Consider the following 115,343-nt stretch of genomic DNA (forward strand, 5'->3'; position numbering starts at 1 on the left):
CTGGCCATGTCGGTCCAGCAATTCGTCGCGGCGCGCGTCGTGCTGGCGATCGGGGAATCGGTCAGCACGCCTGCCGGAATCAAGACCGCCGCCACGTACCTGCCGCTGAAGCAACGCAATATGGCGATCGGGTTGATCAATACCGCGCCCAACATCGGTGCGATCATAACGCCGCTTCTCATCCCCCCCCTCGCGATCGCGTTCGGCTGGAAGGCCGCGTTCCTTCTCACCGGCGCGCTCGGCTTCATATGGCTGGCCTTCTGGCTCCCGGCGACGCGCAACCTCAAGCCGCTCGGCGATACGCCCGAACGCGCGCCGGTCAATTGGGGACCGCTGCTGCGCGATCGGCGGACCTGGGCAGTCGTCGGCGCGAAGGCTTTCACCGATTGCGTCTGGTGGTTCGTCCTGTTTTGGATGCCCGATTTCTTCAGCCGTTCCTTCAACATGGGACAGGGTGAATTGGGATGGCCGATCGCGATCATCTTCACGCTGGCCGCACTCGGCGCGATCACGTCGGGCGCGCTATATCCCATCATGCTCAGCCGCGGCTATTCGGTCAACAAGGCACGAAAATCGTCGATGCTGCTATTCGCGCTGGCCGTGCTCGCGATGCCCTTGGCCCTTACGACCGCCAATCCCTGGCTGGCCGCGATGTTTATCGGGGTCGGTCTCTTCGCCCACCAGGGATTTTCCACGAATATTTTTGGCATGACTGCGGATATCATTCCGCCGTTGCGCGTCGCGACGGTCATCGCGTTCGGCGCCGTCGCCGGCAACCTCTCGGGGACCGCGATCATCGAGTTCGCCGGCTGGTCGCTCGGTAACGGCCTCGGTTATGGCCCGCTCTTCGCAATCTGCAGCGTTGCCTATCTTTGCGCGCTGGGCCTCGTTCACGTCATACTACCGCGGCTTCAGCTTTCCCACACCGATCAGTAACTGCCGGGCGATTGCAGCGACGGACGATGCGTCCGTCACCGGTGCGTCCTGGTTCGTCAAACGAGTCCCACGGGCGGGAGCGTCTGGCTGAACTGAGAAGAGCTCGGGTGGCGCATTCATGCCGCCGTTACGACCAACTGACATCTAGGGTCGTTCCGGATTTGAATGAATCGTCATTGCGAGGGAGCGTACCGACGAAGCAATCCAGTGGGAGCCCGGCCTGTCGCCTCTTCGCTTTGCTGGCAATGACGGGCCGCTTCAATGTAAATCGGAACGGCTCTACGCGTATTCGCCCGCTGCCAGATCCAAGCGCGACGACCTTGCGCTCGAAAGCAGAGGCATCGCCCGCTGGGCGCTGAGCCCGTCGCATTCCCTATTGTCCGGAGTGTGATCGTCATGGTTGTCGTGGGGGCATCAAATCAGAAAAAAAGCCCTCCTGCCATAGGCAGGAGGGCCGAATTGCAAATGCCAGCGCCGGGGCGCCGGCGGAATATTGATCACATCTTGGCGCGCAAGCTGACCCCGAAATAACGGTCCGCATCGCGCGGGATCTGCAGGCGCTGAGCGTTCGACACGTTCAGCAGAATATAGCTTTCGTCGCTGATGTTGCGGACGTGGAAAGTCAGCCGGTACTGGTCTTCGGGGTCGGAAAAACCAAGCGACGCGTTCCATTGTCCATAGGCATCGATCGGGCCCGACTCTCCCAGATCCGAAAATTGCTTCGAGACATGGCGATAGTCGGTGCCGAGATAGAGCATGACGCCGCCCAAGGACCGCTCATAATCGGCGCCAAGCGTGTAAGTGAACTTGGGCGCGAGCGGCAGGCGGGTGCCGTCGCGGGCGTCGGGTGCGTTGGTCAGCGGGTTGGGATTGAAACGCTTGACCTTGGCATCGGCATAGGCGGCGCTCGCACGCAATGTCAGCCCTTCGACCGGCACGGCGGTGAGGTCGACCTCGAACCCCTGGCTCTTGACCGTTCCTGCATTCGTCAGGTTAGTGACGACCGCGCCGTTAAGCAGCACGAAGTTGTTCGCCTGAAATCCGTCATACTCGACGCTGAAACCAGCGAGATTGAGCTGGACCTTGTTGTCGAGGAAGCGCGACTTGAGACCGATTTCAAACGCGTCGGAAGTTTCCTCATCGATCGGCACCGAATTGATCGGCGCGGTATGATTGAAGAAGACGTTAAACGCGGGGCCTTTGTAACCGCGGGTATAGCTGCCGTAGAGCATGAGATCTTCGGCCGGCGTGAACTGGAGGACCGCCTTGCCCGACAGATTGCCGTTGCTGCTCGACCCGCTCGAGATGTTGCGTCCCGTGCCCCCCGAAGCGATCGTTCCGCCCGCCGGGCTGCCCGAAATGCCGGGGCCGGTTGCGGGCAGGCCGGTGGCGGCATTGACGCCAGGCGCGCGGATATGGGTGTAGCTGAGTTCGTCCCATGTGTAGCGCAGGCCGCCGGTCACCGCGAACATGTCGTTGAGGCGGTAGGTGGCCTGACCGAATAGCGCATAGTTGGTCGAGTTGACGTCGCTATTCGAAGTCGCGGTCGGGAAGATGGTGTTTACCGTGTCATTGACATTGCAGGGCGTGCCGCCGGTCCGCGGATCGACGGGCAACGTCGACCGGGCGCATGTGATGTCGCGGCGCGTGAAGTCCTGCTTGTTGTCCGAATGCCAGACGAAGCCGCCGAACTGGTAGAAGAAGGGCAGGGCCTGGTCAGAGGCGATGCGGGCCTCGACCGAGAATTGCTGCGTCTTGACCACCCCATTGTCGTGGAGTTCCGGGGTGCCGACAATGGCGCGCGGTAGGAAGTCGCCTTCCCGAATTTCCTCGTTCTGCCAGTTGCGGTAACCCGCGACGACGCTCAGCGTATGGCTGTCCGAGAGCTCGAAATCGCCGCTGGCGGTGAGGCTCCATTGCTTGTCGCGCGTGCGGGTGACGAGGTTGTGATTTACGAAGCGCTGGTCTTCTCCCAGCGCGACCCCGCTCGGAAGGCCGAGTTCGGCGTCGAGGACCGCGCCACGGCTCGCGCCGGTGACGTCGGCGCAGCAGTCGTCATCAGCCCTGAAATAATCGGCGATGAAGCGGAGCTGGGCGACCTCGCCGCGATAGTCGACAATGCCGCGCGTGCCCCAATGCTCATAGCCGTTGACCTTGCGATTGCGACCGCCGTTGATGTTGGTGATGTTGCCGTCATAGCTGCCGTAGAAGCCAGTCAGGCGGCCGCTCCAGTCCGTGCCCAACGGGCCCGCGACCGAAGCGCGCAGGCGATATTCGTCGCCCTCATACCACTCGGCCTTGCCCTCGGCCTCTAGTGTGTCTGAGCCACCCTTGGATACGATATTCACCAGGCCGGCAGATGCGTTTTTGCCGAAGAGCGTTCCCTGCGGTCCGCGGAGCACTTCGAGGCGTTCGGCGTCGACCAGATCCATGAACGCCTGGCCCGAACGGCTGAGGACGATGCCGTCGACCACGGTCGATACGCTCGGCTCGGCGGCCACCGAGAAGGTGATGGTGCCGACGCCGCGCATCACGATCGCGCTGTTGGCGCTCGTAGTGCCCTTGCGGAAAGTCACCGAGGGAACGATGCGGGTGATGCCTTCCAGGCTGGTCGTTCCCGTCGTTTCGAGCCGGTCTGCCGATACCGCCGTAATTGCGATCGGCACCGACTGGACATTTTCCTCGACCTTCTGCGCGGTGACGGTGATCTCCTCGACCTCCTGCGCATAAGCGGAATTGGAAGCAATCATCGCGATCGCGCTCGCCGTCATGGCCGCTGTGCGTGCGAAAGAATATCTGGAAGCATTCATGGCTATTTCCTCCCCGTCCTGATCTTGGCCGTTTCCCGATGCTTGTGAGCACATCGGCGTAAGATGGCTCCTCGTTTCGCGCTTGCATTGCCGAGGAGGGGCCGATATGTCAAGCGGTGTCACATTTACCCGGTGGCGGAGCCAACATGCGGGTGATCAAGCATAAGGGCGAGAGGATTTTTTAGCGGTGGAACTGCGCATTTTCGACGCAGAGGACGGATTTGACCTCCTGCTTCAAGGCCGCGTCGTCCTGCGTCATCGCGCGGATTGTCCTGCGGTGGTCATTGCGCGTGGTCAGCCCACCATCATCATGTATCGGGGCAATTTCAGCATCGATGATCAGCCGTCGGACGCGATCTCGCCGACCGAGTGGCGCCTCGTCGATTCGCGGATCGAGCTCTGCGATGCCGGACAGGTCGCGGCGATTGTGCGGTTCGAAGGTTCCGCGCTCGAGATCAAGGCCGTCTGCGAGGGATATGATCGCATCATCACCTCTTTTCATGCAGAGCCGGGTGAGGCGATCTGGGGTGGCGGCGAGCAGATGAGCTACCTGATGCTGACGGGCCGCCGCTTTCCGATCTGGACGAGCGAGCCGGGCGTCGGCCGCGACAAGACAACCGAGCTGACGCGCATCATGGACGCCGAGGGCATGGCCGGCGGCGACTATTGGAACAGCAATTATCCGCAGCCGACTTTCCTGACGTCGCGCTGGCTCGCGGTTCATCTCGACAGCGCAAGCTATAGCGTGCTCGATTTCACCGATCCGGCGGCGCACCGTGTCGAAGCCTGGGCTCGCGTTGCGCGTTTCGAAATTTTTGCCGCTGACGCTCCCGCCGGACTGGTCTGCGACCTGTCGCGACGCTTCGGGCGCCAGCCGGCGCTGCCCGATTGGGCGATTGGCGGTGCGATCGTCGGCCTCAAGGCGGGCGCGACGAGCTTCGATCGGCTTGAGCGTTTTCTGTCGGCTGGCGCCGCCGTTTCGGCGATCTGGTGCGAGGACTGGGCCGGGGTGCGCGAGACGAGCTTCGGACGCCGCCTATTCTGGGATTGGGCGTGTGGAGCGCGTAGTGACGAGCGCTATCCCGGCCTTCGCGACCGCATTGCGGAATTGGCGGCGCGCGACATTCGCTTTCTTGGCTATGCCAATCCCTATCTTGCGGTAGATGGCGCGCTCTTCGCCGAGGCGCGCGAAGGCGGGCATTTCTGTCTGCGGCAGGACAATGACGACGTCTATCTCGTCGACTTCGGCGAGTTCGATTGCGGGGTTGTCGATTTTACGCGGCCTGAGACGCGAAACTGGTTTGCCGAGCGCATTCTGGGGCGCGAGATGCTCGATATCGGCATTGCCGGCTGGATGGCCGACTTCGGGGAATATCTGCCCACCGACGTGCGACTTTCGGATGGTTCGGACCCGATGGAAGCCCATAACCGCTGGCCCGTGCTATGGGCCGAAGTCAACGCGCAGGCCGTGGCGTCGCGCGGCAAGACGGGCGATGCGCTGTTTTTCATGCGCGCGGGGTTTTCGGGCGTTCAGGCGCATTGCCCGCTGCTCTGGGCCGGCGATCAATGCGTGGATTTTACCCGGCACGACGGAATCGGCACGGTGATCACCGCCGCGCTGTCGGCCGGACTAGTCGGCAACGCCTATAGTCACTCCGATTGCGGCGGCTATACATCGCTGCACGGTCATGTCCGCAGCGAGGAACTGCTTCAGCGCTGGTGCGAGCTTGCTGCCTTCGCGCCGGTGATGCGCAGCCATGAGGGCAATCGGCCCGATGATAATCTGCAATATGATTCGACGACCGATCTGCTTTCCTGCTTCGCGCGCTGGTCACGCGTCCACGCGCATCTCGCTCCTTATGCGCGCCATCTTTGCGACGAGGCGCGGGCCAGCGGGCTTCCCGCACAGCGTCCGCTGTTTCTCCATTATCCCGGCGAAGCAGACCTCTTTACGGTGCAGGACCAGTTTCTCTACGGTGCCGATCTCTTGGTGGCGCCGGTCATCGAGCAGGGGGCAAGTGCACGCACGGTAATCCTTCCCGGAGAAGAGGCGTGGCGAAACTGCTGGACAGGCGAAGATTATGAGCCTGGCGTCCATCTCGTTCCCGCACCGATCGGCGCGCCACCAGTCTTCTACCGGCCATGCAGCGTCTTTGCGTCGCTCTTCGCCGGCATGGCGGAGGTGTTGGGGCAATGAGCGAGCGGGCCAGTATCCGGGATGTCGCATCGAAAGCGGGGGTCGCCGTGAAGACGGTCAGCCGCGTTCTCAATGGTCATCCTTATGTCAGCGCCGAAACGCGTTCGCGCATCGAGGCGGCGATGGCGGAACTGGAATTTCGGCCAAGTATAGCGGCGCGCATCCTCTCGGGCGCAAAGTCGAACCAGATCGCGCTCATCTACGACAATCACAGTCCCTATTACATGTTCCAGATCCAGAGCGGATGCTGGCAATTGTGCAAGGAACGTGGGATCCGCCTTCTCTCCCAACCGGTCGACGTCGCCGATCCGCGCGTTGGCGACCAGGTCCGCGAACTCGTTACCGAGACGCATGTGGACGGGATCATCCTCTCCTCGCCGGTCACCGATTGCGCGTCGGTGCTGGACGCGCTGGAACATCTCGACGTGCCGTTTGTGCGCATCTCGCCCGGCACCAATCATTCGCTCGCCAGCTCGGTCTTCATGGACGATGCGCAGGCGGCCGACGACATGACGTCCTATCTCATCAATGTCGGGCATCGCCGGATCGGCTTCATCAAGGGACATCCGAGCCACATGGCGTCGGACGATCGCCTGTTCGGCTATCGCCGCGCGCTCGATCGCGCCGGAATCCCATTCGAACCGAAGATGGTGTGCGACGGCGAGTTTGATTTCGACAGCGGGGTGCGCGCGGGCCGCTGCCTGCTCGACCTCGATCAACCGCCGACTGCCATTTTTGCCGCGAATGACGACATGGCGGCGGGCGTGCTCGCCGTCGCCCATGACCGCGGAATCGATATTCCGGGCGAATTGTCGGTCGCGGGTTTCGACGACACGACCTTGTCGCGCACCGTCTGGCCGCCGCTGACCACGATCCATCAGCCCATGCTGGAACTCGCGCGGACGGCGACCGAAATCCTGATCGACGGCGGCGACATCACACACCTTCGCTTGCCCCATTCCCTCGCCGAGCGCGCATCGGTCGCGCCGCCAACCAGGAAAAATCAATGAGCCTGTTGCCTGCACCACCCCAATCGCGTTCTCTTAAAGACAGCGGAATTTCCGTCTCACCCATAGCCTGGGGGATGTGGCGCTTTGCCGAAGGTGGCCGGACGACTGCCGAAGCAGCGACGCTCGTCCATGCCGCGCTCGATGCGGGCATAACGCTCCTTGATACCGCCGACATCTACGGTTTCGACGGAACGGGCGGTTTCGGGGATGCTGAATCGTTGCTCGGCGACGTGCTGACCTCGGAACCGTCGCTGCGCGATCGGATGGTCCTTGCGACCAAGGGCGGGATTCGTCCGCCGCTTCCCTACGACCAGAGCGCCGCCTATCTCGCCGAAGCGATCGACGCGTCACTGCGGCGCCTCAAGGTCGACCATGTTGACCTTTGGCAGGTGCATCGGCCCGATATTCTCGCGCATCCGCAGGAAGTGGCGCGCGCGCTCGACGATGCCGTTTCGGCGGGCAAGATCCGTGCCCTTGGAGTATCCAATTTCACGGTCGCCCAGACCGAGGCGTTGGACGGGTTTCTCGACAACAAGCTTGTCGCCACCCAGCCGGAAATCAGCCCTTTGCGGATCGACTGCTTCGAGAATGGCGAGCTCGATAGCGCCATGGCGCTCGGCCTGGCTCCGCTCGCCTGGTCGCCGCTCGGCGGCGGGCGCCTTGCTGTCCCTGGAAACGCGCGCGAGAAGGCTGTCGCGGCGGCGCTCGACACGGTGGCGGAGGCGCAAGGCGTCTCGCGCCAAGTCGCGGCCTATAGCTGGCTGATGGCGCATCCGGCGGGGATCATCCCGATTGTCGGTTCGCAACGCGCTGAGCGTATTGTCGAGGCGGCGTCGGCGACCGGCATCCGATGGACGCGATCCGACTGGTACGCGGTGTTGGTCGCGGCCCGAGGGGAGGCCCTGCCATAGCCGGCCGATCATGGACCGCCCGCCGCGCGGGCTGATTTGCCGTGTCGAGCGCGGCCCGCCTCCCGCAAGGAGCGGGAAGGAGCCAATGGAGAGGAAATTCATGACCGGACAACAATGCGAAATCGCCTGGTTCTCGGCGCTGTGCGACGATGACTATGAGTTTCTCGGGGTTTCGGATCCCTATCTGCGATCGAGCTGGGACCATTGCCGGAATATCGTGATGCGCGCCGAAGAGGGCGGCTTCGATAATATCCTGCTTCCCTCGGGCTATCAGCTCGGCCTCGATACGACCGCCTTCGCGGCGGCCGTCGCGACGCAGGTTCGACGGATCAAGCTGCTCTGGGCCACGCGGATCGGCGAAGACTGGCCTCCGCAGCTCGCGCGCCGCATTGCGACGCTCGACCGGATCCTTGGGCCGAATACGGCCGGCACGGGAGGGCGGCTCAACGTGAACATCATCTCGTCCGACATGCCGGGCGAACAACTCGCGGGCGGGCCGCGCTACGCCCGCGCCACCGAGGTGATGAAGATATTGCGCACGCTGCTCAACGGCGAGCATCTCGACCATGATGGCGAATTCTACAAGCTCAAGCTCGACCCGCCGCGCATCACGACGCTGTCGGGCAAATGCCCGCCCTTCTATTTTGGCGGTCTGAGCCATGAGGCGCGCGAATGCGCGGCCGAAGGCTGCGATGTCTATCTGATGTGGCCCGACACGATGGACAAGGTGCGCGAGACGATCGCCGACATGAAGCAACGCGCCGCGCGTTTCGGCCGCACGCTCAAATTCGGCTATCGCGTCCATGTCATAGTTCGCGAAACGGAAGAGGAAGCGAGGCTTTATGCCGACCGCTTGCTGTCCAAGCTCGATGAAGCGACCGGCGCCGCGATCCGCGAAAAATCGCTCGATGCCAAGAATTACGGGGTCCAGCGCCAAGCCGAACTGCGCGGAGCCGCCGACGGCGACGGTTTCGTGGAGGACAATCTGTGGACGGGCATCGGGCGCGCGCGGTCGGGCTGCGGCGCAGCGATCGTTGGAACGCCGGACCAGGTTCTCGCCAAGCTGCGCGCCTATCAGGACGAGGGCATCGAGGCCTTCATCCTCTCGGGCTATCCGCATGCGCAGGAAGCCGATCTCTTCGCCCGGCACGTTCTGCCGCACATCGCGCATGGTCCGCTTGAAGGCTGAGGGCGGAGCTAGCGCGTGACGGCTGACCTGTTCGACATCGCCATCGTTGGAGGGGGGGTGAATGGCTGCGGCATCGCGCGCGATGCCGCGGGCCGCGGCGCGCGCGTGCTTCTCCTGGAAGCGGATGACCTGGCCAGCGGCACCTCGTCGGCATCGACCAAGCTGATCCATGGCGGACTGCGCTACCTCGAACATTATGAATTTGCGCTCGTCCGTGAATCGCTGTCGGAACGCGAGCGCCTTTGGGCGATCGCGCCGCACATCGTGCGGCCGATGCGCTTCGTTCTTCCTCATGTCGCGGGCTTGCGGCCGCGTTGGCTCCTGCGGCTCGGCCTGTTTCTCTACGACCATATTGGCGGCCGCAAGCGCCTGCCGCCCGCGGAGTCGCTCGCTCTCGCGCACCATCCGGCGGGCGCCCCGCTCAAGCCGGAATTCGGCCACGGCTTTGCCTATTCCGACTGTTGGGTCGACGATGCCCGCTTGGTGATCCTCAATGCGCGCGACGCGGCCGACCGGGGTGCATTGGTCCTCACGCGCTGCCGGGTCGAGAGTTTCGTGCGCGCGCAGGACCATTGGGACATCGGGACGACGCGCGGCCGGTTCCGCGCGCGCGCCATCGTCAATGCCGCCGGACCCGCGGTGCTCGACGTCGCCGGGCTTGCCGGCCAAACCGCGACGCGGCGCGTGCGTCTCGTGCGTGGTTCGCACATCATCGTGCCGCGCCTTTTCGATCATGATTTCTCCTATTTTTTCCAACTGCCCGACGGACGCATCTTCTTCGCGATCCCCTATGAGGGCGAATTTACGCTGATCGGGACGACCGACCGCGATCATGCAGCTAGCCTCGCTGACGTCCGGGCGAGTGAAGAGGAAATCGCGTATCTGTGCGAAGGCGCGAACCGCTTTTTCCGGAAATCGGTGACGCCGGCCGATGTCGTTTGGACATATTCGGGGGTGCGACCGCTCATCGACGATGGCTCCGGCCGCCCCGAAGCCGCGACGCGAGGTTACCATCTGAGCCTGTCTGAGCGATCGGCCGGAGCGCCGCTGCTTTCGATTTTTGGCGGGAAGATCACGACCTATCGCCGTCTCGCCGAGGAAGTGATCGATCTTCTCGCGCCGCGCGTGCCGGCGCTGGGGAAGCGGCGCTGGACCGGCGATGCGCCCTTGCCGGGTGGCAACTTTCCTCTTGGCGGTTTCTACGATCAGGTAGCGCGGCTTGTTCAGCGCTATCCGTTCCTTGAGCCGGGGTGGGCGACCCGCCTCGTTCGCAGCTACGGGACCTTGGCCGACACCATCCTCGACGGAGCGCGGAGCCTCGAAGATTGCGGTCGTCATTTCGGACAAGGGCTGACCGAACGCGAAGTGCGCTATCTCGTTGAGCGCGAGTGGTGTCGAAGTGCCGACGACTTGCTCTGGCGGCGCAGCAAGCTCGGACTGCACATTGCGGCAGCCGAAGCGCAGGCCCTGTCCGAATATCTCGATGAAAAGGAACATGCGTGACCATCAATATCGTCGCCATTGGCGGAACAGTGTCACCGGCAAGCACGACCGAACAGGCGCTCCGACTCGCAGCGGCGCGCGCCGAAGCGCAGGGCGCGCAGGTTGTTGTTTTCGGCGGCACTTATCTCGGCGCCTTGCCGCATTATCGCGGCGACCTGCACGGTCCCGATAACGGTGCCGATCTGGTCGAGGCGGTGCGGGCAGCCGACGGCGTGCTGATTGCAGCGCCGGGCTATCACGGTTCGATCTCCGGGCTGGTCAAGAATGCGCTCGATTATCTCGAGGATCTTGCCGATGACGGTCGCCCCTATCTGGATGGACGCGCCGTCGGGTTGATCGCAACCGCTTATGGCGATCAGGCGACGATGAGCACCATGCAGACGCTTCGCAGCATTGTCCACGCGCTACGCGGCTGGCCGACCCCGATGGGAGCGACGATCCGGACCTATCGCGGGCTCTTCTCGTCTGACGGCGAGTGCCTCGAAGACAGGGCGCGCCTGCAGCTCGAGATCGTCGCCGACCAGTTGGTCAGGGGAGCTCGAAGCTTCGCAGGGCTGAGGACGGTCGCTTGATGTCGGGCCTCGACGATGCCATCGCCGCGCTTGCCGCAGGCAAAGTGATCATCATTACCGGCGATCGGCTGCGCGGCGGCGATATCGATTTCGCGATCGCGGCGCGACACGTCACGATGGAGGCGATCAACTTCATGGCCAGCCATGGCCGCGGTCTCATCTGTCTTGCGATGGGGCCCGATCGGGCGGTTCGGCTTGGGATCGGGTTATTGAACCCGGGGGCGGAGCGCCAGTCGGGGCGTCCTTTCGGCCGTTCGATCGAAGCGCGGCGCGGCGTTACAACCGGAATTTCCGCTGCCGATCGGGCAGAGACGGTGCGCGTCGCGGCCTCACCCCAGGCAGCCGGTGACGACCTGGTGTCGCCCGGACATGTCTTTCCCCTGATTGCCGCTCGGGGAGGCATAGTCGATCGTCCCGCGGCGGCGGAAGCGGCGATCGAATTGTGCCGTCTCGCCGATGCGGGCGACATGGCGGTGATCTGCTCGATCATGCGCGATGACGGGGAAATGGCTCGTATCGATGATCTCGACGCACTGATCCGGCGGGAGAATATGGCGGTCGCCGACATTGGCGACATGCTTGAACGCGCGCGTTGAACGACGGGCAGCGGCGTCCGCGGGAAATATGGAATTGGCTGGGAAGGAAACGGGCATGCGCGAGCAGTTCATCCTCGTGCTCGACGAAGGCACGACCTCGACGCGGGCCATGATCTTTGCGCCCGACGGCGCGATCGTTGGCAAATGTCAGGCCGAGCTCACCCAATATTACCCCGCGCCGGGTTGGGTAGAGCATGACGCAATCGAAATCCGCGACCGGACCATCGCATGCGCACGGCAAATGATCGAGCGGGCAGGCGGCGCTGACCGGATCGCGGCGATCGGGATCGCCAACCAGCGTGAAACCATCGTCGCGTGGGATCGAAGCACCGGCCAGCCGGTCAGCCGCGCGATCGTCTGGCAGGACCGCCGCACGGCCGCGCGCTGCGACGCCTTGCGCGACGCCGGTCACGAGCCGCTTGTGTCGCGGCGAAGCGGACTCGTTCTCGACCCCTATTTCTCGGCCACGAAGATCTCCTGGATCCTCGACAATGTTCCTGAAGCGCGCGCTCTCGGCGATCGTCTTGCGGTCGGCACTGTCGAAAGCTGGCTCCTATGGAGCCTCACGGGCGGGCTTCACGCCAGCGATGCCAGCAATGCCAGCCGGACGATGCTTATGGACATTGCGAAGGGGCAATGGGACGATGAATTGCTGGCGCTCCACGATGTGCCGCGTTTGGCGCTTCCCGAAATTGTCGATTGTGCTGGGAATTTCGGCGTTACGTCGCCCGAACTGTTCGGGTCGCCGATCCGGATTTGCGGACTTGTTGGCGATCAGCAGGCGGCGGCGATCGGACAGTCATGTCTTGCGCCAGGACAAGTGAAAGCGACGCTGGGGACGGGCGCCTTCATATTGTGCAACACCGGCGCGCAGCCTGTAGCAAGTGGTCATCGCCTGCTCGGTACGGTGCTCTTTCAGCTCGATGGCGAGCGGAGCTATGCTCTCGAGGGATCGATCTTCGTGGCCGGCAGCGTGGTTCAGTGGCTGCGCGACAGGCTGGGGATCATCGCGAGCGCCGCCGAAACCGAGACCCTCGCGCGATCGGTTCGCGATAGCGGTGGGGTGATGATAATTCCCGCCTTGTCGGGTCTTGGCGCGCCCCACTGGCGACCCGACGCCCGCGCGATCGTTGCTGGGTTGAGCCATGGATCGGGCCGCGCCGAAATCGTGCGCGCTGCGCTTGAGTCGATCGCGCACCAGTTGAGCGACCTGCAGCGGGCTTATGCGGGTGACGGATGTGTGTGGCAATCGTTGCGGATCGACGGCGGGATGAGCGCCAATAACTGGATCGCGCAGGATATTGCCGACATGCTCGATGTGACGGTACAGCGACCCGATAATGTCGAGACGACCGCGCTCGGAGCTGCAATGCTGGCCGCAATGGGCTGCGGCCTTATGAGTTCGCTTGACGAGGCGGCTTCGATGCAGCGCAGCGCCGCGTCCTTCACTCCCGGTATGGAGAATAATGTCCGAAAGGCGCGGATGGATGGTTGGCGAAGTTTAATGGCAGTCCATGCGGCATCGTCGTCATGAATAAATGCCTCGATCACGTTGAGGCCAATGCCGCCGAGGCCGAAGACGACGATTTATTGTCGCGATCGGCGGTCAGCGCATCGAACACATGCTCCCACACGCCCGCATGGCACCAGCGGCTGAAACGGCGGTGCACCGTCCGCCACTTACCATAGCGCTCCGGAAAGTGGCGCCAGTGCGCGCCCGATCGCAAAACCTACAAACATCCATTCACAAACAAACGGTTATCTGAGCCGTTACGACCCGGATGACTCGTCTTTCCCGGCAGCAACATTGCAATCTTCGCCCATTGCGCCTCATTTAACTCATACCGCTTCACGCCCATCCATCGCCTCCGCTCAATCGCGGAAACCCATGAAGCAGCTCTTATCCCGCTTGGGAATCCTGAATGTCGATCCGTCCTAGGCCGCTGAACTCTATGGGGCGCATCGCAAGGGCAAAGTCGGGACGCATTGCTAGCGGCCGTCGGATCGCCGCATATCGAACCACATTGCCCGGAGCGTATCGTCCTTTTTGCGGTCGTGATGCCAGAAAGCTGCGATCACGTGGAAAGAGACGGCGGCAAGCAATAGCCAGGAAAGTCCGAAATGCGTCCAATATGCGGGCCCGACCAATGCTTTGGTCTTGGGGATGATCCCCGGTATCTCGAACAGCCCGAAGAATTTCGTCGGGCTACCGAACGCCGAGGAGGAAATCCAGCCGGTGAGCGGCACGACGACCATTAGGATATAGAGCGAACGGTGCGCCAGCTTCGCCGCGCGCTCCTCGATAGGGGAGAGCTCGACGATCTTTGGCGGAGGGTTGCTCCATCTCCACGCCAGCCGCGCGAAGATCAGGGCGAACGCGATCAGGCCCAGCGCTTTGTGCCAATGGACATAGGTGATGAATATCAGCGGACCTGACTTGAACCATGGCATGCTGTCATTGACGTGAAGAACCAGAAGCGACGTGCCGATGATGAGCAGCGCCATTACCCAATGCAGAAGTTTCGCCGCCGTTCCCCACGAACTCACGGTGTTACGAATTGCCATCGCGCACCTCAGAATCGATATTGGAGATTGATGCCGAACTGCTGCTTGCGCGGCGCGGACACCGCAAAATCTCTGAAGAAAGTGGTCTGATTGCGTCCGGTCAGCGGATTGACGCGCGTCAGCAGCCGATTGAAGTCGAGCAGGCGGGTCACGACCAGCGGCGTCTGATCGTTGAGCAGATTGCGCGCGAACAGGCTCACGCTCCATTCCGGGCGCTCGATCCCGATGCTCAAATTGACGTTGTAGCTGTCGCCGGTGTGGTTGAGGTTGTCGACCTGCGCATAGCGCTTCGATTCATAGGCGAAATCGCCACGGCCGAAGAATTCGAGCGCGCCCGAGAGCGGCGCCGTCACCTGTGCAGTCGCGATGATTTGATGTTCGGGCGTCTGGGGCAGCTTGTTGCCGCTGACGTCACCCCCGGCAAGCCCATCGACATCCGCGGGATTGCGCTGCCCGTTCGGAAGGCGTGCGGGCCTGCCATCGGTGTCGAATATCTCTTCGGTCGTGTCGTCGTAGAAATCCGTGAACTCGGCGTTCACATAGGTATAGCCAAGGCGCAGATAGAGCCAGTCTGCGGGCTTTCCGGAAAGCTCGACCTCGAAACCCTTGATCTCGGACGCTCCGGCATTCTGGATGAAGGCGACGCTGTTGGGCGTGCCGTTCAGCCGGGTATAGGCCTCGCCGCGGCTCAACTGCTGCTTGGTCCAGTCGATATAGAACGCCGCGACCGCAGCATCCACGACGCCGCCGATCCGCCCCTTGCTGCCGATTTCATAGCTCCATGCGGTTTCCTCGTCGAAAACGTCGAAGCCTGCAGCCGTGAAGGCAGCGATATCGGCGGGGATGGCGTCCGTCGGAAAGTTGTTGAAGCCTCCAGGCTTGTTGCCCTTGGCGGCGCTCACGTAAAAGCTCACGTCGCTCGAAGGCTCGTAGCGGGCGGTGAAGCGCGGGAGAAAGGCGTCGAACTTGGCCCGGCGTATTCCGGTCGTGGCGGGAGGCGGGTTGCCTGCCGTGCCCAGAACTTCGGTAGAACCCTTGATCGTTTCGGACTGGTAGCGCGCTTCGGCGCTCAGAGTGACCTGGTCGGTGACCGCGCCCTCGATCATGCCGAAGACCGACTTGCTGCGCACGCCGTCTTCGCTGTCAAAAGGACGCCGCGTCGGACTCGTGTTGGTGTAAGTGAAACCGGGCTCGACGTCTTCGCGGTAGTAATAGGCGCCGATAAGACCGCGCAGGGGCTTGTCTTGCGGCGTCATCAGCCGGATTTCCTGGCTGAAGTCCTCGCTCTTGGAACGGTCAACGGTGAAGGCCGGATTTGCGCTGGGCAGCAGCGTGTTGTCCTGGCCGGTGATGCTGTCATTCGTGTTGTACGCCGAAATCGACGTCAGGCTAAAACCCGAATCGGTGGTGTAGGTCATGGCGAGGCTGGTGCGAAGAAACTCGCGGTTCAACCCATCAAAGCCGGCCGCCTCGATCGCGTCGTTGTTATAGGCGTAGCTCGGCAGGATCTCGACTTCGCCGCAATAAAAGCCGCGCCGGCTTGTATTGGTGCGAGGGAAAGGCATGGTCCCGACGATCGGCGGGGCGAAGCAATTGTTCTTGGCCGAGCCCTGAAAGCCGTAAACATAGCCTTTGTCCCGGTCCTGGCTAAAGCCGATCGATGCGATCGCTTCGAAATTTGTGGACGGGGTGAAGAGCAGCCGCCCGCCGACATTGGTGCTCTTCTGAGCGCCGAGATCGCGCTTTCCGGTGTCCCCGTTCACATAGTCGCCGCCGAAAGTTGAATAGCGGGCATTCATTTCGAACAGCAGGACGTCGGTGACGATCGGCCCGGACAGATAGCCCGACGCTTCGAGATTGTCGTATTCGGCAAGCGTCAGCTTGGCCTTGCCGCTGAAATCGTTGGTTGGACGGCGCGTGACATAGTTGATCGCGCCGGAGAATGTCTGGCGGCCGAACAGCGCGGATTGGGGCCCTTTGATCACCTCGACGCGCTCCAGATTGTCGAGGTGATAACTGCTGATATTGTCCGAGACGAAAACCCCGTCGACGAAAAACGCGGCGTTGGGCGCGCCGACCACGGAGGACATCCCGCGAATCGAAGGACGGACACCGGCCCCGCCCCCGCCGCCGATCCGTCCGAAACCTTGCTTGAAGGAAAAACCGGGGGTCTGCATAGCCAGATCGGAAATGTTTTCGAGATTGGCTCGGTCTATCGTGTCCGACCCGACTACCGAAATAGACAGCGGAACGTCCTGGAGGCGCTCCTCGCGCTTACGCGCCGTCACAATGATCTCGCCCGTATCAACAGGGCTCGCCTCATTGGCGCCGGCGGTTCGGATAGCTGAATCAGCTTGCGCCAAAGCTGGCGCCGCGCAGCCCGCGAAAAGCATCGCGGCAAACCGCAGCGAACGATATTTCATTGATATTCCTCCCCCAAGGAATGCGTGCCTGTTTTCCCCGCATCCCCACGCAGAGTTGCAAAGCTGTCCGGACAAATCAAGCAATTTGTCCGGACATTTCGACATTTGGCGAGGTGTGCTTGTTTCGATGATCGCGCCTCAAGACGCACCGTGATTGACCACCGAACGTTCCCGGTGCTCCTCCGGATGCTCTCGAACGAGATCGATCCAGACTATCAGGGTGCATCGCGCGTCGGCAGGCGACTATCGAGCCAAGCGAAGGCATTTACGCCTTGCGACGTTGTTGGGCGTGATCGGCGACGGCGCCGCATGTCGTTGAGACATTGAAGGCAGGCTCGGCCAGGTGCGCGGCAAAAAAAGAGCCCGCCGGGGTGATCCTGGCGGGCGCAGTGTTTCTGTTGAAGGCGATTATCAGAAAGTGAACGTGCCCTCGATGCCGAAGGTGCGGCCTCTGCGCAGCGTGGAGAAGAACGCGCGCGGCGCACCGGTTTCCACCGAGAATGTCTGCCCCTGGAAAGTGCCTGTCGTCCCGACGTCCCGACGTGCATTGCCATAGCGATAATCGAACCAGCGGGTAGCGAGCGGGATCGACTCCTCATTGGTGAGATTGCGGCCGAACAGCGTCAGGCCCCAATTCTCGTTGCGGATGCCGAGGCGCGCGTTGAGCAGGAAGGCATCACCGGTCTTTGCCAGATTGTCGACCTGGATGTACTTCGCGTCCTCATAGCTGAAGCTCGTGTTCGCGATCAGGCTGAGACCAGTTGCGCCGATCTCGTGCTCGTAGCTCATCGAGCCGTTGACGATCCACGGCGATCCCAAAGGCATGCGCTTGCCGGTGATGTCGCAGAGCGGCAAAAGTGCGGCCGGGGGGGCGTCGGTGTCGAAATTGGGCCTGAACCCGCCCGAGTTGAGCGTGAAGAGATCGGCATCGCAGCCCTTTGTGAACTTCGCATCAACATACGCTACGCCAAGCGAGACATTGAAGCCGTCCACAGGAGCTGCCTGCATCTCGAGCTCGAAGCCCTTTGTTTCGGCATCGCCCTGATTGGTCACGATCGAGGTGGCTGTCTGGCCGGCGACGGTGGGTGGTATGGCGCGCGTGAGTTGAACATCGGCGAGCTTGTTGTAGAAGATCGAGCCAGCAAAGCGCGCCTTACGATCGGCGGTGTCGAATTTCACGCCCAGTTCGCCGCCGCGGACGGTCTCAGGTAGATACACGGTCTGGTCGGTGCCGGTCAGCGCGGTGGCCGCAAGCCCGCCGGTGCCGTTGAAACCGCCCGGCTTGTTGCCCTCGGCATAGACGGCATAGACCAGCACATCGTCACTTGGCTTCCAGTCGAGGGTTATGCGCGGCGTCCAGTCCTTGAACTTGCCCACAGGGAGGCAGGTGCCGGTGAAGCCGAACTGGCCAGCACGACCCGGCTCGCCCGCGCAAAAGATCGTCGTTGCCGACGCGCGCTCCATGATCGTCTTGCGCTCTTCGGCGTAGCGCAACTCGCCCGTAATCGTGATGGCGTCCGTGATTTCTGCGCTGACCAGGCCGAACACCGCTATGTCCTCGATCGACCCATAGGCAGAACTGTTTGCGCCGAGCGCTTCGCCTTCGGTCGGGTTGGCAAAGGTCAAATCGCGGTTGCGGTTCGTCTGCTTGAAATAATATCCGCCGATAAGCCCCCGGATCGGCTTGTCGGCGGGGCTCGCCAACCGAATTTCCTGGCTGAAGTCCTGCGTATCGTCGCGGTTGGTGTTCGCAAATGCCGGTTCGGTCGACGCCGGGGGGACCGGCGGGAAGAGGAAGAAGAAACCCTCCGAATGATCGCCATCGCTTCCGAACAAATTGGTGTTGTCGCGAAAGCCGGTCAAGCTCGAGAGAACCCAGCCCGAACCTGCAATGTCCCAGTCCATGATGCCCGACGCCAGATACTGGTCGTTGCGGTTGCCATCGAACGCCGTACCGTCGCGCGTGCCGAAAAAGGTGGCAACCGGGTCCGTATTGACGCGGACGTTGTTCGGCTGCGGCTGGATGGTTCCGCAGAAATACTGGTTCGCGTTATTCGAAATGCCGATGGCAGGCTGGAAAGTGGTCGTCGGCGAAACCGGTACCGGGGGAGGGAGGTTGCGCTGGCGATAGCGCAGGCTGCGGAATCCCGGCATGCAGTTGTTCGCATCGGCGCCCTGCAGGAAGATGGCAAGCGGCCCGTCGCGGTCGTGCTGATATTGCCCCCGCAGGCGGATCTTGATGTCGTCATTGGGCTTGGCAACGAGCGTTACGTAACCCGAATAGCTCTTTTCCGAGCCCACCTTGTTGCCGGTGAGCTGATTGCGGTACTCGCCGCCATAGCTGTAATAACGGCCGCCCGCCGAAACGCCCAAAGCGTCGCCGAGGATGGGCGTTGAGACCGACGCGCTCAGATCATAGGTGTCATGCTCGGCCAGGCTCGCCTTGCCCGCCACGGTGAGCTTGTCCGCGGGGTCCTTGGTGACGTAGTTGATCGCGCCCGAATAGGTATTGCGGCCGTACAGCGCAGACTGGGGCCCCTTGATGATCTCTACGCGCTGGATCGAATTGGGATCGAAGCCCTGTATGTCGCCTTGATAATAAATTCCGTCGACGAAATAGGCGGCGCCAGTCTCGACGCCGAACTGGACGTTCGCCAGCACGTTCGACTGGCCGCGTATGACGGGCCGATCCGACGAACGACCAAAGGCCTGGCTGAAGCTGATACCGGTTGCCTGTTTGGCAAAGTCGTCAATGGAATTGAGGCCGAGTTGCTGGATCATCTTGTCGGATACCGCCGACACCGCAACGGGTGCATCGGACAGCGACTCCTCGGTTTTTCGCGCCGTCACGATAATGTCTTCGATCCCGCCTTGCTCCTGGGTGGCGCCTTGCTGCGCAAGCCCCGGCGCCGACGCCAAAATGGTCGCGGCCAGCAAGGCGCTTCGAAACATGAATCGCATAAATATCCTCCCCAATCCTGAACGCGGTGAAGCTCTCATTGACAACGAAAGTTGTCCAGACAAATATGAAGGAGACGCAAGGCAGGGAGCGGCTGTTTCATAATTGCAACAGGGGATCGCTGTTTTTTTGAAGCGGATCCGGTCGAAGCGTAGCAAGCTTCGGGCGCCAGTTTTGATACTATGCTAAACTTGTCCATACAACTAAGGGCGCGGCCTCATGAAAGCCTATCTCATTATTACGGCCAGGATTTTGGACCGTTCGGCCTTCCTTGAAGGCTATGCACCAAGCGCGGCTCGCCTCGTCGAAAACTTTGGGGGCAAATATTTGCTGCGCGCTCCGGGGGCTGAACGGCTCGAGGGCAGTGGTAGCGACGGGATATCGGTGGTCATATCCGAGTGGCCCAGCAAGGCGGCGGCGCTCGCCTTTTGGAACTCGCCCGAATATCACGAAGCGAAAAGGCTTCGGGAGGGCATTGCCGAATGCGAGGTTCTTCTGATCGAGGCGCCGTCGCTTGCCGACTGATCCCGTTGCGACGTCCGGTTACTCAAGATCAAGGAAGCGAACCACATGAGCCCGACCCTTCTGGCGTTGCTGATGGCCAGTCCCGCGCCCGCCGCTCCACCACGATCCGCGCTTGGAATTGAGGCCCATGAGCAGCAGGCGCCTACCGATGTCCGCCGCGTGACCCTGATCGTTCGCGACATGGAAAATTCATTGCAGCTCTACCGCGATGTGGTCGGGCTGAAGGTGAATTACGATGCCGTCGTCGAAACATCGGGTGTTGCGCTTCCTGCCGGCGAGCCCGGCGCCAAGGCCCGTCTCGTCCTGCTCAACGGAAATGATCCCTGGATTGGCTGGATCGGGCTGATGCAGTGGATTGACCCGCCGCTTGCTGATCCGGGCCCCTATCCGCGGCGCATGGGTCCGGGCGGTCATGTCATCGTCATGAACACCGACGACGTCGAAGGACGATGCGCTGCCGCTGCCAAAGTGCGGGGTGTGACGACGACCTCTGCGCCCAGGAACCAAATCTATCCAGGCCGAAATGGGGGACCGCCCATCCATGTTTTAGGCTGCAATTTCTTCGATCCCGACGGGACGTTGATTGAGATGAACCAAATCCAGCCGTCCCCGGCGCGCTGATGAAATGAAGGTTGCTTGTGTGACCTGACCACGCTCGCGAATGACCTGGGTCGATCTCTCGTGTGAATGCATCTCGAGGAGCACGGATGCGTTCTGCGGTCGGTCACCGTTCGAAGCATGGGCCGATGCGCGCATATTGAAACAATACCACTGACGTCGAAATGATGTCACCGATTGGTAGAGTCGCGAGCTGGTCCAAATTTAGATTGGCACTTTCAAGTCCGAACTCGGCCGACCGGGCATGCGTGCCAAGGGCCAGGAAATCGGCCGCCGACAGATAGGCCTTTGGGCATATGGACGCAGTAATCCCGGGTGCCTAGGCTTTGCAACGGATGTGCGATCGGGACGGCGGTGATGTCAAATGCACGCATTGTGGCGAGCCTGTTGTCCGCGCGCCTCGCGAGTACCGCAACTATGTCGCCCGCAAAACTCTTGCTACTCATGGCATCCCCGCGCGGCTTTTGCGCTGGTGTCACGCGCGCTATCCAGGGCGTCGTCGATGCTCTGCGCCACTATGGCCCTCCCGTCTATGTCAGGCGCCCGATAGTTCACAACCGCTCGGTGGTTCGCATGCTCGAGCAGCAGGGCGCCATATTTGTCGAGGAGCTCGACCAGGTGCCGGAAGGAGCGGTCGTCATCCTGTCTGCACATGGAGTCCCACAGGACGTCACAGCGGAAATGAAGCGCCGTGATCTGCGCGGCTTCGATGCGATCTGCCCGCTCGTTCAAAAGGTTCATTCGGGTGTGGCACGACATCATCGCGCAGGCCGGCACATCGTCCTGATAGGCCACGGGGATCACCCCGAAATCGTGGGCACGCTCGGCCAGCTTCCCCACGGGGCCATGTCGCTCGTCCAGTCGGTCGATGACGTGCTTGCATTGGCTCTCCACCAACGCACGCCAATCGCATACGCCATCCAGACAACCTTTTCGCTCGATGAGGCGCGCGCGATAGTAGATGTTATCAAGGCGTGCTTTTCCGATGTCATTGGGCCCAACAGCAGCGACATCTGCTATGCGACAAGCAATCGCCAGGCCGCGGTCAAGGCCATTGCGTTGCGGTCAGATTCGGTCATTGTCGCTGGAGAGCGTTTTTCGTCAAACGCCCTGCGGCTTGCCGAGGTGGCGCGCGCGGCGGGATGTCTGCGGGTGCAGCTCATTCCCGATGCCTCGCATATTGACTGGTCGCTCATTATGGGCGCGCGCACCGTTGGCCTTTCGGCCGCCGCTTCCACGCCGGAGTGGTCGGTCACGACGATTGTCGATGCTATGCGCGCGCGTTTCGAGGTCTCGATCGAGGAGTTTTTCGACGCGGATGAAACCGCCGTTTTCAGACCGTTGTCGATTAACTGATGATCTGCTCCAGCAGCACGACGCTTGATCTCACGGTTGCATTTGGACGCGTGCGTCTTGAGGTGGACGATCTGCTCGACCGGTTGATCGTCGTTCCCGACGATGACCGGGCAGTCCTTTTCCACGCCATGCGATATGCTGTAATGGGTGGAGGCAAGCGCCTGCGCCCGCTGCTTGTCACTGCCACTTGCGAACTCTTTGGTGGATCACGCAGTCAGGCGCTGCTGGTTGGTGCCGCGGCCGAGTGCGTACATGCGCAGTCGCTTGCCCATGATGATCTGCCGTGCATGGATGATGATGATCTGAGACGCGGAAAACCGTCGGTTCATAACGCATTTGGTGAAGCGGTAGCAGTGTTGGCGGGCGATGCGCTACTGGCGTTTGCTTTCGAGCTTCTGGGACGCCGCGACGTTCACGATGACGGCAGTGTCCGTGCAGAACTTGTACGCTCTCTTGCCGAAGCCGTCGGCGCCGCGGGCATGGCCGGAGGGCAGGTTATGGATCTGGTGGCGACCCAAGGGGTGGATGCGGCCGAAATTGCGAAAATGCAGGAACTCAAGACTGCAGCCCTCATCGGCTGGTGTGCGGAAGCCGGAGCGTCGCTTGCCGGCATACCTGCCGAAGCGCGGGCAAGCCTCACGCGCTACGCAACATCGCTGGGGCTGGCCTTCCAGATCGTCGACGACCTGCTCGATATCGAGGGAATCCCGCTTCGCACCGGCAAGCGATTAGGACGCGACAAGGCGGCAGGGCGCCATAATCTGGTGACGATCTTGGGTAGGGACGAAGCGCGCGCATTGGCATCGTCGACCGCGAACCAAGCGATTGATTGCCTTGGCCAATTTGGTGAGAGAGCGAACCTTCTGCGCGATCTTGCCCGCTTTTCGGTGTTGCGCGATCACTAGCGCAAGGAAAGTTCGGCCTCAACGGCGATACGGATAGCGTCGGCGCTCGTCTGCACGCTCAGCCGCGAGAGGAGGCTTGATCGATGAAGTTTAACGGTTTTTTCCGCAATATTGAGCCGGCTAGCGATTTGCTTGCTGCGCAGCCCCATAGCGATCAACTCTAGGATCTGCGTCTGGCGTGGCGTAAGCGCCTTCAGCCGTTCCTGCGCGCATTTTCGGCGTGCAATCCGGGCATGTGCATCGCCTGCAGTCACGTCCATCTGCGATCCGATAAAGTAGCGAACTGCGCCGTTGGTATCCATGTGCGGCGCGATCATGACGGCGTTGAGAAATGGCTCCCCGTCGGCACGGTAGTTGATCAGTTCGGTCACAATGGGAAACCCGCCATGTATGGCTTCACGCAGTCGCGCCAACGCGCCACTCTCCGTTTCCGGGCCGGACAGGAAACGGCAATTGCGACCAATCACTTCCTCGCTCGTATAACCAGTCAATTGGCAGAAGGCTTGGTTGACTGCCACAATGGGATTGTCCCGCTGGCGCGGGTCGGTGATGATTGTCGGGATAGGCGTTTCGTGAATCGATCTGAAAAGAGCCTGATCTTTGTCGACGCTCAATGCGACATCCTGATTGGCAGCCATGCTTTGAACCTAACATCCCCAACGGTAGTTTCAAGAATCCGGTGTCGATAGCACCAATGACGACGTGTCCGGCAACCGACCTCAGGGTCAAAACTGCCGCCGCACGACGCAAACTATTGGGACGGACCAGCGCGTAGTGCTCCCGCATTGTGATAGCGGCCGGAAAAACACGGGCTCGCCGCCCGCTGGATGTGAGGATCGATCCTGTCGGGTGACCAAGAATTTCAGGCGGTCACGAGCCGCGATAAGCCGGTTTACTGAAAATCCCGGGAGTCTGGGTCTGGGTCTGGGTGCGGGTGCGGGTGCGGGGATTGCTCCCAGCTTATGGGCGCGGGTCACGCGGCCCATCCTTCCGTTCGATACGGGCGTTTACCGCCGAGCCGCGCATTGGTGAGGCGCGGAAAGTCTGGATTTCGAGGGACTGGAACCGCGTTTTTGTCCGTACAATATTTTCCAGCGCGCGTTGCGGGTGCTGTGCAAGCCGTTCGGTTGGACTATGGTTGATTGCGCTGGTCGGAAGAATTCCGACGTGTAACGACTTGGCGGGGGGGCGCAGTTTTGTCAGTTGCAGTGCAGAAGACGACCGGAAATGGCGGCAGAAGGCCGCGCTACCAGGAACTGGCCGAAGATTTGCGCGCGGGAATAATGCGCGGCGACTATCCGGATCCAGCCCATTTCCCCACCGAAAACGTGTTGTGTGCGCGCTATGGCGTCAGCCGCTTCACCGTCCGTGAAGCATTGCGCTCGCTGCAGACCGATGGCCTGATCCAGCGCAAGCGCGGCTCGGGCACCGTCATCCAGCCCGCTGCGGCGCGTGGCGGTGCGCTGCACCAGCCACTGTCCAACGTCGGCGAGATCCTTCAATATGCGCGCGACACCAAATATCTGTTCACCACCCAAGGCACGACGCTGCTGCCCAAGAAGCTCGCGGGCCATATTGGTGCGAACGCGTGCGGCCGATGGTTCCATTTCCGTGGGCTGCGAATGCGAGAGAGCCCGTCCGAGCCGATCGCGCTGACTGACGCTTACATCCACCCCGATTTCGCGGCCGCCGCGCGCGAGATCAGGCCTAACGAGGACACGATCTTCCGTCAGCTCGAGCGCCTCGCCGCCGTCAAGATCGCAACTGTGACGCAGGACATCCAGGCCGTGCCCGCCAGCGGACTGGTTGCCGCCGAACTCGGCATCCCACGTCGTAGCCCATGCCTCAGGATTCTGCGCTGCTACCTCGACGCGAATGGTAACATCCTCGAGATTTCCGCGAGCTATCATCCCGGCAGCCGCTTCGCCTACACGATGCACATTGAGGTCGAGAAGTAACGATCCAACGACCGGCGCGAAGTCCTGGCGACGGCTTCTTAGCCGTGCGCGCGGCAATCAAACCTCCCAGCCATTGTCCCAGCAACTCACCGCCAATGATCAGCGGTGCCTAGGACAGGATATCCATATTCCGAGGCGCAAGGGCCATATATCTTCAAGGGACGGCTCGTCGAAATCTGCACCGCGAATTTGACCCGCGCGAAAGGGATACCGGTCCGGTAAAAGTTGAATCGCATAGATAGTGCATGCTATCTATAGTTGATATGGCGTCGTCGCAGCGCACGGCCAATCAACACGGGAGGACGCATGACGCAGACCAATCATCAGATTGTCCGAGACTTTTTTTCCGCGATATCGCGCGGCGAAACACCGGACGACCTGTTCACGCCGGACATGACCGGTTGGACCGCATCTTCGGGCACTTCGGAAAAGGCGCGCTTTCTGGGCGGCATCCGGTTGCTGGCTTCGATATTTTCCGAGCCTTTCCAATACAGCGTCAAGTCGCTCACCGCCGAAGAGGATCGCGTCGTGGCCGAAGTCCATGGTGCGGGCACGCTGGTCAGTGGAGAGGCGTATGAAAACGACTATGCGTTCGTTTTCCGAATCCGTGACGGACAGATCGCCTCGATTGCGGAACATACGAACGTGGCGCTGGTCCGCGAAAAACTCTACCCGCTGCTGGCCGCGGCCATGGCGAAGGCGGAGGGCTAGCATGGCGATTGCAGGTCCAGGCGAAGCACCGAGAGTCGTCGTTGCGGGCACGGGACATGGCTTGCGCGTCCATGTACCCGCACTGCGACGCGCGGGTTTCGACGTTGTTGCGCTTGTGGGCAGCGATCCCGAACGGACAGCGCGCCGGGCGGAGAAGGCCGGAATACCGAACGCATTTACCGACCTTGCCGAAGCCATAACGCAAACACGGGCAGACTGTGTCGTGGTCGCCACCACTCCGCCCTCGCACGGGCCGCTGGTCCGCGTCGCCCTGGCGCATAACTGCCATGTGCTATGCGAGAAGCCGTTCGCCCGGAACGCCGAGGAAGCGCGCGAACTGTTCGCGGCAGCCGAAGAGGCGGGCGTCGTGCACTTGCTGGGCAACCAGTTTCGCATGTTGCCCGAACGCGCTGCGATCACGCGCGCAATTGCCGATGGCGCGATCGGTGCGCCACGGCTGGTGACGATCACGCAATATGCCGGCCTGCTCGCGGATACGACGCGCAAATGGCCGGACTGGTGGTTCGATCGCGAAGCCGGCGGCGGCTGGCTTGGCTCCTCGGGCTCGCACATGATCGACATGATCCGCAACTGGCTCGGCGAGTTCGAGTCCCTGAGCGCCTCGACGCTCGTGGTCGCGGATCGCACCGGAGTCAGCGAGGACAGCTATACTGTGCGCTTCGAGATGACAAACGGCGCACAAGGTCTGTTGGCCCAGACTGGTGGCGCGTGGGGCCCCTTTGCATCGATGACTCGCGTTGCCGGTTCGCAGGGGACGGTCTGGCTGGACGACGGTGCGGCCTGGCTCGCCGACAAGGACTCTACGTGCAAACTCCCCATCCCTGACGCGCTTGTGCTGCCGCCGGAAAGCCCGAGCGACGATCCGCGCCAACAGTTCCTCCACGTCGAGCTGCCGCCGGCTCGTCGCCTGTGCCAAGCTTGGCTTGCCCTGATCGAAGGCAGGCCATTCGACGGACCGTCCCCAGCCACCTTTGCCGATGGCCTTGCCTGCATGAAGGTGATCGACGCCATCCACGCCTCCGCCGCGCACGGCGGCGCGCGGGTCGCGATAGCGCCCGAGTGAACGGACGGTCCGACGCGCTACCGGGATTTGATTAGGACGCGCCCGCCCGGCCGGACTTTTCCGCCGAAGCGGAATTTGCATTGATACCGTCCAGGACGAAGTCGATGATGGCGGAGCTGATCTCTTCGTCTCGCGCCAGCCCTTCCGGAAACAGCCAGTCCTTGAACATCATGTTCGCGAGCACGGCGGCAAAGGAGACGCGCACCATCAGCCTTGGATCGACTTTCGCATCGTCGCCGACCCGGTTGCTCTGGATCGCTGCGCCGCGATCGAAATAGGTAGCGAGGCTGTCGATCGCGCCGACGCCATGGGTGTCGTCCGCGCCATAGGTCTGGGTCAGGATCAAGGCGCGGAACAGTTGCGCATGCTCCTCGATGAAGCGCTGCAGCTCGGTGATGTAGAGCCTGGCATTATCCCTGCTCGCTCCGCCGTCGGGTGCGTCCGCGACATGCTCGGCATTGAACCGCTCGAAATGCGCGTTGAGCGGCCGAAACACCGCCTCTCGAAACAGGTCCGCCTTGGAGGCGAAGGTGCGGAATAGCTGCGCCTCGGTGACGTCCGCACGCCTTGCAATCGCTGCGGTCGTCGCACCGGCATAGCCGCAGCGCTTGAACTCCTCTTCGGCCGCGCGGATCAGCCGATCGGTGATCTCCTCGGATGAGCGTCGTTTTCTTCGAACAGCTTGCGGGGTGGGATTCACGATCGCTCCATCCTTCATTTGAACGCTGTCTATCACGCACACGATCCATCGCCATCCATCGCTTGCCAATCTTATTGATAGTACATACTATCTAAATTGTCGAAACCGAATCCGGTGGAATTCGTAAAAAGGGCGAGAGGAAGACAGGCGTGAGCGGTTTGTTGACACGTCCAGGTTCGGGCTTTTCACCTTCGCAAGGACTGCTCCGCGCGGAACAGTTCCAGATCGCCTATGCGACCAACGACATCGAAGCCGCGTGCGCCGTCTTCCGCGATCGCTTTGGCATCACCGAGTTTCAGCGCCTCGAAGGGCCGTTGCCGGATGGCGGTCACATCCGGGTGGAACTCGCCTGGGTCGGCACGGTGATGTACGAGCTTTTGACGGCGAGCGGCCCGGGTTCTGCGCTTTACATGGATCGGGTACCCGACGACGGATTTGTCATCCGGCACCACCATCTGGGCTTTCTCATCCATGACGCCGCGCAATGGGCGGCGCTCGCGCGCGAGGCCGAACGCGTCGGCGCGGCGCTGCTCAATCAGCGTCAGAATGAAGGGTTCATGCGGACATGCTTCGTCGCTGCTCCGGAGCTCGGTCATTATCTCGAATATATCTTTCCCGAACCCGCCGGCCTCGAATTCCTCAACGCGGTGCCGGGCAATTGAGGATAGTCAATGACTGAAATCCGCCCCCATATCCTCGATTATCTCGGCGATCTCGAAGGCGCGGTCGCCGAACTGGCCAATACCTGGCGCCCCGACGATCCGGCCTATCGGGCGGACGTCTATCGCCAGACAATGGCGAGTTTTTCTTACAGCTATTTCGCCTTCTTCCACGCCGATGCCGAGCATCCCGACTGGGCGCCGCTGTGGAATCCCGTCTTCACGCTTCAGCCCAACCCGGACGACATCTACACCTACAGTCCGATCCGGGGCGACCTCCGCTACCGCGTGTCGGGCAATCGCGGGACCGTGAAGATCCTCAGCTTCACCAGCCAGCGCCACATGTCGGGGATGATCGACGATATCTCGATGATCGGCGCACACAACGAGATCGACGACAGTGACTTCGAGGTCGAGGCCAGTGGCGAGTTCGAGATCCTGTTCAGCGCAGAGCGGCCCCACGGGCACACGGGCAACTGGGCGAAGATCGATCCCGAAGCCACGGCAATCTTCACGCGCTTCCGCAGCTATGACTGGGAGAATGAAATCGATCCGGTGTTGTCGATCGAATGTCTCGATCCGGTGCCGCCCAAGGCGCGGCTGACCCCGGACCAGATCCTCGCGCGCATCCAGGAAATGGCCAGGTTCCCGGCGCGCAAGACGCGCAGCTACTATCGGCTGCAGAACGGCGTGAAGGAGCGCGTCGGCTTCAACGTCTTCGAGCCCGTTCAGATGAAGGGTGCGCTGGCGAAGCAGGTCTATTGGCCGGCATGCTTCCGGTTCGAGCCTGGTGAGGCGCTGATCATCGAGACCGAGCTGCCCGAACGCTGCCCCTATTGGAACATTCAGCTCAACGACCCCTATTTCAACGCGCTCGAATATGTCTACCGCCTCTCCAGCCTCAACGGTCATAGCGCGAAGCTGAGTTCGGACGGCAGGTTTCGCGCGGTGATCGCGCTCGAGGATCCCGGCGTACCCAACTGGCTCGATCCTGCCGGCTATACCGAAGGCGGGATCTATGGCCGTTGGTTCGACTGCAGTTCTGCGCCGCTGCCCGTGCTCAAACGTGTAAAGCTCGCCGAACTGCGCGATCACCTTCCGCCCGACACGCCCGTGGTCACGCCTGAGGAGCGCGCCGAGGAGCTGCGCCGCCGCGTGCGCGCCGGCCAGCGCCGGCGTCGCTGGTAAGAGGAGAGTTTCATGGCAGGCTTCGAGGAACGTTTCCCGGCCCCCGACCAGTTCCGCGATGCGTCCGACGAGTTGCATGCATTGGTCGGCTTGCAGCTCGGCACCGATGATTTCGGACCGGGCGATTATCTGCCGGGGCTGGAGATGCTGCTGCAATCGATGGATGTCGATCCGCATTTCACCGAGCGCGGGCGTCGCATTGCCTGGGGCGATCTGGTCAACGTGCTGGGCGCGCGGGCGCACGCCTGGCGCGCGATGAAGATCAATCCCGGTTTCGACAGGCATCCCGTCTCGCGGCCCATCGTCATCACCGGCGTCCCGCGCACGGGCACTACCGCGCTGCACAAGCTGATGGCGGTCGATCCGCAGTTCCAGGGGCTGCAGACCTGGCTCACCGGCGCACCGATGCCGCGGCCGCCGCGCGATCAATGGAGCCAGCACCCGCAATTCCTCAAGGTCGCGGAGCAGTTACGCGCGCGCTACGACGCGGCGCCGGACTCGCGCGCGGCGCACCTTATGGTCGCCGAGGAAGTCGACGAATGCTGCCTCGTCCTGCGGCAGAGCTTCGTCTCCAATCTGTGGACCTGCGGCTGGTCGGCGCACAGCTATGACGCATGGTGGCAGCAGCAGAGCGAACGACCCGCCTATCGCCATCTTGCCCGCGTCCTGCAGCTCATCGGCAGCGCTGAACCCGACAAGCGCTGGCTGCTCAAGAACCCGGGGCATATCGCCAATCTCGACCTGGTCTTCGAAACATTCCCCGACGCGCTCGTCATCCAGACGCACCGCGACAGCGCCAAGGCGCTTCCTTCGCTGTGCGCGCTGCTGATGCAGCGCTTCCCGCTCATGGAAGAAGGTTCGCGGCCCAAGCGCGCACGGGCGATGCTGACGCGCGAGACCGAAAAATGGGCCGACGCCGTGCATAAAGCTGAGGCGGTCCGGCATCAACATCCCGGCCGGATATTCGACGTGGTGCATGCCGATTTCCACCGCGATCCGATGGGCATCATCCGCCGCATCTATAGTTTTGCGGGCCTGGAACTGACGCCCGAGGTGGACGCCGACATGGTACGGCGCGCCGAAGAGCGGCCCGAGCTCGCGCACGGCGTCCATCGCTACGACCTGGCGGATTTCGGCATGGGCGAGGAAGCGATACGCGCGCCCTTCGGCGACTATATCGATCGCTTCGGTCTCGCGCCCGGCAAGAGCGCCGCTGCATGAGGGCGATCGTCTATCCGGGCGCGGGTGCGCCACTGGTGCTCGAGCGCATCCCCGACCCGGTGCCGGGCCCGGGAGAGCTGGTCATCAAGGTGCACCGCTGCGGCATTTGCGGGACCGATCTGCACATGACCGAAGGATCAGGGTTCGAGTTTCCCGCGGGCACCGTGCCCGGCCATGAATATGCCGGTGAAGTGGTGGCGGTCGGCAAGGAGGTGACGGGCTGGGCTGAGGGCGATCGGCTGACCGCGCTTCCGTCGACCGGTTGCGGCAAATGCGCCGCATGCGCCCAGGGCAATCTCGTGCTCTGCCGCGATGCGCCCGGCGTGATGGGCGGTTTCGCGGAATATCTGAAGGTGCCGGCCAGTGTTGCGGTCAAGCTGCCGTCGGTCTTGTCGCTCGCCGACGGAGCACTGATCGAGCCCATGGCGGTGGGCTTGTACGGCATGCGCCAGGTGCCGATGGACGCGTGCAGCCGCGTGCTCGTGCTCGGCGGCGGGTCGGTCGCGCTGGCGGCGATCTGGTGGGCGCGCAGACTTGGCGCCGGACGGATCGTCGCGGCGTCGCGCTCGCCGCGCCGTGCCGAGATGGCACTCGCAATGGGAGCAGACGCCTTCGTGGCCTTTGGCGAGAATGAGGCTGCGGAGATCCGCGAGGCGCTGGGCGGCCCGCCCGACACCGTCGTCGAATGCGTCGGCACAAGCGGGTTTCTCGGCAAGGCGGTGCAGCATGTCGCTTCGCTCGGTCAGGTGCTGTCGATGGGCTTCTGCACCGTGCCTGACACGCTTATCCCCGCTATTGCCGCCACCAAGGGTGTCACGATGCGCTTCCCGGTCGGCTACGCGCTGTCGGACTTCGAACGCGTCGCGCGCGACATCGATAGCTGCCATGCCGACCCCAAGATGATGATCAGTTCGGTGGTCTCGCTCGACGAGGTCCCGGCGACTTTCGATCGGCTGCGCGCGCCGAACGCGGAGACGAAAGTGCACATCACCTTCGATAGCTAAGCGCATTTCAGCGCCGAGGCCGCGTGCGCCAATGCTCCATTTCGTCGCAAGAGTCGCTTCCATCCTATGATTGAGCGACCCGGGCGATGCAAAAGAGCCCCATGTTTTGAGCGAGTCTCATAACCCACGCGCCGCAACGACCATCCGATCTCATTCGATCCGGCGAACCCGGTGGCGAGGGCCTGACGACTTTATTTCGTGGAGCGAGCGAAATGAGTAAATTGTCGAGAGTGACCCAATCAATGATTGGCCGTGCGGCAATCGGCTTCGTGGGCACGGCAATTGTGCTGCTGGGCACACCGCTGCTGACGCCCGACGCATCCGCCGGCACACCAGTCGCGGTACATCTATCTAACGAAGTGATCATTGAGGGCAATGTCATGCAACCCTCATGAACTACCCGCATCGTGAGACTGCTGTGTCGGAGCGGGCGGAACACATATTCATCATCCAATCTATTGTATTCTGTCGTTTATTTTTAGCTCGATAAGTTGAGTGCTCTTGGTCTGAGACTGAAGGGTGCCCCGACTCCGACGGCTTGCTGGTGTGGTGGAAGTGCAAGTCGCAGAGCCGGGGCTATCGGTCACCAGCGGAACGCGATGCCGCCGGAGACCGAATGAGCAGTGAGGTTCTCGCGAGCCTCAAGACCGTAGCGGATCTTGAACTCCGCGCCTGCGATCTTGCCGATCACCCCGAGGTCGACCAGTCCGGCGGTGCGACCGGGTTCGGCGCCATCGATCCGAAACGCGCTGACGCCGCCGATCATCCGTGACGAAACCGACCAGCCATGCTGAACAATGTCATGCCCGAGTGCGAGGTTGGCAAAGGGCTTCACGCTGCCATTGCCGACAGCGATCTCGCCGGTCAGGTTGATGCCAACCGCCCCCGTCAGCGCCTCATATTCCGCGCTGCCCACGATTAATGCCGCATCGCCGGCGTCTGCTTCGGTGAAACCATTCTGGTTCACCTTCGCATAGCCCAGGCTGACGCCTGGCCGGACAGCGATGTTGCCGGACGTCAGCGTGATGCCGGTTTTCACCGAGGCGCGGAACTCGTCCGCGTCGGTTTCGCCGCTGGCCTGGCGCGACGAGCTGTTGCCGGTGACTATCCGACGCGTGGTGCCAATCTCGTGACGGGTATAGCCGATCTGCGCATCGACGAAGAGGCGGTCGGCGTCGACCATCGCATAGGCGCCGACATGATAGCTGTCGACGTCGCCATTCGAGCCGGTACCGGACTGGTTGAGATCGGTGCTCGAATAGCCGCCGGCGATGCCGAGGCGGGCGGTTTCGCCGATCGCACGATCGACGCCGATGGCCACGCCCTTGACGTCGTAGTCATAGCCCGATGCGCCACCGCCGCCGTCAACATCGCCGAAGGTGCCGATCCCCTGCATCCAGAAGGCGGTGCCATGTTCGGCGCCTTCGGACCGCACTTCCGCGTCGGACACGGCATAGCCTGAACGCTCGGCGGCCATGCGACCATCCAGCAGGCCGGCGAACTGACGGCCGGCCTGCGCCGCGATCGCCGGCGTGACGCCGTGCACCTCGCCCGAGAAGGAGTCGAGCGCAGCGGCGGCCTTTGACGGATCAATGACGTTCAACGAGGCACGCACCGCAGCCAGATCCGAGGTGAACGCGCCGTCGGCAAGGAAGGCGTTGCGCACGGCGATCTGGTTCGGTGTCAGCCCTTGGATCACCGGAAAGATCGGTGGATTGGGGTTCGGGTTCGGGTTCGGGTTCGGGTTCGGATTCGGATTGGGGTTCGGGTTTGGATTGGGGTTCGGATTCGGATTCGGATTGGGATTAGGGTTAGGGTTAGGGTTGGGGTTGGGGTTGGGGTTAGGATTGCCCCCCGTCTTGCCTACATTCACCGACACCGCGTTCGGATCACTATAGTCCACTGCATAGGTGAACAGCAGTCCCTGCGCGATCGTCTGGTCGGGGTTGATCGTGCCGAACGTCCCGGTCACGCCCTGCGCCGCGCGCAGGAAGGTGTATTTGCCGAACATTGCCGCATCGAGTGGGATGAACTGCACAGCACCATCGAGGCGCGCGGTGCCCTGGATGTCGAGGAGATCCGAAACGCCAGGCGCGCCGAGTTCGATATCGAGCCTGCCACCCGCATTCTGGATGAAATCGCCGAACACCGTCAGCGTCCCGATCGAGTTGCCCGGGGCAACAATGCCAGAATTGGTCAGGTTATGGCGCGTACCCGCGGCGAAGAGGGCATTGCTGCCGACGGCGCCGGTACCCATCAATGTGCCCGTGGTCTCCACCGCAACATTGCCGATATTCGCGCCATTGAGCCTGTAGGTGCCCTGGGTGCGGACCGTCGTGCCGCCGTGAAGCGCGCCGCCCGCGGCCAGCTCCAACAGGCCGGACCGGACGAGGGCGGGGTTTGCCAAATTGCCAAGCTGCCAATTGCCGGTAATTGTCGTCGTTCCACCGGCGTCCTTCACCAGTCCTTCGATATTGACGAAGCGCGCCGCATCCCAGCTTCCGGTATTGCCATAGAAGGTCACGACGTCGGCGCCTCCGGCACCGCCATCGATGTTGCTGCCTGCCGCAATCGTCGCAGCGCCGACAATCCCGAACTGGTCGTTGCCGTCACCAAGCATGACATTTCCGTTCACCGAACCCACAACGTCCACCCGGTCGTCGCCGGTGCCCGTGTCGACGGCGCCGGTCAGTACGCCGTCCAGCGTGATGAGGTCGTCGCCCGCGCCCGATTTCACATCACCGCTGATCGTCGCGCCTTCGCGGTTTTCGATGATGTCATAGCCCTCGGCGGTCTCGATATTGCCGGCGATCGTGCCCCAGTTGATGACGACGTCGTCGCCGCGACCTGCGAGGATCGAACCATCGATCCGCATCGGACCCGTCAACCTGCCGTCATTCCCACGCAGACCGTTTGTGACGTGAGCGCGTTCGGCGCCCGACAGGTCGAGCGCGCCATGGATGCGTCCGGCATTCTCGATCTCGATGATGCCTGCGTTGGCGGCGCTGACCGCGCGGACATTGGTGGTGCCCTGCTGGCCGATGGTGCCGCTGGCCTCGTTTCGGAGCGTGCCGATTTTGCCGGGGGCGCTGGAGAAGCGAATGACCGTCGCATTCTGGCCGCCCGATGCATTGGGGGCGTTGATCAGCCCGGCATTGGTCAGCCGGTTGGTTTCGCCCTCCATCGCAAGCGCCGCGCCCGTTTGAGCTTGATTCACGATACCCGCGCCGGCCGCCACGGTGAGGACCGCGTTGCTGCCGGTCGTCCGGATGACCGGATCGGGCGAGAGGAAATCCAGCACGCCTTCGACGCTGATGGTCAGGTCCTGCGCCGCGAACAGATAGGTCTGGTCGACGGGCGGCTTGCAGATCACGGTCTGGCCCGATGTGGGGTTGGCAGGGGTGCAGGCGGTCGGTGTGGGTGTCGGCGTCGGCGTGGAGCCTGTCTTCACCACGTTCACGACGGCCTTGTCGGCTTGGTAGTCGACGGCATAGGTGAAGAAGAGACCCGGCGCCGCCGCGCCGCTGGTAACCTGATCGAACGTTCCGGAGCGCGCGCCGTAGGTCATGAAGGTATAGGCGCCGGTCCCCGCCAGATCGAGCGGGATGAAATTGACCGTGCCGGCAAGCGTCGCGGTGCCGCCGACGGCAAGCAGGTCAGAGGTGCCCGGAGCGCCAAGCTCGATATCGAGGCGGCCCGTGGCGGTCTGAATATAGTCGCGCAACAGGGTCAGCGTGCCGATGCTCTGGCCGGGCGAGACGATGCCCGCATTGGTCACCACCGCATTGTCGAGCGTGATGTCGCTAACCCGGCCGATGCCGCCCAGCGTGCCGCCTTGGGCGATGTTTATATTGCCTTTATGCGTGCCGTTCAGGATATACGTCCCGAGGCCATCGACCTCCATATCGCCGAACAGCTCATTGTCCGCGCCTTCGGCGAGGACGAGCGTACCGCGCTCCACCTCCATTCCGGCCGAAAACGCACCCCAGCCGCCCGTCAGTGTGGTGGCGCCGTCCTGAGTCCTGATGAGCCGCTCGAATCCCTCAAACTGCGATGCGTCCCAGGTTCCGCTGTCGCCGGAGAATATCAGCTCGTCGGCGTCGCCGCCCTCGGCCTGGATGCGCACGCTCCCAGCGAGGACCGGGCGATTGTGGATGTAGAACCTATCATCTCCTGCCCCCAACAGGACGTCACCATTGATCGCGCCTCCGTTGAAAAAGAAGAGATCATTGTTGTCGCCCAGGTTGGTCGTGCCATTGATCGTGCCAAAATTGTAGACCTTGTCGACGCCCGCTCCGAAGCTGAGGTTGCCGTTGATCGTCGCACCGCTTTCGTTGTGGAGCCTGTTGCCGGGGCTTGCCAGCGATCCCGGTCCACCCGCTCCGAAAGTCAGGTTTCCGTTAATCGTTCCCCCGGCAAGATTGTCCACCCGGTTGTCGCCGTCGCCAAGATTCACATTGCCCGAAATCGTGCCCGCATTGCGAACGACATCGTCCTCGGCGGTCAGCCAGATGTCGCCGTCGATGAGGCTGGTGCCCGCGATGGCGGCGCCTTCGCCCTCGACGCCGTTGTAGATCGCCTTGCCGTCGCCGTCCTCCATGCGGATGTCGCCATAGATACGGCCGCTGTTCTGCACGACAACCTTGCCCGAATTGCCCGAGGAGATGGCGCGGGCTCCGTCTGGCATCCCTGTGTGGCCGATCACGCCGGTTGCATCGTTCCTGATCGTGCCGGTCGTTCCCACGCCGGTGTTGAACTGGACGACAGAGCCATTCGCGTCGATGTTCGGCGTGTCGATCACGCCGCTGTTGGAAAGCTGGTTCTGGCCAAAGACCATCTGGACCGTCGAGCCGGTGCCGGAATTGGTCAGCGAACCGCCCGCGCGGTTGGTCAGCGTGCCGCCTCCGGTGAAGACCACCGCGTTGCGCGAGCCGAAAATCTCCGCTGCGTTGTCGAGCGTCGAACCCGCGCCAAGCTGAACGCCGATACCATCGGACTCGGCGCGGATGGAGGCCGTGGAGGTCACGGTGCTGTTCGAGCCGACGACCACGCCGTAGCCCTGCGCGCCGGTGTTGCGGATGGAGGCGCTGGAGCCTCCGTGCGTGATGGTGCTGCCGTTACCAACCGAGACGGTGTGCGAATGCTGGCCGGTGGTGGAGATTGCCCCGCTATTCTCGATGGCTGCCGAACCGGCAACGACGATGCCATGCGCCCCGACACTATCCACGGCCGAGATCGTGCCGGTATTGACGATCTTGCTGCCCGCTCGCATCCCCCCGACGCTGATCGCGTGAAGACCTGGGGTGTTGTTGGCGCGCGCGGCAATCGTACCGTTGTTCGTGATGTTGCCGGTGTCGGTGCCCGCCACGAGAGCCACGCCCGCGGCCGCATCGATCGTGCCGTCATTGACGAAAACATCATTGCCCGAACCGATATTGGTTGCCGGGCTAATATCCGTGCAGGTCACGGTCTTCTTGCCGTCGGCGTCGGTGGTCGTCGTACAGGCGGCGTAGGCCGGCTGGCTGTTGATAAGAACAAGGCTTCCGCACAAGGCAGAGGCACAAAAAAGCATACGCTTCGCGATCATATGTTCATGCCGGCAAATGCCGGCCCCCTGTGATTGAGTTGTCATGAGAATGGCGACCGAAGGGCATTCGACTGCTTCGGGAAGGATCGGATCAACCGACCCCGATCAGGCTGTTTTCTGCGAATTATGAACCAGTGCAGATTGCCGTGTTCGTTCCTCCGACTATGCGCGCGGCGCCCTTTTCTGGGCGTGCCATAGTCGGGGTGATGAAGATTGCGCCCCATACGAACGTAGGGGAGTAGAAATTTTTTATGCACCCTGTTCGGATTGGAAAAATATTTGAATTATGTGATGAAGATGGCGCTTGGCCGAGACGTTCGCGGGAACGCGCCAAGTAACAAGCCACGAGACATTATTGATTTTATTCGTAAATCAGGTGATTCTTGGCATCTTGGTAAGCTTTGATCGGTTGGCAATGCGTTCTATTTCAGGTTCAGACGACGGTGTTCCCGCCATGATCGACGCAATCTATGAGGCGTCGCTTCATCCGGAAGGATGGGCCGGCGTCGTCCTTGCGCTGGAGGAGGTGCTCAAGGGGCCCACGGCACTCGTTGTTCAACGAGAAAGGCCCGTAGGAGCGATTGCCGCGGCCTCGGCGGCCGAAGAGCGGCACATCAGCAGCTATCTGGATCATTACTGGTCGGGCGATCGCGCGATGATGCGCATGAGGGTTGCGCCCGTGGGAGAGATTCTGCGCGACAGCGAGCTTGTGACGGACTCCGAACGCGGACGTCTCGAATTCTACAGCGATTATCTCGGCGAGATAGACGCGCATCGCGGAATCTATGCGTCGCTGCTGAAGTGCGGAGAGGAAACCATCACGCTGGGCGCGCATCGCCGTCGTTGCCAGGACGATTTCGATCAGGAGGACAAGCGCCTGCTCGGTCGATTGCTGCCGCATCTGAGCCGGAGCCTGCAAATCCACCGCCGGATGGAAGCCGCCGCTCTCCAGCGACATTCTTCAGTTCAGGCGCTCGATCATGCCGCGATCGGGCTTATCATCGTCAGCCGCGACGCGAATGTTCGATATGCAAACCGCATCGCCGAGGACCACCTGCGCGGTGGGGGCCTCGGCGTGAGCCGAAATCGCCTTCACGCATCGACGCCTTCGGCGACGCGCGACCTGCATGCGGCCATTGCAGGCGCGGCGATCCGGCCGGGCGGAGTCGCGGCATCGGTCACTATCCCGGTTCTCGACCCATCGGAGACGATCCACATCATCGCCGCACCGGTGCAGGCGGAGAGCGAGATCGGCTCCTTTACCGAGCCTATGGCCATGCTCATTCTCGGCAAGCCGACCGGGGCGACGATTCCCGACGATCGGCTGAGGAAAGCCTATGGCTTGACGGCGGCGGAGGCGCGGCTGCTGAGCGCGCTCGTGGCCGGCGAACGGCTCTCAGCCTATGCCGAGCGAACGCGGATCAGCATCACGACCGCAAAGTTTCACCTCTCCGCCTTGTTTGCGAAGACCGGAGTCCGCCGCCAGACCGATCTCATCCGGCTGGCGCTGGCCGACCCCGTTCTGCGGCTGCACATCGATCCCGCAACGATGTGAGGAGCCGGCCCAGGTCGCGCGTCAAAAACGGTACGCGACTGTGCCCATAACATTGCGCGGCGCCCCCATGAAGCAATCGCCGCGCGCGAGGCAGGAGGCGTAGAACTTGTCGTTGAACAGGTTGGTCGCGTTGATGGAGAAGCGCCAATCGCGCCAAAGGACCTCCGCCAGCGCATCGACCAGCGTGTTGTCCCCGGTCACGTTGGTCCAGGCCGGCCCGATCGACGTGCGCTTGCCGGTGTAGTGCACGCCGGCGCCAAGCCGCAGCGACGCCTCATCGCCCATCTCGAAGGTCTTGGTCGACCAGATCGATGCGGTGTGGCGCGGCAGATAATCGAAATAGTCCGCGTCCTTCGCGACGAGCTTGTTGTAGCCATAGCTCACCGACACGTCGAAATTGTCGGGCAGGGTGCGTGTGGCTTCGAACTCGACGCCCTTGGTGGTGAGTTCGCCCGACTGGATCTGGCCCAGCGGATTGGCGGGGTCGGCGACCGGGCGGTTGCTTTCCTTGATATGGAAGCCCGTCACCGTCACCAGCGTGTTGAGATCAGGCTGCCATTTGACGCCCGCTTCATATTGAACGCCGCGCTGTGGCTTGAAGGGCGAACCGTCGCTGGTGGCCCCCGCGATCGGCTGGAAGGATTCAGTGTAGCTGAAGAAGGGCGAGACGCCGGCGCCGATCTCGCCGATGATACCCGCGCGGAAGGTGGTCGCCTTGTCGACTTCGCCGCCGGCCGTGTCCACCCGGTCGCGCCGGACGCCCAGCACCACCGAGACGCGATCCCAGAGGCGGATCTGATCCTGCAGATAGAAGCCGAGCTGCTTCTGCGACTCTCGTGTCGAATATTGGTCGAGCGTGGGGATGGTCAGCGCATCGCGGTCGATATCGTATAGGTCGACGACCTCGTAATCGAACCCGCCGCGTTTCCTCACTTCATTCCAGCTATAGTCGACGCCGGCGAGCAGCAGGTGTTCGATCTGATCGCCGGTGTTGAACTTGAGCTGCAGATTGTTGTCGGTGGTGAAGACGTTGAGGTTGGCGTAGCTGCCGTCGCTGTAGAGGCCGATCAACCGCCCTGTGGGGTCGAGATAAGGGTTAGTTGGACTGGTATAGCTGTCTGTATAATGCGTGAAATAGGTGACATCGCTGTCGATGTAGCGCGCCTTGAGGTTGAGCTGCACGGCGTCGCTGAACCGGTGGCTGATCGAACCGCCGCCCTGGAGCAGGCGCCCGTCATAGCGGTCCCAGCCGGGCTTGCCGACGAAGAGGAAACGGTCGAGCTGCTCGGGATTATCGGGATTGTCCCTGAGTGTGCCGATGATCGGCAGGAATTGCGAGGTCGAGCCGCCGTCGTCCTCCTGATAGACCCCGAGCAACGTGATGTCGGTGTCCTCGGTCGGCTGCCAGCGGACCGATGGTGCGAAGAAGACGCGATCATCGGGCACATGATCGACATAGGTGTCGGCATTGCGCACGCGGCCGACCATCCGCACCGCGAACTTGTCGGAGAGGGCGGCGTTGACATCGGCGAAGGCTTCGATGCGATCGTAGCTGCCATAGGTGATGCCGGCTTCGCCGCCGGTCTCGAAGACGGGTGTCTTGGACACGAGGTTGACGAGGCCGCCGATCGATCCCTGGCCGAACAGGACTGAAGCCGGGCCGCGCACGACCTCCACGCGCGAAAAATTATACGGGTCCGCGGTGATGCTGGCATAATAGCTGAAGATGTCGCGCATGCCGTCACGGAACTGCAGCGCGTTGATTCCGCGAATGACGAAACCGTCGACGCGCGTGTCGCGGCCATAGGGATTGGCGGTGATGCCCGCGGCATAGCGGACGGTGTCACTGATGTTGATGGCCCCCTGCGCCCGGAACACGTCTTCGGTGATGATCGTGATCGGTTGCGGTGTTTCGATGAGCGGGGTTTCCGTCTTCGTTCCGGCAAATTCTTCAGTCCGGCTGGCCGTCACCAGAATGGTATCCGAACTATCTGCCTCCACAGGCGCATCGACGGGGGCTTCGCTTGCAGCCGCAACTTGCGGCCACAGCACCAGCATGGTTCCGGTCAATACGATTGCTTTTTTCATAACTAGCCCCGCGCAACGTTCCAAAAAGGGTCCCATTAACGCTAATGCTACCCATTCGCAATAGCGTTAATGGCTTGCGCATTAGTCGCGTTAATAATAACGACTTGCAAGAGCGCTGGAATTGGCTGGCCCATCAGGGAGGATTGATGTCGCCCACGTCACGAAAATGGTGTCGGATCCTTTTCGCGGGCCCCGGCGCCGTGATCATCGCGATCGTGATCATGGCGGGCATGACGCTGTGGTTGCCGCGCGGCGTGGCAGGGATCGACAATCTGGTCCTGCCGCTCGTGCTGGTCCCGCTGATCTGGGCGGGTCTCTTCTTTCACGCGTGCCTGGACCCAAGGCTTGGACGTGTCGCGATCGTGGCGCTCGGCTTGTTTGCGATCCACGGCGGGCTGGTCGCCCACAAATTCCTCGATCGTCCCGTCCCTAGCGGAGAGGTGCCGAAATGATCCATCTGCCCAGGGAAGAGACCAAGCTCATGGTCGCCGTCCACGGCTGGTCGGGCATCCTGCTCGGCCTGCTGCTCTACGCGGTTGTCATTACAGGCACGGTCGCTGTATTCGCCGAAGAGATCGGCATCTGGTCGGCAGGTCATGTCGAGACGCGATCGGCATTTGAGCGGCCGATCGACGGCGCCGTACGAGAACTCGGCGCGCGCACGCCAGCCAAATACCATGAGGGCGTCGACCTGTTCGAGATCGGCGACCATAATCTCGGCGCCTTTTTTCACCGGCATGAGACCGATCCCGATGGCACCCTCGTCAGCCGCGGCATCTATTATCAGCTCGACAGCGATGGCCGCGTGGCCAGGGAACTGCACGGCACCGGCGAGGAAGTATTCGGTCCGCGCAACGACGATGCGCTGAGCAGTTTTCTCGTCGACACCCATGTCCGGCTGCACGTTCCCGATCCATGGGGGCTGCTGCTGACGGGCATACTCGGGCTGGCAATGCTCGTTGCTGCCATATCGGGCCTGTTGATCCACCGCCATCTGTTCAAGGACATCTTTACACTGCGGCGGAAGGCCAGTCCCGTGCTCGCCAATCGAGACCGTCATAGCGTCGCCGGCACCTGGAGCCTGCCCTTTGCCTTCATGCTCGCCTTTACAGGCAGTTTCTTTTCCTTTTTCGGGACGATCGGCGTGCCCGTCGTGGCGATGGCCGCCTTCGGGGGCGATGTGCAGGCACTGAACGATGCGGTGTTCGGCAATCCGGGAAAGCCCGACCCGCGGGCCGTCGCGATCGGCAATCTCGACCGGATCGCCGCCGATTCCATTCGCCGCACCGGCGCCGCTCCCACTTTCGTCGCGATCGAGAATTTTGGTCGCGCCGACGCCAAGGTCAGCAGCTTCCACGATCCCAAGGCTGGCGACATTGAACCTGTTACGCTGCTTTACAACGGGGCAACCGCCGAGTTTGCGCACACCAAGCCATCGATCGGGGCCCGGCCGTCGACGGGTGGCACTCTGGCGGCGATCATGGCGCCGCTCCATTTCGGCAATTTCGCGGGAATTTTGTCGAAGGCGGCCTGGTTCGGGCTCGGGTTCGCGATGTGCTACGTGACGCTCACCGGCCTTCGTCTGTGGCTCGCGCGCCGGCGTGAGCGTACGCGATCGCTTGACTGGCTGGAGCGCGCGGTGGCGGTTGTTGGCTTCGGCCTGCCCTTTGCGCTCGTCGTCACAGCAGCCGCATTCCTGGTCGCCATGCCACTTGGAGTCGCCGTCTTCTGGACTCCCACCGCCTTCCTCATCGCCGCTGTGGCTGCGATCCTCGGCGGGATCTTCCTGCGCTCCGGCGCGGTTGTCGATCGCTGGCTGCAGGTCGGCACCGGGGTGGTCCTGCTGGTGCTTCCGCTGCTTCGGCTCCTCACCGGCGGGCCGGGCTGGGCGGATGCGATTTCGGTCGGTCAGCCGATCATCGCCGCGCTTGATCTTGCTTTCCCGCTGGCTGGCCTCTGGATGATCTGGAGCGTTTTCGGCGCGCGGCGCGGGCGCGGCGGCGTCGGCCTTTCCGCTTTGCAGGCGGCTGAATGATGATGTTGGTTTTCGCAGCGATCGTTTTCTCGACGATCCTCATCGTCATGCTCTGCTACGGCGATCCAAAGCGCCGCCGCGCTGCCAGCCTACCGGGCGAAGGGCATGGCGCCGGGTCTCGTCGGTTGCTCGCCGCCGCCGCCTGCTTGCCCGGTCTCTTGTGGGCGCTGTGGGGCGATTCCGCGGCTTTCCTTGTCTGGCTCGGGGGCTGCGCCGCTGCCGGCTGGATCGTCGCGCTGTGGTTCAGCCGGGCGCGTGAAGACGCGGGCTGACGCATCGCAAGCGGGACAGTTGCTGATACCACCGGGAATGCGCTGGCCTGACCGAAGCAGCTATGCAGCCCTTCGACCAGGCCTGCCCTCACAGGATATAGTCTAACTGGACCCACAACTTGCGCGTGTCGGTCGCGAAGCCGTCGGCGTCATAGTCAGCATATTTGAGCGTCAGCCCGAGCGTCTTCATCGGCTTCAACGTGATCTGCGCGTTCCATTCGGTGCCATAATTCATCGAGAGGCGGTCGCTGTCATACTGGTGCCAGGCGACAAGCATGGAGACGGGGCCGAGCGGACCGGCCTTTTTGATCGTGTAACCGCCGCTGGCATAGAAATCGCGGATGCCATTGGGCGGGGTCACGAGGAACTTGTCGGCCCAACCCTGGAATTTGTGGAGCGTCGCGAGCGGCGTCTGGAAACTTGTGAAGGCGGCGCCGTCATCCGCGCCCAACACCTCATAGCCGCCGGTGAGCGAGAAGCCCGCGACTTCCAATCCTGCCTCACCAAGCCAATAGTCGGCAGAATAGTCGTTGGGATTGTTGTGCCAGTCAGACTGGCGCGCATAGCTGGCGGTGAGGTTGAGCTTTGCCTTTGCGCCGAGCTTGAAGCCGCCTGTCGCGCGGACGCCATAGGTCTGGCTCGAGAACTGACGGCGGCCGGCTTCGTCCTGATCGATCAGAAAGGCCAGACTCTTGACCGTCACAGGGCCGAGCTTGACGCCCGCGGTTCCGAAGACATTGTCGCCCGAGATCGACTGGATCGGGCTGTCGATGCCGAAAATGGTACGATCCGACCAGCTATAGGTGAGATCGACTGTCACTGGCCCGAGTGCCGAGCTTTCGACGCGCACCGCATCGAAAGTCTGCTCGTTCTGCCGCCAGCCGACCGCGCCCACGAAACGCTGATCGTCGAGGTTGATGCGTTGCCGTCCGACCGTCACCACCGTCCTGGGCAGGCCCCGATACTGTATCTGGAGACGGTTGAGCTCGATATTCTCAGGGTCGGCGACCATCGGATATTGGGTGAGGCCGTTGGTGCTGCTGTTATATTGCTCGTTGATCGCGAGCGTAGCCTCGGATTCTGCAAGGAAGGAGAAATCCCCCTTTTTCAGCTCGAACCCGGCGCGCATCCGCGCGGTCACTGCATCGGCGTCGCGCGCGATCCCGTCCTGGTCGACGGTTTCATAGCGCAGCCGCGTATCGATCAGCGGCTTGAACTCCACGTCCTTGGCTAGCGCAGGCGCAGCGCTGGCAAGCAGACCCAACGCGAGGGCATATTTGAACATTATCTTTTCCCCTTCAAAAGACATCGCTCCAGGCCATCCTGTTTTCGGTCATTGCCACCACGCGGTCAGCGAGCAGGATTGCAGGTTCCAGCGCGCCAGGCTGTCGAACATGCCGACAATGAAACCAAACGTGCGGCCGTTATCGATCCGCTCCCAAGGTGCGGTTTAAAAAGACACGAAAAAAGCCGCCTCGAAAACCTGTCTGTGGAGACCGGTTCGGGCGGCGTCATTGCCTTCTGCACATTTCAAATTGAGAGAAATGCGCCTCGGATTCGTCCGCCATTGGACGCGTCCGGCTATTTTCTGTCCAGGCTCCATCGTCCAGACGTCATGAAGCTGTCACCGTTTTTTGTGCGGCGCAAGATAATTTTTGATGCACTGCAACAATTTTCCGTCGGCGTTCTCCGCGGGGCTACTGCAGACCCCGCGCGGGCGGAAAGACGAGTGCTCGCCATGGGCTATGAAAGCCATAATTTCCGCCACTGCCAACTGCGCTGGCGTCGAATGGTTGGATCGGTAGACCGACCGCATCACCGCGGCGCTTACCACCACCTTGCGGATCGAGGCGGCGCGCCCCGAATCATCCCGGGTCACGCGCCGCCGCGAAACGGCGATATCGGCCGGCCCGTCAGCGCTGGCCGATATCCCGCCCTTCAGGTCGAACGAAATACTGGCGCTCGCCGCCGGCTCCAATGCCGCGGCGGCGAGCGCGAAGGATCAACCTCGCCTCAGCGTAGCTTCATGCGGACGCCGACGCGGTATGCCCGCCCGAGCAGATCGCTATAGGTGCTGTTCGCGGCGAGACCGGTTTCGGGCAGCAGGATCGGATCGGCATCGAACAGATTGGTGACGTTGACGAAGAACTCCGCGTCGCCACGGCCCATCGCGTCGAACTTGAACGTCGCGTTGAGATCGACGTAGGTCGCGCCCCCGATGCTGTTATCCTCGTAGGTCGGGAACTGGTTGGTCGAGATCGGGCAGGTGGTCCCACACTCGATACCTGTGGCGTCGTACCTGCCGTCGCCTACCCCGCGCGCCGTCGCCGTCAGCGAGTAATCCTCGATGTCGTAGGTCGCGGTGAAACGGTAGATCCACTTCGGCGTGATCGATTGCGTGCCGGTGCCGACACCAAGCGTCCCGACGGAGTTGAGCGGCACAAATCCCGGCACCCCGGTGGTGACGATGTTGTCGGTGTAGCGCGTCGCCATGCCGCGCAGGGAGAGATTGCCCCCGGCGAGGGGCATCCGATACGCCGCTTCCAAATCGACACCGCGGATGACGAGGCTGGAGAAATTGACCGGCTGGCGGGCGATGAGGACGCGCGCAGGATTGGCGGGGTCAGGCGTGATCGCCGCGCAGAAGTCCGCCAGCCCCTCGAAACAGCGGTTGACGATGTCGTCCGCGCTGAGGCTGTCGATCGCGTCCTTCACCTTGACGTCAAAATAGTCGATCGACGCTGAGAAACCCGGAAGGAAGCGGGGCGCGAACACCGCGCCGACGTTCCACGAATCGGCCTTCTCCGGATTCAGATCCAGATTGCCCGTGATCGTGCCCAGGTAGGAGAGGCTTGCTCCATAGACGCCAGTTCCCGGCCCTGGATTGGACTGCCCGGGCACAAAGAACGGGTTGGTGACGGTGGAGGTGTTGGCGGTGCCTGCCTGGAACAGCTCGTTAAGGTTGGGCGCGCGAATGTCGCGCGAGCGCGTGACGCGCAGTCGAATGTCGTCGATCGGCTGCCAGGTCGCGCCCAGCTTCCACGTCGTGACATAGCCCGAGGTCGAATAGTCGGTGCCGCGCACCGCCCCGTTGAACTCGAATCCGAAGCCCAGTGGCACGACCGTTTCGAGATAGGCTTCCTTGACGTCGTAGCTGCCCTTGCTGGGGCGGTAGTTGCCGACCGACCAAACGCTGGTCGATGCGCCGGTAGTTGAGTTGAAGATGGGTTGGAATTCGGTGGGCACGAAGCCGGAAATCTTCTCCTTGCGATACTCGGCGCCGATCGCGACACTGACGTCGCCCGCCCAGGTCGCGAACGGCGTGAGCGACAGGTTGGCGCCGACCACGGTCTGTTCGAGCGTCTGATCGCGGAACGGATCGCCCAGAACATAGTCGACCGCAGCGGGATCGGCCACGCCGATGCCCAACAGGTTGAGCGGGCGGCAGGCGGGATCGTCATCCGTCGCGCTGGCGTTGACGTTGATCAGGCACTGGATCGAACCGACCGGAAGATTGTTTGGGTTGCCGGCGGGCGCGAACACGGCGGCGAGCGCGTTGTTTCTCCGCGTTGTTTGCTGAATATTGGTTAGCTGCTCGTGCAACTCGGCGCGACCGTACTGGCCGTAAACGTCCCAGCGCGCCTGCTTTCCGAAGGCGTCGAAACCACCCTCCGCGCCGATCAGATAGCGCTGCACCTTGCGCTCGTTGTTCGAGCCGCGGCCGGGCAGGTCGACGGCGGTCGTCGCCAGCGTGGCGCTGGTCAGGCCCGTTAGCCGCGCCGGTCCGAGCGTGTTGTAGAGGAAAGCGTTGCAAGTAAGCGGAGCCGCCGCAGCCGTCGCCGCAGTGCCGCATCCAGTCGCACTTAACGACAGGCCGGTCATCAGGTTCGGACCAGCGTTGAACAGTGTTTCCTGCCGATTGTACGAGGCCTCGGCGAAAAGCGTGAACGCGTCGCTGACATCGAAGCTCAGCCTGCCGAAGAGACCATAGCGGTCTTCTTCCGAGTTGAGGCCGATGCGGCGGCCCGAATCATTGATCCGCCAGTCACCGCCCTGTGTCAGGGAGGGGGTCGAGGAGCAGGCAGGCGACGGAAACGTCAGGCTGCCATACTGGTACTGGTTGATAGAGCCGGCCTGACCGAAATAGGTGCCGCAGAGCCGGTTGGCGACGCCACCGGCCGAACCGGTAATTAGCCCACCGGGGGTTGAGTTGGCTGCGCCGACCTGGGTGCGGAAGAGGTACCGCGGCACTGTGCTGTTGGCTGTCCAGGCAGGGTTCTGGATGCGCACGAAGCCGGTGTGGTTCCAGTCACGATCAACCTCGAAGATGCCGTCCGTGTGGGCGAGCTCGCCGGCCAGGATCAGGCGGCCGCGTCCATCGGCGAACTTAAAGCCGGCGGCAATATCAGCCGAGTAGTTGAAGCCGTCGCCCCTTTCGGTGATGCCGGTGTCGGCGGACAGCTTCAGGCCCTCGAACTTCTTGTTGAGGATGAAGTTGGTCACGCCGGCAACCGCGTCGGAGCCATACTGAGCCGAGGCACCACCCGTCACCACTTCGACGCGTTCCACGAGCGACTGGGGGATCGTATTGACGTCGACGACGCCATTGGCGGTTGAACCCACCGACCGCCGCCCGTCGATCAGCACGAGCGTGCGAACGGTGCCCAGGCTGCGCAGGTTGAGCGCGTTGATTCCCGCGATACCATCGCTGAGGTTGAGGCGCGAGTTCGACGGACGGATGGACGCCGCGAGCGCTGGAAGCTGATTGACGAAGTCCGCGATGTTGTTGGTCGGCGAGGAATTCTCGATGTCCGCCTCGGTCAGCACCTGTAGCGGGGTCGGCGCCTGGAAGCCGTCGCGCACGACGCGCGTTCCGGTGACCACGATCTCGCTGCCATCGGCGCCGGTCGCGGACGTTTCCGCCGGCGCGCCGTCCTGCGCATGTGCCATCGTCGTGCCTGCCCAGCACAGCGTGGCAAGCGCCGTCCCCGTCACCAGAAAACGCCGCATCGCCGTCACGTCACGCATATTGACCCCCTTATTAGGATTCCGCCTCCCCAGGCGGCTCGCGCCATTAACGATCAGATCAAGAAGCGCGCGGCATAGTATCTGTTTGCCGGGCCATAACCACACGGCATTCTGTCATATTTATGCCACACCGGAGTCCGCTGCGTCGTGTGTCCACGTTCACGACCATTGACTGGAGTTACGCTTGGCGTGACGAAAGGGACAGGGGGCCACGCACGGCCGCAGGAGGCCGAATGCCAGCCCGACATATGCAATGGAAATCCTGCAATGGGTGAGGGCGCAGCCCTGACGGCAAGCGATCTGCCGACAGAGGAAACCGTGCGCGCGTTGCCATCGCCGCTCGCGCGGCGGGCGTTGTACATCTTGCTCGGCTTTTCGGCGGGACTGCCCTTCTACATGTTCTCGACGGTGCTGATGCTCAGGCTGCAGGCGCATGGCGTCGGCGTCGTCATCATCGGCTTCTTCGCCTGGGTGCAATTGCTGCCGACCTTCAAATTCCTGTGGGCACCAATGCTCGACCGCTTCGACGTGCCCGGATTCGCGCGTTTCTGGGGCAAGCGCCGCGGCTGGATCATGCTCTCGCAGCTCGGCATCTTCACCGCGATGGTCGCGATGGCGTTCACATCGTCGGACGAGAACCTCGCTGTCACCGCGTTGTTCGCGGTGCTCCTTGCCTTCTGGACCACGACGCTCGAGGTGGCGGCGGACGCCTGGCGCATCGAACTCGCGCCGACCCAGGCGGAGCAAGGCCCGATCGCAGCGGCGAACCTGTGGGGCTACCGCACCGCGATGGTCGCGGCGGGGAGTGGCGCGTTGCTGATCGCCGACCATGCCGACTGGACCATCGCCTATCTCGCCATAGCCGCGGCAGCCTTTCTGCCTTTCCCGATTCTCGCCGCCATGCGCCCCGATCCCGGGCACGGCGGCAGTCGCTGGCCGGCACTCGCCATCGGCGTCGGCACGAGCGTGGCGATCCTGTTCGCCGCCATGGCGCTGGCCGCGGCGGTCGGCTGGGTGATATTGGGCACGGCCGCGAATATGGGGATGAGCGACAAGACCAACGTCACGCCCTATGTGCTCGTGATCTGCATGGTGCCGTTCCTGATCATGGCGGCGGCGATACCCAGGATCCGCACGCTGCCAGCAGCGCATCCGCTTCGGCAATCGGCCGCGATCGGCCCCTATGTCGATTTCTTCTGGCGCTATGCCTATGGCGCACTGCTGCTCATGGCGTTCGTCTCGGTCTATCGGATGGGCGACGTTCTCGCGCTCAACCTGTCCAAGCCGATGATCAAGGAACTGGGCTATTCGCTGAGCGAGATCGGGCGCGCCGACAGCTATGTGGCGCTTATCGCAAGCATAATCGGCGTGGGGCTTGGCGGCTGGATGGCCGCGCGCTGGCGCTGGGGTGTCACGCTCTCGATCGGTGCGGTCTTCGCCGCGCTGGGCAATTTCGGCTTTGTCTGGCTGGCGCATCAAAGCCCGAGCGAGATGATGCTTTACATCGCTACCGCCGCGGATCAGTTCGGAAATGGCATGGCGGGCGCGATCTTCGTCGTCTATCTCTCGATGCTGGTGAACCCGCGTTATCCCGGTGCGCAATATGCCTTTCTATCGGGCTTCGCCTTTCTGTTGCCGCGACTGCTGTCGGGGGCGGGCGGCGCGATGGTGGTGCGGATCGGCTATGACGGCTTCTTCATCCTTTCAGGGCTGGTAAGCCTTGGCGCGATCCTCTTCCTGCCGTTGATCGCCCGCATCAGGCCAAGGACGGAGAAGATATGATCGACCAGGCCTTCGCGCCCGCTGCGGCTGCCGTTGCGGACGGCAGTATTCCGGGCGCGACGCTGGGTATCGTGGCAGCCGATGGCAGGCGCTGGACAAGGACCGCGGGCATGGCAGCGCTGGTGCCCGAACCCCAGCCCCTGACCGCCGACCACTGGTTCGACCTCGCCTCCGTCAGCAAGGTGATTGCGACGACAATGATGATCCTCGAACTCGCCGAGCGGGGCAGGATCGCGCTCGACGCGCCGTTGATCGGCGCGATTCCCGATCTGCGGCAATATGACGTCGCCAACGCCGCCGAGCGCAAGATCACCTTTCGCGATTGCCTGGCGCACCGAACGTTCCTGCCTGCGGTCGAGCCGATCTACACCTATGGCGACGACCCGGCGCGGCTGCGTGCATTCGTGCTCCAGCGCGAATGGCGGCAGGGCCCGGCCGTCTATTCGGACATCAACTATATTCTGCTCGGCATCGCGATAGAGCGCATCACCGGCGCGCCGCTGTCCGATTGGGCGCTTGGCTATGGCCTGACCTTCGGGCCACCGCCCGGTCCCGCGGTCGCCACCGAGCATTGCCAGTGGCGCGGCCGGATCCTCAAGGGCGAGGTCCATGACGAAAACGCCTATGCGCTGGGCGGCGCGTCCGGCCATGCCGGGCTGTTCGGCACGGTGGACGGCGTATTGGGCTTTGCCGAAGGGCTGCTCAACGGCAGCGGCGCATCGCCCGCGACGCTTGCTGCAATCCGCACGCGGATGAACGGCGATCGCACCGCGGGGTGGGAGCGCCGTTTTGCGGGCTGGTCGGGCGGCGATGCCTGTTCGGACGAGACGATTGGGCATACTGGCTTCACCGGCACGGGCCTGTGGATCGATTTCGACCGCGGCCTTGCCTGGACGCTGCTCACCAACCGCGTCCACCCGACGCGGCACCGCGACAGCGGCATCTTCGCGCTGCGGCCCGCCACGGGCGATGCGGTAATCGCCGCCTGGCAGGGTTGAGTCCGGCCTCAGTTCTCCGCGGCGATCATTTCCAGCACCGCATCCATCGTCGAAGTCGCGCCGGCATCGCCGGGGACGTCATTGGCGTAGATCGCGAAGACCAGCGTACGCCCGCTCCCTGCAATCATCTGCCCGGCAAGCGCGTTGGTGGCGTTGAGCGTGCCCGTCTTCGCAAAGACGCGCCCTTCGAGAGCCGTCCCCTTGAACCGGCGTGAGAGCGTGCCGCTGCGCCCTCCGACCGGAAGCGTGTCGCGCCACGCCGCGCCCCAGGGTTGCGCCCCGATCCAGTGCAGGAAGGTGACGACACCGCGCGGCGAAACGCGATTATAGGTCGACATGCCCGAACCGTCCGAAAAGTCATAGGCGGTGCGCGGCACCCCGGCGCGGGCAAGCATCGCGTCGATCACGGCTATGCCGTCAGCGATCGAACCGGTGCCCTCGGTGTTCCCGAGCCGGCGCAACAGCAGCTCGGCGTGGAGATTCTGGCTTTCGACGTTGATGCGCGTCAGATCCTCGCCAAGTGGCGGCGGGGTAAGTTGCGCGAGCGGCGCGGCGTGCGGCGGTCGCGGCGGTGGCGTCCCCTTGCGCGTGGCCGGATCATCGATGGGCAAGTGCGGACGGTGCCGCGCCACTGCTCCACCCGTTACGCGCACGCCGCGCGCCTCGAGCAGCGCCTTCATGCGCCACGCCGCATAATGCGCCGGATCGTCGATCGAGAACCGCAGCCGCTCGGGCGCGGCCCCGACCGGGATGCTGCCGGTCAGCCGCACGACGCTGCCATTGGGCGCGCGGTCGATGGAAAGATTCTCCTCGCCCGCAGCCACGGTCAGCGCATGATTCTCGATCGTGTAATAAGGGTGCGCGAGCGCCACGTGCGGCGGCGTGCCCGCGGTGCCGGGGGTCGCGACCAGCAGCAGTTCGTTGTCGTCCAGCGTCAGCGCCGAGGTGGCGGTGCCGTAGCGCGACGAGATGTTGTTCCAGCTCATTCCCGGGCTCCAGCGCTCATCGGGAAACAGCGTGTCATCGCCGACAATGTTGCCGACGATGCGCGTCCGTGCCGCAACCGCATCGGCCAGCGCGGCAAGGCAATTGGCCGCGCAATCGGCGGCGCTCGAAAGCCGTGCATCGCCTCTGCCGATCAGGACCACATCGGGTGCGCCCGGGCCGTCATCGTCCAGCCGCACAGCCGCGCCACCATTGGTGTCGGGCTGGTCGAGCGCACTGAGCGTCGCATAGGCGGCCGCGGTCGTGAAGATCTTTGTGTTGGACGCGGGTATGAAGCGGTCGTCGGGGGAGATCGCGATCAGGTCCTTGCCGTCCGCGGTTGTGACGACCAGACCGAAGCGCGTTCCAGGGCCTGCCTTGGCCAGTCTGGCCTCGATCCGTGCCTGGAGCGGGGGCTGGGCCACGGCCGGTACGGCCGCGGCCGCGAGGAAAAGCGCAAGCGCTGGTCGCAACAGGATCATGCCATGACCCTAAGCCCAACCGTGTGAGGCGCAATTGCGCGTGCTCATTCTGAGCGTTGGCCCGCCTATAACCGTCTGGCATGACAGGGGAGTTCGCGCTTGCAGCGCCACGCCCCGCACTTCAACAGTGGGGCATGGCGTTACTGAGGGGGCTTTGGTTCATACTGTGCGCGGCGGGGCTGATGCTGGCCCAACCGGCCGCTGCCGACGACCGCGACGCGCTTGCCGCCGCGCTGGCGCTCCCCGTCGCGAGCGGGCTTGCGGGCGCGCGCGACGTGCCGCGCTTTGCATGGATCGAAAGCGCGGCTGGCGTGCGCAACATCTGGACCGCCGATCCCGGCGCCCCGGCGCGCAAACTTTCGGCGTACAGCGCCGACGACGGCCAGCAGCTCTATGACCTGACATTCAGCAACAGCGGCGCGCATCTTGCCTTTGTCGCGGGCGGTGACGGTGAGTTTCCCGATGATGATCGGCCCAATACGGGCCCGGCGGCGGAGGTCCCTGCGCAACAGGTCTTCGTCGTCGCATGGGATGCCGGCGCGCCTTCGCTGGTGGGTGAGGGGCACTCGCCCGCATTCGATCCGCGTGGCGAACGGTTGGCCTATACGCGCAAGGGCGAAGTGTGGATGTGGCACCGCGGTGCCGAATCGCGAAAACTTGCGACGGTGACGGGCGATGTGACCGGGCTGCAATGGTCCCCGGATGGCAGCCGGCTATTGTTCGTCGACAATCGCGACGATCACAGTTTCGTGGCGGTGCTCGACATTGCGTCGGCGCGGCTTACCTATCTCGATCCCGGCCTCGGCTATTCGGTCGAACCCATATTCTCGCCCGATGGACGGCAGGTCGCGTTCGTCCGCTATGTCGACCCGCCCCAGGGCGCGTCGGATGACACGGGCCCCTATTGGTCGATCCGGATCGCTGATGCTGCCAGTGGCGCGGCGCGCGAACTTTGGGCCGCCCCGCCGGGTAAGGGCGGGCGCTATTACGGCACGCGCAGCCGCAACCTGTTCTGGAGCAGCCGGGGTGAGATCCTGTTCCCGTGGGAGCGCAGCGGCTGGGTGCACGCCTACGCCATCGACGCCTCAAAAGGCGGCACGCCGCGTGCGCTGACCCAGGACGCGTTCGAGGTGGAGAGCTTTCTCCTCGACGCCACCGGCCGCAATCTGATCTATGCGAGCAATGCGGGCGACATCGACCGGCGGCATGTCTGGCGCCAGCGTCTCGACGGCGGCGTGCCCGAGGCGCTGACGCATGGCGACGGGATAGAGAGCAACCCGACGATCGCGGGCGATGCGCTTGCGGTGATCGCGAGCGATGCGCGGCGTCCGGCACATCCCGCGCTGGTCGCGCGCGCGCTGCAGCCGCTCGGCAAGGTCGTCGAGGCGCAGGGATTCATTGCGCCCGAGGCGGTGATGTTCACGGCGGAGGACGGCGTCGAGGTGCACGGCCAGTTGTTCCGCGGCCGTGCGAACGGCAAGCGACCCGCGATCGTCTTCGTTCATGGCGGGCCACGGCGTCAGATGCTGCTGGGTTTTCACCCATCGGGCTATTATTCGAAAACCTATGCGATGAACCAGTATCTCGCGTCGCAAGGCTATACGGTGCTGTCGGTCAACTATCGCAGCGGCACCGGCTATGGGCAGGCGTTTCGCGACGCCCGCGATACGGGCCGGGGCGGTGCGTCCGAATATCGTGACGTGCTTGCCGCCGGGCGCTGGCTCGCCGGGCAGTCCGATGTCGATCCCGATCGGATCGGCATCTGGGGCGGAAGCTGGGGCGGCTATCTGACGGCACTGGCGCTGGCGCGTGACAGCGCGCTCTTCGCCGCAGGAGTCGATCTGCACGGCGTGCACACGCTGCTGCGAACCGTGCCGGGCAATCTCTCACCCAAGGCGCAGGAGGCAGCGCGCCAGCTTCAATGGGACAGTTCTCCCATGGCGGCGCTCGATCGCTGGAAATCGCCGGTGCTGCTGATCCACGGCGACGACGACAAGAATGTGGCCTTCTGGCAGTCGCTGCTGCTGGCGCGCGAACTTGCGGCGCGGCGCATTCCTTTTGAGGAACTGACGTTCCCCAATGAACGCCACAGCTTTTTCCGTCATGATAGCTGGCTGCGAAGCATGGATGCGACCAGGGCCTTTTTCGACGAGAATCTGAAGGGCGAACCAAAGTGAAAATCTGGCTTCGCAACATGCTCGCGCTGGTCTGCGCATTCATTGGGATCGCCACGGCCCAAGCCGAGCCCGCGACGCTGATCCGGGGCGCGCGCGTTTTCGATGGCACGGGTGCACCCGCGAAGCTTCGTGATGTGCTGGTGCGCGGGGACCGGATCGTCGCTGTGGCGCGGCGCATTTCCGCACGCGATGCCGAAATTGTCGATGCAAGCGGGATGACGCTGATCCCGGGTCTGCACGATCTGCATATCCATACCCCGCGCGCTGCGTTCGAAAACGCTGAAACGCTCGCTGCCACGCACCGGCCCTATCTGGCGAGCGGGGTCACATCGGTGAACGAATATTCGGTTTCGGGGCCAATGCTCGCGCCGATCCGCGCGATCGAGACATCTGCGCTGGTCGAGGCGCCGCACATGGTCCTCGCGATCCGGCTTGGTGTGCCGCACGGTCACGGCACCGAATCCGAATTCACCAATTCGATCACGACCCAGGTAACCACGCCCGCCGAAGCACGCGCAGCAATGGAGCGGCTGCTTCCCTATCGCCCCGGTGTAATCAAGGTTTTCGCGGATGGCTGGCGCTATGCGCGCGATGCCGACCTGCCCGACATGGACCTGCCGACATTGAAGGCGATCGTCGATGCCGCGCACGCTGACGGCATCCGTGTCGTGACGCATACCGTCACGCTCGCGGGCGCCAAGATCGCGGCGCGCGCGGGCGTGGATGCGCTGGTGCACGGGGTGGGGGATGCGCTGGTCGATCGCGAACTCATCCGGCTGATGAAGAAGCATCGCACCAGCTATGTGCCGACGCTGGCGGTCTATGAGCCGCAGCAGGATCGCAGGCTGCTTCCCGCGGAATGGAGCCGTCTGCGCCCCCGCGACCTCGAGCGCGAAACCCAGCGCCGCGCCGAGGCGGTTCAGCCCATCCGCGACTATGAATCGAAACGTTGGCAGATCATGCAGGACAATGTCCGGCTGCTCCACGCGGCGGGCATCAGGATCGGCATCGGCACCGATACTGGCATTGGCGGCGTCTATCCCGGCCTTGCAGCACAGCGCGAGATCCGGTTGCTGACCACGCTTGGCTTCACGCCGCGCGAGGCGCTGGCGGCGGCGACAACCACCAGCGCCCGCATCATGGGCGCGCGAAACCATGGCAGGATCGCCCGCGGCCAGCGCGCTGATCTGGTGCTGGTGGCAGGCAGGCCCGACGAGCAGATCGAGGATTTGTATCAGGTGCGCCGGACATGGGTTTCGGGACGCGCCGTGAGTTTTGACTAAATGTCTTGAGCACTTCCTGACCGAAAAACCGGTTCCCACTTTTTTCGGGAAGTGCTCTAACCGCGCTTGGGCGGCCGCTGATCACACATAATGCGGTTCGCCGCGCTCGCGCAGTTCCTCATAATGGACCAGCGCGGGCTCCTGTCCCAGGGGCACCGGCTCACCCTCGCGGAACGCCCATTCGCCACGATCGCAATCCTCGGCGCGGACATAGCCGTTGATGTAAAGCCGGCGGCGATGGCTGGATCGATTGGTCCCCGATCCATGCACCAGATAGGGATTCCACAGCGCAAGATCGCCGGGTTCCAGGATCACGTCGATCGCGTCGGCGGGCGAGAGCGATGCCGCCTCGAGTGCGGCGTCGCTCATCGCGGTGCCGAGCACATCGGTCGAGCAATCGAGCCCGAGGTCGCCCTTCAGATGGCTTGCCGGGATGAAGCGCATACAGCCCGTTTCGGGCGTGTGCGGGTCGATGGCGAGCCCGGTCTGGACATAGGATGTCGCAAGGTTCCGATACGCCCATTGGGGCTGACGAAAGCGCGAATCCTGATGCCAGGCGAAATCGCCCAGCGCCCCGGGCGCCTTCCAGTGAACCTGGTTGATGATCTGCTTCAGGTTCGCGCCGAGCAGGGGCTCCAGCAGCCGCGCGAAACGGGGGGCGAGGCGGACCGCGTTCAGGACGGCCTTGTGATAGGACGGCCATTGCACCATCCGCACCAGCGGTTCGCCATTGAGGCCGGGCGTGACGTTGTAGAACAGGTTCCCGTGCCGGAAGCTGCGGCCGTGGCGCACGCCTTCGTCATGCAACGCGTCGATCGCGGCGCCGACCGTCGCGACTTCTTCGGCATTGAAGAACCCGCTGATCACCGCATAACCGTCGCGCTGATAGCGCGACATGAGATCGTCGGAATATGCGTTCGCCATTGCTCGCTCAGGCCTCCGGACGTGATCGATAGATGGCTTCGTCGAGCTCGCCTTCCCAGCGCGCGACCGTGGTTGCCACAGTCAGGTTGGCGCTGGCGCTGGGCACGGTGCGCGTCATGTCGAGCAGCCGGTCAAAGGGCAGGACGAAGCCGACGACGAGCGCTGTCTGCTCCGGCGCCACGCCGACCGCCGAGAGCACGGCGGCGAGCATGAAGAGCGAGGCGGAGGGCACGGGCGCGGTACCGAAGGCCGCCAGCGCGCCGGTCAGCAGGACGAGGCCATATACCGCAGGCGAGAGCGGCGTGCCGAATGCCTGGAGCGCGAACATGCTGAGCAGCCCGACATACATGGCGGTGCCGTCCTTGCCGATGCTGGCGCCGAGCGGGAGCACGGTCGAGAAGATTGGCCGGCTGATGCCGAGGTTGTTCTCGGCAACGCGCATCGCGACAGGCAGTGTCGCCGAACTCGACGCTGTTGAAAAGGCAACGACGAGCGCGTCAATGATACCGCGGAAAAACGGCAATACCGGAAGGCGTGCGAGCAGCCGCAATATGAGGTTGTGCACGACGACGATCTGTATGAGCGAGCCGATCACGACCGCGAGCGCGAGCCAGCCGACATTAACGAACACCGCCGCGCCGTTCGCGGCGACTGCGTTCGCGATCAGCGCGAAGACGCCGAACGGTGTCGCCTCCATCACGATGCCGACGATCTTGAGCAGCACCGCCGAAGCCGATTGCAGAAGCGCGGCGAATGGCTTGCCTGCTTCGCCAGCGACGACGGTGCCGACGCCGGTCAGGATCGCGACGAAGATCAGGGCAAGCATGTCCCCCTTGGCCAGCGCCTCGAAGATGTTGAGCGGGATGATGCCAACGAGCTGCTGATAGGCCGTGACGGGCTCGCCCAGCGCATGGGGCGCGGCGGTGCCGAGCGGCGCGCCGACGCCGGGCTGGACGAGCGTTGCGACCGCCATCCCGACCGACACCGCGATCGCCGTGGTTAGGGCGAACAACCCGATCGTCCGGCCGCCAAGGCTTCCGAGGCGCCTGGGATCGGCAAGCGAGGTGATGCCCGCGGCGATGGTGACGAGCACGATCGGCGCCACCAGCATGCGGATCGCGCGCACGAAGAGGTCGCCGATGAAAGCGACCGATGGCGCAGCCGACGGCCAGACAAAGGCGAGGACCAGCCCGAGCGCCAGCCCGCCGAGCACGCGTTTCCACAGCGCTATGGCGAACCAGCCGCGGATCATGCGCAGCGCCCCGTCGGCTTGTGCGCCAGTGCACGGCCCGCAGCCCGGCCTATGGGCTTGCCGCCATCGACCACGACCACGCCGTTCACGATGACCGAGCGCACTCCATCGGCGAGCAGCGTCGGCGCGTCATAGGTCGCGCGTTCGCGATAGCGCCTGGGGTCGAAGACCACGATATCTGCAAAGGCGCCGGCACGCAGATGGCCGCGTCCGTCGAGCCCGAACGTATCGGCGGTGAGCGCGCTGCTGCGTTCGATGAAATCGCGCAGCGTCAGGACTTTGTCCGCCACGACATATTTGGCGTATTTGCGTGCGAACGACCCATAGACGCGCGGATGGCCCGTCGAGGCGTCGGATCCCGTCATCACCCAGGGCCGCTTCATGAATGCCGCGATGTCCTGCTCGCTCTGATTGAACGACGCGACGCCGGGATCATCTTCGCGAATGACCGCGATCGCGGCGGTGATCGCATCCCCGCTATGCGCCTCGGCAATCTTTGCGAGCGTCGCGCCCTTGTGACGCCCGGCGGTGACTAGCAGCGCGCCCGCGCCGCCGCGCTTGCGGAGGTTTTCGACCATGTCGGTGCGTAAGCGATCGGCAAGCGCTCCGTCGTCGAAGCGCCTGAGCAGCGCTACGCGCCCGCCATCCTGCGCCCAGCGCGGCACGAGCGAAGCAGCGAGGCTGGTTCCCGACGCCGACCACGGATATTGGTCGGCCGTGACCATCTGGCCTTGCGCGCGCGCGGCCTCGACGATGCCGATGATCGTGTTCGCCTGCCCCTGCACATCGACGCCCAGCGCCTTGATGTGCGCGATATGGACGGGCATCTGCGCCTGTCGCCCAACGTCGATCGCTTCCTCGATCGCGGCCTTGAGGCCGATCGAATAGCTCGATTCATCGCGGATATGGCTGTCATAGGTGCCCCCGCGCGATCCCGCCTCGCGTGCCAGCGCTACGACTTCCTCGCGCCCGGCGAAGCTCTGCGGTGCGTAGAACAGCCCGGTCGAAAGGCCGAGCGCCCCTTCACACATTGCCTTGGCGACGAGCCCCTTCATGCGCGCAAGTTCGTCAGTGGTGGGTTTGCGATCGGCCTCGCCGATCACTGATTTCCTGATGGGCCCAAGTCCCACATAGGTCGCATAGTTGATCCCGACCGGCTTCGCGGCCGCCCTGCCCAGCACGCCTGCGACGTCGAGGTCGCCGCCGCCGTCATTGCCGACGAACGCGGTGGTCACACCTTGCATCAGAAAGGGCAGGATAAGCCGTTCTTGCGCGTCGTCGGAGGCAAGCATTGCGCCCGCATGCGTGTGTGGATCGATGAAGCCCGGCGCTACCACCATTCCGCTGGCGTCGATCACTTGTTTCGCATGCACATCGGCACGATGCGTGACCAAGCGGATGCGATCGCCGGTCACCGCGACATCGCCGACAAAGGGCTCGGCTGAACCCGTGTAGACGGTGCCGCCGCGGATCAGCAGATCAACCTGTTCGGGGGCGGGAGCCGCGCCGAGTGTGGAGATCGCGATCGTGAGCATCGCCGCCGCACGCGCAATCCTCGGCTTTTTCATTCTTCCCCCCAGAAACCTGGCGCCGGCGGCACGAGCATTCCGTGCGCTTCGGCAACGCCACCGGCGCGATCCTCCCGGAGCCAGAGCGGCCCGTCAAGGTCGGCGAAGCCGGAGAGGCGGGCGACGTGCAGCGCTGGCGCGATCGAGAGCGACGAACATATCATGCAGCCCGTCATCAGTTGCATTCCGCGCGCACGCGCCGCGTCGGCAAGGCGCAGCGCCTCGGTCAGTCCCCCGGACTTGTCGAGCTTGACGTTCACTGCCTGATAGCGCCGCGCGACGACATCGAGATCGTCCGTCACGTGGATGGCTTCGTCGGCGCAGATTGGCACCGACGACCTGAAGCCCTCGAGCCACGCGTCCTCGCCCGCGGGCACCGGTTGTTCGAGCAGCGCGACGCGGCATTGCAACAGCACGTCCTGCAGTTTTTCGGTAAGTGCCTCGTCCCAGCTTTCATTGGGGTCGACGATCAGGGCCGCGTCCGGCGCGGCGGCGCGGACCGCCAGGATCTGCGCCGCGGGATCATTGGCGTCGACCTTCACCTTGATCAGCGGCGCGTCGGCGATCGCGGCCGCCGCGCGCGCCATCGCATCGGGTGTATCGATGACGACGGTGAGCGCGGTCGGGAGTCGTCCGGGGGGCGGTGCGCCGATCATAGCGGCGACGCTCGAACCGGAAAGCCGCGCCTCGAGATCCCACAGCGCGCAATCGAGCGCGTTGCGCGCCGCGCCCGGCGGAAGCAGGGTGAGCAATGCGGCACGATCGGCGCCGTCCTCCACCGCGCCGCGCACGCTCTCGATCATCGCCAACGCGCTTTCGACGCTTTCGCCATAGCGCGCATAGGGAACGCCTTCGCCGCGCCCGCTGAACGCGCCGTGCGCGATCGTAACCGAGACGACGTCAGCCTCGGTCTTCACCCCGCGCGAAATGCGAAAGGGTGATTTTAGCGTGAAGCGGTCGTGGCGGGCTTCGAGACGTCGTTGCACAGCAGTTCATCCATGATCGTATCGAGGCCGAAGCGCATCGGATCGGTGCAGGGAAGGTCGAAAGCCAGCGCGGTCTCATCGCACAGCCGCCGCGCCGACGCCTCGTCCATCGCCGAGGTGTTGAGGCATATGCCGACCGCGCGGACACCGGCGCTGGTGAGCCGTGCCATGTGCAGGTTGAGCTCAAGGCACTCGCCGAGTCCCGGCAGGTCCCGGCCGGCAATGCCGCGCATATGCGCGCGTGACGGGTCATGGCACAGCACGATCGCCTCTGGTTGGGCGCCATGGAGAAGCCCGGTCGAAACCCCCGCGAAGGAGGGGTGGAAAAGCGACCCCTGACCCTCGATCACATCCCAGCCATCATCGTCGCGTGCGGGTGCGAGCTGCTCGATGGCGCCCGAGATGAAGTCGGCCACGACGGCATCGACGGGAACGCCAGCGCCCGCGATCAATATGCCGGTCTGGCCCGTCGCGCGGAAATCCGCATGCTTTCCGCGCGCGCGGATCGCCTCGACGAGCGCGAGCGATGTGTACATCTTGCCGACCGAGCAATCTGTCCCGACCGTGAGCAGCCGGTGCCCGGCGCGCGGGCGGCCACTACCGACGACCAGATCTGCGGGTGGATCGCGCACGTCGAACAACTGCAGCGCATTCCGTCGCGCCGCGTCGACCAGGCGGGGCACGTCGCGCAGCCGCTGGTGGAGACCGGAGGCGACGTTCATGCCCGCCTCAAGCGCCGCGAGCGCGTCTTCAACGAGGTCGGTTTCCATGGTGCCGCCCGAATTGGCGATACCCAGCACGAGCGTGCGCGCGCCAGCCGCCGCCGCCTCGGCCATCGTCAGGCGTTGCAGTCCCAGCGTAAGCGGGCAGTCGTCGTGCCGGAATTCGCCCACGCAATCGTGGCGGCGAAAGGTTGCGAGACCTCGCGAGGTCTTGATGCCGACCGAGTCCGTGCTGCGGCCGAGATAGAGAAGATAGGGTGCAGGAATCATCGTCATTACGGTAAGGCTCTCGTGCGCCAACCGGGCATAGCGAGTGCACGCGGCGTCATAGCCGCGCGTTATGCCCCGTCGATCACCTTCGACAGAGTCTTGAGAAATGCCGTGGCGAGCGCAGTCGGCGGTCGGTTGATCAGGAAGAGCGCGTGGACGTCGAAGGTCAGGGACGGCTTGAGCGGGCGCATCGCGAGCCCCGGCCCAAGCGATGCCTGCGCGGTGAAGCTGTCGACCACGGTGAGTCCTACACCCGCACGCACCAGCGCCGTCGCGATATAGAAGGTGCGTGCCGACACCACCTCATCAAGCTCGATTGCGAGTCGTTCCAGCTCCTGCGTGAAAATGTGGCCAATCGGCCCACTCGCCGCGACGCTGACCAGCCGGTGACCGCGCAAGTCCGACAGCTCAAGGCGCGTCGGGGCATTGGGCATGTCCTCCTCGCGGTATAGTACCGCGAGTTCGCCCTCGCTCAGCCAGCGACTGCCGACGGGTGCGGTCGGCGGCACTTCATAGGCGATCGCGATGTCGGTCTCGCGTTCATAGAGCTTGCGCACGAGATCGTCGTGATGGACGGTCTGAAGGTCGAACTTCACATCCTCGTGCGTGCGCAGGAAACGAGCGACCGCGATCGGGAGCGCACCGAGCGCGAGCGAGGGGAGCGCCGAGATCCGGAGCGTCCGGCCCGCGCCGCGTCGCAGATTGCGTCCCGCCTCGCGCAGCGAATAGACCCGGTCCTGGATCTCGCGCACCTCGTCGAACAGCATGTGCGCGTCCTCGGTCGGCACCAGCCCACCATTGGTGCGCTCGAACAGCGGAAAGCCGAGCAGCGATTCCGCGTGGCGCAGCGTCTTCGACACCGAAGGTTGCGAGATATTGAGCGCGCGCGCGGCAGCAGTGACCGAGCCGTTGGTGTAAACCGCATGGAAAATTTCGATATGGCGCAGCTTCATCGTTGCGCGGCCTTGGTGTCGCGCGCGAGCGCCTCCTCGGTGGCGGTAAAAGCGGACCGCTTGCTCGCCTCGTCTGCGGGAACGTCGGTCGCGAAATAAGCCACGCCCGTGCCGCGTTCGCGATCGACCCACAGCCCCGAGCGCAGGCCATAGGCGTCGCCGGCATGGCCGAAACGCCGGCGCCCGTCGCCGAACACGTCGTCGCGACAACCCTTTTGCGTGGTTGCAAGGAAGGTCACCGCCAGGCCGTAGCTGCAGTAGAAACCCGTATTCCCCATCCCCGTTGACTCATCGCTGCCGGTGTCGCCGTTGCTGCCGTCAAAGGTCCAAAGCGGTTGCTCGAGCAGTGCCACCGAGCGCGGGCTGAGCAGGGTGACACCGTCCACACTGCCCTGGCCGAGCAGCAATCGCCCGATCTGCGCGAGCCCCCGCGCCGAAATGCGCAGGCCACCTTGGGGCGAGAAGATCGCGCCGTTCGTGCCCGGTTGCCACTGCGCCAGGTCGCAGCTCCCGTCGCGTGCGGGCAGGACGGCACATGCGGGCCTGGCGCCGTGATTGTCGTCGCGCACCGGCGCACCCGCACGATAGAGCACGACCGCGCGCGCCGCGGTTTCTTCCCTGCAGTTCGTCCAGTTGTAACAGGCATCGAGCTTCAGCGGCGCAAGGACGAGACGATCCATGAGCAGATCGAAGCGCTCGCCCGTTGCTCGTTCCATGACTGCTGCGATCACGGGGAAATTGATGTTGGCATAGCGGAAGAAGGTGCCTGGCGCGTTCTCGGCGTCCCACGCCTTGGTATCGGTGAGCACGTCCTGGAGCCGGGCATCGAGCGGAAGCACATAGTCGACCCCGTCGTTGAGCCCCGAACGGTGCGAGAGCAGCAGCTTCAACGTGATCAGCTGGTCCGGAAAGGCGGGGCTGCGCAGCCGCCAGCCGAGCAGGTCGGAGACATCGGCATCGAGATCGAGCCGTCCCTCTTCGACCAGTCGCATCACCGCGATCGCGGTCACCAGTTTCGAAATGGACGCCACGCGCACCGGATCGTCGGCGGTGACCTTCCGGCCACTGGCGATATCGGCGAATCCCGATGCTTGTGCGGCGACCTCGCTTTCCCGATCGAAGGAAACGCGAACAATGGCAGCGGGTTCGGAAGCTGCGGCAAGCAGCATGGCGGTAAGCAGCATGAGCCCAGACTAAACAGAAGGCACCGCGCAGTTCAATGCGCGACGATCGATTCATTCCTTGAGTGATTTCGGATGAAGCAGTGCGGACAGCGCTTTGTGCACAAAGCCGAACGCCGGATTGGCCTTAGGTCGCAACCGTTCGAATTGTGCAGAATTTCGCGGATCGGCGATGATCGACAGGCTCTCCTAAGCGGAAATGCGAACCTGTTTCGGGGCGAATGAAATGACGACGACCAAGGGGGAAATGCAAGCCTGCGACTATGCACACGTCTCGACGACGAACGCTGGAGCGAGCAGAATGGCGGCTCCGTATCGCGTCGTTGAACCCGGCGCCAGCGCCACCGACGCCGCAGGCCAGGGGATTGTGCATGGCCCGCAACGGCCGCAAGTACGACGATCAGGGCGACCGCCATGCGGGTGATCATCGGGCGGTCCTTTCGGGCATCATAACTTGCAGTGCGGCGTTCGTGGCTTAGCCGTTCCAGTCGAAGGGTTGCACCTCGGTGCGGCGTCCCAGCAGAAAGGCGTCGGCGACGAGGCGGAAGGGCGTGAGGTCGGCGTCGCTCTGACGGTTTGCGAGCAGGCGCGCGAAATGTCGGTAGAGCCGCGTATATTCGGGTTCCTCACCGACCTCAACCGCGACGCCGTCGATCGCCATCCGCGAGGCGCCCATCGACAGCTTGAGATGCCCCTGGTCGGTCTCGACCTCGATATCCCAGGTCTGGGGACCGCGCTGATCGAAGTCGAAGTCGACGTCGATCGGGACGCCCGAGGTATCGACAAAGGCAAGATCGGCCGCGATCGGTGCGGCGCGATTGGCGGGAAAGCGCAGCTCGGCGCGCTCGAGCATGAAGGCGCGGGGCAGGATGTGCGTGATCACCGAGAGCGCGTTGATGCCGGGATCGAAGACGCCGATGCCGGGTTCCCAGATCCATTCCTGGCCCGGGTGCCAGACACGCACGTCCTCTTTCCAGTTGACCGCGACGCGGTGGATCGTGCGGCCCTTGAGCCATGCGCGGGCGGGCTCGACCGCGGCGGCCTCGCGCGAATGCCAGGTGGCGTAGAAGACCCTGCCGGCCTCGCGCGCGAGCTCCGTGAAGGATTCGGCTTCGCACAGGGTCGCGGCCGGCGGCTTTTCGATCATCACGTCGAGCCCGTGCGCGAGCGCTTCGGCGACGATGGCAAGCCGGCCGCGCGGCGGCGTGCAGATCGAGACCGCCTGCACCTCGGGCATCGCCGCCATCATCTCGCCGATCGTGGCGAAGCCGGGAACACGTTCGGGCGGCGTGTGTTGCGTCACACCGGCGACCAGTTCGAAATCCAGGCTCGCGGCCAGTGTCGGCACATGCTGGTCGCGCGCGATCTTGCCGATCCCGATCAGAGCGATACGTGTCGGGCTCACGGCCGCGCGCACCGGGTGGCAGAAGCGCGGGCGATCACGGTGCGCAGTATGTATTCCATAGCGGCTGACACTCCCGGTATCCTCTCCATAATATTGATTCTATTCCAGAAATCCGGAAAGATTTTATTATCTGATATATATGCTTTATATTTGCCAATTGGGTTGCTATCAAGTGGGAAACCGCTTGGCTGCCACATGCATTGAAGCTGCCACGCCGGTTTGAAACATCACAATGGCGGCCAGCGCGTCGCCAAGGGGGTAGGATGAAAGTCGCGGCACGCGCTCCGAAAGCGAGCATGATCACGCCAGTTTGCGCGGAGCCTGTTGCGTAATGCGTGGGAAAGTCGCCCTTCGTTCGCGCGCCTGGTTCAATGATATGGCGAACCCCGACATGACCGCGCTCTATATCGAGCGCTACATGAACTTCGGCCTGACGCTCGAGGAACTGCAGTCCGACCGACCGATCGTCGGCATCGCCCAGACGGGCAGCGACCTCAGCCCCTGCAACCGCCATCATATCGTGCTGGCCGAACGCGTGCGCGAGGGCGTTCGCGACGCCGGCGGCATTCCCATCGAGTTCACCACGCATCCGATCCAGGAAACGGGCAAGCGCCCGACCGCAGGGCTCGATCGCAACCTGTCATATCTCTCGCTGGTCGAGGTATTGTACGGCTATCCGCTCGACGGCGTGGTGCTGACGATCGGTTGCGACAAGACGACGCCCGCTTGCCTGATGGCGGCGGCCACGGTGAACATCCCGGCGATCGCGCTGTCGGTCGGCCCGATGCTCAACGGCTGGCACAAGGGCGAGCGCACGGGTTCGGGCACGATCGTCTGGAAGGCGCGGCAGATGCTCGCGGCGGGCGAGATCGACTATCAGGGATTCATCAAGCTGGTTGCATCGTCGGCGCCGTCGACGGGCTATTGTAACACCATGGGCACTGCGACGACGATGAATTCGCTGACCGAAGCGCTGGGCATGTCGCTGCCCGGTTCGGCCGCGATCCCCGCGCCCTATCGCGACCGCCAGGAATGCGCGTACCTGACGGGCAAGCAGATCGTCGAAATGGTGCTGGCGGACCGCAAACCCTCCGACATCCTGACGCGCGAGGCGTTCATCAACGCGATCCGCGTCAACTCGGCGATCGGCGGCTCGACCAATGCGCCTATCCACCTCAACGCCATTGCGCGCCACGTCGGTGTCGAGCTTTCGGTCGACGACTGGCAGGCCTTCGGCCACGATATTCCGCTGCTCGTCAACCTTCAGCCGGCGGGCGAGTATCTGGGCGAGGATTATTACCGCGCAGGCGGTGTGCCCGCGGTCGTTGCCGAGCTGATCGGGCAGGGGCTCATTCATGAGGGCGCGCTGACGGTCAACGGCAGGACAATCGGCGACAATTGCCGCGATGCCGGGATCGAGGACGAGAAGGTGATCCGGCGGTTCGACGCGCCCTTGAAGCCGGCGGCCGGCCTTTCGGTGCTGCGCGGCAACCTGTTCGAGGCCGCGGTCATGAAGACCAGCGTCATTTCGGACACGTTTCGCGAGCGCTTCCTGTCGGATCCCGACGATCCCGAAGCTTTCGAGGGGCGTGTCGTCGTCTTCGACGGGCCCGAAGACTATCACGCGCGCATCGACGACCCCGCGCTCAAAATCGACGAGCGGACAATGCTCGTCATCCGCGGGACGGGGCCGATCGGCTATCCGGGCGGCGCCGAGGTGGTGAACATGCGCCCGCCCGCCGCACTGATCCGCGCGGGCATCGATACGCTGCCGTGTATCGGCGATGGTCGCCAGTCGGGCACCTCGGGCAGTCCCTCGATCCTCAACGCCGCGCCCGAAGCGGCCGCGGGCGGCGGTCTGGCGCTGGTGAGGACGGGCGATCGTATCCGGATCGACCTTCGCCGCGGCGAGGCCAATCTGCTCGTGTCGGACGAGGAGCTGGCCGAGCGTCGCGCGGCGTTCGAGGCGGAGGGAGGCTATCGCTATCCCGCATCGCAGACGCCCTGGCAGGAAATACAGCGCGGCATTGTCGGCCAGTTCGATACTGGCGCGGTGCTCGAGCCCGCCGTCAAATATCAGCGCATCGCGCAGACGCGCGGCATTCCCCGCGACAGCCACTGATGGCCGACGTGCGCGTCATCGAACGCGCCGGCCGCGACCGGCTGGGGGAAGGCCCGCTCTGGTCGCGACGGCGCAACGCATTGTTCTGGGTCGATATCCTCGGCTGTCGCCTGCATCAGTTGTCGCTTGCCGATGGCGCGGTACAGAGCTGGACGATGCCGGAGATGACCGGCTGGGTGGTCGAACGGGACGACGCGCCGGGCTTCATCGCCGGACTTCGCACGGGATTTGCCGAGCTCGAGCTGGACCCGTTCACCGTCCGGCATATCGTCGATCCCGAGCCGGGCCTGCCGGGCAACCGCATGAACGATGCGAAGGCGGATGGCTGGGGGCGGATCTGGGCGGGCACCATGCCGGTTGCGGCCGACCGGCCGAGCGGGGCACTTTACAGGCTCGATACGGACCGCAGCTGCCACACCGTCGACACGGGATACACGATCGCCAACGGCCCCGCCTTCAGCCTCGACGGACGTTTCCTGTACCATGCGGACTCGCATCTGCGCGTTATTTACCGGTTCGCGATCGACGAGGCAGGCGTCGTGGGCGGCCGCGAGCCGTTCATCGCGTTCGAACCCGAATGGGGCGTGCCCGACGGGATGACCGTCGATGCCGAGGGCGGGCTGTGGATCGCGCATTGGGGCGCGGGCTGCGTCAGCCGTTTTTCGCCCGAAGGTGTTCGCGAACGCGCCATCACGCTGCCCGCTTCGCAGGTCACGAGTTGCGCCTTTGCGGGCGAAGCGCTCGACCGGCTGTTCGTCACCTCCGCAGCCGAAGGGCGCGAGGACGAGGCGCTGGCGGGCGCGCTTTTCGAGGTCGACCCCGGCGTGACGGGCATCCCACCCGCCAGCTTCGGTGGGTAGCCATTGAATGTTGAACTGACCGATATTGCGAGAGGCTGCATCGACAGCCGCCGACACGAGGAGAGGACCGCGCCGATGTTGAAAAATGCAGTCACGACGACACTGGCCGCCATGGCGCTGGCCACGGGCGCGCCCGCGATTGCCGCGGACTATCAGCGCGCGAGCTTTGGCACCTTGCCCGATGGCCGTGCGGTAGAGGCGGTGACGCTGACCAACGGCAACGGCGTCTCTGCGCGCGTGATCGCCTATGGCGCGACGCTGCAGGCGCTCGAAATGCCCGACCGCGAAGGGCGCAAGGCCGATGTGCTGCTCGGCTATCCGACGCTCGACGGCTATGTCGAGAAACGCGACTATTTCGGCTCCACCGTCGGCCGCTTCGCCAACCGCATCGCGGGGGGCAAATTCTCGCTCGACGGCAAGCAATACCAGACGACGCTGAACGAGGGCGCCAACGCGCTGCACGGCGGCATCGCGGGCTTTGATAAGGTGCTGTGGGACGTCGTCAGGGTCACGAGGGGCAAGGCGGCAAGCGTTACGCTGCGCTATGTCAGTCCCGACGGCGATCAGGGCTATCCCGGCAAGCTCACGGTCCTCGCGACCTATTCGCTGGACGAGGCGAACCAACTGACGATCGAGTACAGCGCAACGACCGACCGCTCCACCGTCGTCAACATCACCAACCACGCATACTGGAACCTTGCGGGCGAAGGTTCACCGGCGGGCGCGATGGGGCATGTCCTCACCATCCCCGCGGACCATTTCACTCCCGTCAATGTCACGCTGATCCCGACGGGCGAGCTGAAAGCGGTGGAGGGAACGCCCTTCGATTTCCGCAAGCCAATGGTGGTGGGCGCGCGCGTCCGCGATACGCGCGACGAGCAGATCGTCTTTGGACGCGGCTATGATCACAATTTCGTGATTAGCAAGGCGCCGGTGGCGAAGCCCCAACTGATGGCGCAGGTTTCGGATCCGGTGTCGGGCCGCGCCTTCGAGATCTGGTCGAACCAGCCGGGCTTGCAATTCTATTCGGGCAATTTCCTCGACGGCAAGGTCGTCGGCAAATCGGGGCAGGCCTATCGGCAGGGCGATACGGTCGTCTTCGAACCGCAGCTCTTCCCCGACGCGCCCAACCAGTCCGCATTCGCGTCGTCGCGGCTCGATCCGGGTCAGACCTATCGCAACACTATCATCTATCGCCTGTCCACCGGGCAGCGCTGAAGCCGTACGCATAAAACATCAGGGAGGATACGATGAACGTCGCACGTCCATTCATATACGCGCTGGTCGCAGGCGCGAGCCTGTTGGCCATGACGCCCGCGCATGCGCGCGAGATCTGGAGCAAGGAGCAGGCGAACGGCTGGTACGACAAGCAGCCCTGGCTGGTCGGTGCCAACTACAATCCGTCGAGCGCCATCAACCAGCTCGAGATGTGGCAGGGCGACACCTTCGATCCAAAGCGGATCGATCAGGAACTTGGCTGGGCGCAGGCGATGGGCATGAACACGATGCGCGTCTATCTCCACAACATGCTGTGGGAGCAGGACGCCAAGGGACTGAAGCAGCGCATCAACCAGTTCCTCGAGATCGCAGCGCGGCACAACATCAAGCCGATGTTCGTGCTATTCGATAGCTGTTGGGACCCTGAACCGAAACTTGGCCCCCAGCATCCGCCCATTCCCGGGGTGCATAATTCTGGGTGGGTCCAGGCGCCGGGCCGCGCGCGGCTCGAGGACAAATCGCAATATCCCAAGCTGCGCGCCTATGTGGAGGACGTGGTCGGCAGCTTCGCCAAGGACCAGCGCATCCTCGCCTGGGACGTCTGGAACGAACCGAGCAACAGCGGCGGCGGCAACTATCCCCAGCATGTCGGCAAGCAGAAGCTGGTTGAGGAACTGCTTGACGACGTCTTTGCCTGGGCGCGCGACAAGAATCCCGTCCAGCCGCTGACGAGCGGCGTGTGGGAGCATGACGACTGGTCGTCGATGGACAGGCTGGATGCGATCGAGAAGATCCAGATCAGCCAATCCGATGTCATCTCGTTCCATGACTATAGCTGGCCGGAGACCTTCGAGCGTCGTGTGAAGCAGTTGCAGGGCTATGGCCGGCCGATCCTGTGCACCGAATATATGGCGCGCGGCAACGGCTCGACCTTCGACGGCTCGATGCCGATCGGCAAACGCCACAATGTCGCGATGATCAACTGGGGCTTTGTCGATGGCAAATCGCAGACGCGCATGCCTTGGGACAGCTGGAAGAAACCCTACACCTATGACGAGCCGACCATCTGGTTCCATGAGGTCCTGCGCACCGACGGCACGCCATATCGCAAGGCGGAAGTTGACCTGATCCGTTCACTGACCTCGGCGCCCAAGGGAGTCGTGCCCGAGCGCTGAGGCTTTCGTCGCGATTCCCTGGAGGGGGGCAGGATATTATCGCCCCGTGGAGGCAACGGCGGTGGCGATGCGGCCATCTTGCTCCCGATAATTATCATACAAATAATACTTGTCAGATATGGGGCGTTGTGCTCTTGTGGCGTGGAAGCTGGAACTCCAGCGCATCTGAATCGTGGGAGGAGGGGAAATGTCGTTGAAGAAGCGGATTCTGTATTCGGGCTCGCTGCTGGCCTTGCTCGCAGGCGCGCAAGGCGCATATGCGCAGGAAGGCACCGCTGACGAACCGCAGGCCGACGAGATCATCGTCACTGGTCAGCGCGCGAGCCTGGAGGCGGCGAAGGAACTCAAGCGCAATTCGGACCAGGTGATAGAGGCGATCGTTGCCGACGATATCGGCAAATTCCCGGACACGACCGTCGCAGCAGCGCTGCAGCGCGTGCCCGGCGTCCAGGTCGTCAACGGCTTCAACAACGAGATTGAAAGCCCGCTCATTCGCGGCATCGGCGATATCCTGACGACGCTTGACGGACGCGAGATTTTCACCGGTGTCGGCCGCGGCTTTGCATTTCAGGATCTGCCCGCGGAAGCGCTGGCGGGCGCCGATGTCTACAAGTCGAATTCAGCGAACCTCATCGAGGGCGGTGTCGCGGGCGTCATCAATCTCAAGCTGCAAAAGCCCTTCAACTTTGAGGACGGCACCACGATCGCTGCTAACGTACGCGGCCTGTATGGAACCGAAGTCGAAAAACTGAGCTGGACCGCCGGCGCGCTGGTGTCGCATCGTTGGGAAGGTTCGGGCGGTGAGTTCGGCGTGCTGCTGGACGCGTCCTATTCCGACCAGCACTTCAACCGGCCGATCTCGTTCAACTGCGATCCCCGATCGGCAAACCACGGGCCTCCGGGCGCTACAAACCTCGTCCTGCCAACCTGCGTCGGCGGCCTCACCGATACCGGCAGCTATCAGCGGCCGCAGGTCAATGCAGCCTTTCAGTGGCGCCCGACGCCTGAACTGGAGTTCTATCTTGACGGCCTCTTCGCCGGATATCGCGCGAAATTTGGCACATATTTCATCTTCTCCGACATCTTCGGGGCGCAGAGCATCACCAACGCTCAGGGAACGGATGAATGCTTTTCGGCGCGGGTCGATGGCGCGGGTTTTCGCGGCCGCCTCCCTACGCCGACCGACCCCGGTGATCCGATCGAAAATCTCTGCTTCGGCAGCTCGGCCACATTCAACAATGTGGCGGGCCTGACCAGCACTCAGGCCAAGACGGGCAAGACCGACACCTTCGTGTTCGGCGGCGGCACGCGCTACAACAGCGACGCGGTCCATATCGATCTCGACCTGTCCTATGTGAAATCGAAGAACAGCAACCGCAACATCATCGTCGACATCCGCAAGCAGATCGACACGGTAAACATCCAGGTCGACGACAATGGCCATGGCACCACCGACATGCCTGGCGATCCGCTTGGCGATCCCGCTGGCTTCCCCCTTGCGAACAGCCTGTTCCAGGACATCAACAAATCGGACAGCTCGCTGTTCGCGGTCAAGGTCGATGGAGCCTATGATCTGGACAGCTTCGTCAGCCAACTCCAGTTCGGCATGCGCTATGGCGATCGCAGTGCGCACTTCCGGTCCAATGCGCCCGGCGGGCCGCCCGCGCCCAACACGCCCGTTGCTTCGGCGGGGCTGCCGTCCGACTTCCTCATCCTTTCACCCGCGTCGATCCCGTTCATCAACGGTGGCGCGCGCTGGTACACGCCCGACGCGGACTATCTGCGCAACAACACCGACGACCTGCGCGTCCTCTACGGCGGCACCGCCGGCGATCCGCCCTTCGATCCGGCGCGCAACTATGACGCAAGCGAGAAAACCTATGCGGTTTACGGGCAAGCCAAATACGAGTTCGAGCTCGGTGGCGGCATCACCGTCGACGGCCTTGTCGGCGCGCGCCTGACCCGCACCGATCGCACGATTTCGGGCACAGGCCTCGTAAGGCCCGCTCCGACGCCGGCCAATCCCAACCCGCCGGCGGTGTTGACCCCCGTCACGCGCAGCAGCAGCGACAGCGATATCCTGCCCAATGCCAGTGCGCGCGTGCGTCTGATGCCCGAGCTGCAGCTTCGCTTCACCTATGCAAAGACGATCGCGCAGCCCCTTTTCGGGAATCTCAATCCCGGCCTGACCTATCAGGTGCCGATCAACGCCAATATCCGGCCCAACGGCAGCGGCGGCAATCCCGACCTGCGTCCGCAAAAATCGGACGCCTTTGACGCAACGCTCGAATATTATTTCGGCCGCAGCAGCTATATCTCGGCGGCGCTATACTATCGCAAGATCAAGGATCGCATCGTGATCGGCTCTGCTGAGGAAGAGATCGATGGGATCTTCTACAATATCAGCCGCCCACGCAATCTCGGTCGGGCGAAGCTGAAGGGGATCGAGCTTAGTTCGCAGGTCTTCTTCGACTTCCTCCCCGAGGGCTTCGATGGTCTGGGCATGATGGCGAATTTCACGCTGGCCGACAGTGAGGTCACGGCGTCCGACGACGAACTTCAGGGCGCGCCGCTGCTCGGCGTGTCCAAATACAGCTACAATATCGGCGGTCTGTACGAGAAATACGGCTTCACCGCGCGCGTCGTTTACACATGGCGCTCGGGCTATGACGAGTTTCAGTTCGGCGGCAACGGGTTGCTGGCCCCCGGCGATGGTCCCTGGTTTAACAAGGTCAAGGCCAATGGCCGGCTCGATTTCTCGGTATCGTACGACATCACCCCCCAGATCGCGGTCAGCGTCGATGGCGTGAACGTCCTGGGCGGGAAGTATCTCAGCTATTTCGATACCAAGGGCTTCCCGCACGACATCCGTGTCGACGACACGTTTTACGGAATGAGTGTGCGCGCGAAGTTCTGAATATCGGTGGCCGGCGCGCGTCGCGAGCTCCGGTCATCCTCTCCCCCGGCGGAAAGATATTCCGCCTTTGTTGCGCGGATGGGTTTTCCCCGTCCGCGCATTTTTTTCGGACGCGACGATGTGGACTTGGCCGAACGCGGCGCGCTTCGATCGGGCGTGATCGTGCAACTGCGTCCTATGGACGCCAGCCCGCGCATTGGGCCGAACTGCTTCAATATTGTCGGTGGTCGCCTTTCGCTGGGGAGGCGCCGTGATCCGGTTTCGTCAAGAAAAATGCCCTAGCTCGCGGTGCCGGGCGTTTCCGACGTCTCGATCAGGTCGATCACATCGCCGATGAGCCGTTCCATCGCGGCACGCGCGCCCATGATGTCGCGGGCGACGATCGCGTCGCGCACTGCGGCATGCTCGACGATATTGGCGGTACGCCCGGCGATCCGGTTGGTGAAGCGGATCGATGTTCTGAGCGCAGTGCTGACGACGTCGCGGAACTGCGCGTAAAAGGGATTCCCGGAGGCGCGCAGGATGGCGACGTGAAACGCGATATCGGCCTCAAGAGGATCGTCCAGGCCTTCCTCGGCGGCTTCCATGCGCTGCAAACCTGCAGAAATGGCCTGAAGCTCGTTGTCGGTCGCGCGCGCTGCCGCGAGTGCCGCAGCCTGCGGTTCGATAGCGATCCTGAGCTCGCTGAACTGCCGAAGAAGGTCGATCGAGAATTTCCGCTCGAGCAGCCATTTCAGCACGTCGGTATCGAACAGGTTCCACGCGCTCACCGGTTGGATGATCGTGCCCTGGCGCGGTCGCGCGCTGAGTAGTCCCTTGGCGGTGAGCATCTTCACCGCCTCGCGCGTCACCGAACGGCTGATGCTGTGCTGCTTGGCGAGCTCGGCCTCGGTGGGAAAGGCTTTGCCGTCATACGCGCCGATCACGATTGAGCGCCCCAGCGTGTCGAGCAGGCCGTGGGTGAGATTGCGGCCAAGCTGCGTGCGCATATCCGTCGGATCGCCGTCAACCACCACTTGTCCTCCCACCCTTTGGCAAAGATTCGTAATCAATATTTCCTTGGCCGCGATTGCCCGACAGTTTCCTTGAAGGGAAGCCGCCACGAAGCAAGGCCATTTCAAATCTGATCTTACAGCAACTGATTAGGTGGACAAGTCTGATCAATCATATAAATGGTTCGAGGTGTGATGTAGGCTGCTCGCGGAACAAAGGTGGAGCGGGGCTGCACGCCGAGGGAGGATGACTATGAAACTGGCCACGATCGACCTGATCGTAGTGTGCGTTTACGCGATCGGGATTTTCGGCCTTGCCCAATGGGTTTCGCGGGACAAGCGGGGTCATCAGAAGGATTCCACCGACTATTTCCTCGCATCCAAGGCGCTGCCCTGGTGGGCAATCGGCGCCTCGCTCATCGCGGCGAACATCTCGGCCGAACAGATTGTAGGAATGTCGGGCTCGGGCTACGCGATCGGGCTTGCTATCGCGTCCTATGAATGGATGGCTGCGCTGACATTGCTGATCGTGGGCAAGTTCTTCCTTCCGATCTTCCTGCGCAACGAAATATACACCATGCCCCAGTTTCTGGAGCAGCGTTACGGTCCGTCGATCCGTACATTGATGGCAATCTTCTGGCTTATCCTCTATGTGTTTGTGAACCTCACATCGATCATCTGGCTCGGCTCGATCGCTGTCAATCAGGTCGCAGGGGTCGATCAGGACGTCGCGCTGGTCGCGCTGGGAGCGTTCGCGCTGCTCTATCAGCTCTATGGGGGCTTGAAGGCGGTCGCGCTGACCGACATTGTCCAGGTGACGCTGCTTGTGCTCGGCGGTCTGCTGGTGTCGGGGCTCACGCTCAGCAAGATCGGCGGCGATGCCGGCATCCTTGGCGGCTTTCAGATCCTTACCGCGCGCGCCCCTGATCATTTCGACATGATCCTCACCCCCGAAAATCCGTTCTACAAGGATCTGCCGGGCCTCTCGGTGCTGATCGGGGGAATGTGGATCGCCAATCTGAGCTATTGGGGCTTTAATCAGTATATCATCCAGCGTGCGCTGGCCGCGAAAAACCTCTCCGAGGCGCAGAAGGGCGTCGTGTTCGCTGCGTTTCTGAAGCTGCTTATGCCGGTGATCATCGTACTGCCGGGCATCGCGGCGTTGATGCTCGCGCCCGATCTTGCCAAGCCCGATCAGGCCTATCCGACGATGATGCGCCTGCTGCCCAGCGGCATCCTTGGCCTGGTGTTTGCTGCGCTCATCGCCGCCATCATCGCGTCGACCGCGTCCAAGATCAATTCGATCGCAACGATTTTCACGCTCGATCTCTACGCCAAGTTCCGTCGGCAGCCGAGCGCGGAAGATCAAGCAAGCGCCCGGAGCGAGAAGCAACTAGTTTTCGTCGGACGGTGCGCAGCCGCGGTCTCGATCGTCATCGCGACGATCGTCGCGCGTCCGTTGCTTGGAAAGTCCGATCAGGCGTTTCAGTTCATCCAGGAATTCACGGGCTTCTTCACGCCGGGGATTACCGTGATCTTCCTGCTCGGTCTGTTCTGGAAGAAGGCCAGCGAGGCGGGCGCGATCGCGGCCGCGGTGGCTTCCGTCGCGCTCTCCTATCTGTTGAAGACATGGTGGCCCGATCTGCCTTTTCTCGATCGGATGGGGGTCGTCTTCCTTGCAGCGCTCGCGCTGGCGGTAATCGCATCGCTCGCAAGGCCCGCGCGCGCGGAGCGGAACCTGATCACGACCGAGGGGGTGAGTTTCGTCACCTCGTCGAGCTTCAACATCGCGTCGGTCGGCGTCATCGCCATCCTCGTGGCGCTCTACGCAACCTGGTGGTGAAGATGGGCGATCGATCGTGACAGGCGAATTCATCGCGGTCGACTGGGGCACGACCAACCGGCGCGCCTATCTGATCGATGCGGCGGGCGCGGTGGTCGAAACCGTGCGCGACGATCGTGGCATATTGGCGGTGGGCGCAGGTGGTTTTGCCGCGGAGGCGGAAGCATTGCGCGCACGCTATGGCCGGCGACCGATGCTGATGGCGGGCATGGTCGGCTCCAATCGCGGCTGGCACGAGGTGCCCTATGTCGGCTGCCCGGCGACGATCGACGATCTGGCGCGCGCGGCGGTCTGGGTCGAGCCCGGTACAGTCGCGATTGTGCCTGGCGTCAGCACGTTTGCCGATGACCGTCCCGATGTGATGCGTGGCGAGGAGGTGCAACTGCTCGGCGCCGTTGCCGCCGCGATGACGCCCGACGACGCATTGCTGTGCCAGCCGGGCACGCACTGCAAATGGGCGTGGATCAAGGGTGGACGGATCGAGAATTTTACGACCGCGATGACGGGCGAACTGTTCGCGCTGCTCAAGGCGCACAGCCTGCTGGCCGCACAGCTCGATGGTCCCGTTGCCGCCAATGCCGAGTTCCTTGCGGGTGTCGAGGAAGCACGGCGTGGCGATCTTCTCGCGTCGCTCTTCGGCGTGCGCGCCGCGGCGGTGCTGGGGCAGGCGGCTGCCGGCCGGGGCGCCGCCTTCGTCAGCGGGCTTCTCATCGGTGCCGACGTGGCGGCGCGGTCGGGCGTTGCGGGCGGCGACATCTATCTGCTCGCCGATCCCGGCCTGGGTGCTCTCTACGGCGCCGCCATCAACGCCTGTGGCGGCGCGCCGCATCTGATTGACAGTCACGCCGCCTTCGTCGCGGGAATCGTCGAAATCTGGAGGAAATTGCCATGACCATCCTTGCTGATTTCAGGCGCGCGTTTGAAGCCTGTTCACTAGTTGCGATCCTGCGGGGCGTGCGGCCCGACGAGATCGACGCGATCGGCGATGTGCTTGTGGACAGCGGCTTCACGCTGATCGAGGTACCTCTCAATTCGCCGGATCCGTTGCGCAGCATCGAGACGCTCGCGAAGCGGATCGGCGATCGCGCGCTGGTGGGCGCGGGCACGGTGCTGGCGCCGGGCCAGGTGGATTCGGTGCGTAACGCGGGCGGGGGGCTGATCGTCTCGCCCAACACCAATGTCGAGGTGATCGCGAAGACCGTGCAGGACGGGCTGGTTTCGCTCCCCGGTTTCCAGACGGCAAGCGAGGCCTTTGCCGCGATCGATGCGGGCGCGCATGCGCTCAAGCTCTTTCCGGCCGAGGCCGCGAGCCCCCGGGTGCTTAAAGCATTGCGCGCGGTGGTTCCCGCCGCCATGCCCGTGCTTGCGGTGGGCGGGATCACGCCGGAAACGATGCACACGTGGACGGCGGCGGGGGCGACCGGCTTCGGCCTCGGCTCGGCGCTTTACAGCGCGGGCATCGATGCGGCGACCGTGCGCGCCAACGCGCTGGCATTCTTGACCGCCTTGCGCGCTGGGGCCTGACCGAAGGCCGGGCTTAGTTTCCCGAGGGGCGCGAAAGCGGTTCGTCCGGCCCGACCGGTTTGCCGAACACCGGCGCGCCCGCGGCGTCGAATTCGACCTTCTGGATGCGGGGCGAGCGCTTTGGCGTGCACTGCATGTCGGGGCCAGGATTGGCGTGGTAGATGATCCAGGTCTCTTTGCCGTCTGGCGAGGTAAAGAAGCCGTTGTGCCCGGGCGCATAGACGCCGTTCTCGGGCGCCTTGGCGAAGACCGGCTTCGGCGACTTCGTCCAAGCCCCCGCATCGAGCGGGTCGCTTCCCGCGGGCGCGCGGAGCAGGCCGAGTGCATAGTCGTCCGACCAGCAGGCACTTGCCGAATAACTCAGGAACAGGTCCCCCTTGGGGCCAGGCAGAAATTCGGGGCCTTCGAGGATCTGGCGGCCGCCTTGGCGTTCCCATTGCAGATCAGGACGCGCGATGATCGTCTCGTTGCCCGCAAGCGTCCAGGGATTGCTCATCCGTGCAATCGAGAGAACGCTGTCGGGGCCCACATAGGGCGAATAGACGAAATAGCGCTGCCCGCGATAGCTGAAGGTGGTGCCGTCGATGCCGGTGTGCTGCGTATTAATCCTGCCGCGGTCGATCCACGTACCCTCGAGCGGATCGTCAGCGCCGTTCTCCAGCACGAAGACGCCGCGATGCGCGTCATCGTCATGGCCGCTCTCGGCCGCCGTGTAATAGATATACCATTTGCCATCGATGCGATGAAGCTCGGGTGCCCAAATGGAGATCGCGTTGGGCCCCGTCTTCGGCGGCGTCCACACCGTCTTGCGCTGAGCATTGGCAAGGTCCGCAATGTCGCGCGTCTTCCAGATCGCGAGCGCGTTGCCCAGCGTGTGCATGTAGTAATATTGGTCGCCTTCGCGCGTGACCCAGGGGTCGGGTCCGGAATCGAGCAGCGGGTTTCGGAAATGGCCGGCCACCGGCCCGGCCTGCGCGTGCGCAACGGGCAGCGTGGTCGCGACGCTGGCGAAGGCGATGAGGGCGAGGGCGGATCGCGGAAGTCGCATGGTGATCACCTGTTCGGAAAGGCTGCGAGGATTGCGTCATATTGCTTGCGCGAGATCGCGATCATCGAGCCATGGCGAAGGCCCGCGGGCATCTCGTAGCGGTTCCACTCGGGAACGCCGCTGTTCCCCGACACCTGGTACCATGGTCCTTCGAGCCGCGGCGCCATCGAGAGGCCATAGCTCGTCCCCGCATATTGCTCGTAGTAGAGATACCAGTCGGCGCCGTTGGGCGCGCGGATGATCGTCGGTGCCTCCCGGAAATTGGGACTGAGCGGCGGACCGGGTTCGGGATAGGGGCCGAGCATATCCGGTGCGCAACTGATGCGGATCGTCTTGCCCGTCGTCCAGTTGTACGAGGGATAGCGTTCGTCCTTGATGATTGCGCAATAGCCCCCTTCGGGATTGGGCTGAACGATTGTGTCGATCGTGGCCATGTCCCAGGAAAACAGGCGCCGCGGCTGCTTGTCGAACCGGACAAGATCCTTCGACACCACATAGAGCGTGCGCTGGCTCGCCCAGTATCGTTCGGGATCCTCGTCCGACCCGGGCACATTGGGGGTGTGCCAGGTTAGCAGAAACTGCTTCGAGGGCTTGTCATAATAGAGCTTGGGCGCACCGATCCGTTGCAAGGCGTGTGGCTGGCCGACCGCCTTCCGGAGATTGGGGCGATAGGTACCGAAGGATTTCCAGTTGACGAGATCGTCGGAGACCCAGAAGCGGATTTCGGGATCGTCGTCACTCTTGTTGCCGACAAGATAATAGCGACCGTCACCACCTTGCGCGATCGACGCGTGCCCGTGATAATCGGCCGATACAGGCCGCCCGCCATTGACCTGGGTCCAGTGAAGTCCGTCAAGGCTGATCGAATAATAGAGGATGCCGTAGCGCTCCTTCGTCATGTGGGCGAGGAGATAGGCTGAATCACTTTCCGCAGCCGATTGCCCGGCCGGCGCCGCAATGGCCGATGATATCGCGCCCGTAGCCAGTACCAATAGCGCGAATCCGGCCACTCCCCTCAGCATAAGACATCCCTCCAATTATTATTTATCATATAAGTCATATACATTGGTTGTTGTCAAATGCGGCCAAAAATGTGCCATCCGTGAGTTCGGGATCGGCCCGCTCCATCACAGGGATAAGCTCACCGTATTCGTCGCTCACTGTTACTGTGAGCATCTCGAGATGATCGAAGAAGGATGCGTGGCTCTTTTCGGCGATCGCAAGCCGGCCGACACGCTCATCGGCGTAGCGACGCCCTCACCCGACCGGGCGCTGCTGGCAACGGCGGAACTGCACCCTCCTCACCATATACGGCCAGAGAAGCGCGCATGAAGCGGATATCCGAGGACACCCTTTCTTCAGCCGTGAGCCCTCGACCGAGACAGGGTCGAGGATAGCCGAAGCTGCAAATTACAGCGATATCGATGTTCGGGCGAGATGATGTTCGATTACGCGCCCTCACCGAACCTCGGTATAAACATATTCGTGCTGGCTATCCCGGATAGCCAGCGTCCGCGCCCCATCCCTGGTCAACAACGCGATGAGCAGCCGGACCTATGTCGACCTCGGCGCGCAGTTCAAGGTACAGGAGCGACTGACCTTCTCGGCCAACGTCAACAACCTGTTCGACGTCGCGCCGCCGCTCTCGACCGCGGGGCCGATCCACTATGACGCGATCGGCACCTATTTCTCGGTCGGTGCGCGGCTCAAGTTCTGACGGTTGCGCAGGGCCCCGCCGTCCGGCGGTGCCCCACGCTTTAGAAAAAGGGGCGGTGCGGAAACAGTCCGCACCGCCCCAAATTTTGATTCAGGAAAGTCTGCGTCGGATCGCGCGCAGCGTTACGGCTGGGCGGCCGCGCCCGTCATCTCTCCCGATAGCGGCGGTTCGCCCGCCATCGATGCGGCCACCTTCTCGGCGGTCGCCATCACCCGCAGGACGTTCTCGCCCGCAAGTTTCGCGACATCCGCGTCGCTCCATCCGCGTCGCATCAGCTCTGCGAATAGGGCAGGGTAGGTCGTCACGTCTTCCAGGCCGCTGGGAAGTGCGTTGCCAACGCCGTCGAAATCCGATCCCAGGCCGACATGGTCGATACCCGCCACGCGGGCGATATGTTCGATATGGTCGGCCACCTGCGAAAGCGTGACCTTGGGTGCTGGATGCTTGCGCTGCCATTCGGCGAAGGCCGCCGCCGCCCGTTCGGGCTGGCCGATATAGAGCCCGCCAAAGGGTGGCGCGTTAAGCCGCGTCCGTTCGGCCGCGGCATCGGAAGACCAGCGCCGATACGCCTCGGACACATAGCTGTTGGCGTAGTTCACCATCACCACGCCGCCATTGGCCGCGACCAGCTTCAGTACCTCGTCGGACACGTTGCGCGGATGATCGTTCACGGCACGCGCGTTGGAATGCGAATAGATGACGGGCGCCCGCGAAACGCGCAGCGCGTCCTTCATCGTCGCTTCGCTGACGTGGCTCAGATCGACCAGCATGCCTAGCCGGTTGAGTTCATGGACTACGGTTTCACCGAAAGGCGTGAGTCCGTCATGCTTTGGATTGTCGGTTGCCGAATCCGCCCATGAGATGGTCCGGGAATGGGTGAGCGTAAGATAGCCCGCCCCGAGATCGTGATAGGTGCGCAGCACCGACAAACTGCCGTCGATCTGGCCGCCCCCCTCGACGCCGATCAGCGACGCGATCTTGCCCGATGCATGGATGCGCCGGACGTCCTCCGCTGTTCGCGCGAGTGCAAAATCGTTGGGGTAGCGCTCGACAAGCCCGTGCACGACGTCGATCTGCTCAAGCGTCTGCTTGATCTGTTCGAGCCCGGGCAGATCGGCGGACACATAGACCGACCAGAACTGCCCGCCCACCATGCCGCGGCGCAATCGCTCTATATCGGTATTATAGGGGACTGGCTTGGCGGCGAGGCCTTTTCGCAGATCCAGCGCCCAGAGCTTTTCCCCCTCCCGTTCGCGCAGTGCCTCCGGCCAGTCATTATGCCCGTCGATCAGCGGAGTCGCCTTGAGCACCCCCGCCACGCGAGCTTCATAGTTCTGCGCATAGACAGGCTGCGCAACGGCGATCAGCGCCGCCAGGGAGACAAGACTTCGGACACTCTTCGCGAATGTTGCGGCCACTCTGATTTCCTTGATTGGGTAAAGCTTTTGCGACGATGCCTATTTCGCCGACGGCGCGACGGGCGTGAAGAGCAGATCATGATAGTCGTAGCTGAAGTCGGCAAGTGGGGAGACCGCCTTCATCGTCACGCGCTCGACCTTCCCATCGGCGTTGAGGCCGAAGGTGACATAGGCCGGCTCGATCGTCTTGTCGTCGAACCGCGTGATGAAGGTGTCATACTGAAAATGCTTGAGCCGCCCGCCCATGCGCGGGGTCGACTTGAAGTCAACGGTCAGCCCCGCCTTGTCGCGCGCGACCGAGATATTGCCGTACCAGGGATCGGCGAAGGTCCCGACATAGCGATCGAGCGAAAGCGACGGGCCGACACCCGCGGGCCTGGCCGCGGTTGCCTTGAAGAGCGCCAGACCCTTGGCGACCGACTGCTTGCGGACCTCCGCATATTTGGCGGGCCAGTCCTCGCTCGGGAAACCGAGATAATGGTCGAGCAGCTCGTACATCAGGCCGCGAATGACGTGGCCGTCCTCGCTGTTGATCTCGATCGAAAAGCCGACATTCTTTTGGGGCAGGAGCACCACCGCCGTCAGGAACCCGAACACCGCGCCGCCATGCCAGACGATCTTGGCGCCGCGATAGTCCTGGACCGTCCAGCCCAGCGCATAGGTGTCGAACATCGACTGGGTGAGCTTGAGCGCTTCGGGGCGCGGAGCGTTGGGTTGCAGGACAACCGGCTTCCACATCTCGGCGGCCTGTTTCTCGCTGTACAACTGACCTCCGTCGGGCAGCTTGCCATGCGCGAGCTGGAGGGCGAGCCATTTGGCCATGTCCGACGCGCTGACCGCCAGCCCGCCCGCGGGCGCCGCGTTGCGCGCAAGCTCATCGCGCTCGTTGAGCGGCTCCTGATCGCCAGCGCCGCGCAGTCCGCCGTTCATCCGGGCATGCGGCATGGCGCGGTCCGCGGCCGCAAAACGCTTCACATCGTCACTGGTCGACGCGAGCATCCCGGCGGGCTTGAACACATGCTGCGCGACATAGTCCTCCCAGGTCTGGCCGGTGACCTCCTCGATGAGCTGCCCCGCGACCATGTAGAGGATGTTGTCATAGGCATAGCCGCTGCGAAAGCTGGTTGCCGGCTTGATGTAGCGCAGGCGTTCGACCGCCTCCTTGCGCGAAAGATTGCTGCGCGGAACGAACAGCAGGTCACCGGCGCCCAGACCCAGGCCGCTGCGGTGGACGAGCAGGTCGCGGATCGTCATTTCGCGCGTCACCCAGGAATCCCACATCTGGAACCAGGGCAGGTGATCGATCACCTTGTCGTCCCACGCGATCTTGCCTTGGTCGACCAGCGTGGCGAGCGCGGCGACCGTCACCGCCTTGCCCGTCGACCCCGTCGGAAAGATCGTGTCGGGGGTCACCGCGTCCCTGGATCCTAGCTTCTTCTCACCATAGCCCTTGGCGAGCACGGTCTTGCCATCCTCGACGATCGCGATCGCCATGCCGGGAACGCCAGCCGAGGTGCGGACCTGCTCGACGCGGGCGTCGAAATTCGGCGGCGGCGCCGCGGCCAGCGGGGTCGAGGCAAGGGCAAATGCCAGTATCAGCTTCTTCATTGGACCTCCGAAAGGCGTGGGCCGCTGCACGGTCGGCGCGTCGCGTCGAGCTTCAGCGGGGAAGGGAAAGCAAGCGGGCGCTGGCATCAGTAGTGCACCGTCATTGCGATCAGGCCAAAGGTCCAGGCGACGTAGAGCACCGTCAGCGTCGCCACGAGCAGCAGCGCGGCCCACAGCTTGCTTGGCCAGCGACGCTTCGCCTTGAAGACGAGCCACAGGTTCCAGCCCGCAACCAGAACGGCGCCGACGAAGATCACGAACCCAAGCAATTGCAGCATCCACAGCCACCAGTCGGAGGCCGCCGTCATCATGTTGAAATCGGCCATCATCTTGCTGAAGCCGACGGCCCAGCCGACAAGCACCGCGAGAACGAGGCCAGACCCGAGGCGGACGCCGCGATAGGCGAGGCGTTCGCGACCCTCGAGCGCGAGCGGCGCCTTGTAGTGGCGGCGGACCAGCGCGGCGACGGGCCACAGGATCAGCGTCAGAAGCAACACGCCGAGGCTGAGATAGAGCAGCGGCAGGATCCATGACGACGATTGCGAGGCCGGGACACGATCGAACACCATGAATGGCGACACGCCGTCCATGCTCCACCGCACGACCTTGCCGTCGACGACTTTTGCGGCAAGGCGATCATGGCCATTGGCGTCGCGCCACACGAAGGGAGCGATCTCCACCCATTTGCGGGGCTTGTTGTTAAGTCCCGTCAGCGCGGGGATGACGAGTTCACCCTTGTCGTTGACCGAAATCGCGGTCTGGCCAAGCAGACCGGCAATGGCGAGGAAATTGGATTCCTCGCGGCGGCTGTTCCGCCACAGCCCCGTCATCAGTTTCGCATGCTCGGCCGCCGTCTTCGCGTCGACCTTGCCATCTGCGGGCGCAGTCGAGGGGAAATAGCGGTCGGCGAAGTCTTGGAACAATGCGCCGCGCAGGTCACCCACCGCGCCTTGGGCGCCCGCGCTGTTGAAGGAGATGTAGAAGCCGACATTCTCGTTCATGAAGAGATGCAGCGAGGTGTGAAAGGCCCGGGTGTCGCCAAGATGCGCGATCACCTGGCGGCCATTGAGGTTGGTTTCGAAGAAGCCGAGCTCCATGCGGTTGAGCGGCGGCAGAAGCGTCAGCGGGCTATCGTGCATCAGCTTGGCCGTTTCGGGCTTCATGAGGCCCGCGCCCTGATTGAGGTGCGCGATCATGAAACGCGCCATGTCCGCGCCGGGCGAGGAAAGGCTGCCCGCAGGGGCTGGCCCGATGATCTCGAACTTCGACGGCTTGTCCGACGCGGCGACATAGCCGGTGGCCATTTGCGGCGCGAGCGCCTTGGGGAGCGGTTGCCGGAAGGTCGACTGGTTCATCCCGATCGGCTTGAAGATATGCTGTTCGACGTAGTCGTCGAACGGCTGCTTCGACACGCGCTCGACGACATAGGCCGCGAGCGTGGTGGCATAGTTGGAATAGGATGGCGTCGTGCCGGGCGTGTAAATGCGCTTGGGCAGCGCGTTCCTGCTGTAATCGGCCAACGACGTCAGGTTCCTGGGATCGCTGAACATGATGTCCTTGGCGTGATCCTCAAAGCCCGCCGTATGCTGCAAAATCTGCCGCATCGTCGCGGGTTTTCCGTCCTTGGGCGGAATTTTGAAATCCAGATAGGTGTTCACGTCGGCGTCGAGGTTGATCTTGCCCTGTTCGACGAGTTGCATCACCGCGGTCCAGGTGAAGAGCTTGGATACCGACCCGGGGCGGAACAGCGTTCGCTCGGGATCGACGGGGGTGCGCTTGTCGACATCGGCATAGCCAAACCCGCGCTGCGTCAATATCTGACCATCCTTGACGACCACGACAACGGCCCCGGCTATGTCGCCTGTACGAAGGGCGTAGGGCAAATAGCCATCGAGCCAGGTATCGACGTCCTCCTTGTTCAACACACGCGGACCCGGAGCCACCGAAGTGCTTGCTGATGCTGTGGCGATTGGCTTTGCCGCCGACGGCGGCGCAAGCGTGGGTGTCAGACTTGCCCCTTGTGGCATTGCGCTGACGCCGCCTGCCAGCAGCAGCGCAGCGGCAGCAAATAGCTTGATCGAACGCATTGGAAACGGTCCCTTCCCCTTCGATGGCTGACCCGAGATTGCATCTCCACAATGCAGCCAGTATCTTTGTGATATTGTTCTAAATAGGACATGATGATCCCAATTAGAAACATTTGTCAATCGAAGCGTGGGGGCGCTGGGGCTGCATGAAAAACGCCAATCCGACACTCGGTGCTGATGACTTTGCACGGCGACGACGAGATCTCTTTTGCCAACGAGGCTGCGTAGATTCGATCACGCCAGGCCGTCGCAACTCGCTTCCGCCGCCAGGTTTGTGAATTAAGCGCATTCCGACTTTGACTGAACCGGATGGCCTGAGCCCGAAATTTTCTAAGCAGGACTTCCAGATATGGCAGGCGCGCCATAGCTGGCAGAAAGGCAAGGTAGGACTGGCCCCACAACAACTTCGAACGGAATGTCAGGTTGCAGGAACGCTGCTCCTCGACAACGGCGGAATTCTGCCGCTTTTTCAAGTTGGACGCATTAGGGATCAGCAGCATAATTGCTCTCATCCCCAGGGCAATTTGCAACTGGCTGATCCGATGTTTGAAAATCAGTGTGTTAGGCCGATTGCGATCGGGTGGAGCGATATATGGAAATTTCTGTAAGCGACGCCAAAGGGCAATTATCTGAACTAATCCGACGAGCCGAAGCGGGCGACGAGATTATCCTGACCCGGTACGGCCAAGCCGCCGTGCGATTGGTGCCCGTCAAGCCGATGACCAACCAAGAATCCCGCCGAGCTCTGCTCGATGCCATGCGCGCATCCGCCGCCGAGAAGGCGGCCGCAGGCCCTCGCGCCGGGCGCAGTCAGGATTTTCTCTATGGCGATGCCGGACAACGCCCTCCAATTTTGGAGAAGCATCGCTGGTGGTCCAATCCTGGCCTCAGCGATCCTGACACAGTGATTGCCACCGTGCTTGCCGATCCAACGACAATCGACCTCGCTCGCATCATCGGAACCTACGGACTCAGCAGAGTGGAGCGCGTCCGAAAAGAAATCTCGCATGAACTGACGTCTAGCGAAGCCCGTTGGCTGGAGACATTGTGGGAACCCGTGATACTCGGAGTCCAAGATGCATCTCGAATGCCAACCGGACGCGACCCGGGCAAATAATCGTGCTCAGATCATTTTCCCCTCGCGACGGGAAACGCCGGAGCAGGTCCTCACCTGCTCGCCATGCAGATCAGCCCCATTTGCCAGATGACCAAAAACAACCCTATCGGCCGTCGGCCGACACCAACTCACGTCATGAAGCCTGGGTAGGTTATGTGCAGCTGCATGTCTGTGCGCTCGGGCTAAGCTTGTACGGAGACGCATGGAAATTTCGACTGACGCGATCTGCTGCTTTGCGATTTCCAGGACGCACGAAACCGGGAGATCCTTGCAGTGCGCAGTAGAGTCAAATTGCCGCAGCAGGTGGATTGTCTCTCCGGGCGGCAGATTAAAAACCTCCCCAGCATCGACGCGCGTCATCACCTGCGCATAAGGAAAATCGCGATATGCAGTCGGGTCGAACTCCAGATCTCTCAGCACCGCGACATGGTTTTTATCGACGATGATGCGTCGACTCCATGCACCAGTCAGGTTGTTGATTGCGAAGGGGATCTCGCCATTCAGCAATGCCTGCAGGATTGGTCCCCACGGCTTCTGCCTGCCGCCAATTGCTTGAACGGCCCGATGAAGGGCGATGCTCTTCCCGTTTAGTTGAGGGTGCGCTTGCTCGAGCAGGCGCCGCTCCAACGCTTCCAAAGCTTCCGTTGTCGTTTGAGGGGCGCCGTATCGCGCCTTAAAGAATTGGTGATCGAGCAACGGGAGTACGCCGAGGGCCATCAATTGCTCGACGCCATGACACGAAATGCCCAATCGCCGTGCTGCGCTCCGAAGGTCGCATCGCCGTTTGATATCGGTAGCGATCGCTTCGATTTCGGCTTCGACAAAGCCTTCAAAAATGAACGCCGTGCCCAACGCAACCCGGGTCTGGAAAATGCCGGCGCGTCGAAGATCAGCCACAGGGCCGGTTGCTAAGCCTAGGCGGTTGGCAACATCGCGGATGCGTAACACACCCTCAACCGGCGCATCGCCAACCCCGGCCTCGATAAGCAAATTACTGCAGAGTGTCTCAACGAGCTGTGCGAACGCCACCGACACATGCTCAGATTTGCGAAGAGCGAGGAATTGCATTGTCGCACCACCGTTCCCGTCCGAATGTCTCGCCTTGCGGTTATGCAGTCGCTCTTTGATGATATTTTCCACGCTCGACGGCCAATCTAGAAGTAGCTCGACTGTTTTCGCCAGCGCTCGTGCGAGACGCGGAGCATCCTTGCTGCTCCATTTATCCCGTCGAGCGGTGAATTTTTGATCGATTATTGAAACAAGGCGCAGGGAGAGTTCGAACAGGTCGGCGGGAGAGAGATGCTGCAGTTCTTCGCCACAAGCCAGCTTGCTGCGTTCTCGCACCTCGGCTGAATGACTCACGAAGCCAGCGAGAATTTCAAGCTGGGGACGGATCTCGGGGGCTACCTGCTCCGCGCGAATTTGCCGCAAATCGCCGGCACAGTGGTCGCAGCGCTCCAGGCCGCTTGCATGATACCATCGCTGAATCTTGTGGCAGATCTCGCATGTGTCGACGAGATAGTCCCAACTTTCAGGGCAGAAGCACAGCGGTTGCAGCTGCCAAATGGCACGATGGTGCGCTGATGACGCCAAGGACGATGGAGAGAAGCGGCGAACCTTGGTGCGCAGGTCTCGACGTTCGATTGTTGATCCGAACCATTCAAGAATGTCGCCCTTAGCATCGGTTGGCGGGTGGGCGCGGAGTATCAATTCGCTCACATCTACCTGCAGCGCCTCTGCCAAACCAGGCAATTGCTCCCATCCTTGCGTGGCTACGGTGGGTCGATGGCCATACACGCGGACCCGCTCTGTCTGGTCGCTCTATGATGCGGTCAGTGAAATTCCGGTCAGGAAGCCGTCCTGATGCCGGTGTCGCGCTTCCTCTGGCGGGGACGAAACCGCCTGGACCTCCGCTTCTAGATCAGCCAGGCACAGCCTTAGACGTCGGCCTGTTGAGTGTGTGCATCGGCTTTGGCGGACGCACTGCTCAAACTATAGCGAACGGAAAGAAGGACGCATGCCAATAGTCTTTGGCTCGACGGGAAGGATGATCGTTGTGCTGCTAGATTTTGGCGAGGTCGTCTCATGAGCGGACGGCATCATTCACGTCCAACCGGCGCCGACGAAGATCGCGAATGCCAAGACATCCGGGAGACATTGAGTCGCATTGGCGACAAATGGAGCGTCCATGTGATCGGCTCGCTGATCGAGGGTCCGATGCGTTACAATCGGCTGCGTCGAGCGGTGAGCGGGATTTCGCAGCGCATGCTCACCCTAACACTCCGACTACTCGAGCGCGATGGGCTGGTGAAGCGAGACGTACTCCATACCGCTCCGCCGACGGTCGAATATCAACTGACCGCGCTCGGCGAAACATTGATTGAGCCAATCCGTGCCCTATCCCATTGGGCACGGGAGTATCGTCACGAAATCAGGGACGCGCGGTCGAGTTTCGATTCACGATCTGGCTGACCTGCCGCCCGCATGCGTCGCATTGTCCCATTCCGAATTACCGAGCCAGGATGAAGGCCGAGGGCCCACCCATTGTGTCTCGATAGGACAAGGGCTGTTTTCCGTCGATGTCGCTGATGCCGTAGCGTGCGCCAAGCTCGGCGCCGATTAGCGTCGATCCTGACAAGCTCATAAGGGCGGGATCTTCGTGCAGCGCGTTCAGGACGCATGCGCTGAATTCCGGGTGCTCGAACGTCGCAAAGCGCTGCTCCAGCGCGGCGCGCGCCTCGCCTTCAGGCGCCGACGCTACATAGCTTGCGACTTCGTCGGAGTAGATGAGGCCGGGCCAGAAGGACACGCACGCGACGCCGTCCGGTCGCAGATCTTCAGCCATGTCGAAGCTCATCTTATCGGTCCCGGCCTTGGCCGCGCCATAGGCCGGCCCGTGGAAATAGCTGACCGCGCCGTAGAAGGAGATGTTTGCGATCAGGCTGCCTGGCGTCTCCACCATCAACGGCGCCGCCAGATAGGCCATGATGTAGTTCGTCCGGAGACCGACATCGATCATGTCACTGACTTCAAGCGGCTTCTTCCAGAAGGGTTCGGCACTGGTCAGCGCCTTCGCCACCACGGCGGCGGCATTGTTGACGAGAATGTCGAGCCTGCCCTGCTCGTTCCGGATCCTGTCGACGAGCGCCTGAACCGAGGCCCGGTCCCGTTGATCGACCGAAACGGCGATTCCCCTGCCGCCGCCGGCGTCGACCTGCGCCGCAGTTTGCGCCAGCAAGGCAGCGCTTTCGTGCCGGCTGGTTAGATAGACTGTCGCGCCCAGCGCACCAAACTGCCGCGCGATGCCGCGCCCCAGGCCCCGGCTCGCGCCGGTGACAAGTACCACCTTCGATTGAGTCATCGGCATTGTATCCTCTCGTCTATGGAGCGATCGTCAGCCGGCTTTCGCCTTGTCGATGGCCATTTTGGTGCCCTTGCCGACAAGCCCGATCCTCTTGCGCTTCGGTATGACGCCAAGGAACCGGATCATGGCGCGATTGGTCCTGCCAGGCACATAGACAGGGCCTTTGTCGATATTGGCCAGTGCTTGTTCAGCCACCGCCCGCGGCGTCATCACGTTCGACATCTGTTGCGCATCAAAGCCCTGGCGCCTCAGATTCTCGGTGTCCGTGGCGCCAGGGGCCAGCACCAGCACGTTCACGCCATGAGGTTTCAGCTCGTCCCAGATGGCTTCGCCGAGCGAGTGCACATAAGCCTTGGTGGCCGCATAGGCGCCGGACCACGGCGAACTGATGAAGCCTTCCACCGAGCCGGTGAGCACAATTCCGCCCCTGCCACGCTCGATGAGCCGCGATGCAAAGGCATTGGCGATCAACGTGGGCGCACGCACGTTGACGTCGATGAGTGCGCTCAGCTGTTGACGGTCCTGCAGGTGGTGCAGCCCCTTGAAGCCGAAGCCGGCATTGGAGATGACAAGCCCGACATCCTTGCTCTTCGTGGCGTGGAGGAGGCTTTCCGTGAACTCGGGAGCCGCAAGATCGAGTTCCACTGCTTCAATTTCGATACCGTGCTGCGCGCGCAGGCTTGTAGCCAAACTCTCCAGCCGGTCCTTGCGCCGGGCGACGAGCACCAGGTTGAGCCCTCTCTCGGCGAGGAGCGATGCGAAAGCCTCTCCTATTCCGGAGGAAGCACCGGTCACCAGGGCCCACGGCCCGAAGCGCTGTGTGAAAGTCATGCCAATCCCGGATTATCTCACCGATCATGGACATATAGTCCGACGCAGGCCGCGCAATTAGGCATGTTTTTGACGCCAGGGTACAACAATGTTCCCTTTCGCCGGCATAGGCGTTTCTTCCATCCAAATCTGGCTTAATAGCGGTCGGACCTGCTGCCGCTGGCAAAGCCTGCTGCCATCGTTACCGAGCGGCTTCGCAGAAATGGCATAAATCGATCATCGATTCCGATCTACATCATTGAAATAATTCCCGTTATCCTGCTCTCTCCAAAAGTCGCAATTTGCAGGATAACTGGTCATTTCCGATTAAAGTTCGGGATCGGAATCCTTCAGTTTGATCCGGACCTTTGAGAAATCGATGTGCTTGAAGGCGAAATTCCGATCACTCAACTCAGCTGGACTGATCCGGCCTGCTTGTAGATCCGCGTCGTCATTCTGTCTGCTAAGCTGCTTTTGCTTCTCCCGGTCCGGCACATCTGACGCGGCCGACCGCGTGGTCTCGCCGATAGTCCGGGACCAACGCCGATAGGGCAGTTCGCCCTTGGCAATCTCCGCCGCCAGATCCGCGGGATAGCCTTCGCTAACGAGCCAGGCCGGCACATCGGTGACATCGGCTGGCATCGCCTTGGGGAAGCCGTATCTCCACCCTTCTGGTGGATCGATCATCGTAACAGTGGTCATTCGACCTCATAACACGTCCGGACTGATCTCGATATCAGATGTGATGGCGCGCATCTGTCCGATAGAGCAGCCGGGCCACTACATTCTTTGTCGAACATTGCGGAAAGTCCAGATCCGAGCGACCGAGAAGTGATAGCTGCTTCGTTGATGGGCGCATTCAGCTCCAGGAAGGTCCGCTACGTCGGACGTTCCGGAAAGTCCGGATTTGGACGACCCGAGGGCGATAGTCGCCCTCGGCAAACGTGTGACGCACTCAGCGCCCGGAAGATCCGCTATGTCCGACTTTTCGGTCAGGAAATTTAGGCGCCGGATACCCCCATCGAAGACTGACGGCTTTCGAGCGAACCGGACCGGTTCTCAGTCTGCCGTCCGATGGCGGACAGCGAATACGGTGTTAGCGATCACCGCCCGCGTTGCCTCGTTCTCCTGCCCGCACCACGCCGACATAATGTCGAGATCGACGCGCCGGCTATGCTCCTGGAGAATCTCACCGGCCAGACGGAGTGCGTCCTCGCTTGGAGCCTGTGTCACCCACTCCCGCAACGCTGTGGCGATCGTCTCCCAAGCCACGCCTGCTTCGAGCACAGCTTCGATCTCGTGTGACACGAAGTGCATATCGGCGGTCAGACGGTCAAATAGTCTGGGCAGGCGGGCCTCGTTCCAACAATTGCGCGAGTCCGGAAGCCGGGGGTCGAACAGCCGGCGTCGCAGCTCGAACCATCCGACCTCATTGCAGCCTTCTGCTAGCCAATCGAGATCCTTCTCCTCGATAAGATCAAAATAAGGCTCGAGACCCATGATCTGCTCGGGTCGCGTCAGTCCCGGATGCCCCTGCTGCTTAATTCCAAAATGCATTGTCAGAAACTCGAGCACCTTAGCGGGCTCTGGTGCCACGGCAATCGCTTGGGCTGCCCGCTCGAGCAACAGTGGACTGGCTACGTACAAAGCCGCCTGAACAAATTGCGAGGAGTCTGAAACCGCCTCCCAGTGCTGAAGCAGCATGGCCTCCGCAGTGTCCCGGGGTAGCCGAATGAGCGCGTTAAACAGACTATGGTCAATATCAAAGACCAGATTGGGTTCGGCGGCAATCTGGGCGGAGCGTTCATCTAATGCCCGCTGCAACGCGATCGTCAGGTCTTCGGACCATGTGGTACGCGTGAACTGCCACCAGTAGCGACGCTGGTCACTGCTAAGTTTAGGGAGAAGCTGAGGGATGGCCGTCGTGTCACCGCGCTCGAGCCGATGTCTGAGGATCCGATCGCAGAGCAAGACATCGCTCTGCCACTCTCGGAGATGGCCGAGATCGTCTTCACCCCAGCTAGACGCCCACAGATCAAACGCGGCGATCCGTTCATGCGGATCGGCAGCGGTATTCTGCCAATAGGTCCGCAGCAGCGCACGACTGTCGGTCGACATGTGGATGCCATATTCGTCGCGATAGCGCTGCCAATGGTCCTGCCCATTGCGAAAATTGAAGAAATACGATTGTTCAGATCGCTCCCTGGCCTGCGCCATCGCTCGAATGCAGAAGCGAATTGCGGCCGGATGGTCGACGGCATGGAGTAAATAATAGATTTGCCAGGACAGGTCGGCGTGAGCGCCGCGCTCAACAAGATAGTCGATCGCCGGTCCAGGCGGCCGCCGTTCAAATTTCCATCGGATCCCGCTCCCCGCCAGTTCGTCGCGCGGTGAGGGCTTGGAACCGTTACGTGTCTGCGGCAATGCTGCCCAAGCAGAGCAAACCGGGCCGAGCACGCTTTCGGCATCCTGCGATATGCAGCAGAAAGCGAAGGCCCATAGATAGTCATCGAGCCGCTCGCCGCGATCGTCGTCCGCCGCCCACGATGTGCTGATGGCTGGAGACAGCCGCGGATCGGCGACGCTGCCCGCCAAGTTGAGCAGAGCCTCGCGGATACTCCCTTCGATGGCCCTGTCTTGCAGGCGTGACGCGAGCTGCACAACAAGGGTATCGGCGTGGCGCAGCTTGGCATGCTCAATCTGACGTTCACGCCATTGGGCGCGATAAAATTGCGGTTTCAAACAGTCCTCGATACCCGCGTCGAGATCGCCGTTGCGAAGACGAGCCATGCGACTGTGCGCGGTGCTTTCGGGAAGTGCCTTCGCGAGCACCACAATGTCGGGCCCCTCGGCCTCCATCAACACCGCCGCAATCTCGCCGCGGAGCGAACGCTGATCATATCCTCGGTTTGACTCCGCGGCCAACCACTGCTCCGCTACGGCGAGCAGCTTCGATCGCGCCGGCGAGCCGTACTCGGCCCGACGCAGCGCATGGAAGATGGCGAGCGGATTTTTCCGACAGACCCGCTTGAGGAAGGCGTCCGCGCCAACGTGAGAAAGCACGAGATCGCCGAACACCGCTGCGAAGAACGGATCCCCAACAATATCGTCGCCGAGCGCGTCAGCATCGAGAAGCGCGGCGGCCGCCTCGACCAGCAAATGATCGCGAACCCGATCATGTCGAAATCCCACTTTCTGTCGAGCCGAGCTGCCCTCCAGGCGCACGACTTCGCCGTGGGCGACCAACTGGCGTAGCGCGTGCAAGCTGGGACTGATGGTCGACCATCCCGTGACGTCGTTCCACGATGGCGCCAGCCTGCGCCGCTGCAACATTTGCTGGGTCATTTGGAGGAGCGCGACGTGAAGCTCGCCCGCCGGGATTCCCGTGCGGCTCTCGCAGCGCCGCAGCGAGCGTTCGACGAAGTCCGAGATCACCGCATCGGGCGTCGATGTGGCGCCAAACGCATGTAGCCCGATCAGCAGCGGATCGTGCCCTAAGGCCGTGGAGAGCGCATAGCTTGCTGCGGTGCTGATAGGATGATCAACCGCCTTGGCTTTCGCCTCGAGCGCCGCGATGCCGTCCTCGGGTGTGAACGGCTTCGGCTGGACAAGCATCGGCTCGACAAGGCGGCGCGCTTGCTCGGAAAGGCCGTTCATCACCCGAGGCCAGACCGGACAAAGGATCCGCCAGGTCGGCGAGCCCCGATTTTCCTCTCCGGTCGCCTCGCCAGCCCATCGTGCCACTTTCTCAATCGCGCGGGACGGGTTGACTGCATGGTTGATGTCTTCGATCAGTAGCAGCACTGGCCTGGCTGCTGACGCCAACGACATGGCGCTCGACGATTCCGCGAGAGAGGGGTGCAGTCGCCGCAGGCTGGTCATCACGGCGCCGCTCAACGACGCGGCCTCTTCGACCACATCTTCCGCGATTATCAACGCGAATCCGCCGCCTGCGATCCAATGGTTCATCGCGCGGAGACAGGCGACCGTCTTCCCCGATCCCGACTCGCCCAGCACAAAGCTGATCGGTTGTCGGGATTGGACGAGCTGACGATCAAGCTCGCGCCCAATCCACGTGCGCGATGAACCGGACGGCACGAGAGTCGCAAAGCTGGCGCGCGACAGGTCAGCGAGAAGGTCGGGAGACAGGAGCTCCTGCTCGATCCCAAGCAATGTTCGACGAATCCACTGACCGGTGGGATCAGTGTCGAGCACGCGAGCCAGACGAACCCGCGACCAGATTTCGACCGTGATGCCGAAGGCCGCGCCCAGCGCCACTGCATCCCGCACCAACTGCTCATCGGGCTCCCGGTTGGTGGTGAGAAACAGCGTCGTCGCAAGACTGGGTGTGCGGCGCCGTTCGTGTGCAACGATCTCTGCGGTCTTAGCGATGTCGCCTAGGCGTGCCTTCTTCTCGCCATTGGATTGAGTGAGCCATTTCGCCCTTAGGTCGCGCTCAGCAGCGGTAGTGTGGTGGGCGATAACCATGTGAGGTGGCTCCGCATCCCGGACAAAGCCGATATTGTCGACCGGCGAAGCGCGCGTTTTTCCCGCTGCGTTCACCCCCTGTTGGGAGAGCGCGGCACAGAATGGCTCAGCATGGTGCAAAACGGCGAGCGCAAGTTGCTCGAACCGGCCTTCATCGGTGATCTCGGCGAGCGCCTTGGTCGTTCGCGGGTCCACGGGATTAAGCGACCTTGCCCGGTTGGTGCCCGAGTGCAAGCCAGGCCGGCTGTGCAGCGGTCGGCCACGCGCTGGCGCAATCGATATCCGGATGGTTGGGCTCGGTCATCGGTTTACCGTAGCGGTCGCGCAGATGATCGACCGCCTGGAGGCACGATCGAATATGCGCAGCTTCTGGATTTGCAAGTAGTTGATGAAATGCAGCTTGCCTGAATTTCGGCAGCGGCGCCCCTTCCAATTCAAAGGCGTCGGTAATCCCTTCGACGGCCAGGCGCGACACCGCGGCGTGTTCGAGTCGATCGACCAGTACCCGAGCGATCACGTCGCCCGAGGGAGCGGCCGCATACGACAAGAGCACCATGGCTTCGCCCTCGTCCATCGTTTGCGCAATCGCGTCGGCAATCGCCGCACGCTTGCCCGGATGCTCGATATTCCCGAGCAGGCTAATAGCCCGCGTCCGCGCCTCCGTTGAACGCGCCAAGGCGGTCGCCAGCGCAGTGCGCAAAGCAAAGGAGTCGCGCCAGGTCTTCGGATCTTCGGGTGCGCCGATCACGGCATCGAATAGGGCGTTGGCAGCTTCAGCGCTGCCTATCCGCGTCATCGCCTCCGGCCAGCCATCGCGGATAAGTTCTGGCGATCGCTGTATGAGCTCGATCAGCGCTCCGACTGCGGTTGGGGAAATCGAGTGGCCGATGGCAAAAACCAGGTTCCGCAGACGGTATTGCCGCCGCATCTCGACCGGGAGCTCGTCGAATACGGGGAGCACGGCTCGCACATCGTCGGAGAAGGCGATGAGGCGAAACCAATCCTCTATTCGCCAATAGTCATTGTCATGAACCCATTTCATTGCCGCGAGCGCCACAGCGGCAGCAGCAATCCCGTGACGAACGATATGCGCCGGCAGCGCTTCCCCGCGCTCGGAAAAGGCCTTGCAGAAATCGCGCAGCAAGCCGTTATCCTTGCCGGCTTCGATCAGCGCCACGAGGGCCGGGCCGCGATCGCCATAGTTCATCAGCGTCACCGGACCCGCTAACTGAAACGCGCGCGTAATCGCATCAGCGGTTCCCTCCGCGACCAGCGCCTCGATCCGGTCGATGATCTTCGCGGCGATGGGATGAGGTGGACTGGCGCGCCGTTCGATCAATCGGGCCCGCCGTGTGCCAAGATCGTCCAATTTGGGGCCCATCGGGCCGCGTGGCGCCGGATCGATCTCGAGCAGCTGTCCAAGCACGATCGCCGCATCATGTTCGAATGTCGGGTCATCGATGCGTGTTGTCATTGCGTCGATCACGGCGTCGCCACCGATCCCAAGCATCGCGCCGCGATATTGATTATCGTAGCCCATAAACGCTTCGCTGGCGCGAGTTCCGTGCGGGTTGACGGCGTACTCGGCACGTTCAGCAGTCTGTCGCGTTCGATCGCGATCCCACAACGACATCAATGGCAGCAATAAGGCTTCGCTTCCTATCCGCCCGATCAGCCTGGCGAGCTCGGCGAGGTCCCAGCGCGGGAGTTGGTCACCTGAGCCCAGCAGCAAGGCGACCCAGTCTTGCGCCCGCTCGATCAAAACATCTTTGTGGGCGATAGGAATTGCAAACGCGCGCTCCTCGTCGCGTCCGCGCCAATCGGCCAACATCGATGCCAGGATCGCCGCCTGCGCCGCGCTTTGCGCAGGGCGAGACAAGACATCGGTAATCAAGAGATCGAGACGGACGCTGCGCAGCACATCGCGCACTTCCTGGGTATCCGGGCGGCGTAGCGCCCCCCGGTCGCCGGCGCAGCCCATCATGTGATCGATCAGCGAAGCGACGCAATCACGCCCCAGAAGCTGCGCGGCGATTTGACGGCGGTAGTAATTCTCGTCCTTTGATTTGGCGATGACGAGCAGCTGCGCCTGCTCAGCCGGCTCGACGCCATCTAGATAGGCATCCACGGGATAAGGAAGGGGATCGCCGTTTAGCAGACGGGCAAGCAGTATCGATTGGAAGAGCGCCGGAAACCGCGCGAACAGCTTTTCTTCCAGCTGATGGCTAGCCCAGTGATTGTCGGTCTTGAGATCGAGTGCCACATTGACGATCTGCGTTGGTGGCGCACAGTCGAACTCAAGTGCAAGATGTGTCCATTCGAAGCCTTCGGCGTGATCGAACCGGTCTCGGCGATAGCTCTGCCAGCGCTCGCGATGCGCCGAAGTCAGGCATTCCGGCTCACGGCCCCGAGCCAGCTCTACCCACATTTTGTCGGGCAAGCTTTCAAGCAGGCCTTCGAGCCGGGTCCGCTCATCCCGGAAATCGAGATAGTCGATGACGCCGGCAACAACATTGGCGCTGGGATCGGTTGCCGCGGCACGAAGCGCGAGCGCCAAACTCGCGTTGTCGCCTTGCTCAACGAGATCGATCAGCAGCACGCGGCGTGTCTGATCCTTGAGTGCGGGGAAGCGCAGCGCCCACTGCGACTCAAGCGCGCTGATGGGAAAGCTTCGTCCCGTGCGATGCAGGTCGAACGCCAGCTCACCGCTTTTTTCAAGCGCGGCCCATAATGTCGCGCCGAACTGCCCAAGGCCGGTTGCGAGCATGAAGGGTATCGCGCGCGATGAATCTTCACCTTTCCAGCGCTCGGCGAACGCGATGATAGCCTCGTCGAGGCTCCGGCCGACACATTCTCGCGATAGGCGAAACATATCTGCCGCGAGAAACGGTTCGATCCCGAGCGTCGTCAGTATGAGCGCCCGCAATGGCACCGCAGCGGCCTTTGACCGGGCGACGCGTTCGACAGCAAACAGAACGGCGACCGCCCAGAAGGGGGCGTTGATCACCTTGCTCAGAGACTCGTTGATCAGGCCTTCCTGTTGGGACTCGATCATCCTCGCCACGCGAAACGAGGCGAACCACTCCTGAATCAGCTGATGCTGCAGTCCGATCGTTCGTTCGCCGGGAGCCCCTATGCCGACCAGCAAGTGATGGCTGACAAGCAGGTCGAGCACCGTCTGAGGTGATGCCGGCTGGGTCAGGAACTGCTGTGCGCGGAGGTTGCTCGCCACGGCCGCTATCGTGGGAAGCAGGGTCTCTTCTGGACAGAAAGTAGTCCCGGCATTCATTAGCTCTTCGGCGATCGCCTGCAGAAAGATGCGATGTTGACCGTCAAGCGCCACACGCAGCTGCTCGCGCCGCGCCGGGGTCCCACCGGCCTCAGCCACCAGACGGGCGATAACGGTCTCGCGATCGGTCGGCAGTGTTCCGCTCGCACCCTGCCGCAGGATCGCAGCGAGAAAGAGAGGCGTGCGCAAAAGTGGACGTAGCGTCGGGACGGAGCGCGCACGCCCGATCAGATCATGGCCGGCAGGACCTACCAAACGTGCGGCCACGTCGAGCTGTCGATCGCGATCGAAGGGGAGCACCTCGAGAGTGGCTGCCGGCGAAAACGGAGCGGCCGTCCCCGTCCGAGTCGCGATCACCAGCGGCATCGAGGGATAGTCACGCCGCAGGGCGTCGAGTTCAGCCCACGCCCATTGCCGCTGTTCAGGGTTAAGCTCGTTCCAGCCGTCCAGCAAGAGAATGAGCTGCGCGGCGTTCGCCAGAGTGGCAAAGCCGCCTTCTGACAGCGCGGCAAAGCTTCCCTTACCGCACAGCTGCGACACGATCGAGTCGCCGCGCAGTGCCAGATAGGGTAGGCTCCGCACGATCGGGACAATGTCGGGCTGCACGAGCAGCATGACCGCGATTTGCTGCAAAGCACTCGTCTTGCCGGCGCCCGGCTCGCCGACGAGGATGACGGAGCGGGCCGCGCGCAACTCGGCTTCGACCTCAGTGAGCTGGACAATTCTCTCGGGTGCATCGGCTTTAGCGGCATCGCGTGTGCCGAAAACCGGATCGATCAGCTGTGCTTGGTCGCGCTCACGAAACGCTGCGAGTTCCGGCTCGGCGCCACGACGCCCGGCCTGTAATGCCTCGACGGCCTGATCCGGCAGCGCCGCTAGGCGGGTGCCGAAGCGATCGCGCAGGAGCGAAACCGTCTGCACACTATCGAGGCGCACGGCGCGGACGTTGAGCTGTTTGGCGAGGGCCTCGAGGATCGCGAAAATCTGGGTCGGATTGGCGCCGTCGGACGGTGCGACCTGGCGAAGCTGGTCGATCGCACGGAGGCGATCGGCTCCACGATCGCTGGTCGCTTCCAGGCGGCCGAGCACAAAGTTGCGCCAGAAGAAATGCATGTCCTCCGCCGTCGGGGCAGAGCCGAGCTCCCTCGTTAGGATCACCTTCACCGTCTCGTGAGCCTTACGTTCCGCCAGCCCCATCTGATCTGCGACGGCTGCAGTGAAGGCCGCCGGATCGGCCTCTAGACGGGCCTGGTCGCTGAGCTTTTGGCACGCATAGTGATTGGCTGCGGCAAGGATCTCGCTCAACCCGCCGGCAAGGTCGCGGCCGTCGACAAAGTCCGGCAGTTTCATGGTCGTCCAGGCTTCGGCCACGATCTGGGCAAAGTCTGTGTCCTCGCCTTTAGAGATGGCGAGGCTTCGCTTCAGCTGGAGGTCGAGCGTGCCGCAGCGGCCGGCATCGTCTTCCCATTCAAGCACGACATCGTCGAGTGGCCGTCCAAGCGCCTTTTGCTGTACCGCGACACTGGTCACAATGCCCGGGCAGCCCGGCGCATGCGATCGGGTCAGAAGCGCCGCAAGATAGGCCGCGATGCAGGCATGCTCATAGCTTGTGCCGACGCCGCCAGTCGCTTCCGGCGAGGCTGCGCGGCCCGTCGAAACGGCGTCCGACGCATCGTCGGAGAGCGCGTCCATTATGCCGTGCCAGCTAGCAGATGGTCGACCAATGCCTGAGCCTGGTCGCTCAGCCGCGCTCCGGAAACGCACGGACGGCGTCGAAACATGGAGGCTGGACGATCAACTGGATTTGGGCGGCTAACCAAGGCATCCTCAATTGCCGAGTTGGGTGTGCTAAGTGTCCGGTATTGGACGGGAGCGGGCACGCGCACGCCCTCAGGCGACCTGCTCGTATCCAGTGGCACGCAGCATTTCGGCTGGGTCCGCCACCTCGCCATGAAGGGTGACATAGATCCAGAGCGCGGCATCCTCCTCTCGAACGTCGACATCCGGTGAACCCGGCTGATTGATGTTGCCGAACCTGGGGCAGCCCTTTGCCGTCTCCTCATCTGAGAAGCGATCGTCGAATCGTCGGCGGTAAGCATGTGTCGTCATGCATTCATCCTATGCGACCGCGCGACTCTGGCAAGCAATGGTAGCGTCGCACATCAGCTGAGCATCTGGATTACAACCTCGTGTTTTGGCCCACGACAGGAAAGGCTTGAGCCACGGTCATCTAGACGGGTGAGTGAAAGTCAGCTTTATGACCGCTGGATTCCGAAACCGGCCTGACAGAAAGCGGCCATCAGCCGTCGGGCAACACCTGAACGAATGGAAGATTCGGGCAGCGAGATTTCGGTCCGGAACGTCCGAAATAGCGGCCCAAGCAGTCACCGACAGGGCGGATGAACCTACGGCAGCAATTGGTGACGTCGAAATGGCAACTGAATATCGGCAAAGTCGGCGAAGGGGGTCAAGCAAGTTTGCCGTGACCGATCCCACTGCATCGCGCGAACTGTGCCGTCTGAATGAATTTTTGACGTTTTTGGAAGCCGACACTTCCATCGCGCCCGACAGCCACACTTCCGGCGTGAGCTGGGACCCACCCTCAGTTCGCCGCCATAGAAGCGAAAAGTGATTTTGGCGTGAGCGGATGTTTAGACCTTCGCGACACCCGCCAACCTAGATTGCGTTTATTATCAGGTTCGACAGGTAAACGATGCGATGAACAAGCGTGCAAGCATGGAGCAGAAGCTAGCCGAGATCGTGCGCTTCTGCCACGACAAGGTGAAGGAGCTACGCTCAACTGATCCCAATGACATCCCACTGCGTGATCGTATGGCGCATTTCGCGCCTATCTCAGACCGGTCAGGCGAAACCTATGTTGAAGTGGGCATGGAAGCTCGAATCCGAATCCAGGAATGGTGCTTCGAATATCTCAAGCGCCGTGCTTGGACTCATCTCATTAGCGTGTCGCAGTGCGCCGACCGCGTCGAAGAGGCGATCGCTTTCCGGTTCTTCAAAACCAGACGAGTGGCTGAAATCGGTGCGATCGCCAAGCTGGTCTCGGCGCTAGACAAGTCGATCCAGGCGGACGTGAAACCGCATCGCTATCTCTGGCTCTGCCACATCTGCTTCGGCACCAACCCTGGCGAATTTTGCATCGGCACGGTTCGATTCCGGCCGACCGCCTTGTGCGGCAGTGAAGTCGAAGCCGCGATAGGATCATGGCGATCACCGGTCGAGGAAGGTTTTCGCGCTCGCGTCGAAGAGCACTACCGTTCATTTGGCTGGATTGCTGACGTCACAGTCGAGACTGCTGATCGGGCGGCTGCGAAACGGATGTCACTTTTGGCCGCCCAGACGGCGCTAACAGTCATCAAACTGTTTCTGTCGGATGGAGGAAGCGAAAGCCGCATTCGCATGGCTGAACAGCCAAATTACCTGCTCGACCGCGCAGAGCTCTACTTCATTGGCCCGGAGCCACATCTGACATGGCATCAAGATGGTGGCCAGGCTTCGTTCGCAGAGACGTGGTGGGAGAATCTCAACCAAGGGGATAACGCCATTCGGCTGCGCGCGCTCGACCGCGTCGTCTGCGCGGTGAGCAGGCCTCAAGAGCAGACCTTTCTCAAACTCAAATATCTGAACGCGTTGCGCTGGTTCAATGATGCTTCAATCGATGTATATGCTGGCTCCCGGATTGCGAAATTCGTGACCGTCCTTGAAACGCTGACCGGTTGCAATGAGCGAGATCAACTGGCCGAAGCGGTCGGTGATCGAGTTGCCTATATGTTAGCCGGCTGGCCGGATGAAGGTACGCCGGAAGACATCCGCACGAAGGTCAAACGTATTTACGTCGTGCGCTCCGAGCTTCTGCACGGGGTGCGAGATCCGATCGGTCTCGAGCTCGGCCGCATTGCCGTCGATGCCGCGCATGTCGCGCATATGACGCTCGTCGCCTTCCTTGATCTCATGATTCATATCGGCGTCGACCGCGATGACTATGACCATGCCAAACTAATCAGGGACTTTGCCATTACTAAGGGCAACGTCCAGAGGATGGCCGGTGGTGTGTGAGCAACTGATTTTACCAGGAGTGGCCGTTCGATAACCGCCCGGCGAATGACGAGCCTTGGTCGCATCCGGACTGGCGGGTCTTGGCGTGCGGCGCCAATTGGCGCGGGGTAGCCACATGCTCGGTGGCGCCAGCAAGTCGGGCGTTCGGTTTGACGTGGGCGTGATCCGAAAGCCGCCATTCGCCCGGCACCCATGCCATAGCTCAAGTTGGCCGGGGAGCGGTCGCGCTGGACCGCCGGGGTCGTGAGAAAGTGGACCGTCTGGGATTGGGATCGGTGAATTCGGGCCCGAACGGCGGCCATGTCGGGGTTGCCGGGTTCCTCTTCGAGGACGTAGAGCCGGACGCGATCCGATCTCGGTGCCTTTTACTGGATTCAGGAAGTCTTCAGCGTAAACGCCAGCCCACTCGTCAGTCTTCGCAAATGATGTCGAGCAGGAATTGAGCCAGCCGTTCTTCAAGCGCCTTTTGCTCCTCGATAATCAGCTTGCGCCCATCGGTTGGGCCAACCGTTTCGTCGAAGATCGTCTCTATCGCTGCCCCCCGCGAGCGCTCTTGGGCTATGCCGATAACGCGATTGATGCGCTCAACCATGTCGGTCTGGAATGCGGGGTCGCTCAGTTGATGCGATGCCGACCAAGGCAGCTTTGCCAGCACTGCCTCGTCGATCCTGACACTTGCCTCTTTGCCGGTCAAAATGTCGATCGCATAGGTCTCCCGTATAGGCGTCGAGCCAGCATAAGGCAGGATCACAGCCACGCTCGCGATGCCGAAATATTCAACGAAGGCGAGCATCAGCCCCGCCTTTGGGTCACCGATCAGCGCGAGAATATGCGACACCTCGCCATCTACGTCGAACCAGCGCGGCTGGTGCCAAAGGAAGGTGTCGGGCGGTAGAGGCACGGGATCCGGCTGGGGATCCAACGAGGCGACATACGTGGCGAGCTCTGGATGGGGCGTGAAGCCGCGGTGCGCCGCAAAGATGCTGGCGGCAACGTAGGCGGCCGGAAAGGTCGAGGCCGGACCGAGTTGGAGCTGACCGCGCAACCTCCCGGGGCGACTGTGCTGCACCGCCGCCTGCCGCACCACTGCGTCGATGTCGAAATCGGGAAAGCGTGCCCTGACTCGGCCCAGCAGCGTTCGCAGCTCCGGCACCGTCCGCGCCGAGACCTGCACTATGACCGAGCGATCGGCCAGTACTTCCATCGAGAACTCGGGGCGCGTGAGCGTCAGAGGCTTGCCAAAGGCGACCTCGTAAGCACGGCCACTTGCGTCGGTCATTCTTACGGGGGAATTGGATCCGCGATCGCGCGAGCCATCAAGCAAGCTCATGATCGGTTCGAATGCGCGAACGAGGGCAAGGTCGACGGAACCATTGAGAATGCCGTTGGCGTCGCCGCATAGCAGCCCCTTGGGCTTTAGGCGCCCACCGATAGCGCTCGGAATGACGTGGGCGCGGGAGTCGTTTTCGTCGGTGACCGGGGCCCCGGTGATCAGGCAGTTCTTGGTCATGAATGGCTTGTTCTTCTTCAATGGAAGACCGTCCCTACACTGCCCCACCGTTGCCGAGCATTATTAGCGTTCGTCGGACCGCCAGTTAGACCCATCACCTGCTGTTCCCGTGGCACGGTTGGATTGAGTGCGCGCGGAACGATCGGTTTCCGGAGCCGTACGCACACCCCCGGGGGCGACGAGGAAGGACCCAGCCCGGCTTCGGTGAACCGGTTCGATGAATGGCGGGTTACGGGAAGCGTGTTCGATCCCGTAAACGACCGTTTTGTCGGCGACAGCGGCTAGCTCACTTGGGAGGCGACGTTGTGCGATATCTCGGCGTGGACGCCGAAGATGCCATCTCCCCTGCAGAAAGTATCGAGACCTGAGCAAACCGGCTCCTCGCCTGTAGCGAGGAGCTGGAACGATATGCGTCGACTTTTTGGCTATTCGGATTTGCCTGTGGAATCGACGTCCCAGAATTGACCTGTCGCCCCATACCATATACATACAGAACGTATATCCAAAGGAGTAAAGACATGCGGGTCACTCGATGGGGTAACAGTCTTGCGATCCGCCTCCCTGCAGCGGTCGTTGAGGCACTCGCGCTCAAAGAAGGCGATGATATCGAGGTTCGCATCTCCGGTGACCGGGCGTTCACCATAGACCGCGACCAGACCCGTGTTGCTGCGCTAGATAGCATTCGCAGATTGCGCCGCCCCCTTCCTGCGGACTGGAGCTTCGATCGAAACGACGCGAACGAGCGTCGCTGAATGGCGAAAATATTCTTAGATTCTAACGTCGTGATATATGCGTTCACTGACGATCCTCGGTCTAGCGTTGCGGAAACGCTCCTTTCCGCCGGGGCCGATCTGAGCGTCCAGGTTCTGAACGAGTTCACCAATATTGCACGTCGCAAGCTCAACTTCGACTGGAGCCAGATCGACGAGGCTTCAAAGGCGATCAGAGTGCTGGCCCGGGCCACCCATCCTGTTGATCTGAAAATGCATGAAAGCGCGCTAGCACTGGCACAGCGTTACGGGTTCTCTTTCTACGATGCACTGATCGTCGCTGCCGCGCTGCGTGCGCGTTGCGATATTCTCCACTCCGAGAATATGCAGGACGGTTTGATGGTTGAAGGCATATTGCGGATCGTGAATCCTTTCAGGAATTCAACACAAAAATCCGAATAGCCATTTTTTTGCGTTCAGTTCATACGGCTCGCGCTTCTCTGCATGGGAGCCAATGTTCAGCGATACTGCTCGGCTTTGCGCTGCCTGAAGGCGGTAAAGTCGAATGGCTCAGGCTCGCCGCTTTCTTCGCCTTCGTTCAGGGCCAAACGAACTTCCGATACCCGTGCGTTCGTTTGCTCGCGGTCGAATTCGAAGTCATCCCGCGCCGCGTGGCGGAGTCTTCGAGCATCTTTGAGCACGAGTGCCTGCGCGTCCCGTTCCTTATCCATACGTGTCACTGTCCGGTACCTCTCCCGAATTGCGAACCTGATGAATCAGTCGGGCCCCAGGGCCACAGGTAGTGACCCTAACACGAAAAACAGTCGCATCCTGCCATCGAGCGATAACTTAAACGGATGGCGGCTTTCCGGAAGCTCAATGGCGCCGATGAATGTCCTAGTTGGCGGCGGTGGCGGCCACTTCGAAAGCCACCAACAACATTGGTGACCTGTTCAATCCAGATCACTACCGTTCGAGAGCGCACGCCATGCAGTAGCGTCAGCGGCTATTGGCTCCGGCCGAAGTGCGTTCCAACGACTGCCGAACGGAAAACCGCCGCCCGCCCGAATCCTTTGCCAAGGCGGAGGCGATCAGTTGTAAGTAGCTGTTTTTTATAATGCAATTACTTCGTGAGTGAGGAGTGAACTAATACAATGGATAGCTTCAGAGGAGCACGCCGTTGCACAAACGGAGCAACGATCTTGCGACCTGACACGGAAATGGCGCGCCCGGCAGGATTCGAACCTGCGACCCCAAGCTTAGAAGGCTCGTGCTCTATCCAACTGAGCTACGGGCGCGCAATGCATGGCCAGCAAAAATGGGCGCGGCTTGGCGCCCGGACCATGCATCAATGACGCACGCGCATAGCGTGGATTGCATGAGCAGGAAACCTCGATAGTGTGCCGCGCCATGAGCACAGGGGAAACGGGCGCGCCGAAAGCTGTTTCGGCCGGGGCACTTACGGGCGGGCATTTCCGCTATTTCGATTTCGTCATGGCGGCGTTCGTCGTCATACTGCTGCTCTCCAACCTGATCGGCGCGGCCAAGCTCTCGACGGTGGCGGGCTTCACCTTTGGCGCGGGCATCCTGTTCTTTCCGCTGGGTTATGTGATCGGCGACGTGCTGACCGAGGTTTATGGTTTTGCGCGCGCGCGGCGCTGCGTCTGGGTGGGCTTCGTTGCGATGCTGTTCATGGCGGTGATGAGCTGGGTGGTGGTCGCACTTCCGCCAGCCGAGGGCTGGGGCGACCAGGGGGCCTATGAGGCGGTGTTCGGCAACACCTGGCGGATCGTTTTCGCCTCGCTTTTCGCCTTCTGGGCGGGCGAATTCGCCAACAGCTTCGTGCTCGCCAAGATGAAGATCTGGACCGAGGGCAAACATCTGTGGACGCGCACCATCGGCTCGACGGTGGTCGGGCAGGGGGTCGACAGCCTGATCTTCTACCCGCTCGCTTTTTACGGCGTGTGGGAGACCTGGCAGGTCGCCGCGGTGATGGTCACCAACTGGGCAATGAAGGTGGGCTGGGAAGCGGTGCTGACGCCCGTCACCTACGCCGTGGTGGGCTGGCTCAAACGTCGCGAGGGCGTTGATGTGTTCGACCGGGGCACCGATTTCACGCCGTTCAGCGCGCGCATTTAAAGAATGAGCCCGCTGCAGCAAGCCAAGCTGTTCATCGTCATGCATTTCGATCTCGCGAAGGACGCGCTGCACATCTATGTCGGGCTTGCGGTGTTCTTTTCGGTCGCCGCGATCTTCCGGGTGTCGCTGAAGGACTGGCGACCGCTGCTCGCGGTTCTGATCGTTGCGCTGGCTGGCGAGCTTTGGGATATCGTCGATACGCTGGGCGAGGGCCGCTCGCCCGAATGGTCGGCCAACTGGAAGGATGTCTGGAACACGATGTTCTGGCCAGCCGCGATCATGTTGATCGCGCGCCACACCCGACTGCTGAAGCGCTAGCGCCTGGTGGTAACTGGCGCCGGCTGCCCTTCGATTTTTGGCAGCGTTTCGTCGATCAGCGCCCAGTGCGGGGCGGAATCGGTCCAGATCGTCGCGCTCGGCCGTGCGACTTCGGGGTCGTCGAGCGTACCCGCGCGCACGATGATCAGGTGCGGACGCACCTCGGCCTCGCTGAACAGCGGTGTGCCGCACGCGGGGCAGAAGCGCCGATGCATGACGTTGCCGCTGTCGGCATGGCTCTCATAGCCGCGCGTCTCGCCGGTGATCGCGATTTTGTCCGACGGAAAGATCACGTTCACCGTCGCGTTGCCCGCGGCGAGGTGCTGGCAATCGCGGCACCAGCAGATGCGCGTCGCGATCGGTTCCGCGTCGATCGTGTAGCGGACGGCGCCGCAGAGGCAGCCGCCGGTAACGGGCAGGGTTGTGGTCATTCGGACGCTCCAAACAATGCGCCGATCGCGTCGCGATTGGCGATGGCGAACGGGTTCAGCACGGTAAGGCCGTCGATGCTCATGCCGTTCTGCAGATCCTCGGACAGAAGGATCCTGGCGCCCGATCGCAAGGCAACCGCACAGATCAGCGCATCGAAAAACTGCATCTTGTAACGCGCGCGCAGCCGCTGGGCGGCGATCAGGTCGGCGGGCATGGTCGGCGCGACATCGAAGAGCGCGAGCCATTCTTCGACGCGTTCGAGCGATTGTGCGATCGCCGCGGGATTCTTGCGGCCCGTGACATTCAGAAATTCCGCGAGCACTTGAACGGGCACGGTCGCGGGTAGCAGAAAGAGCTGCGAGACCAACTGTTCGGCCTCGGCGTTGCGCGCATCACCGTCCTGCGCGGCGGCATAGACCAATATATTGGTATCGACCGAGATCAACGGCCGGTGCGTTCTTCGTAGGTCGCGGGTCCCGTTAGGCCTGGTATGCCTTCCTTCAGCCCTTTGACCGCGCGCTCATAGGCCGCCCGGAATTCGGGATCGTCGAGCTTGCTCGCCTTTTTTGGGCGAAGTTCGGCGATCACCTTGCCGTTCTTGGTGATGTCTAGCGTCTCGCCCGCCTCTACGCGTGCCAGCGCCTTGGAGACGTTCGCGTTGAATTCGCGCACCGACATCACGCCCATTGTCGCCTCCGATGTTGCAACGGTTGCAACATAAGGGAGGGGCGTGGCTTAAGCAACCGCCTCCAGAACGCCCTCGAACAGACGGCGGCCGTCCAACCCGCCATGCGCGGGTTCGATCATGCGTTCGGGGTGCGGCATCATGCCGAGCACATTGCCCTGCGCATTGAGGATGCCCGCGATGCCGCGCGCGGCACCGTTGACTTCCTCGGCGTAGCGGAAGGCGACGCGGCCTTCGCCTTCAAGTCTGTCGAGCGTCGCGTCGTCGGCGAAGAAATTGCCGTCATGATGCGCGACGGGGATGCGGATTTCCTCGTTCGCCTTGTAACGGCTGGTGAAGATCGACTGGGTGTTCTCGACCGTCATCGCGACGTCGCGGCATACGAAGTTGAGCCCCGCATTGCGCATCAGCGCGCCGGGCAGCAGCCCGGTTTCGGTCAGGATCTGGAAGCCGTTGCACACGCCGAACACGGGCACGCCGCGTTCTGCCTCTGCTACCACGGCGCGCATCACGGGGCTGCGTGCGGAGATCGCGCCCGAGCGCAGATAGTCGCCATAGGAAAAGCCGCCCGGGATACCGATGAAGCCGAGGCCCGAGGGCAACTCGGTGTCGGTGTGCCAGATCATGTCGGGCTTGCGCCCGGTAACCTGCTCAAGCGCCACCGCCAGGTCGCGGTCGCAGTTGGAACCGGGAAAGACGATGACGGCGGTCTTCATGGGCTCAGGCTCCCCGCTCGATGCGGTAATTCTCGATCACGGTGTTGGCGAGGAGCTTCTTGCACATCTCCTCGATCTCGCCGTCGGTGACGGTCTCGGCCAGGTCGAGCTCGATCAGCTTGCCCGCACGCACGTCGTTCACGCCCGAAAAGCCCAGGCTCTCCAGCGCATGGTGGATCGCCTTGCCCTGCGGATCGAGCACGCCGCCCTTCAGAGTAACGAAAATGCGGGTTTTCATGGGTCGAGTCTCGCTGGGTTGGGATTTGGCGGCTCTATGGCCTCGCTTGCGCGCAGGTTCAAGGATTCACTTTGGCCGGATCGGGAAGGATGCGGATTCTGAGCGCGGATGCCTGCGCGAGCCAGCGCTGCGCCGCCTGCTGAAGATCGGCGGCGGTGATCGATTCATATACCGGCCGCGCCTGCCGAAACCGCTCGATCCAGCGCGGCTCGGTCTGCGCCTCGTCGAGCAGCGCGATCCATGCGCCATTTTCGCGCCGGCTCTTGTCGATGCGCTCGAGGATCGGCTTGCGCGCGCGCAGCATCAGGTCGGCACTGACGGGCTCGGTGCGCAGCTTTTCGGCGATCGCGTCGACCGCGGCCTCCACTCTGGCGATGTCCTCGACAGCGACATTGCTCGACGCAACCAGTTGCCCGAAGCCGGGATAGGCCGACGAAGTGCTCGAATAGGCGACGGGTGAATAGGTCGCGCCCAGCGTCTCGCGCAATTCCTCAGTCAGCATCAGCCCCATCACCGCCGAGAGCATCGACAGCGTCGCGTCGGTACGGAAATCGGCATTGTCGGTGGTTGGCCAATAAGCCATCGCCATCGCCTCATCGGACTTGCCTTCATGGAACAACACGGCAGGCACGCGGTCGACCGGGAAGGATATCTGCCGTGCCTCTGTCAAACGCGCTGGGGCCGCATCGCGCAGCGACAGCGCACCGAAGGTGCGCGCGACAATGTCGATCGCGGCCTGCTCGTCGATATCGCCGACGATGCCGATCTCGATGGCTCCGCTGGCAAAGGCGCGCGCGGTCGCCGCCTTCAGTTCGGCCATGTTGCGCTGCTGGAGAAGGCGAAGCGGCGGCGTGCCGAAGCGCGGATCGCCGCTGGTGATGATCGCGGGCACGTCACGCGCCGCGACCGCGCCCGGCGACGCGTCATAGGTGTCGTAGAGCACCGGAATCCGGTTCTGCCATTGCCGGTCGCCGTCCGCGCGAAAGCCCGGCGCCAGCATATAAGCCGCAAAGATCTGCATCTGGAGCTCGAGATCCTCGGGCGTGGTGATCGTCGTCGTGCCGAAATATTCGTCGCTCGCGGCGAGCCCGAGCGTGACCGAACGCCCCGCGGTGATCGTCTGCAACTCGTCGAGACTGTGCGCCACGAGCCCGCCGGAGGCGAACGCGCTGTTCATGAACATGCGCAGGCCCGGCTTGTCCTTGTTGAATTCGAGTGCACCGCTGCCGATCCGGAGCGAGACGCGGACGCGATCCCGTTCGAAATCGGTCTTCTTGATGTTGAGCCGGACATTGTTGGCGAAACGGATGGTGCGGATATCGAGATCGGCGATGCGGCTGTCGGTCGCCACCGCGCCGGGATTGCCGAAATCGCGATACGCAAAGGCTGCGCGTTGGGCGTCGGCGATGGGTAGCACCTCGGTCGAACGGCTTTCGTCATAAGCGGCGAGGATGGCGGCTGGCGCGTCCGGAATCGCCTTCTTGCCCGCAACATGCACCTGGGGATTGGCGCCCGTCCATATGGCGCGGAAGGCCGTATTGACCGCATCGAGCGAGATCCGCGGCGCGAAGGTGTTGAACTGTTCGAGCCGCCAGGCGGGTGTCGTCACCACCAGATCGTCGTCGATCGCACTGACGAGCGCATCGGCCAGCGCCTCGCTACGCCGCGTCGCCGCCTGGCGCGCGCCATTCTCGAAGCCGTGGCGCAGATTGGCCATCTGCTCGTCGAGCTCGGCCTGGGTGAAGCCATAGCTGAGCGCACGGCGCAACTGGCGATCGGCGACCCCGACTGCGCTCTGCCAGTCGTCACCCTTGGCGCTGATCTCGATCGAGGCGAGCTCGGCCGCGCCGAACAGCGTCGTATAGCTCGCCGATCCGCCGATGATTGGCGGATCGGCCTGCCGCGCCAGCTTGGCGAGGCGGCGGCTGAGCATCGCATTGGCGAGCGTCTCCAGGATCGCGCCTTCGCGCTTCCTTGTGCTGTCGGGACTGGTGTCGGCGGGCCGGGTTACGAACAGCGATACCGCCGTCGGCACCGCCGGATCGCGAAAATAGGCGGTGCTGGTGGGCCGGTCCGCATCGACCGTTCCGGTCACAGGCTCGGCCTCTGCCGGTCGCCTGGGCTGCCAGTCCGAAAAGCGCGCGCGGATTTTCGCCTCGATCGCATCGGGGTCGATGTCGCCCGTGACGATCAGCACGGTGCGGTCGGGCCGGTAGAAACTTTCGTAGAGATCGCGGATGCGTTCTGCGGGCGCGCTGCGGATCACTTGCGGATCGCCGATCGGCATGCGCCGCGCGACGAGCGTTCCGGGCAACGCGAAGTCGAGGAAACTCGTGAGGCGTCGATAACTGTATTGATCGCGCGCGCGCCGCTCGGAAAGGATGATGCCGCGCTCGCGGTCGACCGCCCTGGGCGCGATGGCGAGCTCTCCCGCGGTCTCGCGCATCAGCATCAGCCCGGTATCGACGACTTCGTCCCCGGCTCGTGGCAGATCCAGCTTGTAGACGGTTTCGGTAAAGGTCGTGCTGGCGTTGGTGTCGGCGCCAAAGGCGAGCCCGTTGCGTTCGAGGATCCTGACCATCTCCCCCTCGGGCACATTGGTTGACCCGTTGAACGCCATATGCTCGAGAAAATGCGCGAGGCCCTGCTGGTCCTCGGCCTCGGCGGTTGAGCCGACATCGACGCGCATCCTGATCGAGGCAGAGCCGAGCGGGGTCAGATTGCGGCGGATCGCGTAGCGCATGCCGTTGGCGAGTTCGCCATAGCGCCATTCCAGATCGCGCGGCACATCGCTGCGGTCGAAGCCCCAGGCGCTGGCGACCGGGTCGGTCCGCACCACCTCGGGGCGGGGCAGGGGAGCGGGCGACTGACAGGCGGAGAGCACCAATACGCCGGCGCTCGCCAGAAGAATCAGGATGTTACGGATCACCGATACCGGGCTCGCTCTGCATCATGGGACGCGGAAGGAGCACCGAAGCGCGCCGCGCTGTCAATGCCAAAGCCGAGAATCAGGCGGCCGGCCAGCCCTGCATCGAAGGAAAGTTCGGCAGCGCTGCAATGCGCGCGAGCCAGCGCGTGATGTTCGGAAAGCCCGCAAGGTCGATCCCGCCATCGGGGGCGAGCGCGACATAGGGGCTGACAGCGAGATCTGCGATCGTCAATCGGTCGCCCTCGAGCCAGTCGCGCGACGCGAGGTGCGCATCGAGCACGGGGAACGCCTTTGCGGTCATCGCACGCGCGCCCGGCTCGTATATATCGACGCCGAAGAGCTTGCCGAGCCTGAGCATCGCGGGGCCGTTGGCGATCTCGTTCGCCGCCAGCGACAGCCACTGCGCGATCCGTCCGCGCTCCACCGCATCGCGTCCGTCCCATTCGCCGGGCCGGTGAAGTGCCGCGAGATAGGCAAGGATCGCCTGGCTGTCGCGGATCACCGTGTCGCCGTCGACCAGTACGGGCACCTGGCCGAGCGGATTGAGCCTGAAAAAATCAGGTGTCTTGCGCTCCGGCCCCGCGACCGTGATCTCCTCGTGAGGCAGCTCGAGAAATGCGAGGGCCATGCGGATCTTGTGGGCGTTGCCCGAAAGCGGTGAAGCATAGAGCTGGATCATGGTTCCTCCCTGAGGGTGCGGTTCTCGGCTTCAAGCTGCTCGATCCGCGTCGTGAGCGCGTGGACGAGTTGCCGGATCTCGATCTCGGTGTAGCGAGGCGTGATGTGCTGGGGGCAGTTCCACTCGATGCCCTCGACGGCGACGATGAAACCGCGCTCGGGCACCGCCTTGTAGCCGGGCGTCATCAGCGCTGCGGTCTCGATGGGATCGTCGACGATGCGTGCACGGCCGATCAGTTTCAGTCGGCGCCGGTTGGGATAGTCCATCAGGAACAGCGAAACGCGGTCGTCGCTGATCAGATTGGCGGTGCTCACATATTGGCGGTTGCCGCGATAGTCGGCGAAGCCGATCCGATGCTCGTCGAGCACGCGAAGGAAGCCCGGCGGCCCGCCGCGATGCTGGACATAGGGCCAGCCCGTTTCGGTGACGCTCGCCATGTAGAAGCTATCGCGCCGCGCGATGAAGTCGCGGGCGACCTCGTCGAGCGCGTCGGGCGCATCGCCTTCGCCCTCCATCCGCGTGTAGCTCGCGCGTGAACCGGCAGCTTCCTGCAGCGCGACGGCGCCCGGCGTGAACATGATGCGCTTGAAGTTCTCGGCCATTGTTCTGGCTGTATGTGATATTCCGATTGTAGGGATAATAGCTTAGTGATGCATTTCATTATTCCAAATAACGGAACTATATGGATCGTTTGCAAGCCCTCGAAGCATTGGTAGCGGTCGCCGATCATGGGGGCTTTGCAGCAGGGGCACGCGCGATACGCATGTCGCCGCCGGCCATGACGCGCATCATTGCGGCACTCGAGGCGCATCTTGGTGTCGCGCTCTTCCACCGTTCAACACGCGCGGTGACGCTGACCGAGGAGGGAGCCGCCTTCCTCGCGAGCAGCCGCAGGGTGCTTGATGATCTGCGCACTGCCGAACTCGCGGCGATGGGCGGGCAGGACGCGCCGCAGGGTATGTTGATCGTCACCGCGCCGGTCGCCTTCGGCCAGCGCCATGTCGTCCCCGTCACCAACGCGTTGCTCTCAGCGCATCCGCGGCTCGCGATCCGGCTGCTGCTCATCGACCGCAATGTTCGGATTGTGGAGGAGGGGATCGATGTCGCGGTTCGCATCGGCCCACTCGCTGATTCAAGCCTCGTCGCGCGAAAGATCGGGGAGGTGGCGCGCGTCGCCGTCGCCAGCGCCGGCTATCTCGCCGAACACGGCGCACCCGCCGACCCGCAGGAATTGAAGCGCCACGCACTGATCGGCGTCACCGCGGTCAATCCAGCGACCGAATGGCGTTTCGGCGCGAAGGGAGAGGTGGGTGTTGCGATCCGTCCGCGCCTGCTCGTTAACACCAATGACGCAGCCATCCAGGCGGCAGAGGCGGGGATCGGAATCGCTTATCAGCTCAGCTATCAGGTGGATGAGGCGATTGCCGCTGGCCGGCTGGCGCCCGTCCTGACCGAGTATTGGCGCGGGCCGATCCCGGTGCATCTGGTCTTTGGCGCCAGCCGCGCGGGCACACCCGCGGTGCGTGCGTTCGCCGATGCCATGCAGGCGCGTGCGGTGGAGGTGTTGCACAACGCTCAAACCCGCTCATCCTGAGTAGCCATTGAGCGAAGTCGAAATGGCGTATCGAAGGACGCACAATGCAGGTCCTTCGATAGTGAACAGGTGAAACACGCCCCCGGCATGTTTCAGGATTGTCCGGGGGACAATCCGACCTGTTCACCCCTCGCCAGGCTCGGTCTCTACTCAGGATGAGCGGACAATTTTTGTTACTTGCCCCGCTTCTTGCGGTGCTTTTCCAGATCCAGCACCGAAGTATCGGCCTCTTCGGGCAGCAAGCCAAGACGACGCGCCACTTCCTGGTAGGCTTCGACCTCGCCGCCCAGATCGCGGCGGAAGCGGTCCTTGTCGAGCTTTTCGTTGGTCGTCATGTCCCACAGGCGGCAGCCGTCGGGGCTGATCTCGTCGGCCAGGATGACGCGCGCATAGTCGTTGTCCCAGATGCGGCCGAACTCGAGCTTGAAGTCGACCAGCCGGATACCGATGCCCGCGAACAGGCCCGACATGAAGTCGTTCACGCGGATCGCCATGTCGGCGATGTCGTGCATCTCTTCCTGGCTCGCCCAGCCGAAGCAGGCGATGTGCTCGTCGGCGATCATCGGATCGCCGAGCGCATCGTCCTTGTA

At 62.8% G+C, this 115,343-nt stretch carries 91 protein-coding genes, 1 tRNA gene and 1 pseudogene (2 of these 93 cut by a window edge); 46 read left to right on the top strand and 47 right to left on the bottom strand.

Annotation, left to right across the window (positions count from 1 at the left end; all coding sequences use genetic code 11):
• Window positions 1-936, top strand: the 3' portion of a protein-coding gene (locus D3876_RS10180) for an MFS transporter (RefSeq protein ID WP_119761907.1). The gene continues 300 nt to the left of window position 1, outside the view; only the last 936 of its 1,236 coding nucleotides appear in the window; the start codon falls outside the window, past its left edge; the stop codon is at window positions 934-936.
• A 497-nt stretch (window positions 937-1,433) separates the two neighbouring features.
• On the opposite strand, the gene D3876_RS10185 is transcribed toward D3876_RS10180, so the two are convergent.
• The gene (locus D3876_RS10185) at window positions 1,434-3,707 is read right to left on the bottom strand and encodes a TonB-dependent receptor (RefSeq protein ID WP_420801954.1); all 2,274 of its coding nucleotides are present in this window, start codon (window positions 3,705-3,707) and stop codon (window positions 1,434-1,436) included.
• 226 nt (window positions 3,708-3,933) lie between these two features.
• Between D3876_RS10185 and D3876_RS10190 the strand changes: the two genes are divergently transcribed.
• The 8 genes from D3876_RS10190 to glpK all read left to right on the top strand — a co-directional run bounded on the left by D3876_RS10190 (window position 3,934) and on the right by glpK (window position 13,258).
• Window positions 3,934-5,943, top strand: a complete 2,010-nt coding sequence (locus D3876_RS10190) for an alpha-glucosidase (RefSeq protein WP_119761911.1) — start codon at window positions 3,934-3,936, stop codon at window positions 5,941-5,943.
• Complete coding sequence (locus D3876_RS10195) at window positions 5,940-6,953, top strand: LacI family DNA-binding transcriptional regulator (RefSeq protein ID WP_119761912.1); 1,014 nt, start codon at window positions 5,940-5,942, stop codon at window positions 6,951-6,953. The genes D3876_RS10190 and D3876_RS10195 overlap by 4 nt, the downstream gene beginning before the upstream one ends.
• On the top strand, window positions 6,950-7,864 hold the full coding sequence (locus D3876_RS10200) for an aldo/keto reductase (RefSeq protein WP_119761914.1): 915 nt from the start codon (window positions 6,950-6,952) through the stop codon (window positions 7,862-7,864). Before D3876_RS10195 ends, D3876_RS10200 begins: the two co-directional genes overlap by 4 nt.
• A gap of 100 nt (window positions 7,865-7,964) precedes the next feature.
• Window positions 7,965-9,053 (top strand): LLM class flavin-dependent oxidoreductase, encoded by a 1,089-nt coding sequence (locus D3876_RS10205; RefSeq protein WP_119761916.1) that lies wholly within the window; start codon window positions 7,965-7,967, stop codon window positions 9,051-9,053.
• A 15-nt stretch (window positions 9,054-9,068) separates the two neighbouring features.
• A complete protein-coding gene (locus tag D3876_RS10210) occupies window positions 9,069-10,556 on the top strand; it encodes a glycerol-3-phosphate dehydrogenase (protein ID WP_119761917.1) in 1,488 nt (495 codons plus the stop codon).
• Complete coding sequence (locus tag D3876_RS10215) at window positions 10,553-11,128, top strand: NADPH-dependent FMN reductase (protein ID WP_119761919.1); 576 nt, start codon at window positions 10,553-10,555, stop codon at window positions 11,126-11,128. The genes D3876_RS10210 and D3876_RS10215 overlap by 4 nt, the downstream gene beginning before the upstream one ends.
• Entirely contained in the window at window positions 11,128-11,724 is a 597-nt protein-coding gene (locus tag D3876_RS10220) for a 3,4-dihydroxy-2-butanone-4-phosphate synthase (protein WP_119761920.1), read from the top strand. The genes D3876_RS10215 and D3876_RS10220 overlap by 1 nt, the downstream gene beginning before the upstream one ends.
• Before the next feature lie 55 nt (window positions 11,725-11,779).
• Window positions 11,780-13,258, top strand: a complete 1,479-nt coding sequence (glpK, locus tag D3876_RS10225) for a glycerol kinase GlpK (protein WP_119761922.1) — start codon at window positions 11,780-11,782, stop codon at window positions 13,256-13,258.
• A 52-nt stretch (window positions 13,259-13,310) separates the two neighbouring features.
• On the opposite strand, the pseudogene D3876_RS20820 reads toward glpK, so the two are convergent.
• The 4 genes and pseudogenes from D3876_RS20820 to D3876_RS10245 all read right to left on the bottom strand — a co-directional run.
• Window positions 13,311-13,577: pseudogene (locus D3876_RS20820) on the bottom strand (transposase); the annotation flags it as partial.
• A 136-nt stretch (window positions 13,578-13,713) separates the two neighbouring features.
• A complete protein-coding gene (locus tag D3876_RS10235; RefSeq protein ID WP_274378980.1) occupies window positions 13,714-14,289 on the bottom strand; it encodes a cytochrome b in 576 nt (191 codons plus the stop codon).
• 8 nt (window positions 14,290-14,297) lie between these two features.
• Entirely contained in the window at window positions 14,298-16,712 is a 2,415-nt protein-coding gene (locus tag D3876_RS10240) for a TonB-dependent receptor (RefSeq protein ID WP_182911976.1), read from the bottom strand.
• Window positions 16,713-17,123: 411 nt separating this feature from the next.
• Window positions 17,124-19,673: a TonB-dependent receptor gene (locus tag D3876_RS10245; RefSeq protein ID WP_182911977.1), complete on the bottom strand. Its 2,550-nt coding sequence runs from the start codon at window positions 19,671-19,673 to the stop codon at window positions 17,124-17,126.
• A gap of 217 nt (window positions 19,674-19,890) precedes the next feature.
• Here D3876_RS10245 and D3876_RS10250 point away from each other — a divergent pair, with 217 nt between their 5' ends.
• From D3876_RS10250 to D3876_RS10265, 4 genes are all read left to right on the top strand, one after another.
• On the top strand, window positions 19,891-20,196 hold the full coding sequence (locus D3876_RS10250) for a DUF1330 domain-containing protein (RefSeq protein WP_119761932.1): 306 nt from the start codon (window positions 19,891-19,893) through the stop codon (window positions 20,194-20,196).
• A gap of 72 nt (window positions 20,197-20,268) precedes the next feature.
• On the top strand, window positions 20,269-20,817 hold the full coding sequence (locus D3876_RS10255; protein ID WP_182911978.1) for a VOC family protein: 549 nt from the start codon (window positions 20,269-20,271) through the stop codon (window positions 20,815-20,817).
• A 441-nt stretch (window positions 20,818-21,258) separates the two neighbouring features.
• Window positions 21,259-22,170: a 4-hydroxy-3-methylbut-2-enyl diphosphate reductase gene (gene ispH, locus D3876_RS10260; RefSeq protein ID WP_238475397.1), complete on the top strand. Its 912-nt coding sequence runs from the start codon at window positions 21,259-21,261 to the stop codon at window positions 22,168-22,170.
• Window positions 22,170-23,075, top strand: coding sequence for a polyprenyl synthetase family protein (locus D3876_RS10265; protein ID WP_119761935.1), 906 nt, complete (start codon window positions 22,170-22,172; stop codon window positions 23,073-23,075). The genes ispH and D3876_RS10265 overlap by 1 nt, the downstream gene beginning before the upstream one ends.
• Here the strand turns inward: D3876_RS10265 and D3876_RS10270 are convergent.
• Window positions 23,072-23,713 carry a PAS domain-containing protein gene (locus tag D3876_RS10270; RefSeq protein WP_119761937.1) on the bottom strand — a complete coding sequence of 214 codons (642 nt, stop codon included), beginning with the start codon at window positions 23,711-23,713 and terminating at the stop codon, window positions 23,072-23,074. The genes D3876_RS10265 and D3876_RS10270 overlap by 4 nt on opposite strands.
• A gap of 558 nt (window positions 23,714-24,271) precedes the next feature.
• Here D3876_RS10270 and D3876_RS10275 point away from each other — a divergent pair.
• From D3876_RS10275 to D3876_RS10285, 3 genes are all read left to right on the top strand, one after another.
• Window positions 24,272-25,033 (top strand): GntR family transcriptional regulator, encoded by a 762-nt coding sequence (locus tag D3876_RS10275; RefSeq protein WP_238475322.1) that lies wholly within the window; start codon window positions 24,272-24,274, stop codon window positions 25,031-25,033.
• 306 nt (window positions 25,034-25,339) lie between these two features.
• Entirely contained in the window at window positions 25,340-25,744 is a 405-nt protein-coding gene (locus D3876_RS10280; RefSeq protein WP_119761938.1) for a nuclear transport factor 2 family protein, read from the top strand.
• Window position 25,745: 1 nt separating this feature from the next.
• Window positions 25,746-26,828 carry a Gfo/Idh/MocA family protein gene (locus D3876_RS10285; protein WP_119761939.1) on the top strand — a complete coding sequence of 361 codons (1,083 nt, stop codon included), beginning with the start codon at window positions 25,746-25,748 and terminating at the stop codon, window positions 26,826-26,828.
• A 31-nt stretch (window positions 26,829-26,859) separates the two neighbouring features.
• On the opposite strand, the gene D3876_RS10290 is transcribed toward D3876_RS10285, so the two are convergent.
• Window positions 26,860-27,546: a TetR/AcrR family transcriptional regulator gene (locus D3876_RS10290; RefSeq protein ID WP_119761940.1), complete on the bottom strand. Its 687-nt coding sequence runs from the start codon at window positions 27,544-27,546 to the stop codon at window positions 26,860-26,862.
• Window positions 27,547-27,677: 131 nt separating this feature from the next.
• Between D3876_RS10290 and D3876_RS10295 the strand changes: the two genes are divergently transcribed.
• The 5 genes from D3876_RS10295 (at window position 27,678) to D3876_RS20240 (ending at window position 31,995) form a co-directional block, all read left to right on the top strand.
• Window positions 27,678-28,190: a VOC family protein gene (locus D3876_RS10295; RefSeq protein ID WP_238475323.1), complete on the top strand. Its 513-nt coding sequence runs from the start codon at window positions 27,678-27,680 to the stop codon at window positions 28,188-28,190.
• Window positions 28,191-28,199: 9 nt separating this feature from the next.
• Window positions 28,200-29,375, top strand: coding sequence for a DUF1214 domain-containing protein (locus D3876_RS10300; RefSeq protein ID WP_119761941.1), 1,176 nt, complete (start codon window positions 28,200-28,202; stop codon window positions 29,373-29,375).
• Between the two features lie 12 nt (window positions 29,376-29,387).
• Complete coding sequence (locus tag D3876_RS10305; protein WP_119761942.1) at window positions 29,388-30,596, top strand: sulfotransferase family protein; 1,209 nt, start codon at window positions 29,388-29,390, stop codon at window positions 30,594-30,596.
• Window positions 30,593-31,600 (top strand): alcohol dehydrogenase catalytic domain-containing protein, encoded by a 1,008-nt coding sequence (locus D3876_RS10310; protein WP_119761943.1) that lies wholly within the window; start codon window positions 30,593-30,595, stop codon window positions 31,598-31,600. The genes D3876_RS10305 and D3876_RS10310 overlap by 4 nt, the downstream gene beginning before the upstream one ends.
• A 212-nt stretch (window positions 31,601-31,812) precedes the next feature.
• Complete coding sequence (locus D3876_RS20240) at window positions 31,813-31,995, top strand: hypothetical protein (protein WP_147417637.1); 183 nt, start codon at window positions 31,813-31,815, stop codon at window positions 31,993-31,995.
• A gap of 188 nt (window positions 31,996-32,183) precedes the next feature.
• Here D3876_RS20240 and D3876_RS10315 read toward each other — a convergent pair whose 3' ends face one another.
• Window positions 32,184-37,187 (bottom strand): autotransporter domain-containing protein, encoded by a 5,004-nt coding sequence (locus D3876_RS10315; RefSeq protein WP_119761945.1) that lies wholly within the window; start codon window positions 37,185-37,187, stop codon window positions 32,184-32,186.
• A 454-nt stretch (window positions 37,188-37,641) separates the two neighbouring features.
• Here D3876_RS10315 and D3876_RS10320 point away from each other — a divergent pair, with 454 nt between their 5' ends.
• Window positions 37,642-38,742 carry a helix-turn-helix transcriptional regulator gene (locus D3876_RS10320; RefSeq protein ID WP_119761947.1) on the top strand — a complete coding sequence of 367 codons (1,101 nt, stop codon included), beginning with the start codon at window positions 37,642-37,644 and terminating at the stop codon, window positions 38,740-38,742.
• Between the two features lie 21 nt (window positions 38,743-38,763).
• Here the strand turns inward: D3876_RS10320 and D3876_RS10325 are convergent, their stop codons facing one another.
• Complete coding sequence (locus D3876_RS10325; RefSeq protein ID WP_119761949.1) at window positions 38,764-40,830, bottom strand: TonB-dependent siderophore receptor; 2,067 nt, start codon at window positions 40,828-40,830, stop codon at window positions 38,764-38,766.
• A gap of 146 nt (window positions 40,831-40,976) precedes the next feature.
• On the opposite strand from D3876_RS10325, the gene D3876_RS10330 reads away from it, so the two are divergent.
• Genes D3876_RS10330 through D3876_RS10340 form a run of 3 tightly spaced genes read left to right on the top strand, consistent with a single transcriptional unit; the run spans window position 40,977 to window position 43,137 of the window.
• Window positions 40,977-41,282 (top strand): hypothetical protein, encoded by a 306-nt coding sequence (locus D3876_RS10330; RefSeq protein WP_119761950.1) that lies wholly within the window; start codon window positions 40,977-40,979, stop codon window positions 41,280-41,282.
• A complete protein-coding gene (locus D3876_RS10335) occupies window positions 41,279-42,865 on the top strand; it encodes a PepSY-associated TM helix domain-containing protein (RefSeq protein ID WP_119761952.1) in 1,587 nt (528 codons plus the stop codon). Before D3876_RS10330 ends, D3876_RS10335 begins: the two co-directional genes overlap by 4 nt.
• Window positions 42,862-43,137, top strand: coding sequence for a hypothetical protein (locus tag D3876_RS10340; RefSeq protein WP_119761954.1), 276 nt, complete (start codon window positions 42,862-42,864; stop codon window positions 43,135-43,137). Before D3876_RS10335 ends, D3876_RS10340 begins: the two co-directional genes overlap by 4 nt.
• Before the next feature lie 88 nt (window positions 43,138-43,225).
• Here the strand turns inward: D3876_RS10340 and D3876_RS10345 are convergent, their stop codons facing one another.
• The 3 genes from D3876_RS10345 to D3876_RS10355 all read right to left on the bottom strand — a co-directional run bounded on the left by D3876_RS10345 (window position 43,226) and on the right by D3876_RS10355 (window position 48,165).
• Complete coding sequence (locus tag D3876_RS10345) at window positions 43,226-44,422, bottom strand: alginate export family protein (protein WP_119761956.1); 1,197 nt, start codon at window positions 44,420-44,422, stop codon at window positions 43,226-43,228.
• A gap of 339 nt (window positions 44,423-44,761) precedes the next feature.
• Complete coding sequence (locus tag D3876_RS10350) at window positions 44,762-45,115, bottom strand: hypothetical protein (RefSeq protein WP_119761957.1); 354 nt, start codon at window positions 45,113-45,115, stop codon at window positions 44,762-44,764.
• A 35-nt stretch (window positions 45,116-45,150) separates the two neighbouring features.
• Window positions 45,151-48,165 carry a TonB-dependent receptor domain-containing protein gene (locus D3876_RS10355; RefSeq protein ID WP_119761959.1) on the bottom strand — a complete coding sequence of 1,005 codons (3,015 nt, stop codon included), beginning with the start codon at window positions 48,163-48,165 and terminating at the stop codon, window positions 45,151-45,153.
• Between the two features lie 267 nt (window positions 48,166-48,432).
• Here D3876_RS10355 and D3876_RS10360 point away from each other — a divergent pair, with 267 nt between their 5' ends.
• Entirely contained in the window at window positions 48,433-49,947 is a 1,515-nt protein-coding gene (locus D3876_RS10360; RefSeq protein WP_238475324.1) for an MFS transporter, read from the top strand.
• Window positions 49,944-50,945, top strand: coding sequence for a serine hydrolase domain-containing protein (locus D3876_RS10365; RefSeq protein ID WP_119761961.1), 1,002 nt, complete (start codon window positions 49,944-49,946; stop codon window positions 50,943-50,945). Before D3876_RS10360 ends, D3876_RS10365 begins: the two co-directional genes overlap by 4 nt.
• An 8-nt stretch (window positions 50,946-50,953) precedes the next feature.
• Here D3876_RS10365 and dacB read toward each other — a convergent pair whose 3' ends face one another.
• The gene (dacB, locus tag D3876_RS10370; RefSeq protein WP_119761962.1) at window positions 50,954-52,411 is read right to left on the bottom strand and encodes a D-alanyl-D-alanine carboxypeptidase/D-alanyl-D-alanine endopeptidase; all 1,458 of its coding nucleotides are present in this window, start codon (window positions 52,409-52,411) and stop codon (window positions 50,954-50,956) included.
• A 134-nt stretch (window positions 52,412-52,545) separates the two neighbouring features.
• Here dacB and D3876_RS10375 point away from each other — a divergent pair, with 134 nt between their 5' ends.
• Both D3876_RS10375 and D3876_RS10380 read left to right on the top strand, forming a co-directional pair.
• Window positions 52,546-54,588 carry a prolyl oligopeptidase family serine peptidase gene (locus D3876_RS10375; protein ID WP_238475325.1) on the top strand — a complete coding sequence of 681 codons (2,043 nt, stop codon included), beginning with the start codon at window positions 52,546-52,548 and terminating at the stop codon, window positions 54,586-54,588.
• Entirely contained in the window at window positions 54,585-55,871 is a 1,287-nt protein-coding gene (locus D3876_RS10380) for an amidohydrolase family protein (RefSeq protein ID WP_119761966.1), read from the top strand. The genes D3876_RS10375 and D3876_RS10380 overlap by 4 nt, the downstream gene beginning before the upstream one ends.
• A gap of 81 nt (window positions 55,872-55,952) precedes the next feature.
• Here the strand turns inward: D3876_RS10380 and D3876_RS10385 are convergent, their stop codons facing one another.
• The 8 genes from D3876_RS10385 to D3876_RS10420 form a co-directional block, all read right to left on the bottom strand.
• On the bottom strand, window positions 55,953-56,795 hold the full coding sequence (locus D3876_RS10385) for a phytanoyl-CoA dioxygenase family protein (RefSeq protein WP_119761967.1): 843 nt from the start codon (window positions 56,793-56,795) through the stop codon (window positions 55,953-55,955).
• Between the two features lie 7 nt (window positions 56,796-56,802).
• Window positions 56,803-58,053 (bottom strand): dicarboxylate/amino acid:cation symporter, encoded by a 1,251-nt coding sequence (locus tag D3876_RS10390; protein ID WP_119761969.1) that lies wholly within the window; start codon window positions 58,051-58,053, stop codon window positions 56,803-56,805.
• Window positions 58,044-59,615, bottom strand: a complete 1,572-nt coding sequence (locus tag D3876_RS10395; RefSeq protein WP_238475326.1) for an N-acyl-D-amino-acid deacylase family protein — start codon at window positions 59,613-59,615, stop codon at window positions 58,044-58,046. The genes D3876_RS10390 and D3876_RS10395 overlap by 10 nt, the downstream gene beginning before the upstream one ends.
• A complete protein-coding gene (gene dgcA / locus D3876_RS10400) occupies window positions 59,612-60,601 on the bottom strand; it encodes an N-acetyl-D-Glu racemase DgcA (protein ID WP_119761971.1) in 990 nt (329 codons plus the stop codon). The genes D3876_RS10395 and dgcA overlap by 4 nt, the downstream gene beginning before the upstream one ends.
• Window positions 60,559-61,593: an N-acetyltransferase DgcN gene (gene dgcN / locus D3876_RS10405; RefSeq protein WP_182912029.1), complete on the bottom strand. Its 1,035-nt coding sequence runs from the start codon at window positions 61,591-61,593 to the stop codon at window positions 60,559-60,561. Before dgcN ends, dgcA begins: the two co-directional genes overlap by 43 nt.
• Window positions 61,594-61,661: 68 nt before the next feature.
• A complete protein-coding gene (locus D3876_RS10410) occupies window positions 61,662-62,546 on the bottom strand; it encodes a LysR family transcriptional regulator (protein WP_119761974.1) in 885 nt (294 codons plus the stop codon).
• Window positions 62,543-63,730, bottom strand: a complete 1,188-nt coding sequence (locus tag D3876_RS10415; RefSeq protein WP_119761976.1) for a serine hydrolase domain-containing protein — start codon at window positions 63,728-63,730, stop codon at window positions 62,543-62,545. The genes D3876_RS10410 and D3876_RS10415 overlap by 4 nt, the downstream gene beginning before the upstream one ends.
• A 472-nt stretch (window positions 63,731-64,202) precedes the next feature.
• A complete protein-coding gene (locus tag D3876_RS10420; protein ID WP_119763711.1) occupies window positions 64,203-65,132 on the bottom strand; it encodes a Gfo/Idh/MocA family protein in 930 nt (309 codons plus the stop codon).
• 331 nt (window positions 65,133-65,463) lie between these two features.
• Between D3876_RS10420 and D3876_RS10425 the strand changes: the two genes are divergently transcribed.
• The 5 genes from D3876_RS10425 (at window position 65,464) to D3876_RS10445 (ending at window position 73,424) form a co-directional block, all read left to right on the top strand.
• Window positions 65,464-67,254: an IlvD/Edd family dehydratase gene (locus D3876_RS10425; RefSeq protein ID WP_119761977.1), complete on the top strand. Its 1,791-nt coding sequence runs from the start codon at window positions 65,464-65,466 to the stop codon at window positions 67,252-67,254.
• Window positions 67,254-68,114, top strand: a complete 861-nt coding sequence (locus D3876_RS10430) for an SMP-30/gluconolactonase/LRE family protein (RefSeq protein WP_119761979.1) — start codon at window positions 67,254-67,256, stop codon at window positions 68,112-68,114. The genes D3876_RS10425 and D3876_RS10430 overlap by 1 nt, the downstream gene beginning before the upstream one ends.
• Window positions 68,115-68,189: 75 nt before the next feature.
• Window positions 68,190-69,332, top strand: coding sequence for an aldose epimerase family protein (locus D3876_RS10435; RefSeq protein WP_119763713.1), 1,143 nt, complete (start codon window positions 68,190-68,192; stop codon window positions 69,330-69,332).
• A gap of 32 nt (window positions 69,333-69,364) precedes the next feature.
• Window positions 69,365-70,507: an endo-1,4-beta-xylanase gene (locus D3876_RS10440; protein ID WP_119761981.1), complete on the top strand. Its 1,143-nt coding sequence runs from the start codon at window positions 69,365-69,367 to the stop codon at window positions 70,505-70,507.
• Window positions 70,508-70,694: 187 nt separating this feature from the next.
• The gene (locus tag D3876_RS10445; protein WP_119761983.1) at window positions 70,695-73,424 is read left to right on the top strand and encodes a TonB-dependent receptor; all 2,730 of its coding nucleotides are present in this window, start codon (window positions 70,695-70,697) and stop codon (window positions 73,422-73,424) included.
• 278 nt (window positions 73,425-73,702) lie between these two features.
• On the opposite strand, the gene D3876_RS10455 is transcribed toward D3876_RS10445, so the two are convergent.
• On the bottom strand, window positions 73,703-74,413 hold the full coding sequence (locus D3876_RS10455; RefSeq protein WP_119763715.1) for a FadR/GntR family transcriptional regulator: 711 nt from the start codon (window positions 74,411-74,413) through the stop codon (window positions 73,703-73,705).
• Window positions 74,414-74,669: 256 nt separating this feature from the next.
• On the opposite strand from D3876_RS10455, the gene D3876_RS10460 reads away from it, so the two are divergent.
• Genes D3876_RS10460 through D3876_RS10470 form a run of 3 tightly spaced genes read left to right on the top strand, consistent with a single transcriptional unit; the run spans window position 74,670 to window position 77,783 of the window.
• A complete protein-coding gene (locus D3876_RS10460; protein ID WP_119761986.1) occupies window positions 74,670-76,259 on the top strand; it encodes a sodium/sugar symporter in 1,590 nt (529 codons plus the stop codon).
• A 16-nt stretch (window positions 76,260-76,275) separates the two neighbouring features.
• Window positions 76,276-77,151, top strand: a complete 876-nt coding sequence (locus D3876_RS10465; RefSeq protein ID WP_119761988.1) for a 2-dehydro-3-deoxygalactonokinase — start codon at window positions 76,276-76,278, stop codon at window positions 77,149-77,151.
• Window positions 77,148-77,783, top strand: a complete 636-nt coding sequence (locus tag D3876_RS10470; protein ID WP_119761990.1) for a 2-dehydro-3-deoxy-6-phosphogalactonate aldolase — start codon at window positions 77,148-77,150, stop codon at window positions 77,781-77,783. Before D3876_RS10465 ends, D3876_RS10470 begins: the two co-directional genes overlap by 4 nt.
• A 13-nt stretch (window positions 77,784-77,796) precedes the next feature.
• On the opposite strand, the gene D3876_RS10475 is transcribed toward D3876_RS10470, so the two are convergent.
• Both D3876_RS10475 and D3876_RS10480 read right to left on the bottom strand, forming a co-directional pair.
• Window positions 77,797-78,831, bottom strand: coding sequence for a glycoside hydrolase family 43 protein (locus tag D3876_RS10475; protein WP_119763717.1), 1,035 nt, complete (start codon window positions 78,829-78,831; stop codon window positions 77,797-77,799).
• A 5-nt stretch (window positions 78,832-78,836) separates the two neighbouring features.
• The gene (locus D3876_RS10480) at window positions 78,837-79,853 is read right to left on the bottom strand and encodes a glycoside hydrolase family protein (RefSeq protein WP_119761992.1); all 1,017 of its coding nucleotides are present in this window, start codon (window positions 79,851-79,853) and stop codon (window positions 78,837-78,839) included.
• A gap of 518 nt (window positions 79,854-80,371) precedes the next feature.
• On the opposite strand from D3876_RS10480, the gene D3876_RS10485 reads away from it, so the two are divergent.
• Window positions 80,372-80,548: a TonB-dependent receptor gene (locus tag D3876_RS10485; protein ID WP_119761993.1), complete on the top strand. Its 177-nt coding sequence runs from the start codon at window positions 80,372-80,374 to the stop codon at window positions 80,546-80,548.
• Window positions 80,549-80,670: 122 nt separating this feature from the next.
• Here the strand turns inward: D3876_RS10485 and D3876_RS10490 are convergent, their stop codons facing one another.
• The 4 genes from D3876_RS10490 to D3876_RS20245 all read right to left on the bottom strand — a co-directional run bounded on the left by D3876_RS10490 (window position 80,671) and on the right by D3876_RS20245 (window position 86,161).
• Window positions 80,671-81,915 (bottom strand): dipeptidase, encoded by a 1,245-nt coding sequence (locus tag D3876_RS10490; RefSeq protein WP_119763719.1) that lies wholly within the window; start codon window positions 81,913-81,915, stop codon window positions 80,671-80,673.
• Between the two features lie 90 nt (window positions 81,916-82,005).
• On the bottom strand, window positions 82,006-83,574 hold the full coding sequence (locus D3876_RS10495) for a serine hydrolase (protein WP_119761995.1): 1,569 nt from the start codon (window positions 83,572-83,574) through the stop codon (window positions 82,006-82,008).
• An 86-nt stretch (window positions 83,575-83,660) separates the two neighbouring features.
• A complete protein-coding gene (locus D3876_RS10500) occupies window positions 83,661-85,661 on the bottom strand; it encodes a serine hydrolase domain-containing protein (protein WP_119761997.1) in 2,001 nt (666 codons plus the stop codon).
• A 116-nt stretch (window positions 85,662-85,777) separates the two neighbouring features.
• The gene (locus tag D3876_RS20245; RefSeq protein WP_147417638.1) at window positions 85,778-86,161 is read right to left on the bottom strand and encodes a hypothetical protein; all 384 of its coding nucleotides are present in this window, start codon (window positions 86,159-86,161) and stop codon (window positions 85,778-85,780) included.
• Window positions 86,162-86,253: 92 nt separating this feature from the next.
• Here D3876_RS20245 and D3876_RS10505 point away from each other — a divergent pair, with 92 nt between their 5' ends.
• Complete coding sequence (locus D3876_RS10505; RefSeq protein ID WP_119761998.1) at window positions 86,254-86,778, top strand: type II toxin-antitoxin system Phd/YefM family antitoxin; 525 nt, start codon at window positions 86,254-86,256, stop codon at window positions 86,776-86,778.
• Between the two features lie 6 nt (window positions 86,779-86,784).
• Here D3876_RS10505 and D3876_RS20250 read toward each other — a convergent pair whose 3' ends face one another.
• A complete protein-coding gene (locus D3876_RS20250; protein ID WP_147417639.1) occupies window positions 86,785-88,521 on the bottom strand; it encodes a hypothetical protein in 1,737 nt (578 codons plus the stop codon).
• Window positions 88,522-88,863: 342 nt separating this feature from the next.
• On the opposite strand from D3876_RS20250, the gene D3876_RS10520 reads away from it, so the two are divergent.
• Entirely contained in the window at window positions 88,864-89,250 is a 387-nt protein-coding gene (locus D3876_RS10520; protein ID WP_119762003.1) for a winged helix-turn-helix transcriptional regulator, read from the top strand.
• Window positions 89,251-89,287: 37 nt separating this feature from the next.
• Here D3876_RS10520 and D3876_RS10525 read toward each other — a convergent pair whose 3' ends face one another.
• The 6 genes from D3876_RS10525 to D3876_RS10550 all read right to left on the bottom strand — a co-directional run bounded on the left by D3876_RS10525 (window position 89,288) and on the right by D3876_RS10550 (window position 100,838).
• On the bottom strand, window positions 89,288-90,139 hold the full coding sequence (locus D3876_RS10525; protein WP_119763721.1) for an SDR family NAD(P)-dependent oxidoreductase: 852 nt from the start codon (window positions 90,137-90,139) through the stop codon (window positions 89,288-89,290).
• 33 nt (window positions 90,140-90,172) lie between these two features.
• Complete coding sequence (locus D3876_RS10530; RefSeq protein ID WP_119762005.1) at window positions 90,173-90,973, bottom strand: SDR family NAD(P)-dependent oxidoreductase; 801 nt, start codon at window positions 90,971-90,973, stop codon at window positions 90,173-90,175.
• 306 nt (window positions 90,974-91,279) lie between these two features.
• The gene (locus tag D3876_RS10535) at window positions 91,280-91,654 is read right to left on the bottom strand and encodes a hypothetical protein (protein WP_119762007.1); all 375 of its coding nucleotides are present in this window, start codon (window positions 91,652-91,654) and stop codon (window positions 91,280-91,282) included.
• A gap of 357 nt (window positions 91,655-92,011) precedes the next feature.
• Window positions 92,012-95,674 carry a hypothetical protein gene (locus D3876_RS10540; protein ID WP_147417640.1) on the bottom strand — a complete coding sequence of 1,221 codons (3,663 nt, stop codon included), beginning with the start codon at window positions 95,672-95,674 and terminating at the stop codon, window positions 92,012-92,014.
• Window positions 95,640-100,421: an NACHT domain-containing protein gene (locus D3876_RS10545; RefSeq protein ID WP_119762010.1), complete on the bottom strand. Its 4,782-nt coding sequence runs from the start codon at window positions 100,419-100,421 to the stop codon at window positions 95,640-95,642. Before D3876_RS10545 ends, D3876_RS10540 begins: the two co-directional genes overlap by 35 nt.
• Before the next feature lie 198 nt (window positions 100,422-100,619).
• On the bottom strand, window positions 100,620-100,838 hold the full coding sequence (locus tag D3876_RS10550; protein ID WP_119762012.1) for a hypothetical protein: 219 nt from the start codon (window positions 100,836-100,838) through the stop codon (window positions 100,620-100,622).
• A 609-nt stretch (window positions 100,839-101,447) separates the two neighbouring features.
• Between D3876_RS10550 and D3876_RS10555 the strand changes: the two genes are divergently transcribed.
• Window positions 101,448-102,803 carry a HEPN domain-containing protein gene (locus tag D3876_RS10555; protein WP_119762013.1) on the top strand — a complete coding sequence of 452 codons (1,356 nt, stop codon included), beginning with the start codon at window positions 101,448-101,450 and terminating at the stop codon, window positions 102,801-102,803.
• A gap of 409 nt (window positions 102,804-103,212) precedes the next feature.
• Here D3876_RS10555 and D3876_RS10560 read toward each other — a convergent pair whose 3' ends face one another.
• On the bottom strand, window positions 103,213-104,334 hold the full coding sequence (locus tag D3876_RS10560; protein ID WP_119762015.1) for a hypothetical protein: 1,122 nt from the start codon (window positions 104,332-104,334) through the stop codon (window positions 103,213-103,215).
• 497 nt (window positions 104,335-104,831) lie between these two features.
• Between D3876_RS10560 and D3876_RS10565 the strand changes: the two genes are divergently transcribed.
• Window positions 104,832-105,065: an AbrB/MazE/SpoVT family DNA-binding domain-containing protein gene (locus D3876_RS10565; protein WP_119762017.1), complete on the top strand. Its 234-nt coding sequence runs from the start codon at window positions 104,832-104,834 to the stop codon at window positions 105,063-105,065.
• Window positions 105,066-105,485 carry a PIN domain-containing protein gene (locus D3876_RS10570; RefSeq protein ID WP_119762018.1) on the top strand — a complete coding sequence of 140 codons (420 nt, stop codon included), beginning with the start codon at window positions 105,066-105,068 and terminating at the stop codon, window positions 105,483-105,485.
• Window positions 105,486-105,541: 56 nt separating this feature from the next.
• Here D3876_RS10570 and D3876_RS10575 read toward each other — a convergent pair whose 3' ends face one another.
• Complete coding sequence (locus D3876_RS10575; protein WP_119762020.1) at window positions 105,542-105,754, bottom strand: type II toxin-antitoxin system ParD family antitoxin; 213 nt, start codon at window positions 105,752-105,754, stop codon at window positions 105,542-105,544.
• A 490-nt stretch (window positions 105,755-106,244) separates the two neighbouring features.
• Window positions 106,245-106,321: transfer RNA gene (locus D3876_RS10580), tRNA-Arg, on the bottom strand.
• A gap of 112 nt (window positions 106,322-106,433) precedes the next feature.
• Here D3876_RS10580 and D3876_RS10585 point away from each other — a divergent pair.
• Both D3876_RS10585 and D3876_RS10590 read left to right on the top strand, forming a co-directional pair.
• Window positions 106,434-107,162 (top strand): queuosine precursor transporter, encoded by a 729-nt coding sequence (locus tag D3876_RS10585; protein WP_119762022.1) that lies wholly within the window; start codon window positions 106,434-106,436, stop codon window positions 107,160-107,162.
• A gap of 3 nt (window positions 107,163-107,165) precedes the next feature.
• Window positions 107,166-107,480: a hypothetical protein gene (locus D3876_RS10590; RefSeq protein WP_119762023.1), complete on the top strand. Its 315-nt coding sequence runs from the start codon at window positions 107,166-107,168 to the stop codon at window positions 107,478-107,480.
• Here D3876_RS10590 and D3876_RS10595 read toward each other — a convergent pair.
• From D3876_RS10595 to D3876_RS10630, 8 genes are all read right to left on the bottom strand, one after another.
• Window positions 107,477-107,911, bottom strand: coding sequence for a GFA family protein (locus D3876_RS10595; RefSeq protein WP_119762025.1), 435 nt, complete (start codon window positions 107,909-107,911; stop codon window positions 107,477-107,479). The two genes, D3876_RS10590 and D3876_RS10595, sit on opposite strands and share 4 nt — an antisense overlap.
• Window positions 107,908-108,357, bottom strand: a complete 450-nt coding sequence (locus tag D3876_RS10600; protein WP_119762027.1) for a PIN domain-containing protein — start codon at window positions 108,355-108,357, stop codon at window positions 107,908-107,910. The genes D3876_RS10595 and D3876_RS10600 overlap by 4 nt, the downstream gene beginning before the upstream one ends.
• Window positions 108,354-108,599, bottom strand: a complete 246-nt coding sequence (locus D3876_RS10605) for a type II toxin-antitoxin system Phd/YefM family antitoxin (RefSeq protein WP_119762029.1) — start codon at window positions 108,597-108,599, stop codon at window positions 108,354-108,356. The genes D3876_RS10600 and D3876_RS10605 overlap by 4 nt, the downstream gene beginning before the upstream one ends.
• 48 nt (window positions 108,600-108,647) lie before the next feature.
• A complete protein-coding gene (gene purQ, locus D3876_RS10610) occupies window positions 108,648-109,313 on the bottom strand; it encodes a phosphoribosylformylglycinamidine synthase subunit PurQ (protein WP_119762030.1) in 666 nt (221 codons plus the stop codon).
• Between the two features lie 4 nt (window positions 109,314-109,317).
• Window positions 109,318-109,551 carry a phosphoribosylformylglycinamidine synthase subunit PurS gene (purS, locus tag D3876_RS10615; protein ID WP_119762032.1) on the bottom strand — a complete coding sequence of 78 codons (234 nt, stop codon included), beginning with the start codon at window positions 109,549-109,551 and terminating at the stop codon, window positions 109,318-109,320.
• Between the two features lie 58 nt (window positions 109,552-109,609).
• A complete protein-coding gene (locus D3876_RS10620) occupies window positions 109,610-112,480 on the bottom strand; it encodes a M16 family metallopeptidase (RefSeq protein WP_119762034.1) in 2,871 nt (956 codons plus the stop codon).
• A 79-nt stretch (window positions 112,481-112,559) separates the two neighbouring features.
• Window positions 112,560-113,159 (bottom strand): glutathione S-transferase family protein, encoded by a 600-nt coding sequence (locus D3876_RS10625; RefSeq protein ID WP_220475454.1) that lies wholly within the window; start codon window positions 113,157-113,159, stop codon window positions 112,560-112,562.
• Window positions 113,156-113,761 (bottom strand): pyridoxamine 5'-phosphate oxidase family protein, encoded by a 606-nt coding sequence (locus D3876_RS10630; RefSeq protein WP_119762036.1) that lies wholly within the window; start codon window positions 113,759-113,761, stop codon window positions 113,156-113,158. Before D3876_RS10630 ends, D3876_RS10625 begins: the two co-directional genes overlap by 4 nt.
• Window positions 113,762-113,841: 80 nt before the next feature.
• Between D3876_RS10630 and D3876_RS10635 the strand changes: the two genes are divergently transcribed.
• Window positions 113,842-114,753 (top strand): LysR family transcriptional regulator, encoded by a 912-nt coding sequence (locus tag D3876_RS10635; protein ID WP_119762038.1) that lies wholly within the window; start codon window positions 113,842-113,844, stop codon window positions 114,751-114,753.
• A 173-nt stretch (window positions 114,754-114,926) separates the two neighbouring features.
• Here D3876_RS10635 and purC read toward each other — a convergent pair whose 3' ends face one another.
• Window positions 114,927-115,343 carry the 3' portion of a phosphoribosylaminoimidazolesuccinocarboxamide synthase gene (purC, locus tag D3876_RS10640; RefSeq protein WP_119762039.1) on the bottom strand. Its footprint extends 363 nt past the window's final position, so only the last 417 of its 780 coding nucleotides appear in the window; its start codon lies beyond the right edge, outside the window — the gene reads right to left on this strand; the stop codon is at window positions 114,927-114,929.

Origin of the sequence: Sphingomonas cavernae (assembly GCF_003590775.1) — a bacterium.
GTDB lineage: Bacteria > Pseudomonadota > Alphaproteobacteria > Sphingomonadales > Sphingomonadaceae > Sphingobium_A > Sphingobium_A cavernae.

Excerpts from the sequence above, each read along its gene's own strand:
- D3876_RS10185 (WP_420801954.1), bottom strand. The coding sequence starts at position 3,707 with ATGACGGCGAGCGCGATCGCGATGATTGCTTCCAATTCCGCTTATGCG.
- D3876_RS10195 (WP_119761912.1), top strand. The coding sequence starts at position 5,940 with ATGAGCGAGCGGGCCAGTATCCGGGATGTCGCATCGAAAGCGGGGGTC.
- D3876_RS10200 (WP_119761914.1), top strand. The coding sequence starts at position 6,950 with ATGAGCCTGTTGCCTGCACCACCCCAATCGCGTTCTCTTAAAGACAGC.
- D3876_RS10205 (WP_119761916.1), top strand. The coding sequence starts at position 7,965 with ATGACCGGACAACAATGCGAAATCGCCTGGTTCTCGGCGCTGTGCGAC.
- D3876_RS10220 (WP_119761920.1), top strand. The coding sequence starts at position 11,128 with ATGTCGGGCCTCGACGATGCCATCGCCGCGCTTGCCGCAGGCAAAGTG.
- glpK (WP_119761922.1), top strand. The coding sequence starts at position 11,780 with ATGCGCGAGCAGTTCATCCTCGTGCTCGACGAAGGCACGACCTCGACG.
- D3876_RS10235 (WP_274378980.1), bottom strand. The coding sequence starts at position 14,289 with ATGGCAATTCGTAACACCGTGAGTTCGTGGGGAACGGCGGCGAAACTT.
- D3876_RS10240 (WP_182911976.1), bottom strand. The coding sequence starts at position 16,712 with ATGAAATATCGTTCGCTGCGGTTTGCCGCGATGCTTTTCGCGGGCTGC.
- D3876_RS10245 (WP_182911977.1), bottom strand. The coding sequence starts at position 19,673 with ATGCGATTCATGTTTCGAAGCGCCTTGCTGGCCGCGACCATTTTGGCG.
- D3876_RS10250 (WP_119761932.1), top strand. The coding sequence starts at position 19,891 with ATGAAAGCCTATCTCATTATTACGGCCAGGATTTTGGACCGTTCGGCC.
- D3876_RS10255 (WP_182911978.1), top strand. The coding sequence starts at position 20,269 with ATGGCCAGTCCCGCGCCCGCCGCTCCACCACGATCCGCGCTTGGAATT.
- ispH (WP_238475397.1), top strand. The coding sequence starts at position 21,259 with ATGGCATCCCCGCGCGGCTTTTGCGCTGGTGTCACGCGCGCTATCCAG.
- D3876_RS10265 (WP_119761935.1), top strand. The coding sequence starts at position 22,170 with ATGATCTGCTCCAGCAGCACGACGCTTGATCTCACGGTTGCATTTGGA.
- D3876_RS10270 (WP_119761937.1), bottom strand. The coding sequence starts at position 23,713 with ATGGCTGCCAATCAGGATGTCGCATTGAGCGTCGACAAAGATCAGGCT.
- D3876_RS10280 (WP_119761938.1), top strand. The coding sequence starts at position 25,340 with ATGACGCAGACCAATCATCAGATTGTCCGAGACTTTTTTTCCGCGATA.
- D3876_RS10285 (WP_119761939.1), top strand. The coding sequence starts at position 25,746 with ATGGCGATTGCAGGTCCAGGCGAAGCACCGAGAGTCGTCGTTGCGGGC.
- D3876_RS10290 (WP_119761940.1), bottom strand. The coding sequence starts at position 27,546 with ATGAAGGATGGAGCGATCGTGAATCCCACCCCGCAAGCTGTTCGAAGA.
- D3876_RS10300 (WP_119761941.1), top strand. The coding sequence starts at position 28,200 with ATGACTGAAATCCGCCCCCATATCCTCGATTATCTCGGCGATCTCGAA.
- D3876_RS10305 (WP_119761942.1), top strand. The coding sequence starts at position 29,388 with ATGGCAGGCTTCGAGGAACGTTTCCCGGCCCCCGACCAGTTCCGCGAT.
- D3876_RS10310 (WP_119761943.1), top strand. The coding sequence starts at position 30,593 with ATGAGGGCGATCGTCTATCCGGGCGCGGGTGCGCCACTGGTGCTCGAG.
- D3876_RS20240 (WP_147417637.1), top strand. The coding sequence starts at position 31,813 with ATGAGTAAATTGTCGAGAGTGACCCAATCAATGATTGGCCGTGCGGCA.
- D3876_RS10315 (WP_119761945.1), bottom strand. The coding sequence starts at position 37,187 with ATGATCGCGAAGCGTATGCTTTTTTGTGCCTCTGCCTTGTGCGGAAGC.
- D3876_RS10320 (WP_119761947.1), top strand. The coding sequence starts at position 37,642 with ATGATCGACGCAATCTATGAGGCGTCGCTTCATCCGGAAGGATGGGCC.
- D3876_RS10325 (WP_119761949.1), bottom strand. The coding sequence starts at position 40,830 with ATGAAAAAAGCAATCGTATTGACCGGAACCATGCTGGTGCTGTGGCCG.
- D3876_RS10330 (WP_119761950.1), top strand. The coding sequence starts at position 40,977 with ATGTCGCCCACGTCACGAAAATGGTGTCGGATCCTTTTCGCGGGCCCC.
- D3876_RS10335 (WP_119761952.1), top strand. The coding sequence starts at position 41,279 with ATGATCCATCTGCCCAGGGAAGAGACCAAGCTCATGGTCGCCGTCCAC.
- D3876_RS10340 (WP_119761954.1), top strand. The coding sequence starts at position 42,862 with ATGATGATGTTGGTTTTCGCAGCGATCGTTTTCTCGACGATCCTCATC.
- D3876_RS10345 (WP_119761956.1), bottom strand. The coding sequence starts at position 44,422 with ATGTTCAAATATGCCCTCGCGTTGGGTCTGCTTGCCAGCGCTGCGCCT.
- D3876_RS10355 (WP_119761959.1), bottom strand. The coding sequence starts at position 48,165 with ATGCGTGACGTGACGGCGATGCGGCGTTTTCTGGTGACGGGGACGGCG.
- D3876_RS10360 (WP_238475324.1), top strand. The coding sequence starts at position 48,433 with ATGGGTGAGGGCGCAGCCCTGACGGCAAGCGATCTGCCGACAGAGGAA.
- D3876_RS10365 (WP_119761961.1), top strand. The coding sequence starts at position 49,944 with ATGATCGACCAGGCCTTCGCGCCCGCTGCGGCTGCCGTTGCGGACGGC.
- dacB (WP_119761962.1), bottom strand. The coding sequence starts at position 52,411 with ATGATCCTGTTGCGACCAGCGCTTGCGCTTTTCCTCGCGGCCGCGGCC.
- D3876_RS10375 (WP_238475325.1), top strand. The coding sequence starts at position 52,546 with ATGGCGTTACTGAGGGGGCTTTGGTTCATACTGTGCGCGGCGGGGCTG.
- D3876_RS10385 (WP_119761967.1), bottom strand. The coding sequence starts at position 56,795 with ATGGCGAACGCATATTCCGACGATCTCATGTCGCGCTATCAGCGCGAC.
- D3876_RS10395 (WP_238475326.1), bottom strand. The coding sequence starts at position 59,615 with ATGAAAAAGCCGAGGATTGCGCGTGCGGCGGCGATGCTCACGATCGCG.
- dgcN (WP_182912029.1), bottom strand. The coding sequence starts at position 61,593 with ATGATTCCTGCACCCTATCTTCTCTATCTCGGCCGCAGCACGGACTCG.
- D3876_RS10410 (WP_119761974.1), bottom strand. The coding sequence starts at position 62,546 with ATGAAGCTGCGCCATATCGAAATTTTCCATGCGGTTTACACCAACGGC.
- D3876_RS10415 (WP_119761976.1), bottom strand. The coding sequence starts at position 63,730 with ATGCTGCTTACCGCCATGCTGCTTGCCGCAGCTTCCGAACCCGCTGCC.
- D3876_RS10425 (WP_119761977.1), top strand. The coding sequence starts at position 65,464 with ATGCGTGGGAAAGTCGCCCTTCGTTCGCGCGCCTGGTTCAATGATATG.
- D3876_RS10430 (WP_119761979.1), top strand. The coding sequence starts at position 67,254 with ATGGCCGACGTGCGCGTCATCGAACGCGCCGGCCGCGACCGGCTGGGG.
- D3876_RS10435 (WP_119763713.1), top strand. The coding sequence starts at position 68,190 with ATGTTGAAAAATGCAGTCACGACGACACTGGCCGCCATGGCGCTGGCC.
- D3876_RS10440 (WP_119761981.1), top strand. The coding sequence starts at position 69,365 with ATGAACGTCGCACGTCCATTCATATACGCGCTGGTCGCAGGCGCGAGC.
- D3876_RS10445 (WP_119761983.1), top strand. The coding sequence starts at position 70,695 with ATGTCGTTGAAGAAGCGGATTCTGTATTCGGGCTCGCTGCTGGCCTTG.
- D3876_RS10455 (WP_119763715.1), bottom strand. The coding sequence starts at position 74,413 with ATGCGCACGCAGCTTGGCCGCAATCTCACCCACGGCCTGCTCGACACG.
- D3876_RS10460 (WP_119761986.1), top strand. The coding sequence starts at position 74,670 with ATGAAACTGGCCACGATCGACCTGATCGTAGTGTGCGTTTACGCGATC.
- D3876_RS10470 (WP_119761990.1), top strand. The coding sequence starts at position 77,148 with ATGACCATCCTTGCTGATTTCAGGCGCGCGTTTGAAGCCTGTTCACTA.
- D3876_RS10475 (WP_119763717.1), bottom strand. The coding sequence starts at position 78,831 with ATGCGACTTCCGCGATCCGCCCTCGCCCTCATCGCCTTCGCCAGCGTC.
- D3876_RS10480 (WP_119761992.1), bottom strand. The coding sequence starts at position 79,853 with ATGCTGAGGGGAGTGGCCGGATTCGCGCTATTGGTACTGGCTACGGGC.
- D3876_RS10485 (WP_119761993.1), top strand. The coding sequence starts at position 80,372 with ATGAGCAGCCGGACCTATGTCGACCTCGGCGCGCAGTTCAAGGTACAG.
- D3876_RS10495 (WP_119761995.1), bottom strand. The coding sequence starts at position 83,574 with ATGAAGAAGCTGATACTGGCATTTGCCCTTGCCTCGACCCCGCTGGCC.
- D3876_RS10500 (WP_119761997.1), bottom strand. The coding sequence starts at position 85,661 with ATGCGTTCGATCAAGCTATTTGCTGCCGCTGCGCTGCTGCTGGCAGGC.
- D3876_RS20245 (WP_147417638.1), bottom strand. The coding sequence starts at position 86,161 with ATGCTGCTGATCCCTAATGCGTCCAACTTGAAAAAGCGGCAGAATTCC.
- D3876_RS10505 (WP_119761998.1), top strand. The coding sequence starts at position 86,254 with ATGGAAATTTCTGTAAGCGACGCCAAAGGGCAATTATCTGAACTAATC.
- D3876_RS10520 (WP_119762003.1), top strand. The coding sequence starts at position 88,864 with ATGAGCGGACGGCATCATTCACGTCCAACCGGCGCCGACGAAGATCGC.
- D3876_RS10525 (WP_119763721.1), bottom strand. The coding sequence starts at position 90,139 with ATGACTCAATCGAAGGTGGTACTTGTCACCGGCGCGAGCCGGGGCCTG.
- D3876_RS10530 (WP_119762005.1), bottom strand. The coding sequence starts at position 90,973 with ATGACTTTCACACAGCGCTTCGGGCCGTGGGCCCTGGTGACCGGTGCT.
- D3876_RS10535 (WP_119762007.1), bottom strand. The coding sequence starts at position 91,654 with ATGACCACTGTTACGATGATCGATCCACCAGAAGGGTGGAGATACGGC.
- D3876_RS10545 (WP_119762010.1), bottom strand. The coding sequence starts at position 100,421 with ATGGACGCGCTCTCCGACGATGCGTCGGACGCCGTTTCGACGGGCCGC.
- D3876_RS10550 (WP_119762012.1), bottom strand. The coding sequence starts at position 100,838 with ATGACGACACATGCTTACCGCCGACGATTCGACGATCGCTTCTCAGAT.
- D3876_RS10555 (WP_119762013.1), top strand. The coding sequence starts at position 101,448 with ATGAACAAGCGTGCAAGCATGGAGCAGAAGCTAGCCGAGATCGTGCGC.
- D3876_RS10565 (WP_119762017.1), top strand. The coding sequence starts at position 104,832 with ATGCGGGTCACTCGATGGGGTAACAGTCTTGCGATCCGCCTCCCTGCA.
- D3876_RS10570 (WP_119762018.1), top strand. The coding sequence starts at position 105,066 with ATGGCGAAAATATTCTTAGATTCTAACGTCGTGATATATGCGTTCACT.
- D3876_RS10575 (WP_119762020.1), bottom strand. The coding sequence starts at position 105,754 with ATGGATAAGGAACGGGACGCGCAGGCACTCGTGCTCAAAGATGCTCGA.
- D3876_RS10585 (WP_119762022.1), top strand. The coding sequence starts at position 106,434 with ATGAGCACAGGGGAAACGGGCGCGCCGAAAGCTGTTTCGGCCGGGGCA.
- D3876_RS10590 (WP_119762023.1), top strand. The coding sequence starts at position 107,166 with ATGAGCCCGCTGCAGCAAGCCAAGCTGTTCATCGTCATGCATTTCGAT.
- D3876_RS10595 (WP_119762025.1), bottom strand. The coding sequence starts at position 107,911 with ATGACCACAACCCTGCCCGTTACCGGCGGCTGCCTCTGCGGCGCCGTC.
- D3876_RS10605 (WP_119762029.1), bottom strand. The coding sequence starts at position 108,599 with ATGGGCGTGATGTCGGTGCGCGAATTCAACGCGAACGTCTCCAAGGCG.
- purQ (WP_119762030.1), bottom strand. The coding sequence starts at position 109,313 with ATGAAGACCGCCGTCATCGTCTTTCCCGGTTCCAACTGCGACCGCGAC.
- purS (WP_119762032.1), bottom strand. The coding sequence starts at position 109,551 with ATGAAAACCCGCATTTTCGTTACTCTGAAGGGCGGCGTGCTCGATCCG.
- D3876_RS10625 (WP_220475454.1), bottom strand. The coding sequence starts at position 113,159 with ATGATCCAGCTCTATGCTTCACCGCTTTCGGGCAACGCCCACAAGATC.
- D3876_RS10630 (WP_119762036.1), bottom strand. The coding sequence starts at position 113,761 with ATGGCCGAGAACTTCAAGCGCATCATGTTCACGCCGGGCGCCGTCGCG.
- D3876_RS10635 (WP_119762038.1), top strand. The coding sequence starts at position 113,842 with ATGGATCGTTTGCAAGCCCTCGAAGCATTGGTAGCGGTCGCCGATCAT.